The 111,978-nt window shown below is 74.6% G+C and carries 109 protein-coding genes and 1 tRNA gene (2 of these 110 only partly in view); 63 read left to right on the top strand and 47 right to left on the bottom strand.

Annotation, left to right across the window (positions count from 1 at the left end):
* Positions 1 to 450 carry the final stretch of an adenylate/guanylate cyclase domain-containing protein gene (locus C8D89_RS08585; protein WP_133251847.1) on the top strand. 663 nt of this gene lie to the left of the window's left edge, so only the last 450 of its 1,113 coding nucleotides appear in the window; its start codon lies off the left edge, out of view; its stop codon occupies positions 448 to 450.
* 37 nt (positions 451 to 487) lie between these two features.
* Complete coding sequence (locus C8D89_RS08580; RefSeq protein WP_423716821.1) at positions 488 to 1,009, top strand: VOC family protein; 522 nt, start codon at positions 488 to 490, stop codon at positions 1,007 to 1,009.
* Between the two features lie 119 nt (positions 1,010 to 1,128).
* Here C8D89_RS08580 and C8D89_RS08575 read toward each other — a convergent pair whose 3' ends face one another.
* The 3 genes from C8D89_RS08575 to C8D89_RS08555 form a co-directional block, all read right to left on the bottom strand.
* The gene (locus C8D89_RS08575; RefSeq protein ID WP_243417976.1) at positions 1,129 to 2,250 is read right to left on the bottom strand and encodes an HNH endonuclease signature motif containing protein; all 1,122 of its coding nucleotides are present in this window, start codon (positions 2,248 to 2,250) and stop codon (positions 1,129 to 1,131) included.
* 345 nt (positions 2,251 to 2,595) lie between these two features.
* Positions 2,596 to 2,943 carry a LytR C-terminal domain-containing protein gene (locus C8D89_RS08565; RefSeq protein ID WP_243417950.1) on the bottom strand — a complete coding sequence of 116 codons (348 nt, stop codon included), beginning with the start codon at positions 2,941 to 2,943 and terminating at the stop codon, positions 2,596 to 2,598.
* A gap of 931 nt (positions 2,944 to 3,874) precedes the next feature.
* Positions 3,875 to 4,348 (bottom strand): GyrI-like domain-containing protein, encoded by a 474-nt coding sequence (locus C8D89_RS08555; RefSeq protein WP_116707661.1) that lies wholly within the window; start codon positions 4,346 to 4,348, stop codon positions 3,875 to 3,877.
* Between the two features lie 153 nt (positions 4,349 to 4,501).
* Between C8D89_RS08555 and C8D89_RS29105 the strand changes: the two genes are divergently transcribed.
* Positions 4,502 to 4,945: a nuclear transport factor 2 family protein gene (locus tag C8D89_RS29105; protein ID WP_165825602.1), complete on the top strand. Its 444-nt coding sequence runs from the start codon at positions 4,502 to 4,504 to the stop codon at positions 4,943 to 4,945.
* A gap of 9 nt (positions 4,946 to 4,954) precedes the next feature.
* On the opposite strand, the gene C8D89_RS08545 is transcribed toward C8D89_RS29105, so the two are convergent.
* The 3 genes from C8D89_RS08545 to C8D89_RS08535 form a co-directional block, all read right to left on the bottom strand.
* Positions 4,955 to 5,887, bottom strand: coding sequence for a DUF262 domain-containing protein (locus C8D89_RS08545; RefSeq protein ID WP_116707660.1), 933 nt, complete (start codon positions 5,885 to 5,887; stop codon positions 4,955 to 4,957).
* A 164-nt stretch (positions 5,888 to 6,051) separates the two neighbouring features.
* Positions 6,052 to 6,840, bottom strand: coding sequence for a crotonase/enoyl-CoA hydratase family protein (locus C8D89_RS08540; protein ID WP_116707659.1), 789 nt, complete (start codon positions 6,838 to 6,840; stop codon positions 6,052 to 6,054).
* On the bottom strand, positions 6,837 to 7,595 hold the full coding sequence (locus C8D89_RS08535; protein ID WP_116707658.1) for an SDR family NAD(P)-dependent oxidoreductase: 759 nt from the start codon (positions 7,593 to 7,595) through the stop codon (positions 6,837 to 6,839). Before C8D89_RS08535 ends, C8D89_RS08540 begins: the two co-directional genes overlap by 4 nt.
* 208 nt (positions 7,596 to 7,803) lie before the next feature.
* On the opposite strand from C8D89_RS08535, the gene C8D89_RS08530 reads away from it, so the two are divergent.
* Genes C8D89_RS08530 through C8D89_RS08520 form a run of 3 tightly spaced genes read left to right on the top strand, consistent with a single transcriptional unit; the run spans position 7,804 to position 9,671 of the window.
* Positions 7,804 to 8,313 carry a universal stress protein gene (locus C8D89_RS08530; protein WP_116707657.1) on the top strand — a complete coding sequence of 170 codons (510 nt, stop codon included), beginning with the start codon at positions 7,804 to 7,806 and terminating at the stop codon, positions 8,311 to 8,313.
* Positions 8,310 to 9,194 carry an SDR family oxidoreductase gene (locus tag C8D89_RS08525; protein WP_116707819.1) on the top strand — a complete coding sequence of 295 codons (885 nt, stop codon included), beginning with the start codon at positions 8,310 to 8,312 and terminating at the stop codon, positions 9,192 to 9,194. The genes C8D89_RS08530 and C8D89_RS08525 overlap by 4 nt, the downstream gene beginning before the upstream one ends.
* A gap of 21 nt (positions 9,195 to 9,215) precedes the next feature.
* Positions 9,216 to 9,671 carry a MaoC family dehydratase gene (locus C8D89_RS08520; protein ID WP_116707656.1) on the top strand — a complete coding sequence of 152 codons (456 nt, stop codon included), beginning with the start codon at positions 9,216 to 9,218 and terminating at the stop codon, positions 9,669 to 9,671.
* Between the two features lie 12 nt (positions 9,672 to 9,683).
* Here the strand turns inward: C8D89_RS08520 and C8D89_RS08515 are convergent, their stop codons facing one another.
* Positions 9,684 to 10,010 (bottom strand): GNAT family N-acetyltransferase, encoded by a 327-nt coding sequence (locus C8D89_RS08515; RefSeq protein WP_116707655.1) that lies wholly within the window; start codon positions 10,008 to 10,010, stop codon positions 9,684 to 9,686.
* Between the two features lie 246 nt (positions 10,011 to 10,256).
* On the opposite strand from C8D89_RS08515, the gene C8D89_RS08510 reads away from it, so the two are divergent.
* The 3 genes from C8D89_RS08510 to C8D89_RS08500 all read left to right on the top strand — a co-directional run bounded on the left by C8D89_RS08510 (position 10,257) and on the right by C8D89_RS08500 (position 11,941).
* On the top strand, positions 10,257 to 11,135 hold the full coding sequence (locus C8D89_RS08510) for an esterase/lipase family protein (RefSeq protein ID WP_133251845.1): 879 nt from the start codon (positions 10,257 to 10,259) through the stop codon (positions 11,133 to 11,135).
* A 72-nt stretch (positions 11,136 to 11,207) separates the two neighbouring features.
* The gene (locus tag C8D89_RS08505) at positions 11,208 to 11,501 is read left to right on the top strand and encodes a WhiB family transcriptional regulator (RefSeq protein ID WP_116707653.1); all 294 of its coding nucleotides are present in this window, start codon (positions 11,208 to 11,210) and stop codon (positions 11,499 to 11,501) included.
* 29 nt (positions 11,502 to 11,530) lie between these two features.
* On the top strand, positions 11,531 to 11,941 hold the full coding sequence (locus C8D89_RS08500) for an OsmC family protein (protein WP_116707652.1): 411 nt from the start codon (positions 11,531 to 11,533) through the stop codon (positions 11,939 to 11,941).
* Between the two features lies 1 nt (position 11,942).
* Here C8D89_RS08500 and C8D89_RS08495 read toward each other — a convergent pair whose 3' ends face one another.
* Both C8D89_RS08495 and C8D89_RS31085 read right to left on the bottom strand, forming a co-directional pair.
* Complete coding sequence (locus tag C8D89_RS08495) at positions 11,943 to 12,719, bottom strand: SDR family NAD(P)-dependent oxidoreductase (protein ID WP_116707651.1); 777 nt, start codon at positions 12,717 to 12,719, stop codon at positions 11,943 to 11,945.
* A 663-nt stretch (positions 12,720 to 13,382) separates the two neighbouring features.
* Positions 13,383 to 13,688 carry a hypothetical protein gene (locus C8D89_RS31085; RefSeq protein ID WP_423716866.1) on the bottom strand — a complete coding sequence of 102 codons (306 nt, stop codon included), beginning with the start codon at positions 13,686 to 13,688 and terminating at the stop codon, positions 13,383 to 13,385.
* Positions 13,689 to 13,854: 166 nt separating this feature from the next.
* Here C8D89_RS31085 and C8D89_RS08485 point away from each other — a divergent pair.
* The 8 genes from C8D89_RS08485 to C8D89_RS08450 all read left to right on the top strand — a co-directional run bounded on the left by C8D89_RS08485 (position 13,855) and on the right by C8D89_RS08450 (position 21,580).
* Positions 13,855 to 13,929, top strand: a tRNA-Leu gene (locus C8D89_RS08485).
* A 210-nt stretch (positions 13,930 to 14,139) separates the two neighbouring features.
* Positions 14,140 to 14,775: an ANTAR domain-containing response regulator gene (locus tag C8D89_RS08480; RefSeq protein WP_116707650.1), complete on the top strand. Its 636-nt coding sequence runs from the start codon at positions 14,140 to 14,142 to the stop codon at positions 14,773 to 14,775.
* A gap of 195 nt (positions 14,776 to 14,970) precedes the next feature.
* Positions 14,971 to 16,158 carry a branched-chain amino acid ABC transporter substrate-binding protein gene (locus C8D89_RS08475; RefSeq protein ID WP_165825601.1) on the top strand — a complete coding sequence of 396 codons (1,188 nt, stop codon included), beginning with the start codon at positions 14,971 to 14,973 and terminating at the stop codon, positions 16,156 to 16,158.
* Positions 16,159 to 16,323: 165 nt separating this feature from the next.
* Complete coding sequence (locus tag C8D89_RS08470) at positions 16,324 to 17,541, top strand: branched-chain amino acid ABC transporter substrate-binding protein (RefSeq protein ID WP_243417949.1); 1,218 nt, start codon at positions 16,324 to 16,326, stop codon at positions 17,539 to 17,541.
* Between the two features lie 250 nt (positions 17,542 to 17,791).
* The gene (locus tag C8D89_RS08465) at positions 17,792 to 18,778 is read left to right on the top strand and encodes a branched-chain amino acid ABC transporter permease (RefSeq protein WP_116707817.1); all 987 of its coding nucleotides are present in this window, start codon (positions 17,792 to 17,794) and stop codon (positions 18,776 to 18,778) included.
* Positions 18,775 to 19,944: a branched-chain amino acid ABC transporter permease gene (locus tag C8D89_RS08460; protein ID WP_116707648.1), complete on the top strand. Its 1,170-nt coding sequence runs from the start codon at positions 18,775 to 18,777 to the stop codon at positions 19,942 to 19,944. Before C8D89_RS08465 ends, C8D89_RS08460 begins: the two co-directional genes overlap by 4 nt.
* Complete coding sequence (locus tag C8D89_RS08455; protein WP_116707647.1) at positions 19,941 to 20,864, top strand: ABC transporter ATP-binding protein; 924 nt, start codon at positions 19,941 to 19,943, stop codon at positions 20,862 to 20,864. The genes C8D89_RS08460 and C8D89_RS08455 overlap by 4 nt, the downstream gene beginning before the upstream one ends.
* Positions 20,861 to 21,580: an ABC transporter ATP-binding protein gene (locus C8D89_RS08450; RefSeq protein WP_116707646.1), complete on the top strand. Its 720-nt coding sequence runs from the start codon at positions 20,861 to 20,863 to the stop codon at positions 21,578 to 21,580. The genes C8D89_RS08455 and C8D89_RS08450 overlap by 4 nt, the downstream gene beginning before the upstream one ends.
* Before the next feature lie 151 nt (positions 21,581 to 21,731).
* On the opposite strand, the gene C8D89_RS08445 is transcribed toward C8D89_RS08450, so the two are convergent.
* The 3 genes from C8D89_RS08445 to C8D89_RS08435 form a co-directional block, all read right to left on the bottom strand.
* On the bottom strand, positions 21,732 to 23,342 hold the full coding sequence (locus C8D89_RS08445; RefSeq protein WP_116707645.1) for an FAD-dependent oxidoreductase: 1,611 nt from the start codon (positions 23,340 to 23,342) through the stop codon (positions 21,732 to 21,734).
* A gap of 45 nt (positions 23,343 to 23,387) precedes the next feature.
* On the bottom strand, positions 23,388 to 26,174 hold the full coding sequence (locus tag C8D89_RS08440) for an ATP-binding protein (RefSeq protein WP_116707644.1): 2,787 nt from the start codon (positions 26,172 to 26,174) through the stop codon (positions 23,388 to 23,390).
* Between the two features lie 318 nt (positions 26,175 to 26,492).
* A complete protein-coding gene (locus tag C8D89_RS08435) occupies positions 26,493 to 26,930 on the bottom strand; it encodes a PaaI family thioesterase (RefSeq protein ID WP_116707643.1) in 438 nt (145 codons plus the stop codon).
* Positions 26,931 to 27,010: 80 nt separating this feature from the next.
* Here C8D89_RS08435 and polA point away from each other — a divergent pair, with 80 nt between their 5' ends.
* The 3 genes from polA to C8D89_RS08420 are packed head-to-tail and all read left to right on the top strand — an operon-like array spanning position 27,011 to position 32,190.
* Positions 27,011 to 29,788 (top strand): DNA polymerase I, encoded by a 2,778-nt coding sequence (gene polA, locus C8D89_RS08430; RefSeq protein ID WP_207787123.1) that lies wholly within the window; start codon positions 27,011 to 27,013, stop codon positions 29,786 to 29,788.
* A gap of 58 nt (positions 29,789 to 29,846) precedes the next feature.
* Positions 29,847 to 31,337: a flavin-containing monooxygenase gene (locus C8D89_RS08425; RefSeq protein ID WP_116707642.1), complete on the top strand. Its 1,491-nt coding sequence runs from the start codon at positions 29,847 to 29,849 to the stop codon at positions 31,335 to 31,337.
* A 7-nt stretch (positions 31,338 to 31,344) separates the two neighbouring features.
* Positions 31,345 to 32,190: an NAD(P)-dependent oxidoreductase gene (locus C8D89_RS08420; RefSeq protein ID WP_116707641.1), complete on the top strand. Its 846-nt coding sequence runs from the start codon at positions 31,345 to 31,347 to the stop codon at positions 32,188 to 32,190.
* Positions 32,191 to 32,218: 28 nt separating this feature from the next.
* Here the strand turns inward: C8D89_RS08420 and C8D89_RS08415 are convergent, their stop codons facing one another.
* The 6 genes from C8D89_RS08415 to C8D89_RS08390 all read right to left on the bottom strand — a co-directional run bounded on the left by C8D89_RS08415 (position 32,219) and on the right by C8D89_RS08390 (position 39,029).
* Entirely contained in the window at positions 32,219 to 33,409 is a 1,191-nt protein-coding gene (locus C8D89_RS08415; protein ID WP_243417948.1) for a vWA domain-containing protein, read from the bottom strand.
* Entirely contained in the window at positions 33,399 to 34,274 is an 876-nt protein-coding gene (locus C8D89_RS08410) for an AAA family ATPase (protein WP_116707640.1), read from the bottom strand. The genes C8D89_RS08415 and C8D89_RS08410 overlap by 11 nt, the downstream gene beginning before the upstream one ends.
* Positions 34,271 to 35,188, bottom strand: coding sequence for an XdhC family protein (locus C8D89_RS08405; RefSeq protein WP_207787122.1), 918 nt, complete (start codon positions 35,186 to 35,188; stop codon positions 34,271 to 34,273). The genes C8D89_RS08410 and C8D89_RS08405 overlap by 4 nt, the downstream gene beginning before the upstream one ends.
* 1 nt (position 35,189) lies before the next feature.
* A complete protein-coding gene (locus C8D89_RS08400; RefSeq protein WP_116707813.1) occupies positions 35,190 to 37,556 on the bottom strand; it encodes an aerobic carbon-monoxide dehydrogenase large subunit in 2,367 nt (788 codons plus the stop codon).
* 89 nt (positions 37,557 to 37,645) lie between these two features.
* The gene (locus C8D89_RS08395) at positions 37,646 to 38,155 is read right to left on the bottom strand and encodes a (2Fe-2S)-binding protein (protein ID WP_116707639.1); all 510 of its coding nucleotides are present in this window, start codon (positions 38,153 to 38,155) and stop codon (positions 37,646 to 37,648) included.
* Between the two features lies 1 nt (position 38,156).
* The gene (locus C8D89_RS08390) at positions 38,157 to 39,029 is read right to left on the bottom strand and encodes an FAD binding domain-containing protein (RefSeq protein WP_116707638.1); all 873 of its coding nucleotides are present in this window, start codon (positions 39,027 to 39,029) and stop codon (positions 38,157 to 38,159) included.
* Between the two features lie 156 nt (positions 39,030 to 39,185).
* Between C8D89_RS08390 and C8D89_RS08385 the strand changes: the two genes are divergently transcribed.
* Complete coding sequence (locus C8D89_RS08385; RefSeq protein ID WP_116707637.1) at positions 39,186 to 40,133, top strand: LysR family transcriptional regulator; 948 nt, start codon at positions 39,186 to 39,188, stop codon at positions 40,131 to 40,133.
* Between the two features lies 1 nt (position 40,134).
* Here C8D89_RS08385 and C8D89_RS08380 read toward each other — a convergent pair whose 3' ends face one another.
* The 7 genes from C8D89_RS08380 to C8D89_RS08350 all read right to left on the bottom strand — a co-directional run bounded on the left by C8D89_RS08380 (position 40,135) and on the right by C8D89_RS08350 (position 47,966).
* Positions 40,135 to 42,285, bottom strand: coding sequence for a heavy metal translocating P-type ATPase (locus C8D89_RS08380; RefSeq protein WP_116707636.1), 2,151 nt, complete (start codon positions 42,283 to 42,285; stop codon positions 40,135 to 40,137).
* Positions 42,282 to 42,875: a GTP-binding protein gene (locus tag C8D89_RS08375; RefSeq protein WP_116707635.1), complete on the bottom strand. Its 594-nt coding sequence runs from the start codon at positions 42,873 to 42,875 to the stop codon at positions 42,282 to 42,284. Before C8D89_RS08375 ends, C8D89_RS08380 begins: the two co-directional genes overlap by 4 nt.
* The gene (locus tag C8D89_RS08370) at positions 42,856 to 43,236 is read right to left on the bottom strand and encodes a DUF742 domain-containing protein (protein ID WP_165825600.1); all 381 of its coding nucleotides are present in this window, start codon (positions 43,234 to 43,236) and stop codon (positions 42,856 to 42,858) included. Before C8D89_RS08370 ends, C8D89_RS08375 begins: the two co-directional genes overlap by 20 nt.
* Before the next feature lie 31 nt (positions 43,237 to 43,267).
* Positions 43,268 to 43,678 carry a roadblock/LC7 domain-containing protein gene (locus tag C8D89_RS08365; RefSeq protein WP_116707633.1) on the bottom strand — a complete coding sequence of 137 codons (411 nt, stop codon included), beginning with the start codon at positions 43,676 to 43,678 and terminating at the stop codon, positions 43,268 to 43,270.
* Positions 43,675 to 45,660, bottom strand: coding sequence for a sensor histidine kinase (locus tag C8D89_RS08360; RefSeq protein WP_116707632.1), 1,986 nt, complete (start codon positions 45,658 to 45,660; stop codon positions 43,675 to 43,677). The genes C8D89_RS08365 and C8D89_RS08360 overlap by 4 nt, the downstream gene beginning before the upstream one ends.
* Positions 45,661 to 46,035: 375 nt before the next feature.
* Positions 46,036 to 47,019: a GNAT family N-acetyltransferase gene (locus C8D89_RS08355; protein ID WP_207787144.1), complete on the bottom strand. Its 984-nt coding sequence runs from the start codon at positions 47,017 to 47,019 to the stop codon at positions 46,036 to 46,038.
* Positions 47,016 to 47,966 carry a class I SAM-dependent methyltransferase gene (locus C8D89_RS08350; protein ID WP_116707631.1) on the bottom strand — a complete coding sequence of 317 codons (951 nt, stop codon included), beginning with the start codon at positions 47,964 to 47,966 and terminating at the stop codon, positions 47,016 to 47,018. The genes C8D89_RS08355 and C8D89_RS08350 overlap by 4 nt, the downstream gene beginning before the upstream one ends.
* A gap of 304 nt (positions 47,967 to 48,270) precedes the next feature.
* Here C8D89_RS08350 and rpsA point away from each other — a divergent pair, with 304 nt between their 5' ends.
* Positions 48,271 to 49,779, top strand: coding sequence for a 30S ribosomal protein S1 (gene rpsA / locus C8D89_RS08345; RefSeq protein ID WP_116707630.1), 1,509 nt, complete (start codon positions 48,271 to 48,273; stop codon positions 49,777 to 49,779).
* A gap of 280 nt (positions 49,780 to 50,059) precedes the next feature.
* On the opposite strand, the gene C8D89_RS29100 is transcribed toward rpsA, so the two are convergent.
* Positions 50,060 to 50,245: a hypothetical protein gene (locus tag C8D89_RS29100; protein ID WP_165825599.1), complete on the bottom strand. Its 186-nt coding sequence runs from the start codon at positions 50,243 to 50,245 to the stop codon at positions 50,060 to 50,062.
* Between the two features lie 137 nt (positions 50,246 to 50,382).
* Here C8D89_RS29100 and coaE point away from each other — a divergent pair, with 137 nt between their 5' ends.
* A complete protein-coding gene (gene coaE, locus C8D89_RS08340; RefSeq protein ID WP_165825598.1) occupies positions 50,383 to 51,420 on the top strand; it encodes a dephospho-CoA kinase in 1,038 nt (345 codons plus the stop codon).
* On the opposite strand, the gene C8D89_RS08335 is transcribed toward coaE, so the two are convergent.
* Positions 51,421 to 51,945, bottom strand: coding sequence for a DUF402 domain-containing protein (locus C8D89_RS08335; protein WP_116707628.1), 525 nt, complete (start codon positions 51,943 to 51,945; stop codon positions 51,421 to 51,423).
* An 87-nt stretch (positions 51,946 to 52,032) separates the two neighbouring features.
* Positions 52,033 to 52,542 carry a ribonuclease FAU-1 family protein gene (locus C8D89_RS08330; RefSeq protein WP_116707627.1) on the bottom strand — a complete coding sequence of 170 codons (510 nt, stop codon included), beginning with the start codon at positions 52,540 to 52,542 and terminating at the stop codon, positions 52,033 to 52,035.
* Between the two features lie 75 nt (positions 52,543 to 52,617).
* On the opposite strand from C8D89_RS08330, the gene uvrB reads away from it, so the two are divergent.
* From uvrB to C8D89_RS08315, 3 genes are all read left to right on the top strand, one after another.
* Entirely contained in the window at positions 52,618 to 54,825 is a 2,208-nt protein-coding gene (gene uvrB, locus C8D89_RS08325) for an excinuclease ABC subunit UvrB (RefSeq protein WP_243417945.1), read from the top strand.
* A 74-nt stretch (positions 54,826 to 54,899) separates the two neighbouring features.
* On the top strand, positions 54,900 to 55,310 hold the full coding sequence (locus tag C8D89_RS08320; protein ID WP_116707626.1) for a metal-sulfur cluster assembly factor: 411 nt from the start codon (positions 54,900 to 54,902) through the stop codon (positions 55,308 to 55,310).
* The gene (locus C8D89_RS08315) at positions 55,307 to 56,317 is read left to right on the top strand and encodes an amidohydrolase family protein (protein ID WP_116707625.1); all 1,011 of its coding nucleotides are present in this window, start codon (positions 55,307 to 55,309) and stop codon (positions 56,315 to 56,317) included. Before C8D89_RS08320 ends, C8D89_RS08315 begins: the two co-directional genes overlap by 4 nt.
* Before the next feature lie 23 nt (positions 56,318 to 56,340).
* On the opposite strand, the gene C8D89_RS08310 is transcribed toward C8D89_RS08315, so the two are convergent.
* Positions 56,341 to 56,988 carry a UdgX family uracil-DNA binding protein gene (locus C8D89_RS08310; protein WP_116707624.1) on the bottom strand — a complete coding sequence of 216 codons (648 nt, stop codon included), beginning with the start codon at positions 56,986 to 56,988 and terminating at the stop codon, positions 56,341 to 56,343.
* On the bottom strand, positions 56,985 to 58,625 hold the full coding sequence (locus C8D89_RS08305) for a peptide ligase PGM1-related protein (protein WP_133251844.1): 1,641 nt from the start codon (positions 58,623 to 58,625) through the stop codon (positions 56,985 to 56,987). Before C8D89_RS08305 ends, C8D89_RS08310 begins: the two co-directional genes overlap by 4 nt.
* Before the next feature lie 284 nt (positions 58,626 to 58,909).
* On the opposite strand from C8D89_RS08305, the gene C8D89_RS08300 reads away from it, so the two are divergent.
* From C8D89_RS08300 to C8D89_RS08280, 5 genes are all read left to right on the top strand, one after another.
* Entirely contained in the window at positions 58,910 to 60,169 is a 1,260-nt protein-coding gene (locus C8D89_RS08300; RefSeq protein WP_116707622.1) for a GAF domain-containing protein, read from the top strand.
* A 51-nt stretch (positions 60,170 to 60,220) separates the two neighbouring features.
* Positions 60,221 to 61,276, top strand: a complete 1,056-nt coding sequence (locus tag C8D89_RS08295; protein WP_116707621.1) for a 2,3-butanediol dehydrogenase — start codon at positions 60,221 to 60,223, stop codon at positions 61,274 to 61,276.
* A complete protein-coding gene (locus tag C8D89_RS08290) occupies positions 61,273 to 62,055 on the top strand; it encodes an acetoin reductase (RefSeq protein WP_116707620.1) in 783 nt (260 codons plus the stop codon). Before C8D89_RS08295 ends, C8D89_RS08290 begins: the two co-directional genes overlap by 4 nt.
* Positions 62,056 to 62,150: 95 nt before the next feature.
* Positions 62,151 to 62,756 carry a bifunctional nuclease family protein gene (locus tag C8D89_RS08285; protein WP_116707619.1) on the top strand — a complete coding sequence of 202 codons (606 nt, stop codon included), beginning with the start codon at positions 62,151 to 62,153 and terminating at the stop codon, positions 62,754 to 62,756.
* Positions 62,757 to 62,932: 176 nt separating this feature from the next.
* Positions 62,933 to 63,220, top strand: coding sequence for a hypothetical protein (locus tag C8D89_RS08280; protein WP_116707618.1), 288 nt, complete (start codon positions 62,933 to 62,935; stop codon positions 63,218 to 63,220).
* Here the strand turns inward: C8D89_RS08280 and C8D89_RS08275 are convergent.
* Entirely contained in the window at positions 63,217 to 63,564 is a 348-nt protein-coding gene (locus tag C8D89_RS08275; protein WP_116707617.1) for an MmcQ/YjbR family DNA-binding protein, read from the bottom strand. The genes C8D89_RS08280 and C8D89_RS08275 overlap by 4 nt on opposite strands.
* Entirely contained in the window at positions 63,551 to 64,462 is a 912-nt protein-coding gene (locus C8D89_RS08270) for an alpha/beta fold hydrolase (RefSeq protein ID WP_116707616.1), read from the bottom strand. Before C8D89_RS08270 ends, C8D89_RS08275 begins: the two co-directional genes overlap by 14 nt.
* Before the next feature lie 84 nt (positions 64,463 to 64,546).
* On the opposite strand from C8D89_RS08270, the gene C8D89_RS08265 reads away from it, so the two are divergent.
* Positions 64,547 to 66,493 carry an ATP-dependent Clp protease ATP-binding subunit gene (locus C8D89_RS08265; RefSeq protein ID WP_116707615.1) on the top strand — a complete coding sequence of 649 codons (1,947 nt, stop codon included), beginning with the start codon at positions 64,547 to 64,549 and terminating at the stop codon, positions 66,491 to 66,493.
* Between the two features lie 9 nt (positions 66,494 to 66,502).
* On the opposite strand, the gene glmS is transcribed toward C8D89_RS08265, so the two are convergent.
* The 4 genes from glmS to C8D89_RS08245 form a co-directional block, all read right to left on the bottom strand.
* Positions 66,503 to 68,314 (bottom strand): glutamine--fructose-6-phosphate transaminase (isomerizing), encoded by a 1,812-nt coding sequence (gene glmS / locus C8D89_RS08260; protein WP_116707614.1) that lies wholly within the window; start codon positions 68,312 to 68,314, stop codon positions 66,503 to 66,505.
* 26 nt (positions 68,315 to 68,340) lie between these two features.
* Entirely contained in the window at positions 68,341 to 68,598 is a 258-nt protein-coding gene (locus C8D89_RS08255) for a hypothetical protein (RefSeq protein ID WP_116707613.1), read from the bottom strand.
* A gap of 282 nt (positions 68,599 to 68,880) precedes the next feature.
* Positions 68,881 to 69,723, bottom strand: coding sequence for an ABC transporter permease (locus C8D89_RS08250; RefSeq protein WP_116707612.1), 843 nt, complete (start codon positions 69,721 to 69,723; stop codon positions 68,881 to 68,883).
* On the bottom strand, positions 69,720 to 72,629 hold the full coding sequence (locus tag C8D89_RS08245; RefSeq protein WP_243417944.1) for an alpha/beta fold hydrolase: 2,910 nt from the start codon (positions 72,627 to 72,629) through the stop codon (positions 69,720 to 69,722). Before C8D89_RS08245 ends, C8D89_RS08250 begins: the two co-directional genes overlap by 4 nt.
* A gap of 288 nt (positions 72,630 to 72,917) precedes the next feature.
* Between C8D89_RS08245 and C8D89_RS08240 the strand changes: the two genes are divergently transcribed.
* From C8D89_RS08240 to C8D89_RS08215, 6 genes are all read left to right on the top strand, one after another.
* The gene (locus tag C8D89_RS08240) at positions 72,918 to 74,027 is read left to right on the top strand and encodes a TerC family protein (RefSeq protein ID WP_116707611.1); all 1,110 of its coding nucleotides are present in this window, start codon (positions 72,918 to 72,920) and stop codon (positions 74,025 to 74,027) included.
* Positions 74,028 to 74,107: 80 nt separating this feature from the next.
* Entirely contained in the window at positions 74,108 to 75,235 is a 1,128-nt protein-coding gene (locus tag C8D89_RS08235; protein ID WP_133251843.1) for a hypothetical protein, read from the top strand.
* A complete protein-coding gene (locus tag C8D89_RS08230) occupies positions 75,232 to 76,209 on the top strand; it encodes an ABC transporter ATP-binding protein (protein ID WP_243417943.1) in 978 nt (325 codons plus the stop codon). The genes C8D89_RS08235 and C8D89_RS08230 overlap by 4 nt, the downstream gene beginning before the upstream one ends.
* Positions 76,206 to 77,222, top strand: coding sequence for an ABC transporter permease (locus tag C8D89_RS08225; RefSeq protein ID WP_116707609.1), 1,017 nt, complete (start codon positions 76,206 to 76,208; stop codon positions 77,220 to 77,222). Before C8D89_RS08230 ends, C8D89_RS08225 begins: the two co-directional genes overlap by 4 nt.
* Before the next feature lie 134 nt (positions 77,223 to 77,356).
* Complete coding sequence (locus C8D89_RS08220; protein ID WP_133251842.1) at positions 77,357 to 78,370, top strand: sensor histidine kinase; 1,014 nt, start codon at positions 77,357 to 77,359, stop codon at positions 78,368 to 78,370.
* Between the two features lie 7 nt (positions 78,371 to 78,377).
* Positions 78,378 to 78,809, top strand: a complete 432-nt coding sequence (locus C8D89_RS08215) for a response regulator (protein ID WP_116707607.1) — start codon at positions 78,378 to 78,380, stop codon at positions 78,807 to 78,809.
* Here the strand turns inward: C8D89_RS08215 and C8D89_RS08210 are convergent.
* Together C8D89_RS08210 and C8D89_RS08205 are read right to left on the bottom strand one after the other, a co-directional pair.
* Entirely contained in the window at positions 78,695 to 80,425 is a 1,731-nt protein-coding gene (locus tag C8D89_RS08210) for a sensor histidine kinase (RefSeq protein WP_116707606.1), read from the bottom strand. The two genes, C8D89_RS08215 and C8D89_RS08210, sit on opposite strands and share 115 nt — an antisense overlap.
* 82 nt (positions 80,426 to 80,507) lie before the next feature.
* On the bottom strand, positions 80,508 to 81,338 hold the full coding sequence (locus C8D89_RS08205) for an esterase/lipase family protein (RefSeq protein WP_243417942.1): 831 nt from the start codon (positions 81,336 to 81,338) through the stop codon (positions 80,508 to 80,510).
* Positions 81,339 to 81,391: 53 nt separating this feature from the next.
* Between C8D89_RS08205 and C8D89_RS08200 the strand changes: the two genes are divergently transcribed.
* Entirely contained in the window at positions 81,392 to 82,300 is a 909-nt protein-coding gene (locus C8D89_RS08200) for an SCO6745 family protein (protein WP_423716808.1), read from the top strand.
* Positions 82,301 to 82,363: 63 nt separating this feature from the next.
* Here C8D89_RS08200 and C8D89_RS08195 read toward each other — a convergent pair whose 3' ends face one another.
* Entirely contained in the window at positions 82,364 to 82,570 is a 207-nt protein-coding gene (locus C8D89_RS08195; RefSeq protein ID WP_133251841.1) for a cytochrome c-type biogenesis protein, read from the bottom strand.
* A 78-nt stretch (positions 82,571 to 82,648) separates the two neighbouring features.
* Between C8D89_RS08195 and C8D89_RS08190 the strand changes: the two genes are divergently transcribed.
* The 4 genes from C8D89_RS08190 to C8D89_RS08175 are packed head-to-tail and all read left to right on the top strand — an operon-like array spanning position 82,649 to position 86,857.
* A complete protein-coding gene (locus C8D89_RS08190; RefSeq protein WP_116707604.1) occupies positions 82,649 to 83,635 on the top strand; it encodes an FAD-dependent oxidoreductase in 987 nt (328 codons plus the stop codon).
* Between the two features lie 40 nt (positions 83,636 to 83,675).
* Positions 83,676 to 85,586 (top strand): translational GTPase TypA, encoded by a 1,911-nt coding sequence (gene typA / locus C8D89_RS08185; protein WP_116707603.1) that lies wholly within the window; start codon positions 83,676 to 83,678, stop codon positions 85,584 to 85,586.
* Positions 85,587 to 85,624: 38 nt separating this feature from the next.
* Positions 85,625 to 86,308, top strand: a complete 684-nt coding sequence (locus tag C8D89_RS08180; protein WP_116707602.1) for a DedA family protein — start codon at positions 85,625 to 85,627, stop codon at positions 86,306 to 86,308.
* A 39-nt stretch (positions 86,309 to 86,347) separates the two neighbouring features.
* A complete protein-coding gene (locus C8D89_RS08175) occupies positions 86,348 to 86,857 on the top strand; it encodes a DUF1360 domain-containing protein (protein ID WP_116707601.1) in 510 nt (169 codons plus the stop codon).
* Between the two features lies 1 nt (position 86,858).
* Here the strand turns inward: C8D89_RS08175 and gndA are convergent, their stop codons facing one another.
* The gene (gndA, locus tag C8D89_RS08170) at positions 86,859 to 88,298 is read right to left on the bottom strand and encodes an NADP-dependent phosphogluconate dehydrogenase (RefSeq protein WP_116707806.1); all 1,440 of its coding nucleotides are present in this window, start codon (positions 88,296 to 88,298) and stop codon (positions 86,859 to 86,861) included.
* 177 nt (positions 88,299 to 88,475) lie between these two features.
* On the opposite strand from gndA, the gene hisD reads away from it, so the two are divergent.
* On the top strand, positions 88,476 to 89,804 hold the full coding sequence (gene hisD, locus C8D89_RS08165; protein ID WP_116707600.1) for a histidinol dehydrogenase: 1,329 nt from the start codon (positions 88,476 to 88,478) through the stop codon (positions 89,802 to 89,804).
* The gene (locus C8D89_RS08160; protein ID WP_116707599.1) at positions 89,804 to 90,925 is read left to right on the top strand and encodes a histidinol-phosphate transaminase; all 1,122 of its coding nucleotides are present in this window, start codon (positions 89,804 to 89,806) and stop codon (positions 90,923 to 90,925) included. Before hisD ends, C8D89_RS08160 begins: the two co-directional genes overlap by 1 nt.
* Positions 90,926 to 91,137: 212 nt before the next feature.
* Here the strand turns inward: C8D89_RS08160 and C8D89_RS08155 are convergent, their stop codons facing one another.
* The gene (locus C8D89_RS08155) at positions 91,138 to 91,638 is read right to left on the bottom strand and encodes a winged helix-turn-helix transcriptional regulator (protein WP_116707598.1); all 501 of its coding nucleotides are present in this window, start codon (positions 91,636 to 91,638) and stop codon (positions 91,138 to 91,140) included.
* A 98-nt stretch (positions 91,639 to 91,736) separates the two neighbouring features.
* Between C8D89_RS08155 and C8D89_RS08150 the strand changes: the two genes are divergently transcribed.
* The 11 genes from C8D89_RS08150 to hisI all read left to right on the top strand — a co-directional run bounded on the left by C8D89_RS08150 (position 91,737) and on the right by hisI (position 98,823).
* Positions 91,737 to 92,360 (top strand): dihydrofolate reductase family protein, encoded by a 624-nt coding sequence (locus C8D89_RS08150; RefSeq protein WP_116707597.1) that lies wholly within the window; start codon positions 91,737 to 91,739, stop codon positions 92,358 to 92,360.
* Positions 92,361 to 92,386: 26 nt separating this feature from the next.
* Complete coding sequence (gene hisB / locus C8D89_RS08145) at positions 92,387 to 92,992, top strand: imidazoleglycerol-phosphate dehydratase HisB (protein ID WP_116707596.1); 606 nt, start codon at positions 92,387 to 92,389, stop codon at positions 92,990 to 92,992.
* Positions 92,993 to 93,000: 8 nt separating this feature from the next.
* Positions 93,001 to 93,165: a hypothetical protein gene (locus tag C8D89_RS29095; RefSeq protein ID WP_165825597.1), complete on the top strand. Its 165-nt coding sequence runs from the start codon at positions 93,001 to 93,003 to the stop codon at positions 93,163 to 93,165.
* 69 nt (positions 93,166 to 93,234) lie between these two features.
* Entirely contained in the window at positions 93,235 to 93,900 is a 666-nt protein-coding gene (locus tag C8D89_RS08140) for a class I SAM-dependent DNA methyltransferase (protein WP_116707595.1), read from the top strand.
* The gene (gene hisH, locus C8D89_RS08135; RefSeq protein WP_116707805.1) at positions 93,897 to 94,586 is read left to right on the top strand and encodes an imidazole glycerol phosphate synthase subunit HisH; all 690 of its coding nucleotides are present in this window, start codon (positions 93,897 to 93,899) and stop codon (positions 94,584 to 94,586) included. The genes C8D89_RS08140 and hisH overlap by 4 nt, the downstream gene beginning before the upstream one ends.
* A gap of 97 nt (positions 94,587 to 94,683) precedes the next feature.
* Positions 94,684 to 95,118, top strand: coding sequence for a YciI family protein (locus C8D89_RS08130; RefSeq protein WP_116707594.1), 435 nt, complete (start codon positions 94,684 to 94,686; stop codon positions 95,116 to 95,118).
* 42 nt (positions 95,119 to 95,160) lie between these two features.
* Positions 95,161 to 95,577 (top strand): YciI family protein, encoded by a 417-nt coding sequence (locus C8D89_RS08125; RefSeq protein WP_341477311.1) that lies wholly within the window; start codon positions 95,161 to 95,163, stop codon positions 95,575 to 95,577.
* Between the two features lie 48 nt (positions 95,578 to 95,625).
* Positions 95,626 to 96,852, top strand: a complete 1,227-nt coding sequence (locus tag C8D89_RS08120) for an RNA polymerase sigma factor (protein ID WP_116707804.1) — start codon at positions 95,626 to 95,628, stop codon at positions 96,850 to 96,852.
* Between the two features lie 55 nt (positions 96,853 to 96,907).
* Positions 96,908 to 97,642 carry a bifunctional 1-(5-phosphoribosyl)-5-((5-phosphoribosylamino)methylideneamino)imidazole-4-carboxamide isomerase/phosphoribosylanthranilate isomerase PriA gene (gene priA, locus C8D89_RS08115; RefSeq protein WP_207787121.1) on the top strand — a complete coding sequence of 245 codons (735 nt, stop codon included), beginning with the start codon at positions 96,908 to 96,910 and terminating at the stop codon, positions 97,640 to 97,642.
* Between the two features lie 57 nt (positions 97,643 to 97,699).
* The gene (gene hisF, locus C8D89_RS08110; RefSeq protein WP_116707592.1) at positions 97,700 to 98,473 is read left to right on the top strand and encodes an imidazole glycerol phosphate synthase subunit HisF; all 774 of its coding nucleotides are present in this window, start codon (positions 97,700 to 97,702) and stop codon (positions 98,471 to 98,473) included.
* Positions 98,470 to 98,823, top strand: a complete 354-nt coding sequence (gene hisI, locus C8D89_RS08105; RefSeq protein WP_116707591.1) for a phosphoribosyl-AMP cyclohydrolase — start codon at positions 98,470 to 98,472, stop codon at positions 98,821 to 98,823. The genes hisF and hisI overlap by 4 nt, the downstream gene beginning before the upstream one ends.
* Here the strand turns inward: hisI and C8D89_RS08100 are convergent.
* A complete protein-coding gene (locus C8D89_RS08100) occupies positions 98,778 to 99,746 on the bottom strand; it encodes a LysR family transcriptional regulator (protein WP_116707590.1) in 969 nt (322 codons plus the stop codon). The two genes, hisI and C8D89_RS08100, sit on opposite strands and share 46 nt — an antisense overlap.
* 74 nt (positions 99,747 to 99,820) lie before the next feature.
* Here C8D89_RS08100 and C8D89_RS08095 point away from each other — a divergent pair, with 74 nt between their 5' ends.
* The 6 genes from C8D89_RS08095 to trpA all read left to right on the top strand — a co-directional run bounded on the left by C8D89_RS08095 (position 99,821) and on the right by trpA (position 106,356).
* Complete coding sequence (locus tag C8D89_RS08095; RefSeq protein ID WP_243417941.1) at positions 99,821 to 100,807, top strand: DMT family transporter; 987 nt, start codon at positions 99,821 to 99,823, stop codon at positions 100,805 to 100,807.
* Positions 100,808 to 100,881: 74 nt separating this feature from the next.
* Positions 100,882 to 102,555, top strand: a complete 1,674-nt coding sequence (locus C8D89_RS08090; RefSeq protein WP_116707589.1) for an anthranilate synthase component I — start codon at positions 100,882 to 100,884, stop codon at positions 102,553 to 102,555.
* On the top strand, positions 102,552 to 103,277 hold the full coding sequence (locus tag C8D89_RS08085; RefSeq protein WP_165825595.1) for a Trp biosynthesis-associated membrane protein: 726 nt from the start codon (positions 102,552 to 102,554) through the stop codon (positions 103,275 to 103,277). The genes C8D89_RS08090 and C8D89_RS08085 overlap by 4 nt, the downstream gene beginning before the upstream one ends.
* Positions 103,278 to 103,317: 40 nt before the next feature.
* On the top strand, positions 103,318 to 104,127 hold the full coding sequence (trpC, locus tag C8D89_RS08080; protein ID WP_116707587.1) for an indole-3-glycerol phosphate synthase TrpC: 810 nt from the start codon (positions 103,318 to 103,320) through the stop codon (positions 104,125 to 104,127).
* 88 nt (positions 104,128 to 104,215) lie between these two features.
* Complete coding sequence (gene trpB, locus C8D89_RS08075; RefSeq protein ID WP_116707586.1) at positions 104,216 to 105,535, top strand: tryptophan synthase subunit beta; 1,320 nt, start codon at positions 104,216 to 104,218, stop codon at positions 105,533 to 105,535.
* A gap of 29 nt (positions 105,536 to 105,564) precedes the next feature.
* Positions 105,565 to 106,356: a tryptophan synthase subunit alpha gene (trpA, locus tag C8D89_RS08070; RefSeq protein WP_116707801.1), complete on the top strand. Its 792-nt coding sequence runs from the start codon at positions 105,565 to 105,567 to the stop codon at positions 106,354 to 106,356.
* A gap of 35 nt (positions 106,357 to 106,391) precedes the next feature.
* Here trpA and C8D89_RS08065 read toward each other — a convergent pair whose 3' ends face one another.
* The 5 genes from C8D89_RS08065 to C8D89_RS08045 all read right to left on the bottom strand — a co-directional run bounded on the left by C8D89_RS08065 (position 106,392) and on the right by C8D89_RS08045 (position 111,140).
* Positions 106,392 to 106,670 (bottom strand): DUF6510 family protein, encoded by a 279-nt coding sequence (locus C8D89_RS08065; RefSeq protein WP_116707585.1) that lies wholly within the window; start codon positions 106,668 to 106,670, stop codon positions 106,392 to 106,394.
* 15 nt (positions 106,671 to 106,685) lie between these two features.
* Positions 106,686 to 107,420 carry an FAD-binding oxidoreductase gene (locus C8D89_RS08060; protein ID WP_116707584.1) on the bottom strand — a complete coding sequence of 245 codons (735 nt, stop codon included), beginning with the start codon at positions 107,418 to 107,420 and terminating at the stop codon, positions 106,686 to 106,688.
* Positions 107,390 to 107,998, bottom strand: a complete 609-nt coding sequence (locus C8D89_RS08055) for a sulfite oxidase-like oxidoreductase (RefSeq protein ID WP_116707583.1) — start codon at positions 107,996 to 107,998, stop codon at positions 107,390 to 107,392. The genes C8D89_RS08060 and C8D89_RS08055 overlap by 31 nt, the downstream gene beginning before the upstream one ends.
* 17 nt (positions 107,999 to 108,015) lie before the next feature.
* Complete coding sequence (locus tag C8D89_RS08050; RefSeq protein WP_116707582.1) at positions 108,016 to 109,218, bottom strand: epoxide hydrolase family protein; 1,203 nt, start codon at positions 109,216 to 109,218, stop codon at positions 108,016 to 108,018.
* 434 nt (positions 109,219 to 109,652) lie between these two features.
* Positions 109,653 to 111,140, bottom strand: a complete 1,488-nt coding sequence (locus C8D89_RS08045) for a DHA2 family efflux MFS transporter permease subunit (protein WP_116707800.1) — start codon at positions 111,138 to 111,140, stop codon at positions 109,653 to 109,655.
* A 295-nt stretch (positions 111,141 to 111,435) separates the two neighbouring features.
* Between C8D89_RS08045 and lgt the strand changes: the two genes are divergently transcribed.
* A protein-coding gene (gene lgt / locus C8D89_RS08040; protein ID WP_423716862.1) for a prolipoprotein diacylglyceryl transferase crosses the window boundary here: on the top strand, positions 111,436 to 111,978 show its start. It continues 615 nt past the right edge of the window; only the first 543 of its 1,158 coding nucleotides appear in the window; the start codon lies at positions 111,436 to 111,438; its stop codon lies off the right edge, out of view.

The raw sequence follows: 111,978 nt of genomic DNA, 5'->3' as shown, positions 1-111,978 counted from the left end.
GCCGACGACCACGGCTCGGACCCGGAGGCCGCCTGCGCGGCGCTGCGGACCGTCCAGGCGCTGCCCGACGTCGTGGCCGAGGTGGTCGCCGACCTCACCGAGTCCGGCGCCGACGTCTCGCGCGAGGACTGCCGGCTCAACATCGGCGCGCACTGGGGCGCCGACCTGTTCATCGGCCAGGTCGTCACCGGCGGGCGGCTGGAGGTGACCGCGCTCGGCGACGAGGTCAACGAGTGCGCGCGCGTGGAGCAGGTCGCCACCGGGGGACAGCGGCTGGTCACCAAGACGCTGATCGAGCGCCTCGACGACGCCGCGGCCGCGGCGCTGGGCCTGCGCCCGCGCAGCATGACCTATCGGGTCCTGGCCGAGCTCGCCCGTGACGGCGGACGGGCCGGGGGCAAGGCCGACCGCGACGCCGGCGCCATCGCGGTGCACGACCTCGGCGCATGAGCGCGACGCGCGGGCACGAGCTGGCTAGATTGACGGTGTGAGCGCGGACAAGGCGTCGTTGATCAGCGAGGAGGAGCGGGAGCGGCTGACCACGGCCCGCGACCGCATCCGCGAGGAGTTCCTGTTCTCCCGCGAGCACCGCCCGCCCTCCACGGGCAAGGGCATCCACCACACGGCGCTCATCTGCCGGGACGTGCGCACCACGGTGGAGTGGTACCAGAACGTCGCGGGCTTCCCGGTCACCGTGCTGTTCGAGAACCGCGACCTCGCCGGCTCCACGCACTTCTTCTTCGACGTCGGTAACGGCAACTGCCTGGCCTTCTTCGACCTGCCCGGCGTCGAGCCCGGGCCCTACGACGAGGTGCTCGGCGGCCTGCACCACATCGCGATCTCGGTGCCCGGCACCCAGTGGTACGGCATCAAGCGCCGCCTCGACGAGCGCGGGATCGACTACATGCTCGAGTCCGACGTCTCGATCTACACCCGCGACCCGGACGGCGCCCGCATCGAGTTCATCATGGACCCGCTCGGGGAGATGTACGGCGAGGAGACGATCTAGGCATACCTGCGGCCCGCCGCCCGCCGTCGGATCTCCTTCAGCTGGACGAGCTTTCTCGGCCCTCTTCGCGATGAGGTTCACGGGGTCCCTCGAGGGCTCGCTTCCACTGGACGACTCGGTCAGGACCGCGGCACGGGCAGCCGCCGACCGCCGGGTCGTCGGTGCTGGTGCGGGTCCACCCATGGTGGTGGGGTGAACCAGGGGAGACCACCGAGGATCTCGACGATCCAGTAGCCGTGGTGGATCAGCTTGTGGTGGAACCTGCAGAGCAGCACCAGGTTGTCCAGGCACGTCGGACCGTCGTCCAGCCAGTGGCGCACGTGATGAGCGTGGCAGCGGCGGGGTCGTCGTGAGCACCCGGGGAAGGCGCAACCACCGTCCCGGAGGTCGAGCGCACGGCGGATGCTCTCGGTGACGGTTCGCGAGGCACGGCCGACGTCCAGCGGCACGGACCGGGTCCCGAGCACCATCGGCACGATCTCGGCGTCACAGGCCCAGCGGCGGACGGTCTGCGCGTCGACCGGGGCGCCGGAGGCGAGCGTGCCGTGCCCCACCGCGGCACACAGCCACCGGTGGTCCATCGTGATCGTCAGCAGCGCACGGCGGGCGCTGCGTCCTGGCGTGGGCTGCCGTCCCGCGTCCGGCGGCGGGCCGGACGGGCCGGGTGTCGGGAACAGCGTGCCCTCGTCCGGGCGCTCCGGCTCGGTCTCCGGCTCGGTCTCCGGACCGTGCTCCGGATCGGTCGCGGCGTGCTCCCGGCGGGAGTCGGTGGCCAGCCCCTGGGCGCCGAGGACGTCCTGGACCATGTCCTTGAGTGCGCCGGCGGTGCGGCACGGCTTGTCGCGATCGTCGTGCGGGCCGGCCGGGGCGGAGAGCAGATCGAAGACCTCGACCATCATCTCCGCGTCGAGGGGGTCCCGGATGCGTCCCTTGATCGCCAGCGACCCGTCGCGGCGCCGCACGAGCCGCAGCTCGTCGAACCGGTCCTCGCCGTCCGGCGGCGCGGCGCCGTCGGGGTCGAGCTCGTCGATCAGGCGCTGCGCGACCTTCTGCAGCATCCGCGGTGGCAACCCGGCGGCGGCCTCGGCGAGGATCCGCTCACAGTCGGCCAGGTCGTGCGGGGTGACGGTCCCGACCCGCTCCAGCCGCGAGATCGTCCGGCGGATGACCGCGACGTGGGCGGGCGCGATGCGTCCGTGCGCCAGCGCGTCCGCGGTGTGGGGGCGACGCGGCGGGAGCAGCCCGCCGCGCAGAGATCGCTGCTGGACGAGGTCCTCGGACTCGTCGACGAGCCGCCTCGCCCTCGTGCCGGTCCAGCAACCCGAGATCCTGCAGGAGACGGTCGGTCACGCCGTCGCCGGTCCGGAGGGCGACCCCGAGGCGGTCGAGCTCGGCGATGGCCTCGAGCTGGCGGTAGTAGGCGCCGCGCATGGCCACCATGCGCTCGCGGGCACGGTCGAGCGCTTCCCGCTCGACCGGCCCGACCCCGCCTTCGATCATGTGTTCGAATCTAGCGCAGCCCCCCGACATCGAGGTCCGGTCCGAGCTCCGGCACGAGCCGGGTGGGCTCGTGGGTCGGACACGTCCTAACCGGTGCCGGCGCCCCAGTCGCGGGTGGCGATGAGGATCAGGCCGGGCGAGGCGTCCCGGATGCCCTCGAAGCGCGGCATCGCCCGCACCCCGAACTGCTCCGCGAGCACCCGGGCGGCGTGCTCCTCCTCGGTGCCCACCCGGAAGTAGACGGTGCTCACCGGGATCACGCCGTAGGGGTAGTTACCGACCTCGACGACGTTCCAGCCCCGCCGACGAAGCTCGTCGGCCGCGCGGTCGGCGAGGCCGATGATCGTGGAGTTGTTGTACACGCGGACGGTGACCGCGGAGGTGACGGCCGGGGGGCCGGCGTCTGCGGCGCCGGGCGCGATCGACGGCCCCATCGGCGGCCCCATCGGCGGCCCGCCCGGCGGTGGGGCCGCGGCCCCACCGAGCGCGTTCGGAGCGCCGGGAGGGGCCCCGGGCGCGCTGCCGGGGATGCCGGGGGCACCAGCGGGGACGGGGCCGGGGATCGGCGGTAGGCCGCCGGCGCCACCCGGGGCCCCGCCACCGGGGCCGCCGTCCGGTGCTCCCGCCGCGCCCACCACGGGACCGCCGCCCGGGGGCGGGCCGGGCACGCCACCGGGCGCGGCGAAGGCACCGGGAGCACCGGGAGCACCGGGAGCACCGGGAGCACCGGGAGCAACGGGAGCACCGGGAGCACCGGGAGCACCGGGAGCACCGGGAGCACCGGGAGCACCGGGGGCGCCGCCCAGTTCGCCGGGAGTACGCGCAGGGGCCGCTCCGGGACCGGGTGGCAGGCCACCCGGCCCTGCACCCGGGCCGCCACCCGGCACGATCGGGGCGCCCGCGGGCGGCGGGCCGCCCGGTGTCGCGTCGGGCGCCCCGCCGCCCGCGCCGCCGGGGGAGGGTCCGGCGACGGGTCCGGGGCCGGACGGCAGGCCGCTCGGGACGCCGGTGCCGGGCGGGACGACCCCGGGCCGAGGGCCGGGCACCAGGCCGGGGGAGGAACTCGAGGTGGGCAACGTTCCCGGGGCCCCCGGCGCCGGGCTGGGCGGTGCCGCGCTCGGGCTCTCCGGACCGTCGCCGACCAGCCCGAGCACACCCACGACGGCGGCGACACCGGCGACGGCGAGCAGGACGATGCCCGCGATCCGCCTGCGCGAGACGTCGGCTCTCCCGGGTTCTGCCATCTCCAGCCCTCTCAGCGATGACGGGGCCCCGGCCCCGCGTTCACCCGGCCGTGTGCCGTGGCCGGGGCATGAGAGCACCGATGACGCTCGTCGCCGAGGTGGCGCGCCGTACGAAGCTCGCTCAGTCCCGCGGAGTCAGCGGCCGGAAGACGACGGTGCGCGTCTCGGCCGGCGGTGTCTCCGGGCCGCTCCAGTACTCCTCCCACATGGGGCCCGTGTCGTCGACCCGCCGTCCGGCGGCGGCGGCCCCCCGGCCGAGCGCGTCGTAGGCCTTGTCCAGCTCCTGGTAGGGGCCGATGTGCGTGGTGGTGGCGACCTCGACCTCCGGGAGCCGGAACGGCTCGACGCCCTCGCCCGGCTCGACGTCGCGGTCGACCACGAAACCGGAGGTGACGTGGAAGGCGTCCTCGTCCGCCTCGAAGACGGAGACGGCCGGGCCGGCGATGGGAACGCCGACCCGGGCGAGGTGGGCGGCGACCCGGCGGAAGGCGTCGCCGGCCTTCGGCCCGATGTCCTCCGGCTGGGCTTCGTAGTGCACGGCGGCCAGCCGACGACCGGTCTCGCGGGCGAAGGTGACGTCATCGTTCCTGGTCATGGGGCGTCCTTCCTCCCGGTTGGCTCCGATTCCCTCCACGACGGGACCGGGAACGGGCCGGCCACGCCAGGGACGGAGGTCCCGTTGCTTCGCGGAGCCGAGGGCTCCGGCGGAGCTTCGCGTCGCCGCTGTCCGGCGCTAACCTCGACCGAGGTGGCCGACGCGATACGGCTCCGCGTCGACCCGGGACGGCGGGAGGACGACGTGGGCAGCGACGACGTCGAGACGGTGCGGTCCATCTACGAGGCGTTCGCGCGCGGGGACGTCGACGCCGTCTTCGCCGCGATGGTCGACGACATCGAGTGGGACGAGAGCCCCGGCATGCCCTACGGCGGGGTGTACCACGGGCGGGAGGAGATCGTCAGCAAGGTCTTCGGGCCCATCCTCACCGACGTCGACGGCTTCACCGCCGAGCCCGACGAGATCCTGCCCCTCGGCGAGGACCGGGTGTTCGCGCAGGGTCGGCACGGGGGTCGGGGCGCGCGCGGGCCCGTGGATGCTCGCTTCGTCCACCTCTGGACCGTGCGGGACGGGAAGGTGACGCGGTACCAGCAGCTCGCCGACACCCAACGGTTCCGCGAGGCCGTCGGGCGGTGAGCGACACCGTCACCTCGGCGGGCCCAGGTCCTCCCGCGCGGCGGAGGCGCCCTCGCGGAAGCGGGTGAGGTGCTCGCCCACGAGACGGGCGTCGTGGCTGCGGGGGCGCCGCGGCGGCGGGGGCGCGGCGTGGATCGCGCCGGGGGCGAGGTGGGCCGCGGGCTCGCGCATCGGCAGGCCGGCCGGGGTGACGCGGGTCGTCGGCGTGCGCAGGGCGCTGCGCGCGGCCTCGTGTCCGGGGTCGGCGGGGGAGGACCACGCCGGGGCGTGCGCCCCGGCCTTGCCGGGCGACGGGGCGTCCAGGAACCATGCGGAGAGCTCGTCGAAGATCGGCTCGCCGGAGTACCGGCGGTGGGCCCCACCGGGTCGTCCCGGGGAGACCGGTTGCTCGGCGGCGGCCGGCTGCTCGGGCACCGCGGGCGGGGGGACCGGCGGGGGAACGGCCGGTGGCTCGGCGAGCACGGGCCGCCCGGGGGCCGCTCGCGCCGGCGCGAACGCCGACGGCACCATCGGCAGCGTCGGCGGGTCCCACCGCGACAGCAGCTCCAGCACCTCGCCGTCGGAGTGGTGGCCGACGTGGACGACGGGGACGCCGTAGCGCCGGACCCCGCGCCGGACCCGCTCGGGCAGCTCGCTGTAGGACAGCCCGTCGAGCTCGTCGAGCTGCTCAGCGCCGACGGCCGCCGCGCGCTCGACCGGCAGCTCGTCCCGGACGAAACGCCAGAGGGCGAGCAGGCGCTCGCGACCGTCGACCAGGACGTCGCGCTCGTCCCCGTCGGCGACGACGACCGGGGGGATCGGCCAGCCGCGCAGCACGGTGTCGACGAGGAGCTGCTGGCGCTGTCGATCCCAGGTGCCCGAACCCCACCCGGCGTCGAGCTCGCCGCGGTCGATGCGCGCGAGCAGCACCTCGAGCTCCACGAGGGAGTGCTGGAGGTGCATGACGGGTCCTCCGGGGCCGGCGTCGTCCTTCTCGCCCGACGGTCCGCGCCCGTGGTGTCGAGCGACGGCCCGCATCCTAGGGACGGTGGTCCCCGTGCTGGGCGAGAAGGACGACTCCTGGGGCGTCCGGAGCAACGGACGCGCCCGCCGGTCGGCGCGGCGGGTCAGCGTCCCCGCCAGACGGGCCGGCGCTTCTCGGCGAAGGCCGCCGCGCCCTCGCGGGCGTCCTCGCTCGAGAGCACCGGTTTCAGGATCTCGCCCTGGCGTTCCCACATCTCCGCCGAGCTCCAGTCCGGCGAGCGGACGATCACCTGCTTGCTCGCGCGCACGGCGAGCGGCCCGTTCTCGCCGATCCGTGCGGCCAGCTCGCGCGCCCCGTCGAGCGCGCCGCCGGGCGCGGTGAGCCGGTTGACCAGCCCCCAGCGGTGCGCGTCGGCCGCGCTCAGGGGATCGCCGGTGAGCGCGAGCTCCATGGCCACGGTGCGCGGGATGCGGGTGGGCAGGCGCATCAGGCCGCCGGCGGCCGCGGCGAGCCCCCGCTTGACCTCCGGGATGCCGAAGCTCGCCTCCTCGGACGCGACGACGAGGTCGCAGGACAGGGCCAGCTCGCACCCGCCGGCCAGCGCCGGGCCCTCGACCGCGGCGATGAGCGGCTTCTCGGGCGGCCCCTGGGTGATGCCGGCGAACCCGCGACCCTCGACGTGCGGGCGCTCGCCGCGCAGGAAGGCCTTGAGGTCCATCCCGGCGCTGAAGAAGCCGCCGGCACCGGTCAGGATGCCCGTGACCAGCCCGTCGTCGCCGTCGAGCTCGTCGAGCGCGGCGGCGATGCCCTGGGCGACGGCCAGGTTCACCGCGTTCCGCGCCTTCGGTCGGTCGATCGTGATGACGAGCGTCGTGCCCTCGCGCTCGGTACGGAGAACGGTCTCCTCGTCGGAGGTCGTCGCGGAGTTCATCGGGGTGCCATCCGGATCGCGCCGTCGAGACGGATGGTCTCGCCGTTGAGCATCGGGTTCTGCAGCATCGCGACGGCCATCTGCGCGTACTCCGCGGGGTCGCCGAGGCGCCGCGGGTTGGGCACCGAGTTGCCGAGTGCCTCGCGCACCTCGTCGGACAGGGTCGCGAACAGCGGGGTGTCGAAGAGCCCGGGCGCGATGGTGTTGACGCGGATGAGCTTGGAGGCGAGGTCGCGCGCCGCGCACAGCGTCATCGACACCACGCCGCCCTTGGACGCCGAGTACGCCATCTGCCCGATCTGGCCCTCGAAGGCGGCCACGGACGCGGTCATGATCATGGCACCCCGCTCGCCGTCCACCGGCTCGGTGCGGGCCATCGCCGCGCCGCCGAGGCGCAGCGCGTTGAACGAGCCGAACAGGTTGACCCGCACGACCCGCTCGAAGGCGTCCATGTCGCCCGGGTCGCCGTTCTTCTCCACGACGCGCGTGAGGCTGCCGATGCCCGCGCAGTGCACCAGCGCTCGGAAGGGCCCGGCCGCCTCGGCCACGGCGACGGCCCGGCCCAGCGCCTCGGCGTCGGTGACGTCGGCGGCCACGAACTCGCCGTCCAGGTCGGCGGCGGCCTCCTTGCCGTTCGACGACGGCAGGTCGGCGATCACCACGCGCGCACCCGCGGCGGTGAGCGCCTGGGCGGTGGCCAGTCCGAGGCCGGACGCGCCGCCGGTGACGAGCGCCGAGACGCCCTGCAGATCCATGGTCGGTCCCTTCCGTGGAGCGGTCGTGCCCGGCACCGTAACCAGTCAGGACTGACCGTGTCACCGGGTCCGGCTGCCGGTCCGGTGCTCGTCGGTCCCACCCCGTTTCCCCGGCGCGGCGGACCTTCGGCCCTGCTCCGGGCGACGCGCGCACGGGACGCTGGACACGGTTGACGGAATCGCGGGGCCACGACGAGGGGCAGGGCACATGGGTGGCGCGGAGGGAGCCGTGGTCGTCGGCGTCGACGGGTCCGAGCACGCCGACGCAGCGCTGCGGTACGCGGTGACCGAGGCGGCCCTGCGCGGGACCCGGGTCGTCGCCGTCGTGGCCTGGGGACCCAAGAACATCTTCGGGGGCTACGGCATCCTCGAGGACCCCGACGTCGTCGAGCACCGGCTGCGTGAGCAGGCCGACGCCCACGTCCGCCGGGTCCACGGCACCGTGCCCGGGGGCGCGGACGTGCCCGTCGAGCTCGAGTTCCGCACCGGGTCGGCGGCGGACGTCCTCGTCGAGGTGTCGCGGTCGGCCTCCCTGCTCGTCGTCGGGCGTCGCGGGCACGGCGCGTTCCGCAGCCGGCTGTTCGGGTCGGTGGCGCTGCGCTGCGTGCTGCACGCGTCCTGCCCGGTCACCGTGGTGTCGGCGGTCGGCGATCCGGTGGATGCGGCGGAGGCGACCACGTCTGGACCCGGGCCCGCGTGGGCACACTGCCGACCATGACCGAGCCGCCCGTCCTGCCCACCGCGACCTACGCCGTCACCGGCGCGACCGGCCACCTCGGCCGCCTCGCGGTCGACGCGCTGCTGCGCCGCGGCGTCCCGGCCCGGAACGTCTTCGCGCTCGTCCGCGACCCCGGCCGGGCCGACGACCTCGCCGCGCTCGGGGTCGGCGTCCGCGAGGCGGACTACGACCGTCCCGAGACCCTCGGCCCGGCCCTCGAGGGCATCGAGCGCCTGCTGCTCGTCTCCAGCCCGACCGCGGGCAACCGGATCGAGCAGCACAGCAACGTCATCCGCGCCGCGGACGCCGCCGACGTGGGCCTGGTCGTCTACACCAGCATCCTGCACGCCGACGAGACCCAGAACGCCCTCGCGCCCGAGCACGCGGCCACCGAGGACGTCCTGCAGGGCTCCGGGCTGCCGTTCGCCGTGGCGCGCAACGGCTGGTACGTCGAGAACTACACCGGCCGCCTCGACGAGTACCTCAGCCGCGGCGAGATCGTCGGCGCCGCCGGCGACGGCCGGGTGTCGGCGGCCACCCGCGCGGACTTCGCCGAGGCCGCGGTCTCGCTGCTCACCGGCGACATCGCCGACCAGCAGGGCTACTGGGAGCTGGGCGGCGAGGCGTTCAGCATGGCCGACCTCGCCAAGACGATCTCCGAGGTGACCGGCCAGGAGGTCGTCTACCGCGACCTCCCGCCGGAGGAGCTCACCGACTCGCTGCGCGCGGCCGGGATGGACGAGGACACGGCCGGGTTCGTCACGGCGCTGGAGCTCTCGACCGCGCGCGGTGAGCTCGAGACCGACAGTCCGGCGCTGGAGAACCTCCTCGGCCGGGCGCCCACCTCGCTCGCCGACGCGGTGCGCGCGGCGCGGCTCTGATCGGTCCGGTAGACCACGGGCATGGAGACCTTCCACGGACGCGAGGAGCTCGTCGGGTCGCTCGGGCGCGAGCTCGGGCCGGGGGAGTGGCTGGAGATCGGCCAGGACCGCATCGACGGGTTCGCCGACGTCACCGGCGACCACCAGTGGATCCACGTCGACCCGGAGCGGGCGTCGACGGGCCCCTTCGGCGCGACGGTCGCCCACGGGTTCCTGACGCTCTCGCTCGTCCCGCTGCTGCTCGACGGTCTGCGCCGGGTGGAGGGCACGCGGATGGGGCTGAACTACGGCCTCGAGCGCGTGCGCTTCCCCTCGGCGGTGCGCTCGGGCAGCCGGGTGCGGGCCCGCTCCACCCTCGTCGACGCCACCGACGTCGGCGACGGCGGTGTCCAGCTCGTCACGCGGGTGACGATCGAGGTCGAGGGCTCGGCGAAGCCGGCCTGCGTCGCGGACGTCGTCACCCGCGCCTACTTCTGAGCGAGCAGGGTCCTAGGCGACGGCGCCGACGGCCCCGACCCGCCGGGCGTGGGCGGGATCGAGGAAGCGGGTGTCGACGCCCGCCTGCCGCTCGGGGTGCGCGTGCAGGAACGCCCGCACACGCGGGCAGAGCGGCACGATCCGGTATCCGCGGTCCCGCAGCATCGCCAGCGCCCCGTCGAGCAGTGGCACCGCGTGGGCCTCGTCCACCTCGCTGTAGGCGAGGACGGCGGCGTCGGCGCGCAACCCGTACTCGACGAAGCCGATCGACACCCCGCCGCGACGAATCTCGACGCGGGAGCGCGCCGCCGCGTAGGCGACCTCGAGCACCTCGTCCATCGATCCCCCGACCCTGTGTGTGGCCCTGAACACACAGGGTCGTCGCTGCGACCGGTCGGCGCAAGAGCACGGTCGTTTACCGGGGTGGGGACGGCAGCACAAGAGGCCGACGGTCCTTCAACCGCGGCGAACGGTCCTCGTCCCCGGGGGAGGAGGGGCCGGACGGGCGTGTGCGTGCGATCGTCCGGGTACCCGCGAGTTCGACCGGGTCGCGGAGAGGCGGCGCCGGCCGAGGAGGTGGTCGTCATGGACGCCCCCACCGCGACGTCCGTGCGTCGCTACGAGACCGATCCCACCCCGGCGATCGAGACCCTCCCCTTCCCACCCTGGTGGCTCACCGCCACCGACATCGGCCGCGCGTGGCTCGAGGTCGCCGCGTGGCACGCCGTGCGCCACGTCCTGCCCGACGGCGGACGCGGCGACGGGCGGCCGGTCCTCGTCATCCCCGGCTTCATGACCAGCGACATCACGTGCAACGCCCTGCGCGCGCACCTGCGCACGCGCGGCTTCCACACCCACCGCTGGACCCTGGGCATCAACCAGGGGTTCACCGACGCCATCCTCGACGGGCTGCTCGAGCGCCTCGACGAGGTCCACACCCGCCACGGGCGGCCCGTGGCCATCGTGGGCTGGAGCCTCGGCGGGCTCATGGCCCGCTGGCTCGCCCAGGTGCGTCCCGACGCCGTCGAGCGCATCGTCTGCCTGGGCTCCCCGTGGCGCCCGGAGGCCGAGATCAACCGCGTGAGCAGGGCGTTCCGCGCCGCCGAGCGGCACTGGGGCTTCTCGGCCGACACCGACGAGATCATCGACCTCATCCGGCGCCCGGTACCCGTCCGCTCCGTGGCGCTGTACTCGCCGTGGGACGGGCTGCTGCACGGCGACGGATGCCGCCAGGACGAGGCGGAGCTCTGCGAGAACGTCGTGATCCCGGGCGGGAGCCACTGCGGGCTCACCCACAATCCGGCCGCGATGGTCGCCGTGGCCGACCGCCTCGAGGTGCCCCTCGACGCGTGGCGACCCTTCAGCTGGGTGCGCGCACTCTCCGACGGCGTGGTCGGGCGGCGGGGCCGGCGTGGCGCGGGACGGCCCGGCCCGGTCCCCGTGGGCGACGCCGTGGCCGCCTGACCCCGCGAGACGGGGATCTCACACCGACACTCGGTGACGAGGTGTACGACGGTCGGTAGGAGGTGTGCATCAATGGCTGATGTCTCCCGGCTGCCGTGGGCGATCAACGACCACTGGGACTGGCAGCGCCATGCCGCGTGCCGTGGCATGAACTCGGAGGTCTTCTTCCATCCCGACGGCGAACGCGATCCCCGGCGCAGCGAACGCGTGGAGGCGGCCGCGCGGATCTGCGCGGGATGCGCGGTGCGCGAACCGTGCCGTGACTGGGCCCGCCGCGTCGCCGAGCCCTACGGGGTGTGGGGTGGCGAGGGTGAGCAGGAACGCCGCGAACACCTCGCCCAGGCCCGGCGCGGCCGCACGGCCTGAGCCCGCTGCCGCGTGGCAGGCTGGGGTCCATGGACGCGCCGGGGGCGTGGGCCCGGGGTCGCCTCCCGGACGGTGACGGTCGCGTGGTGTCGCTGGACATCAACGGCTTCACCCTCGACTGCACCGTTCCCGCCGACGGCGGCGAGCCCGAGGGCGCGACGTCGTTCGGGCTGCTGGCCGCCGCGCTCTCCGCGTGCACCGCGATGTCCGTGCGGACCTTCCTCCAGCGCTTCGACCTCGCCCGAGCCACGGTCGAGGTCGACGTCTCCCTCGAGTCGGGCCCACCGCCGGTGCTGCACCGGCGGGTGGGCCTCGCCGCCGACCTCGACCGGGACAGCCGCGAGCAGCTCGCCGCCGTCGTCGACTCGACCCCGGTGACGGTGCTGCTGCGCGACGCCCTGGTGATCGTCACGCGCCTCGACGTGGGCGCACCGGCCTGACCTACCGCGGGACCTTGGTGAACACCCGGTGCGCCGCGGCCTTGACCTGGTCGGGCAGCAGCCCGTTGACCAGCGCCTGCGCCTTGACCATCGGCGACCCGCCGACCACCGTCGTGCGGCCCTTCTCCAGCGCCGCGTAGCCCTGGGCGGCCACCTTGGCGGGGTCGTCGGTGGCCGACCGGGCGATCAGGGTGCCCTCGAGGCCGGCACGGCGGAAGAAGTCGGTGTTGGTCGGACCGGGCATCAACGAGGTGACCGTGACGCCGGTGTCGCGCAGCTCGTCGGCCAACGCCTCGGCGAGAGACTGCACGAACGACTTCGCGGCGTTGTACACCGGCTGGCCCGGCCCGGGCATGGTCGACGCGATCGACGAGGTCAGCAGCAGCTTGCCGTGCCTGCGCTCCTTCATGTCGGAGAGCACGAGGTGCGCGAGGTGCACCACGCTGCGGACGTCGACGTCGACGACGCGCAGCTGGTCGGCGACCGGCGCGTCGAGGAACGCCCCGCCCTGGCCGACCCCGGCGTTGAGGGCAGCGGCGTCGAGCGGCCGGGGGATGGCGCCGGCCAGCTGGGCGACGCCCTCCTCGGTGGCGAGGTCGGTGCGCACCGCGATGACCTCACCGCCGTGGGTGCGCAGCGCGGTCGCGGCCTCCTCGACGGCGGCGTCCTCGGCGTTGACGACGAGGTCGTAGCCGTGGCGGGCGAACTCGTGGGCGAGCTCGAGGCCGATGCCCCGCGAGGCGCCGGTGATCAGTGCGAGCGGACGTGGTTCGGGCATCCCGAGGCCTACCCGGTCGCGGGTCGGCGTGCACCGAGCGTCAGTGCGGCGGGCGGGCACCCTCGGCGTGCCGGGCGGCCTTGACCGTCTCCGGGTCGTGGGGTTGTCGGCGGCCTGCTGCTGCCCGACGCGCCGCCGGAGACCATCGCGAGGGGACGGGACGTGATGCGCTCGCTCCTGTTCGTCGGGTGCTGCCCGTGGGGGCCGCAGCGCACGCTCTCCGGACCCCGGCGTGCATCAGGCCTTCGGACCGACGACGACATCGAGCGCGGCAACGCCCGCACGCGTCGAAACGGATATGACGTCGCGGCGGGATCGTCGCCAGGGGATATCGAGCCGGTCCAGGACCCGGATGCAGAGGCCGAGAAATGCCCTCCGACTTGTTGGAGAAGTGGTAACGGGGGTACTCGTAGCGGCGCATACCCGACGTCGTCCGCTTGAGCGTCCAATTCACTCCCCGGCATCCGTCGGAGTGGAACAGGCCGCGAAGGAACCGCCCCGGGTACCGATCGACGATCTCGGCCTGCCAGGGCTCCAGCCCGATGCTACGGGTGTGCTTTCTGCCCGATCCGTGCTGTGGGACCAGGCAGGGCCAGTGGGTCGAGTAGCTCTTGATCTCTCCGCACCCGATCCTCGGAACGGTGCACACCGATGAGGAGGGCATCACCGCGCGAAGGGCCCGCCGTACCTCCGAGGCGACGGTCGGCCGGCTATCGGCGCAGTAGACGGACAGCGAGGCGACGGCGCGGCGGCCGATGTTGATGTAGCCGTCGCCGAGATAGGCGCCGAGCAGATAGGCGTACTGCTCCTCGTCGAGGGGGATGGAGCGCAGCGAGGGCAGGTGGCGTCGCGCGCGTACGCGCGGGCCACCCGCCCATCACCACGGCACCAGCGGCCGATCGTGGAGACGGGCACCCCGAGGCGGCGCGCGATCTCGGCGGGACGATCGCCTGCGGCGGCCAGCTCCATGGCCCGGTCGACGATGGCTCTCGGATGCACAACCCGCAGGATGCAGGCCTCCACCGACAGCCCCGGCTGGTCCGCTACGTCCCGTCGGGAACACGCCGGAGCCGCCGCCTATGCTGCCGTGATGACTGCACCGCACGCGGAGGCGAGCGGGCAGTGCTCATCAACGGCCCCCGTAGCCCAAACGGCAGCAGGCAGCGGATTCAAAATCCGTCCAGTGTGGGTTCGAGTCCCACCGGGGGCACGCAGGACCCACGCCGCGGCAGGCGTGACGCGGGGGTCGGCGCGAGGAGCATCACGATCGGCTCCCGCGATCCGGCCGGTACTGTCGCTGAATCGAAACGGCCTGCCCGTCCCGGTCGTGACGGACCGGCGGGCGGACGGCCGCCCGGGCTCGACGCAGCGTGGCGCCATGCGGGGCGGCGCGACGACGCGCGAGCACGAGGAGCCAACCATGAGCCAGTCGGCCGACATCTCCCCCGGGACCGAGGGCGCCGCCGATCCCGAAGGTGCGCCCGCCGCGGGCCTGCGGGTCGTGGTCGCGGAGGACGAGGCGCTCATCCGGCTCGACCTCGTCGAGATGCTGCGCGAGGAGGGCTACGACGTCGTCGGCGAGGCCGGCGACGGCGAGGAGGCCATCCGGCTGGCGCGCGAGCTGCGCCCGGGCCTGGTGATGATGGACATCAAGATGCCGGGCACCGACGGCCTCGAGGCCGCCCGCACGATCGCCGGCGAGCGCCTCGCTCCGGTCGTCATGCTCACCGCGTTCAGCCAGCGCGAGCTGGTCGAGTCCGCGCGGGACGCGGGGGCCATGGCCTACCTGGTCAAGCCGTTCTCCAAGACCGACGTCGTGCCCGCCATCGAGCTCGCCGCCACCCGGTACGCGGAGGTCGCCGCGCTGGAGGCCGAGGTCGCCGGGCTCACCGAGCGGCTGGAGACCCGCAAGGCCGTCGAGCGCGCCAAGGGCCTGCTGATGGCCAAGAAGAAGATGTCGGAACCCGACGCGTTCCGCTGGATCCAGCGCACCGCGATGGACCGCCGCACCACCATGCGCGCCGTCGCCGACGCCGTCGTGGAGACGTTCGGCTGACGCTACGCAGCGTGAGACGTCCGCGGGTGACACCCCGTCGTCCACTCGCTCCGCAACGCCCTGACCAGCACCGACTCGGTGTTCCCGTCCCCGCGTCGGGCGTCCCCCGACGGTGACCTACCGTGGGCCCCCGCCACGAGTCGGACGGGGCGGGGAGGTCGAGGGCGCGTGCGACGGGGTCGTCGGGTCGGGGCGGTGGGAGCCGTCGTCACCGTGGTCGCGCTGGTGCTCGCGGGCTGCGGGGGGTCGGGATCCTCCGGCGACGCCCGCGACTGCGACACCAGCCGCGGGACGCTCGTCGTCGGTCTCGTCGCGCCGCTCTCCGGTGAGCTCGCGTCGGTCGGCCTGGGCATGAAGAACTCCGCGGACCTCGCGGTCAACCAGGCCAACGCGCGCTGCGCCGTGCCGGGCTACCACCTCGCCGTGCAGAGCCAGGACGACCGCGCCGACCCCGCCACGGGCGCCGCCGCGGCCGCCACCCTCGCCCGCGACCCCTCGCTGATCGGGGTGCTCGGTCCGTTCAACTCCTCGGTCGCCCAGGCCGTCGCGCCCGTGCTGGGCGAGGCGGGCATCGTGCAGATCTCGCCCGGCAGCACGGCGACGACCCTGACCCGCGGCGCCAACCCCGTCACCGCGCCGCTGCGCCAGTACCAGACGTTCTTCCGCACCGTGGCCACCGACGCCGTCCAGGGACCCGCGGCGGCGACCTACCTCGCGCGCGTCGAGGGCAAGCGTCGCGTGGCGGTGGTCTCCGACGGCAAGACCTACGGTGAGGGCATCGCCGAGGAGTTCGCCAAGCAGCTCGTCACCGAGGGCGGAGAGGTCGCCGTCCGCGTCACGGCACCGCCGGGGACCCCGCGCGACACCGTCGTGTCCCGGGTGGCCGGCGCGCGGCCGGACGCCGTGTTCTACGGCGGCGAGTACCCCGAGGGCGGGCCGCTGTCCGCGGCGCTGGCCGCGGGCGGGGTGTCGGCGCCCGTCATGGGCGGCGACGGCGTGGTCAACCCGGGCTACATCACGGCGGGTGGTCGCGAGGGCGACCTGGGCACCTCCATCGGCCCGCCCCCGGAGACCGTCCCGGCCGCGCAGGGCTTCGTCGAGGACTACCGCCGCGCCGGCTATCCCGAGAGCTTCGGTTCGTACGGTGCATCCACCTTCGACGCCGCGAACGTCCTCGTGGACTCCGTCGTGCGGACGCTCGGTGAGGATGCCGACTGGAGCCCCGCGCTGCGGCCCGCGATGGTCCGCTCGGTCCAGGGCTTCTACGGGGACGGCATCACGGGGCCCTTGTCGTTCGACCGCTTCGGCGACGTCAGCACCGACGCGGTCACGGTGTACCGGGTGCAGGCCGGCCGGTGGGCGGTCGTCGGCCCGGCCGACTGATCGTCACGGCCCCCGCAGCGGATCTCCGCGCGGATCTCCGACGATCGGGACGTCACGGTGCGGACACCGTGCGCATGCGCTTGCGTCGCAGCGCGCGCACGCCTATATCTTCCACCCGACCGGGCGAGCGGCTTCACGCGGACCCGACGTGGACCTTGACGGCACGTGACGGAGGTGGACGTGATCCGACGACGGCTCGCAGCTGCGGGCGCGCTCGTGGCGGCGGCGGCCCTGGTGCTCAGCGGCTGCGCCAACCAGGGGGGAGGCGAGCAGCAGGGCGGGGGCCCGCAGGCGGCGGCGCCGAGCCAGCCGACCGACGCCGTGCTGCCGGCCGGCAACGGGCAGGGGCGGTGCGCGCCCGGCACGTCGATCGGCTACGCGGGCACCATCGCGGGGCAGAACGCCGCGCTGGGCATCGCCATCGTCAACGCGGCGCAGCTCGCGGTCGACCAGCACAACCAGGCGAACCCCAACTGCCAGGTGACCCTGGTCCGTGCCGACACCGGCGGCACCCCGGACACCGCGGTGGGCCCGACCACGGCGCTCATCAACAACCCGCAGGTCCTCGGTATCGTGGGCCTGCCGTTCTCCGGCGAGTCCCGCGCGGTCGGCCCGGCCCTCAACGCGGCCGGCCTGGTCAACATCACGCCCTCGGCCACCAACCCCGGTCTGACCCAGAACGGCTGGACCAACTTCTTCCGCGGCCTCGGCAACGACGCGGTGCAGGGCCCGGCGATCGGCCGGTACATCCAGGAGCGCCTGGGCGCCCAGAACGTCTGCGTCATCAAGGACGACTCGGACTACGGCATCGGCCTCGCCGGCCAGGTCACCCAGACCCTCGGTCCGGCCGCCTCCTGCCAGGCCGACGTCAAGACCAACCAGCGCGAGTTCTCGGCGATCATCGGCCAGGTCCAGCAGGCCCAGCCGCAGGCGATCTTCTACTCGGGCTACTACCAGGAGGCCGCGCCGCTGATCCAGCAGCTGCGCGACGCCGGTGTCCAGACCACGTTCGTCGGTCCGGACGGCGTGAAGGACGAGCAGTACGTCGTCAACGCGGCCGGCTCGGCCGACGGCACGCTGCTGTCCTGCCCCTGCGTCCCGCAGGAGGGCTTCACCGACTTCACCAACGCCTACCAGCAGGCCTTCGGCGTCCCGCCGCAGACCTACTCGGCGGAGTCGTACGACGTCACCACGATCCTGCTGCAGGGCATCGACCAGGGGATCGCGGACCGGGCCGGCCTGCTCAACCACGTCCGCAACTACAACGGGCAGGGCCTCACCAAGCGGTTCCAGTGGAGCCCGAACGGCGAGCTCGCCAACACCCCGGTCTGGATGTACCGGGTGCAGGGCAACCAGATCGTCACCGACAGTCAAATCGGCTGACCCTGCTGCCGCCGCCCTCGAGGTGATCGACACCCCGGCCGCGTCCCCGCGCACCGTCGCGCGGGGGCGCGGCCGTCGGGTGCCGAGACCCCGGTGACCCGGTGCCACACTCGCGCACGACCTGACCCCGCACCCTCCCGTGCCCGCCGGCGGCGGGCGCCCGACGCCCCCGCAGGAGCGCGTCATCTCTCCCGTCCTCGGTCTGGCGGTCCTCGATCCAGCCGTCCTCGATCCAGCCGTCCTCGCGCCGCTGGTCGCCCCCAGCGAGCCCTGGATCAACTTCGACGTCGGTCTGCTCGTCGACCGGTTCTGGGCGAACACGATCAACGGCCTGGCCTACGGCAGCATCTACGCGCTCGTCGCGCTGGGCTACACGCTGGTCTACGGCGTGCTCCAGCTGATCAACTTCGCCCACTCCGAGATCTTCATCCTCGGGGTGTTCGGCGTGTACCTGACGTTCCTGGCCCTGGGCTTCGAGCCGGGCGCGATCCCCGACCTGCCCCTCGGCTTCATCATCGTCGACCTGATCCTCGCCGGACTGGTGGCGATGGTCGTCTCCGGGCTCGCCGCGGTCCTGCTCGAACGGACCGCCTACCGCCCGCTGCGGCGGCGCAGGGCGCCCCGTCTGGCGTTCCTCATCACCGCCATCGGGGCGTCGTTCGTCCTGCAGCAGCTCATCCGCATCTGGCGGGGTTCCAACCCCGAGGGCACGATCCGCCTGCTGCCGCCCACGCCGGTGTTCGAGATCTTCGGTGCGCCGGTGACGAACCTGCAGATCCTCATCTTCGTCGCGTCCCTGGCGATGTTCGTCGTCGCGGACACGTTCGTGAACCGCACCCGGCTGGGCCGCGGCATCCGCGCGGTCGCCCAGGACCCGGACACCGCGACGCTGATGGGGGTCAACCGGGAGCGCGTCATCACCATCACGTTCCTGGTCGGCGGCCTGCTCGCCGGGGTGGCCGGGCTCTTTTACCTCATGACGATCCCGCAGGGCGCGGTCTACAACGGCGGCTTCCTGCTCGGCATCAAGGCGTTCACCGCCGCGGTCCTCGGCGGGATCGGCAACCTGCGCGGCGCCCTGCTCGGCGGGCTGATCCTGGGCGTGGCCGAGAACTACGGGCAGAGCCTGTTCGGCGGCGACTGGCGCGACGTGGTGGCCTTCGTGCTGCTGGTGGTCGTGCTCATGTTCCGGCCGACCGGCATCCTGGGCGAGTCGTTGGCGAGGTCGCGGGCATGAGACACCGGATGTCGCAGATCTCGGCGTTCTGGAACGCCCGCAGCCGCGTCCAGCAGTGGGGCCTGCTGGTCCCGGTCGTGGTGTTCCTGCTGTGGCTGCCGGTGCTCAACCCCCCGTTGATCACCACCGAGCCGGCCACCGACTTCCCGATCGCCCTGTTCAACGCCGCGGTGCTCGCGCTGATCGCCATCGGGCTCAACGTGGTGATCGGCCAGGCAGGCCTGCTCGACCTGGGCTACGTCGGCTTCTTCGCCATCGGGGCCTACACGACCGCCCTGCTGTCGAGCCCGGACTCGCTGCTCGGGGTGCGCTACCCGTGGCTGGTGATCGTCCCGATCGCCATGCTCGTCACGATGATCTCGGGGGTCATCCTCGGGACGCCGACGCTGCGGCTGCGCGGCGACTACCTGGCGATCGTCACGCTGGGATTCGGCGAGATCGTGCGGCTGCTCGCCGACAACATCGACCCGCTGCGCGGCAACCGGGGCTTCCAGAACATCGCGCGTCCCGAGGCCACCTACCCGGACGGCTCTCCGGTGTTCAGCCAGACCGACGTGCTCGGCTTCTACTGGCTCGCGGTGTGCCTGATCGTCATCGTCCTGATGCTGATGGGGAACCTGGAGCGCTCTCGGGTCGGTCGCGCCTGGATCGCGGTCCGGGAGGACGAGGACGTCGCGGAGCTCACGGGCGTCCCGACGTACCGCTTCAAGATCTGGGCCTTCGCGATCGGCGCCGCCGTCGGCGGGCTCTCCGGCGCGCTGTTCGCCGCCCAGGTCGGGTACGTCAACAACCAGCGCTTCGACGTCGCCACCTCGATCCTCTACCTCGCCGCGGTGGTGCTCGGCGGGTCGGGCAACAAGGTGGGGGTCATCGTCGGGGCGTTCCTCGTCTCCTACATCCCCGACCGGTTCCAGTTCGAGCCGCAGTACCGCTTCCTCGTCTTCGGTCTCGCCCTGATGGTGCTCATGGCCTTCCGACCCCAGGGCCTGCTGGGCATGCGCCAGCACCTGCTGACCTACGGGCGGCAGGCCTACCGCCGGCTCTTCGGTGCGGGGGCGGCGGTCGCGCCGACGGGGATGACCGCGTCGACGCGGGCGGCCGGTGACCTGCCCGAGGTGAAGCCCGACGACCACGCCGGGACCTCGCCGCGTGGGGGTGGCGAATGACGTCCGGGGACACGACGTCCGGGGAGGGGCTGCTCGAGTCCCTCGAGCACATGGGTGCCGCCGAGCGCGCCGAGCACGACGCCGAGGTCTCGGCGGCGGTCGCCCCCGGGCGCGAGATCGCCGTCGGGCAGGGGGAGACCCTGCTCGCCGTCGACGCGCTGACGGTGCGGTTCGGCGGCCTGACCGCGCTCGACGACGTGACGTTCGACGTGCGCCGCGGCGAGATCCTCGGGCTGATCGGCCCGAACGGCGCCGGCAAGACGACCTGCTTCAACATCATGACCGGCGTCTACCGTCCGACGTCGGGCGACATCCGGCTCGAGGGCCGGTCGCTGGCGCGGATGAAGCGCTACCGGATCATCCAGGCCGGGGTGGCGCGGACGTTCCAGAACATCCGGCTCTTCGGCGCGATGACGGCGCTGGAGAACGTCGTCGTCGGCACCGACGCGCGGCACCGCACGTCGATCCCGGGCGCCCTGCTGCGCCTGCCGCGTCACCGTCGCGAGGAGCGCGAGGCCGTCGAGAAGGCGATGGCGCTGCTGGAGTTCGTGGGCATCGCGCACCGGGCCGCCGACCCGGCCACCGCGCTGCCCTACGGCGACCAGCGCCGTCTGGAGATCGCCCGCGCCCTGGCGACCGAGCCCAAGCTGCTGTGTCTCGACGAGCCGGCGGCCGGGTTCTCGGCGGCGGAGAAGGACGCGCTGTCCGAGCTCATCCTGAAGATCCGCGACGACGGGTACACGGTCGCCCTCGTCGAGCACGACATGCGCGTCGTCCTCGGCGTCACCGACCGGATCGTCGTGCTCGACTTCGGGCGCAAGATCGCCGACGGCCTCCCCGACGAGGTGCGGCGCGACCCGGCGGTGGTCGCGGCGTACCTGGGCGGCACGGTCGAGGACGCGGAGGACCAGGAGCCATGAGCCTGCTCGAGCTCGACGACGTGCACGTCGCCTACGGGCGCATCCAGGCCCTGCGCGGGATCACCCTGCGCGTCGAGGAGGGCCAGATCGTCGCCCTCATCGGGGCGAACGGCGCGGGCAAGACCACGACGATGCGCGCGATCTCGGGGATCCTCGGCCTGCAGTCCGGTTCGATGCGCTTCGACGGCCAGGACCTCACGGCGATCCGCGCCGACCTGCGCGTGGTCCGGGGCATCAGCCAGGTGCCCGAGGGCCGCGGCATCTTCCCGGGCATGACGGTGGCCGAGAACATCGACATGGGTGCCTTCGTGCGCAAGGACCGGCGCAGCGCGCAGTTCGACGCCGACCTCGCCCGCGTGTACGAGCTGTTCCCGCGCCTCGCGGAGCGCCGTTCCCAGGTCGGCGGCACGCTCTCCGGCGGCGAGCAGCAGATGCTGGCGATCGGCCGCGCGCTGATGGCCCGGCCGCGCCTGCTGCTGCTCGACGAGCCCTCCATGGGGCTGGCGCCGCAGTTCATCGCGCAGATCTTCCGGGTGATCGAGGAGATCAACGCCGAGGGCACCACCGTCCTGCTCGTGGAGCAGAACGCCACCCAGGCCCTGGGCCTCGCGCACGAGGCCTACGTGCTCGAGACCGGTGAGGTCACCCGCAGCGGCACGGGCGCGGAGCTCCTCGCCGACCCGACGATCCAGGACGCCTACCTGGGCGTGACCTGACGTCGGTCTCCTGTTGCCCAGCCGCGCGAGGTTGCAGCGAACGCGCTGTTCGCTGCTTCTACGCGTCCGAACTCCCCGTTCGCGATGCTGGGTGCGCGGGCGGTCGGTGATCACCGATCTTCTCGCCGACCGCACGGGCTCCCGACCATGGTCACACCGGGGCGAGGGCCGGCGCCGCCTCGTCCACCCGTGCAGCGAGGGGGTCCTTCGCTGCGTCCCACGCAGCGAACGGGTCCCTCGCTGCCCCCGCCGGCGGCCCGAGGCCCAGGGCCAGGGCCACGGCATCGCGCAGGGCCGTCACCGGGTCGGCGGCCGGCTCGTCACGACGCCAGGCGACGTAGCCGTCGGGGCGCACGAGCACCGCGCCGCCGTGCTCGAGCCGGTACGCGCGGGCCAGCCGGCCGCGCGGGTCGGCGAGCGACGGAGCAGCGAGCGCGAGCTCGTCGGCCGCCCGGCGCCAGCCGGCCTCGGCCGTGACGAGCGTGAGCCGCCCGTCCCACAGGTCCAGCGTCGAGCACCGGCGCCCGTCGACGCCGACCCACACGTGCGGCGCGCGCTCGCCCGGGGCCGCGGCCAGGTCCTCGGGGGCGACGAGGGCCGGTGGGTCCGCGGCGAGCACCGGGGAGGCGTACCGGGTCCCGAGGTCGCCGACCATCCCGTCGGCGGGGTCGGGCACCCCGGGACGGACGGAGCGCCGGGCGTTGCGCTCGCCCACCGGTCGCCGCTCCGCGACGTAGCTCGCGAGCAGCGCCTCGCCGGCCCGCCCCTGCACGGCCCACGCGAGCTTCCAGCCCAGACCGTGGCCGTCGTGCACCGCGGTGTTGAGCCCGACCGCGCCGGCCGGGGTCATGCGGTGCGCCGCGTCGCCGACGAGGAACGCCGCGCCGGCGCGGGAGGCGGTGGCGAGCCCGGCGTCGAGGTCGAAGACGGCGGAACCGAGGTACTCGGGTGCCAGGGCCGGGATGCCGGTCGCGGTCCGGAGCAGCGTCGTCCACTCGGCCTCGTCGGCGGGGATGTCGTCGTCGGCCGGACACGGGCGGGCGTAGCCCCAGCGGTCGGTCCCGCCCTGCGTCCCGAACGCGATGAGGAGCCCGGTCGCGTCCGGGTGCGAGAGCGCGTACAGCCCGTGACGCGTCCCGCCGAGCACGGGGGAGAGGTCGGCGCGGAAGAGCATCTGGACGTGGCGCCCGAGGCCGCCGAGGTACGTGGTGCCGATCCCCAGCGCCGCCCGGACACGGCTCCGTGGTCCGTCGGCGCCGACGACGAAGCGGCTGCGCACGACCGACGTCTCGCCGGTCGCCGTGTCCCGGAGCCGTGCCCACGCGCCGCCGTCGTGGACGGCGAGGTCGGTGAGCTCGGTGGAGAACGAGACCACCGCCCCCGCCCGGCGGGCGGCGTCGAGCAGGACGGGTTCGAGGTGATCCTGCGGGCAGCACGCCGGCGCGGACGGGCTCACCGCGAGCGCCTCGCGGGGAAGGGGGAAGCCGAGCGGGTTCTCGGTCAGGTCCGGGTCCGCCAGGGTCGTGCCGGAGGCGACGCGCGGGATGACGGCCGAGCTGACCGGGCGCACGGTGTCGGCGACGCCCCAGCTGCGGAAGATCTCCATCGTGCGGGTGCTGAGGCCCGAGGCCCGCGGATGGATCGAGGTACCGAGGTGTCGTTCGACGACGAGCACCTGCGCGCCGTGGCGCGCGGCGGAGACGGCGGTGGCCAGGCCCGCGGGGCCGGCGCCGACGACGAGGACGTGAGGTGTGTGCTCCATGCCGCCGAGCGTCGGGGTCGCACCACCACGGCGGATCCGTACCGACTACGGAACCACCGCGGCCCGCTGCGCCCACGTCCGTAGGCGTGCCCGGTCCGTCGTCCCGGTCTTGGCCAGCAACCGGGCGACGTGGGACTCGACGGTGCGCGTCGAGAGGTGCAGGCGCGCGGCGATGTCGGCGTTGCCGAGGTGCTCGGTGACCAGGGCGAGGACCTCGGCCTCGCGGGCGGTCACGCCGAGCCGGCGCAGGTCGGGCGGGACGGGGTCCGCGGGGCGCCGGGTGGGCGCGCCGGCGGCCCGCAGCAGGTCGCGGCACGTGCGGGCGAGCGCCCGGGCTCCGGCGTCGTCGCCCCGTTCGTGGACCGCGAGGTCGGCGCGCAGGGCGGGCACCGGATCGCCCCAGCCGTCGCGCACCGCCGCGTCGAGGACGACCGTGCGCAGCAGGCGGTGCCACCAGGGCACGTGCTCGAGGTCGTGGGCCGCCCGGTCGGCCAGCGCCGCGGCCTCCGCACCGCGTCCCGCCCGGCCGGCCGCCACCGCGTCGGCGTAGGTCAGGGCTCCGCGGTTGGGGACGGCGAGCAGCACGTGGTGGCCGCGCAGCAGGTCGCGGGCCTCCGCGTCGCGGTCGCCGACGGCGGCGCGCAGCAGGGGCCAGAGCCCGTAGTAAGGGACGGGCGCGGCGCTGCGGTGCGCGAGCGCCGCGGGGACGGCGCGGTCGGCGAGGGCCGCGGCGCGCGGGAGGTCGTGGGCCAGCAGCGCGGTCAGCGCCGGCACCAGCGGCCCGAGCAGGGCGACCTCGGTGGGGACGTCGGCCCGCGTCCCCGCGGCGGCGAGGAGTGCCTCCGCGCCGGCCCGGTCGCCGGCGAGGGCGGTGCAGGCCGCCGCGAACAGCTCGGCCATGCCCTGCAGCGAGGTGAGGCGCAGGCGCCCGAGCTGCTCGGCCGCGGGCAGGAGGATCGCCAGCGCGGCGCGGGGCCCGTCGACGTCCAGGGCGGCGTCGGCGCGCAGCATGTCGGCCTGGGCGGCGCGGCCCGGCATGCCGTGGCGCTCGGCGAGGTCCCGGACGTGTGCGAGGTCGGTCGCTCGGGAGTCCCCGGCGGACAGGCGCTGCGCGCCGAGGACGAACAGGGCCTCCACGCGCCACGGCGCGAGCCCGTGCTCGCCCGCCACCTGCGCCGCGCGCGTGGCGAGGGCGGGGCCGTCGAGGTCGTCGTCGGTCATCGCGCAGCGGGCGAGCACGAGCAGCGCTTCGCAGAGGGTCGCGGCCGCGTCGGGGTGCCGCGCGACGAGGGCGTCCTCCGCGGCCCGCACCGCCGCCCGGGCCCGCGGCACCGCCACCGTGACGTCGCCCGCGCCGAACGCCGCGTCGGCGGCGAGCACCAGCGAGCGGGGGTCGTGCGGACGGGCCGCGCGGGCGAGCCGCTCCTCCGCCTCGGCCCACCGGCCCCCGAGCACCGCGGTGCGGGCGAGGCGCAGGCACAGCTCGGCGTGCTCGGCGCCGGTGACCGCGCCCGATCCCAGCGCGGCGTCCCCCACGGCGAGCGCGGCCGCGGCCTCGCCGCGCAGGGTCAGCACCCGCACGCGCTCGGCCGCCACCGCGCCGGGCTCCGCGCCCAGGGCCGCGGCGCGCACCAGCAGCTCGTCGGCGTGCCCGAGCGCGCCGCGGTCGGCGTCCCGCCGCGCGAGGTCGAGGAGCAGGGCGGTGGCCCGCCGCGGGTCGCCGGCGTCGGCGTAACGGGCCGCGGCGGCCTCGCGATCGCCGGGCCGGTCCCGCGCCTCCAGGGCGTCGGCGACGTGACCGGCCAGGGCGGCGCGTTCGGGCGGGAGGAGCGCGGCCAGCACGGCGTCGCGGGTCAGCGCGTGCCGCCAGGTCAGGCGCCCGTCGACCGCGACGAGCAGGCCCGCGGTGACGCCCGCGCGCAGCGCGGCCGCCACGGTCGACGCGTCGGTGCCGGTGGCCGCGGCGAGGAGGCGGTGGTCCGGGTCGCCGGGGGCGACGGCGGCGGCCTCGACGACGGCGCGGCCCACGTCGGGCAGCGCGTCGAGACGCCGGGCCACCAGTCCCGTCCAATTCGGCGGCAGGGTGGCGGGCCCTTCGGCGAGGAGCTCCTCGACGAGGAACGGCAGGCCCTCGGAGCGGTGCACGAGCTCGCGGAGCACCCCGGGCTCCCGCGGCCCGTCCCGACGCGCCGCCAGCCGGGCCACCGCGTCCGCATCGAGACGCGCGAGGCGCCGGACCGTGACGTCGGGGTGCGCGGTGAGGGCGCCGACGGTGCCGTCACCCTCGTCGTCCCGCGCGGCCAGGGCGAGCAGCACCGGCGCCCGGACGACGGCGCCGGCCAGGTAGCCGAGCAGGTCGAGGGTGTCCGCGTCGGCCCAGTGCAGGTCGTCGAGCACGAGCACGACCCCCCGGTCCCCGTGCACCGCGGTGAGCAGCGCGAGCACTCCCTCGCCGAGGACGACGGCCGGGTCGGGGACCGGGCCGCTCGGGACGTTGCCGGCCGCCGCGCCGGGCACGAGCCGGGCGAGCGCAGCGCGGAACGGGCGGAGTCGCGGGGTGTCCGGCAGCGGGCCGGTGCGCAGTGGCGGGGCGAGGGCCTCGGTGATCGGGCGGTAGGCGCCGCCGCCCGCGACCGCCCGCCCGGACAGCACCGGCAGGCCCGCGCCGGCGACGGCGTCGGCGACCTCGCCCAGCAGCCGGGACTTGCCGATGCCCGCCTCGCCCGTGAGCAGCAGCGTCCCGCCGGTACCCGCCCGCAGCGCGTCGACCCGGGCGCGGACGGCGGCCCGCTCGGCCTCCCGACCGATCAGCGGGAGCCGGGGCGTGGCCATCCGTCCATTGGAGCGCGCGCCCGCCACGCGGACCAGGCTGGAACGCCGAGTGGGTCGTCGCGGGCGGGGGAGCGAGGGACGCCCTGGCTGCGTGGGACGCACTCGGGGACGCCCTCGCTGCGCTCGCTCGTGGCCGCGGGCGCATCGGGGTCGTCGCGGGCGGGGGAGCGAGGGACGCTCTGGCTGCGTGGGACGCACTCAGGGGCGCCCTCGCTGCGCTCGCTCGCCCTCGGACGCACTCAGGGGCGCCCTCGCTGCGCTCGCTCGCCCTCGGACGCACCGAGGGACGCCCTCGCTGCGCTCGGCCGGCGCCGGGTGTCAGCCCCCGGAGCCCGGGGGCCGCGAGCGGTAGACGCAGGTGAGCTTGGCGGTGCAGACGCGGCGGTCCTCGTCGTCGGTGATCACGATCTCGAAGGTGCCGATCGTGCGGCCGACCGACAGCGGCGTGCAGACCCCGGTGACGAGGCCGTCGAGCGCCGAGCGGTGGTGGGTGCACGACAGCTCCAGGCCGACCGGCGCGCGTTCGGGCCAGCCGTGCAGCGCCGCGGCGGTGGAGCCGAGCGTCTCGGCGAGAACGCCGTTGGCGCCGCCGTGCAGGAGCCCGAAGGGCTGGCGGTTGCCGGTCACGGGCATGGTGCCGACGACGCGGTCCGGCTCCCAGGACGTGATCTCGATGCCCATCCGCGCGGCGAGCTGCTCGTCCGGGTACTGCACGTCGATCTCGGGCACCGCGGCGGACTCGGGAGCGCTGGTCATGCCCGCAGGGTAGGGGCGTGGGCGGTGCCCGGCCGCCCGGGCGGCCCGGGTGTGTCAGGGGTCGCCCCTAGACTCGCGGCGTGGCTCCGACCAGCACCGCGACCCCGCCCGAGACGACCCCCGAGAGCACGCCGGACGCCCCGGCGGGCGGCCGGGGGCGCCTGCTGCTGCTCGACGGCCACTCGCTGGCCTACCGGGCGTTCTTCGCGCTGCCGACGGAGAACTTCAACACCACGACGGGGCAGACCACCAACGCGGTCTACGGCTTCACGTCGATGCTGATCAACCTGCTGCGCGACGAGGAGCCGACGCACGTCGCGGTGGCGTTCGACGTCTCGCGCAAGACGTTCCGGGCCGAGACGTACGCGGCCTACAAGGCCAACCGCACCTCGACGCCCGACGAGTTCCGGGGCCAGATCGACCTCATCAAGGACATCCTGGCCGCGCTCGCGATCCCGGTGCTCGAGGTCGAGGGCTTCGAGGCGGACGACCTCATCGCCACGCTCACCACGCAGGCCGTCGCCGAGGGCATGACGGTCTCGATCTGCACCGGCGACCGCGACGCGTTCCAGCTCGTCTCCGACGACGTCACGGTGCTCTACCCACGCAAGGGCGTGTCCGACCTCGTGCGCTACACGCCCGAGCAGGTCATGGAGCGCTACACCCTCACCCCGGCGCAGTACCCCGACTTCGCCGCCCTGCGCGGCGACCCCAGCGACAACCTGCCGAGCATCCCGGGGGTGGGGGAGAAGACCGCGCAGAAGTGGATCCGCGAGTTCGGGTCGCTCGACGCGCTGGTCGACCGCGTCGACGAGGTGCGGGGCAAGGCCGGCGACGCGCTGCGCGAGCACCTGTCGTCGGTGGTGCTCAACCGCCAGCTCACCGAGCTCGTCCGCGACGTCGACGGCATCGGGGTGGGCCCGCACGACCTCGCGATCCGCCAGTGGGACCGCGACGCGGTGCACCAGCTGTTCGACCAGCTCGAGTTCCGGGTCCTGCGCGAGCGGCTGTTCTCCACGCTCACCGCGGCCGAGCCGGAGGCCGAGGAGGGCTTCGAGGTCCGCGGCGCGGCGCTGGAGCCGGGGTCGGTGGGCGACTGGTTGGCCGACCACGCGCGCGACGGGCGCCGGGTCGGCCTCGCCTTCCGCGGCCAGTGGGCGCACGGGACGGGCGACCTCGAGGGCGTCGCGCTCGCGGCCGCCGACGGCGAGAGCGCCTACGTCGACGTGCGCGCGCTCGACGAGGCCGACGAGTCGGCGCTCGCCGCGTGGCTCGCCGACGCCGCCGTGCCCAAGGCCGGGCACGAGGTCAAGGGCCCGAGCCACGGGGTCCGCGCGCGGGGCTGGCAGCTCGCGGGCGTCACCAGCGACACCGCGCTCGCGGCGTACCTCGCCCGGCCGGGCGAGCGCAGCTTCGACCTGGCCGACCTCGCGCTGCGCTACCTGCGTCGCGAGCTGCGCGTCGAGGAGAACGCCGGTGAGGGGGCGAGCGAGCAGCTCACGCTCGACGGCGGCGAGGAGGAGGCGGACGCCGCGCTCGCGCAGGCCGAGATGCTGCGCGCCCGGGCCGTGATCGACCTCGCGGAGAAGCTCGACGCCGACCTCGCCGAGCTCGGCGGCACGGCGCTGCTCACCGAGCTCGAGCTGCCGCTGCTGGCGGTGCTCGCCGATCTCGAGGCCGCCGGCGTCGCGGTCGACGTCAGCGCGCTGCACGACCTCGAGTCGCAGTTCGGCGCGCGGGTCCAGGCCGCCGCGCAGGCCGCGTACGACGTCATCGGCAAGGAGATCAACCTCGGGTCGCCGAAGCAGCTGCAGGTGGTGCTGTTCGACGAGCTGCAGATGCCGAAGACCAAGCGCACCAAGACCGGCTACACCACCGACGCCGACTCCCTGCAGACCCTGAACGAGTCCCACCCCCACCCGTTCCTCGAGCACCTCCTGGAGCACCGCGACGCCACGCGCCTGCGGGTGACGGTCAAGGGTCTGCTCGACGCGCTGTCCGACGACGGGCGGATCCACACCACGTTCAACCAGACCATCGCGCGCACCGGGCGCCTGAGCTCCACCGATCCCAACCTGCAGAACATCCCGGTGCGCACCGCCGAGGGCCGGCGCATCCGCGACTGCTTCGTCGTCGGTTCCGACTCCGCCGACGGCGCGTTCGGCGAGCTCATGACCGTCGACTACTCCCAGATCGAGATGCGCATCATGGCGCACCTCTCGCGCGACGAGGCGCTGATCGAGGCGTTCCAGTCGGGCTACGACTTCCACTCGGCCACCGCGGCGCGGGTGTTCGGGGTCGCCGAGGACGAGGTGGACCCGGCCCAGCGCGCCAAGATCAAGGCGATGAACTACGGGCTGGCGTACGGCCTCTCCGCCTACGGGCTCTCCGCCCAGCTCCGGATCTCCACCGAGGAGGCCAAGGAGCTGATGGAGGAGTACTTCACGCGGTTCGGCGGCGTGCGCGACTACCTGCACCAGGTGGTCGCGCAGGCCCGCAAGGACGGCTACACGTCCTCCATCCTCGGGCGCCGCCGCTACCTGCCCGACCTCACCAGCGACAATCGTCAGCGTCGCGAGATGGCCGAGCGGATGGCGCTCAACGCTCCGATCCAGGGCAGCGCGGCCGACATCATCAAGGTCGCGATGCTCGGGGTGCACCAGGCGCTGCGCGAGGCCGGCCTCCGCTCGCGGATGTTGCTGCAGGTCCACGACGAGCTCGTGCTCGAGGTGGCGACCGAGGAGAAGGACGACGTCGTCGCGCTCGTGCGCCGCGAGATGGGCGCGGCCTTCGAGCTCGACGTCCCGCTCGAGGTGTCGGTCGGCTTCGGACGCTCCTGGGACCAGGCGGCGCACTGACGTCCGCCGGGTCACACCCGACTGGTACGCGGCGGTACCAGGCGTTAGCGTGGTACGCGTGAGTACCGAGCACCTCGACGTGGTCATCGTCGGCGCGGGCCTGTCCGGGATCGGCACGGCCTGTCACCTCGAGCGGGAGCTGCCCGACCACCGCTACGCGGTGCTCGAGGCCCGCGAGGACCTCGGCGGCACGTGGAGCCTCTTCCGCTACCCGGGCATCCGCTCGGACTCCGACATGCACACCCTCGGCTACCGGTTCCGGCCGTGGAGTAGCGCGACGGCGCTGGCCGACGGACCGTCGATCCTGTCCTACGTGCGCGAGACCGCGCAGGAGTACGGGGTCGACCAGAAGATCCGGTACGGCCACCGCGTCACGCGGGCGTCGTGGGACTCCGACGCCCAGCGCTGGACCCTCGAGGTCCCGGGGCGCGCCCCCTTGACCTGCTCGTTCCTGCTCATGTGCTCGGGCTACTACCGCTACGACCGGGGCTACACCCCGGACCTGCCGGGCATCGGGCGCTTCGCCGGCACCGTCGTGCACCCGCAGCTGTGGGATCCCGAGCTCGACTACGCCGGGAAGCGCGTCGTCGTCATCGGCAGCGGCGCGACGGCCGTGACGCTGGTGCCGGCCATGACGGAGGACTCGGAGGGCGGCGCCGCCGCGCACGTCACGATGCTGCAGCGCTCGCCGAGCTACGTGCTCTCGATCGGGCGCACCGACCCCGTGGCCGAGGCGCTCGGGCGCTGGCTGCCGCGCGCGGTCGCCGACCCACTGACGCGCGCCAAGAACATCGCCCAGATCATCGCGCTGTACCAGGTCAGCCGCCGCTTCCCGCGGTTCGTGCGCGGGCTGCTGCGCAGGGCGACGCAGTCGGCGCTGCCCGCCGGCTACGACGTCGACACCCACTTCAACCCGAGCTACGACCCCTGGGACCAGCGCATGTGCATGGTCGGAGACGGGGACCTCTTCCGCGCCGTCCGCTCCGGGCGTGCCGACATCGTCACCGACCACATCGAGACGTTCACCGAGACCGGCATCCGGCTGCGTTCCGGCCAGGAGCTCGACGCCGACATCGTCGTCACGGCCACCGGGCTGACGCTGCAGATGTTCGGCGGCGCGGAGGTCGTCGTCGACGGCGAGCCCGTGCATCTGCCCGACACCATGGCCTACAAGGGCATGATGCTCTCCGGCGTGCCGAACCTCGTCTACATGATCGGCTACACGAACGCCTCGTGGACGCTCAAGGTGGACCTGGTCGCCGAGTACGTGGTGAAGCTCCTGCGCCACCTGCGGGGCAACGGGCTCGGCGTCGCGGTGCCCGAGCGCGACCCGGCGGTCGAGGAGGCCCCGTTCCTCGACTTCGGCGCGGGCTACGTGCAGCGCTCGATCGACGAGCTGCCCAAGCAGGGCACGCGGGCGCCGTGGCGGCTGGCGATGAACTACGCGATCGACGCGGTCGCCCTGCGCCGCAGCCGTGTGGACGACGAGGTCATGCGCTTCGTCCCGGCGGTCGGGCGCGTCCCCGAGGCCGAGCGCGCTGCCGGCTGACCCGGCGATGATCACCGTCGGCGTCGTCGCCCCGGGCGCGATGGGTGTGGCCCTCGCGTCCTGCCTCGCCGCGGGCGGTCACCGGGTGCTCACCAGCCTGGACGGGCGCTCGCCGGCCACCGCCGTCCGCGCGCACGGCGTGCTGGAGGACGCCGGTCGCCTCGACGACCTCGTGACCGCGGCCGAGGTCCTCCTGCTCGTCGTCCCGCCCGGCGCGGCCCGCGCCGCCGGCGACGAGCTCGCGGCGGCGTGCACGCGCACCGGGGCCCGGCCCCTGGTCGTCGAGATGGACGCGGTCGCCCCGACGACGGTCACCGCGATCGCCGCGGCGCTGCCCGGCGACCTGGTCGACGGCGCGATCTCCGGCCCGCCACCGGGGCCCGACGCCGACGTGGCCACGCGGGTCTTCCTGTCCGGACCCCGCGCCGACGAGGTGGCTCGGCTGGACGCGCCGGGCGTGCGGTGGCTGGTCCTCGACGGACCGGTCGGGGCGGCGAGTGCCGCGAAGATGTGCACGGCGTCGGTGCGCAAGGGACACCAGGCGCTGCTCGCGCAGGCGTTCCTCACCGCGGCCGCGCACGGGGTGCTCGACGCAGTTCTCGCCGACCTGCGCATCGACTTCCCGGACACCGGCGTGGCGTCCGCGGCGAGCGCCGCCACGAAGGCCTGGCGGTTCGTCGACGAGATGACCGAGATCGCGGCCACCCAGGCGGACGCGGGCCTGACGTCGGCGCTGGCCGAGGGCCTCGAGGCGGTCTACCGCGCGCTGGCCACCAGTGCGTGGGGTGGGCGGCGGCCGGAGGACGTGCCCGCGGACCTCGACGACCCGAGTGACCTCCGGCCTCGTCCGTGATCTCCCCGTTCGAGCGTCGATCGGACGCTCAGCGTGGGCGGCGTCGCTCCGCTGGCCGCGAAACGGCGTCGGAGCCCAAGGCGGCGACGAGCTCGTCGAGGGCGTCGAGACGGTGGGCGCTGATCACGGCGTCACAGTGCGGCCAGGCGGCGGCGACGCCGCGAGCGCGGGGCTCGAAGCCGGCGCGGGCGGTGCGCGGGTTGGCCCACACGATGCGGTGGGCGACCCGGCGCAGCCGCGCCATCTCGCGGCCGAGCACCTCGGGATCGCCCGTGTCCCAGCCGTCGGACACGACGAGGAGCACCGCGCCGCGAGCCATGCCTCGGCGGCCCCAGCGGCGGGAGAACTCGGCGAGCGATTCGCCGATCCGGCTTCCGCTGGACCAGTCCGGGGCGAGCGCGGCCGCTCGGGCGAGCGCGACCTCGGGGCGTCCACGGCTCAGCGCCGGTGTGAGACGGGTGAGCCGTGTGGCGAACGTGAACACTTCCGCACGCGCCGAGACGCGCGCGCACCAGAGCAGCTGGAGCAACGCGCGCGCGTAGGGCTCCATCGACCCCGAGATGTCGCAGAGCACGACCAGGCGCCGCCTGCGGGTGCGTCGGGTACGGCGCGCGAGGACGACCGGCTGGCCGGCGGTGCGGCGGGCGCGGCGCAGGGTGGCGCGGAGATCGACCGACGGTCCGGCGGCCGCGGGGCGATAGCGGCGCGCGGGGCGCGGCGGGGTGACGAGTCGGAGCAGGCGCATGGCCTCGGAGAGCGACAGCAACTCGGCGGGGGTGAGTTCAGCGAAGTCCCGCCCCCCGAGCCGCTCGGCCGCGCTGGCGGCGGTGGGGATCGCCCGACGCTCTCCGTCGTGGTCGGAGCCGTCCCCCGCACGGTCGGCGCGAACCTGCGGGGTGGCGCCGGCCGGCCCCGGGCGGACGGACGACCGGCCGGTGACCGGGGGCGGAGCGTGCTGATCTCCGCGCTGGTCGGCGGGGTCGGTGGAATCCAGGGTGCCCCGGAACACCGACGAGAACACGGCGTCGAACACGGGCAACGTCGACTGTTCGATCACCAGGGTCACGCGGGCGACCCAGTACAGCTCGGTGATCCGTCCCGGCGCTGCGGCGAGGACACCGGCCGCGAACCGCGTAGCCTGCTCCGCGTCGACCGACATCCCCGCGTCCCGTAGCGCGCGGGTGAATCGCGCCGCCAGCGTGGCGAGGTCAGCGGCCACCGACCACGGCCTCCAACCCGGCTTCGAGGACCAGATCGCGATCCTCGTCGTACTTGAGCACCGCGCCCAAGGTGCGCCGCGCCACGTCCGCGTCGAGGTCCTCGACGCCCAGGGCGTGCAGCGCTTGTGCCCAGTCGATGGCCTCCGCGACCCCGGGCGGCTTGAGCAGCGGCGGCTCGCGCAGCCGCATGAGGGCACGGGCGACCTGGTCGGCCAGGGTGTCGCCGACCTCCGGGACCCGGGCCCGCACGATCGCCTCGACCGCCGCCGTGCCGGGGTGGGGGATGGTGTGGTGCAGGCAACGCCGTTTGAGCGCGTCGTGCAGATCGCGAGTCCGGTTCGAGGTGAGCACCACGACGGGCCGGTGCACCGCGCGGCGCGTCCCGATCTCGGGGATGGTCACCGAACCTTCGGCCAGGAGCTCGAGCAGGTGGGCCTCGAACTCGTCGTCGGCCCGGTCGACCTCGTCGATCAGCAGGACCGCCGGGCGGGGCCCCGCGTGGGTCACGGCCGCGAGCAGCGGGCGGGCGAGCAGGTAGGCGTCGCTGAAGAGGTCCTCGTCGGTGAGCGTCTCCCCGCGGCTCTCGGCCAGACGGATCGCGAGGAGCTGTCTCGGATGGTTCCACTCGTACAGCGCCTCGGCCGCCGTGAGCCCCTCGTAGCACTGCAGGCGGATCATCACGGTGTCCAGCACCTCGGCCAGGGCGATCGCGGCGCGGGTCTTGCCCACGCCCGGCTCGCCCTCGAGCAGCAGCGGCTGGTGCAGCGCAACGGCGAGGAACAGCGCCGTCGCGAGCCCCTCGTCGGCCAGGTAGCCCGTCTCGGCGAGCCCGGCGCGGAGCGAATCCACATCCTTCGGGATCACGCGCCGGCCACCGGGACGAAGCGGGCGGGGTCGTCGACGAAGGCCTGGCGGCAGCCCGGCCCGCAGAACCACCACGTCACGCCGTCGACGACCGCGCTGGGGTCCGCGGCCGTGCCCGTCACGGCCATGCCACACACCGGGTCGAGTCCCGGTCCCGGCCCGGCCGCCTCGGGAACCCCGGCGGGCGGGGCCTGGATCCGCTCGCGCGCCCCGATCATCTCCGCGTAGATCGACAGGGCGATCTCGGCCGGACTCGTCGCCCCGAGGTCCAGGCCGGCGGGAGTGCGCACCCGGACGCGGTCGGCTGCGGGGACATCGAGGGCGGCGAGGACCGCCGCCCCGCGGACGCGGCTCGCCACCAGCGCCACGTAGGGCACGCCCGCCCGCAGCGCATCCGTGAGCACCTCGACCTCGTCGCGGCCGTGCGAGGCGACCACGACTGCCGCAGCCGACGCCGAGGGCGGGCCCCCGGCACGGACGTCGTAGTCCATCGCCTCACCGATGCGCACGAGCGCCCGGGCGATCGGGGCGTCCCCGTGCACGTGCACCACCGTCGGCGGCACCATCGCCTCGAGGAAGATCTCGAGCGTGCCCCCGGACAGGCACGGGTTGACGACGGTGATCAGGCCTTCCCGGTCGTCGTGCGCGGAGGCCGCGGTCGGCACGATCCGCAGCAGGGAGGAAGCCCGGTCGCGCAGCAGCCGCAATCCTTCGACGCGGACCGTGGACTCGGCGCAGCTCCCTCCGACGAACCCCTCGATGGTGCCGTCGGGGAGCACCAGCGCGCGGTCGCCGGCACGCGCGCTGGTGGGACTCTCCGCCCGGACGACGGTGGCGAGGACGAACGGGGTCCCCTCGTGCTGCAGCGCGCCGGCGCGCGCCAGGACCCCGGCGGTCGATGCGGCGGTGGACACGTCAGGTGATCGCCAGGTCCGTGCGCAGCGGACGGCCCTGCGCCGCCGACCAGACGGCCGCCGGCGTGAGCGGCATGTCGGCGTGGCGGACGCCGTACGGCCCGAGCGCGTCGACCACGGCGTTGACGATGGCGGGCGGCGAGCCGACGGTGGCCGACTCCCCGATGCCCTTGGCGCCGATCGGGTGGTGCGGCGAGGGCGTGACCGTCTCGCCGAGCTCCCAGGACGGGCACTCCAGCGAGGTCGGCAGCAGGTAGTCCATCATCGAGCCGCCGAGGCAGTTGCCGTCGAGGTCGAAGGCGATGCCCTGCATGAGGGCCATGCCGACGCCGTCGGCGAGCCCGCCGTGGACCTGCCCCTCGACGATCATCGGGTTGATCCGGACACCGCAGTCGTCGACGGCGATGAAGCGCCGGACGTTCACCGTCCCGGTGCGGGGGTCGACGTCGACGACGGCGACGTACGCCCCGCAGGGGTAGGTGAGGTTCGGCGGGTTGTAGACGCAGGAGGCGTCCAGGTGCCCTTCGACGCCCTCGGGCAGCTCGAGGCTCGAATGGGCCGCCAGGGCGATCTCGGCGATCGTCTTCGACGCCTCCGGGTCACCCGCCACCTGCCAGCGACCGTCGTTCCACTCCAGGTCGTCGGCCGAGACCTCCAGCATCGCCGCGGCGACGATCCGGGCCCGCTCGCGGACCTTGCGGGCGACCATCGCGGTGGCCGCCCCCGAGACCGGCGTCGAGCGCGAACCGTAGGTACCCAGGCCGAACGGGGTCAGGTCGGTGTCGCCGTGCACCACCTCGATGTCGTCGGGCGACATCCCCAGCTCGGCGGCGACGATCTGCGCGAACGTCGTCTCGTGGCCCTGGCCCTGGGTCTGCGCCGAGATCCCCAGCACCGCCTTGCCGGTCGGGTGCACGCGCAGGTCGGCGCCGTCGGCCATCCCCAACCCGAGGATGTCCATCTCGCGGCGCGGCCCGGCGCCGACGGCCTCGGTGAAGAAGCTCAGCCCGATGCCCAGGAGGTCGACGCGCTCGCCCGCCTCGTGGCGGCGTCGCCGCTCCGCCTGCTCGGCCCGCAGCTCCTGGTAACCGGCCTTGTCGAGCGCGACCTGGAGGGTGTGGGGATAGTCGCCGGAGTCGTACACCCAGCCGGTGGCGCTCTGGTACGGGAACTGGTCGGCGTGCAGGAGGTTCTTCATCCGCAGCTCGGCCGGGTCCATCTCCAGGTCGTGGGCGACGATGTCGACCAGGCGCTCGATGAGGTACACGGCCTCGGTGATGCGGAACGAGCAGGCATAGGCGACGCCGCCGGAGGCCTTGTTCGTGTAGACACCGGTGACGGCGCAGTGCGCGGCCTCGAGGTCGTAGGAGCCCGTGAACACCCCGAAGAAGCCGGCCGGGAACTTCGTCGGCTGCGCGGTGGCGTTGAACGCGCCGTGGTCGGCGAGCACGTCGACGCGCACGGCGCGGATCCTGCCGTCCTTCGTCACCGCGACCTCCCCGCGCATGTGGTAGTCGCGGGCGAAGGAGGTGCTCATGAGGTTCTCCGAGCGGTCCTCCATCCACTTCACCGGCTTACCCGTGACGATCGAGGCGACGATCGCGCAGACGTAGCCCGGGTAGATGCCGACCTTGTTGCCGAAACCCCCGCCGATGTCCGGGGACACCACGCGGATCTTGTGCTCCGGCAGGCCCGCGACCATCGCGTACAGGGTGCGGTGGGCGTGCGGGGCCTGCGTGGTGGTCCACAGCGTGAGCTTGCCGGTGACCGGGTCCATGTCCGCGAGCGCACCGCAGGTCTCCAGTGGCGCCGGGTGCACGCGCGGGTAGAGGACGTCGGCGGTGACGACGACCTGGTCCTCGGCCGCCTCGGCCTCGGCGAACACCTTGTCGGTGGCCGCGGAGTCGCCGGACTCCCAGTCGAAGATGTGGTTGTCGGTCTTGCCCTCCTTGTCGTCGCGCACCACCGGCGAACCCCGGTCGAGGGCCGTCTTCGCGTCGATCACCGGGGTCAGCGGCTCGTACTCGACGTCGATCAGGGCGAGCGCGTCGCGCGCCGAGTACTTGTCGTCGGCCACCACGAAGGCGACCTCCTGGCCCTGGAAGCGCACCTTGTCGGTGGCGAGGACGGCCTGTGTGTCGTAGGACAGCGTCGGCATCCAGGCCAGACCCAGGCCCGCGAGCGTCTCCCCGGTGATCACGGCATGGACCTTCGGGTGCGCCTCGGCGGCGCTCGTGTCGATCGAGACGATGCGGGCGTGGGCCAGCGGGCTGCGCAGGACCGCGCCGTGGAGCATGCCGGGCAGCACGATGTCGTCCACGTAGTGGCCGCGCCCGCGCACGAAGCGCGCGTCCTCCTTGCGCTTCATCGACCCGTAGCCCTGAGGGGTCTCGGGGGCGGCGTGGATCTGGACCGAGGGATCCTGGACGCCGGCGATGCGGGAGTCGTCGATGCTGGTCACGGCGTGACCTCCTCCTTGCTGGCTTCCTTCTCCGCAGTCTCCTCGGCAGTCTCCTTCTCGGCCGCCCAGCGCACCGCGCGCACGATGTTCTCGTATCCGGTGCAGCGGCAGACCTGGCCGGAGATCGCCTCGCGGATGGCCTGGGGAGAGGGATCGGGATCGCGGTCGAGCAGAGCGCGGCTGGTCATGAGCATCCCGGGTGTGCAGAACCCGCACTGGAGGCCGTGGCAGGTCACGAAGCCCTCCTGCACCGGGTCGAGCTCGGCCCCGTGCGCGAGGCCCTCGACGGTGTCGACCGAGGCGCCGTCGGCCATCACCGCGAGCACGGTGCAGGACTTCACGGGCGAGCCGTCGAGGCGCACCACGCAGGCACCGCAGTTCGTGGTGTCGCAGCCCCAGTGCGTGCCGGTGAGGCGCAGCTCGTCGCGCAGGAAGTGGGTGAGCAGCAGGCGCGGCTCGACGTCGCGGACGACCTGCTCGCCGTTGACGCGGACGGTGATCTCCATGTCAGGCCTCTCCTCGGGCTCGCGCGGTCGCCCGCTGCAAGGTGCGTGCGACGAGCTCGGCGACCAGGGCGCGCTTGTAGTCGACCGGGCCGCGCTGGTCGGCGCTCGGTGCGCAATGTTCGGCGGCGATCCGTCCCGCCTCGGTGAAGGCCTCGTCCGTCGCCGGGCGGCCACGCAGGGCGTCCTCTGCCTCTGCGGCGACGAAATGCGACGCGCCGACGGCGGTGAGCCCGATGCCGGCCTCGGCCACCGTGTCCCCGTCGAGGGACACGACGGAGCCGGCCGACGCGACGGCCCAGTCCCCGGCGCGGCGCTCGACCTTCTGGTAGGCGCTGCCGGTGCGCGTCCGGATCGGGACCCGGACCTCGATCAGGAGCTCGCCGTGGGCGACGGCGGTCTCGTACGGACCGTGGTGGAACTCCCGCACCGGCACGACCCGCTGGCCCTCGGCGCCGCGGATGACCACGTCGGCCCGCAGCGCCGAGAACGCCGCGGAGAGATCCTCGGAGGGATCGGCCTGGCACAGCGACCCCCCGACGGTGCCCCGGTTGCGCACGAGCGGGTCGGCGATCGTGCGCTCGGCGTCGGGGAGGATCGGGAAGTGCTCGCGGACGACCGCCGACTCGAGCACCGTCGCGTGGCGGGTCATGGCGCCGAGGCGGACCTGGTCGCCCTCCACCCTGATGTAGTCGAGATCGGTGAGCCCGTTGATGTCGATCAGCGTTGAGGGTTCGGCGAGCCGTAGCTTCATCATCGGGATGAGGCTGTGGCCGCCCGCGACGATCAGCGACTCCGGTCCGTGACGCGCGAGCAGCTCGATCGCATCGTCGACGCTGGTGGCCTTCTCGTAGGCGAACTGGGCCGGGACCTGCATCCGTCCTCCCGGGTGGTGGGCCGGTGATGGTGACGCTGGCGGTGATCGGGGAGCGGGATCACCCTGATGGGCTCGGGCACGCTCGGAAACCCGGGATGAAGTGATTGCTCAACTCGGGCGCTGGTGCGTGCGCCGGGACCTTCGCAGACTGCGGGTATGACGCTGACCCAGCTGAGCGCCTTCGTCATGGTCGCCCGGCTCGGGACGGTGCGTGCCGCCGCGGAGGCCCTCGGGGTGAGCGACTCGGCCGTCTCCCAGGCGCTCTCGGTCCTGCGCCAGCACCTCGGCGACCCGTTGCTGGTCCGCCAGGCCCGGCGGATGGAGCTCACCCCTGCCGGCAGCCGCCTGCTGGGTCTCGCGTCGCAGATGGTGGCCCTGGGCGCCGAGGCGGAGGCCACCGTACGCGCGGCTCACGGGCGTCCCCAGGAGTTGCGCGTCGTCACCACCTCGGTGATGGCCGAGTTCGTCGCGGGGCCTCTGGCCGCTGCCTTCGACGCGCGCACCGGGCGCGCCTTCGAGCTGACGACGAGCGTCGCGTCCACGGCCGAGCTCGAGGTGCTGGTCGGCAATCGGCTCGCCGACCTCGCGCTGGGCCCCGCGCTGCACACCGACCCGGCCCTCCGCCTCGTCAGCGAGCCGATCCTGCGCACGCAGCTCGTCGCGGTCGCCGCCCCCGATCGGCGCCTCGCCGGGCGGCCGTCCGCCTGGCCGTGGCTGGTCGACCCGACCGCGGGCGAGCCGGACAGCGAGACCAGCCGCCTGCTGCGCCGCCTCGCGGTCCCGGAGGAGCGGGTGCGGGTGTTCGCCTCGCACGCCACCGCCTGGGAGGCCGCCGTCGCCGGCGCGGGTGTCGCGATCGCCACGGCGCACCTGGTCAACCCGCAGGTGCGCCGCGGGGACCTGCGCGTCGTCCCCACCACGGCGACTCCCATGCCCAGTCCGTGGCACGCGACGATGCTGCGCCCCGAGCTGCGCTCGGACGGCGCCACGGCGCTCCACCGCTTCCTGACCACGCCGGAGGCGATGGCCCTGATGCGCTCCCCGCACGGCGGGGTCGTCCCGTCGCGGTTCCGTCCGCCGGTGTACGTCACCATCTGGAACTAGCTCAGGGGCGCCGGAGCCGCAGGCTGCTCGCGACGACCACGGCCGAGGACAGCGCCATCGTGGCGCCCGCGACGACAGGATTGAGCAGACCCAGCGCGGCGACGGGCAGGGCGGCGGTGTTGTAGGCGAACGCCCAGGCCAGGTTGCGCCGGATCGTCCGACGGGTGGCGCGGGCGAGGGCGAGAGCGGCGGGAACGACGTCGAGGCGGTCCCGGACGAGGATCATGTCAGCGGTACCCAGCGCGACGTCCGTGCCCGAGCCCATCGCCAGGCCCAGGTCGGCTCGCGCCAGCGCGGGCGAATCGTTGACGCCGTCGCCGACCATCGCCACCGATGCCCCCGCCGCCCGCAGCCGGTCGATCGCGGCGGCCTTCTCGTCGGGGTCCACCCCGGCGACCACGTCGTCGACACCGATCTCCTCCGCGGCGCGGCGTGCGGCGGCCTTGTGGTCGCCGGTGAGCAGAACGGTCCGCACGTCCAGGTCCCGCAAGGTGGCGACCGCAGCGGCGGCCTCGGGCTTCACCTCGTCGACCAGCGCGAACGCCCCGACGACGACGCCGTTTCGACCGACCAGGACCGTCGTCCGCCCGGCGCGCTCCCAGCCCGCGACATCCACGACGTCGGGGTCCAGACCTTCGGCGTCGAGCAGCCGCGCCGAGCCGACGGTCACCGTGGCACCCTCCACGGTGCCGCGGGCTCCGAGCCCGGACAGGCTCGTGAACCCCGTGACCGGCGGTGGGGTCCCGACCGACTCCCGAGCCAGTGCCACCAGGGCAGCGGCCAGGGGGTGCTCCGAGGCGTTCTCCACCGCCGCCGCCCAGCGCACCACGTCGCGGATGTCGACCCCGGGCGCCGCGGCCACGTCGACGACGCTCATCCGCCCCGTGGTGACCGTGCCGGTCTTGTCCAGGACCACCACGTCGACCGCGTGCGCCGCCTCGAGCGCGCGGTGCCCGGTCAGGAAGATCCCTTCCCTGGCACCGCGGTCGGTCGCCGCCATGAGTGCCATCGGGGTGGCCAGCCCCAGAGCGCAGGGGCACGCGATGACCAGCACGCTCAGTGACGCGGCGAAGGCGGGTCCGCCGACGATCGTCCAGCCCGCGAAGGTGGCCGCGGCCAGCGCGAGCACCGCCGGCACGAAGATCGCGCAGATGCGGTCGGCCAGGCGCTGGGCGTTGGCGCGCTCGGTCCGGGTGCGCTCGACCAGCTGGACCATCCGCGCCAGCCCGCTGTCGGTCGCCGCCCGCGTCACACGGACGACCAGGCGACCGCCCACGACGATCGCGCCGGCCTCCACGGAGTCGCCACGGCCGGCCTCGCGAGGAGCGGCTTCGCCGGTCAACACGCTGGTGTCGAGGGCGCACTCGCCCTCGACGACCTCACCGTCGGCGGCGAGGGCCTCGCCGGGGCGCGCCACGATCTCGTCTCCGGCGCGCAGCCACGAGACCGGTACGCGGACCTCCTCGCCGTTCCGGCGCAGCACCGCGTCGCGCGGACGCAACGCCGCGAGCGCCCGCACCGCCTCCCCGGCCCGCCGGCGAGCGCCGGCCTCGAACAACCGCCCGACGAGCAGGAAGAGGGTGACGACGAGGGCGACGTCCAGGTAGAGCGGTCCGGACACGATCGACCCCGCGACGGACGCGATGATGCCGAGCGACACGAGCGTGTCCATCGACGCGGTCCCGTGCCGGAGGTTGACCACTGCGGCGCGATGGAACGGCCAAGCGCACCAGGTGACCACGGGGGCGGCCAGCGTGAGCAGCACCAGGGGCGAACCCGCGAAGCGGAGTGCCGGATCGACCGCGAGGCCCATGGACACGTGCGCGACGGGCAGACCGAGCAGCAACGCCACGGCGACCCGGCGGCGCAGGGATCGCTCGACGCGCCCGTCAGCGGGCGCCGGCGGGCGGTCGTCGGTGACCGGTCGCGCTCCGAAGCCGAGGCGCTCGACGGTCGCGACGAGTTCCTCGACCGCCACGGGCGTCGTCAGGGCCACCCGCGCACGCTCCGCGGCCAGGTCGACCCGCGCCCGCACACCGTCGAGGCGTTCGAGGCGGCGCTCGATCCGCGCCGCACAGGCGGCGCACGTCATCCCCTCGATCGCCAACTCGACGTCGCCTTCGGGATGGCGTTCCGTCGCGGCGAGGGTCATCGGCTGTGCTGGAGTGCGTGCTCGGCGAGCACGATCAGGGCTCGCAGCGAGGAGCCCGGTTCGCGGGCGTCGAGACGGACGAGCGGGCAGCCCGGTTTGAGCACGAGCGCGTCGCGCACCGTCTCGTCGTCGAACTCGTCGGCGTGCGGGAACCCGTTCACGCCCACCACGAAAGGCACGCCGCGGTTCTCGAAGTAGTCGATGGCCGCGAAGGAGTCGTCGACGCGGCGCAGATCGACCAGCACCACGGCACCCACCGCCCCTCGGGCCAGTTCGTCCCACATGAACCAGAACCGCGACTGCCCAGGGGTGCCGAACAGGTAGAGGATCATGTCCTGGTCGACGGTGATCCGGCCGAAGTCCATGGCCACCGTGGTGGTCTGTTTGTCCGGCACGGCCTCGGCGTCGTCGATCCCGACCGACAGGCTCGTCATGTTCTGCTCGGTCGACAGCGGCGGGATCTCGGACAGCGCGTGGACGAGCGTCGTCTTCCCCACGCCGAACCCGCCGGCGATCAGGATCTTCAGTGGCAGCAGCTCCGCCGCCGGCTGGGCCGGGGCCGGCCGGTGCTCAGCGGGCGCGTAGTCCATCGAGCAATCTCTCCAGGAGTTCGCGTCGGGGACGTCCGTCCGCACCGACGAGGGGTAGGTGGACGGCGAGGTGTTCGGCGTTGGCCAGGTCGCTGACCAGCACTCGCGCGACCCCGACCGGCACGCCGAGGAGGTTGCCGAGCTCGACCAGCGACTGCGGGGACGTGCACGCCTCGACGATCGTGCGGTACTCCGGCGGTAGGGCCCCGAGCTGGGCCAGCCCGTGCTCGGTGGCGGTGACCAGCGCCTCGACGGGCAGGTCCCGACCGTCCGAACGGGTTCGTCCTCGGGTGACGGCGTAGTTGGGGACGACGCGGCCCCCGTTCGCGCCTCTCGGCGTACTGCGTTCGTCCACGCTCACGATCCGTCTCCGCCACGCCTCGTCCCCGACGTCACCGGGCGCTGCCGGATCGGGCGGCGGGTGTCAGCGCATGGCCCACCCGGGACGCGAGCATGGTCATCTCGTAGCCCACCAGGCCCATGTCGGCGTTGCGCTCGGTGTAGACCGCCAGCAACGAACCGTGACTGATGGTGGTGAGGAACAGGTAGCCTCCGGCCATCTCGAGGATGGTCTGGCTCACCGGCAGACCGTTCAGCAGCGTCGCTGCGCCGCGGGCCAGGCTGACCAGGCCGGAGGCCGCTGCCGAGAGCTGGTCGGCGAGCACCGGTCCGACTTCGGGGGTCGCGGCGAGACGCAGCCCGTCGGAGGAGACCACCAGCGCATGCACCACCCCAGGGGTGGACCGGGCGAAGTCGGCGAGCAGCCAGTCCAGCTGACCGTGGGGTTCCTGGGCGTCGTTCATGACGACACTCCCTTCTCGGCCGGCTCCCCGGCCGGAGCGGGATCGACATCGCCGATCTCCAGGTGCGCCATGCGCCGACTGGCCTGGTAGCGGGACAGGGCGTTCAGCGGGCTCTCGATCGTCGCGTGCGGATCGAGCGGTGGGCCACCGGGCTCCTCAGCAGGCCGCGACGAACCGAGCAGCGGGTGCTCCGGGAGCGGCGCGGCCGACGGCGCGGGCGCTGCGGGAACCGGCCGGGGGTCGACGGGCTTGGCCAGCTCCGGAGCGAGGTGGGTCTGCGGCACGCGGCGGGTCAGGGTCCGCCGGGGTTCCGCCCGCCCCCTCCCGTTCTCGCCGTTGTTGCTGTCGCCGTTCCCGTTCAGGTGGGGACCGGGCCCCTCCGGGGAGATGCGCGGCGCGGGGGCGGGCCCGTCGACGGTGGTGCTGTCGCCGTCGAACTCGCGGGGTGGCGGGACGACGATCGGGCGGATGAGCCCGCCGTGTTGCCCCGCCCGGGTGGGTTCGAGTGTCCGCTCCCCGTCCGTGTCACCGGACGGGTCGAGCTCGTGGGCACCGACTCGTGGCGCGGGCTCCACCTGCGGCGTCGGCGGGGGCGTGTCGCCCGGCCACGCGTGCCGGCCGTCGATCCGGGCCGGCTCGTGCGGGGACTCGCCCGGGGTGGCAGACGCGGCATTGGTCGCGCGGTTGGGCGGCCCGACCCCCTCCGAGGCGGGCCTGGCGAGGACCGAGGGCACGCTCGGGCGGGACGCCTCGATCCTGGCCGGGAAGAGCTCGGCGGGCAGGACGATCACCGCCGTCAGGCCGCAGCCCGGGGTGGGTGTCAGGGAGACGGTGATGCCGTGTCGCTCGGCCAGGCGCGAGACGACGTGGAACCCCAGCTGCCGGGAGGCCGCGACGTCGACGTCCTGCGGCTCGGTCAGCAGGCGGTTGGCCCGCGCCAGGGCGTCCGCCGGCATGCCCACGCCGGTGTCCTCGATGATCAGCAGGTGGGCGCCGGGGGCGGGGTGGTAGGGCCGGTTCTGCACCGACACCGCGCTCGACGGCGGGGAGTACCGCACCGCGTTCTCGAGGAGCTCCGCGAGGAGGTGGGTGAGGTCGGCGACCGAGCTGCCGACGATCGCGAGGCCCTCGTCGACGGCGAACGTGATCCGCTCCAGGTCCTCGGTCTCGGCGATGGCGGCACGCACCACGTCTCGCAGGGCGACCGGCGCCGACCAGGTGCGCGGTGGCTGCTCACCGGAGAGCACCAGCAGGCTCTCGGCATTGCGCCGCACCCGGGTGGCCAGGTGGTCGAGCCGGAACAGCTCGGCCAGCACGTCAGGGTCGCGTTCCTTCTCCTCCAGGTCGTTGATGATGTCGAGCTGGCGGTGGAACATGCTCTGGTTGCGCCGCGCGAGGTTGAGCAGCAGATCGGAGGTGAACTCCTTCTTGCTGATCTCGGCGCGCGCGAGCTGGCGGTCCACCTCGGTCTTCTGTTCCTGCAGGTCTTCGGTGAATCGCCAGAAGACGAGCACCCCGGCGCAGGCGGCGAGCACGCTCACACCGTGGATGACCGACCACAGCCACGGGTCGCCCTGTCCCGAGAGGTGATTGAAGATCAGATTGGGGGCTACGGCCGAGCCGATCCCGTGACTCAGCACGGTGAAGGCGATGTTCCACAGGAACGGGAACCAGTCCTGGTACAGGGCCAGGAAGCCCACGATGATGAAGAAGTGGAAGTGGGCCTCGATCGAGCCCTGGGAGAGGACCACCAGGGCCACCGAGCACCCGGTCAGGCCGAAGGTGACCAGGAGTGAAGCGGTGCGGCGGTGGTGGATCATCGAAGCCGCGAGGACGACCCCGCCGACGCCGAGGTCCACCAGGAGGATCGCCGCGAGGGGGAACCCCGCCACCAGCCCGACGAGGGCCAGCAACGGGACGTGCAGTCCGAGCACCCAGAGCAGCAGCCGATGGCGGCGAGTCCACTCTTCGTCGCTGAGCATGTTCCCGCGGGGGAGGAACCGGGAAAGACGATCCAGGAGTGGGTCCAGCGTTGCCAAGGACCCGGCCGGCTCGGACAAACGGCACCTTCTCACGATCGATGTCAGCGAGCTATGGAGGCGGAGGGTGGGGGGACCGTACCGCGTGGAACACGCGGAGGAATCGCTCGGGGGAGGGGCGAGCGTTACGCATTCGGTGGCCCTCAGATGTCGTTGAAGAACAAACCAGATTTGTCCGCATGTGCCTATTCGAGAGTCCGCCACAATGGCGAAGTCGGTGGGTAGAATGGTGCAACGCTCTCAGTTTCCCGGCGATGTCGCGCGAACGCGTGTCGGTCATCCGGGGTAGACGGGTTCGCGCTGCGTCTCCGCGCGCGCTCAGCGCAGCGCCGCTGCCGGGCGGACCTCCCACAGCGTCCAGAGGGGCCGGTACCCGTGGCGTGGCCAGAACACGGAGGAGATCGGGTTCGGCGGGTTGTAGTAGAGGTACGTGCCGCGCCCGCCGGGAGGCTGCAGGCCGGGCAGGGCGGCCGTGACCAGCGCGTGCCCGACGCCGGCTCCGCGCCGGTCGGGCAGCACCGACGCGCAGTTGACGTAGCCCCACCGGCCGACCGGCAGCAGGCCGGCGAGCCACGAGCCGGGGCTGACGTCGGTGAGGCCGCACTCGAGCAGGCCCACCGCCTCGCCGTCCTGCTCGGCCAGCCACACCGGTTCGTCGCGGGCGAACCGCTGCCGCAGCGCGGTCCGCTTGACGGCCTCCGCGTCGGGACGCAGGACGCTGCCGCCGACCATGCTCGAGTAGGCGATCTCGTGCATGGCCAGCGCGACGCACGCCTCGAGATCGTCGTCGCGGGCGCGGCGGATCCGCACCGGGGGGCCGCCCGGCGTGACGACCGCCCCGGCGGGCGGTCCGGGTCGACGCACCGCGAGCACCGCCAGCGGGACGAGCCCGTGGTCGAGGAAGGCGCGGGCGGCGGCGACGTCGCGGCTCGGCCAGGTGACCACCGCCGCCGAGTCCGCGACGTGCCGCACCCGCGCGGGCAGGCGCGCGCGCCACTCGGTGAGCAGGCGGTCCACCCCGCCCCGCCCGGCGGCGCCCAGCACCGGGTGCAGCTCGGTCACCTCGGCCGCCGACCACAGCAGCGGGGCGCTGCCCGCGGGCCACGTGTGCTGGGTGAGCACGCCCGCGACCTCGCCGGCGGTGTCGTCGCCGACGACCAGCACCTCGCCCGGCGGCGGCAGGACGGCCGGTGGTAGGCCGGGGTCGACCTCGTGGAAGCGGCGCTGCTGGTCGCCGAGGAGCTCGGTGAGCACCACCTCGGGGGCCCGGCCCGACGGCGTCGTGCGGGAGCGGCCGATCACGGCGGGCCCTCCCGGGTCAAGCCCCGCGGACCGCTCGGCGTGCTCCCCCCGATGCCTCCCGCCCCCGGTCGCCGGCAGCAGAAGATCGCGGTACCGGGGAAGAGCGCGCCGCGCAGCGGCGACCACTGGCCCCACACCGCGTCGAGCCCCTTCGGCCATTCCGGCTCGACGAGCCGCTCGAGCACCAGCCCGGAGGCGACGATGTCGGCGACGCGGTCGCCCAGCGTGCGGTGGTGCTCGACGTAGACGACGCGGCCGTCGTCGTCGACCTCGGCGTAGGGGGTGCGGTCGAAGTACGACTGGGACACCGTCAGCCCGTCGGGCCCGGGGTCGTCGGGGAACGCCCAGCGCATCGGGTGGTTGACCGCGAACACCCACGGCGCCCCGGGCCGCAGCACGCGGGCCACCTCGCGCATCACCGCGGCGGGGTCGGCGACGAAGGGGATCGCCCCGAAGGCGGAGAACGCGGCGTCGACGGTGTCGTCCGCGAGGGGGAGCGCTCCGGCGTCGCCCTGCACGAGCGGGACCGCGGTGCCGGTGCGGGCGTCCGCGGCGCGGGCGTGGCGCAGCATGCCGGCCGACAGGTCCAGGCCGACGACGCGGGCTCCCTCGCCGGCGAGGAACCGGGAGCAGGAGGCCGCGCCGCACCCGACCTCGAGCACGCGGGCCCCGCGCAAGGCCCCGCGCGGGCCGAGCAGGCGGGCGTCCTGCTCGCGCAGGCGCTCGGGGCACCAGACGAAGTCGTCGTCGCCGAGGAAGCCGCCGTGCTCGGCCTGGTAGTCGTCGGCGTCCGCGTCCCACCAGGCGCGGCTCGCCGCGCTGGACTCGGCCGGCCCGACGGCGCGGCGCGCGATCCCGGACGTCCCGAGCAGGGCCTCGGCGGAACTGCCCGACACCGCCTCGTCCTCCGGGTCCGCGGGGGACGGAGGCGTCGGCACGAGGAGCATCCTGACACGCCCGGACGCGGGGGTACCGGCCCCCAGGGCGGGAGGCGACACGCCGCCGGCCGCCGGTGCGACACGCCGGGCACCGCGGCGGGGCGCCCCGATTGCCGGGCCGTGTCCGGCGCGGTTACGATGAAGGTCCACGTCAGTGGTCTCGCCCTGTCCGCGTGCTCCTCGGCAGCGGGTGGGCGGACACCTCGTCTCCGGTCCTGCTCGCGGGCTCGCCGGTGCACGCGTCAGGACGACGGCTCACAGCGTGGTGTCCCTGCACGCTCGATCTGACCATGTTCCCGGAGCCGTCCACCGTATGTCCATCGACACCCACACCGCCCCGACGACGAGCAGCCCCCAGGTGGCTGTGAACGACATCGGGTCGGAAGAGGACTTCCTCGCCGCCATCGACCAGACGATCAAGTACTTCAACGATGGCGACATCGTCGAAGGCACCATCGTGAAGGTCGACCGGGACGAGGTCCTCCTCGACATCGGCTACAAGACCGAGGGCGTCATCCCCTCGCGCGAGCTGTCCATCAAGCACGATGTCGATCCCAACGAGGTCGTCGCCGTCGGCGACGAGGTCGAAGCCCTCGTCCTCCAGAAGGAGGACAAGGAGGGCCGGCTGATCCTGTCCAAGAAGCGCGCGCAGTACGAGCGCGCCTGGGGCACGATCGAGCAGCTCAAGGACAACGACGAGCCCGTCAAGGGCACCGTCATCGAGGTCGTCAAGGGCGGCCTCATCCTCGACATCGGCCTGCGCGGCTTCCTCCCGGCCTCGCTGGTCGAGATGCGCCGCGTCCGCGACCTCCAGCCCTACGTGGGCAAGGAGATCGAGGCCAAGATCATCGAGCTGGACAAGAACCGCAACAACGTGGTCCTGTCCCGCCGCGCCTGGCTCGAGCAGACGCAGTCGGCGGTCCGCAGCGAGTTCCTCAACCAGCTCGCCAAGGGCCAGATCCGTTCCGGCCAGGTCTCGTCGATCGTCAACTTCGGTGCGTTCGTCGACCTCGGCGGTGTCGACGGTCTGGTGCACGTCTCCGAGCTGTCCTGGAAGCACATCGACCACCCGTCCGAGGTCGTCGAGGTGGGCCAGGAGGTCAAGGTCGAGGTCCTCGACGTCGACCTGGACCGCGAGCGGGTCTCCCTGTCGCTCAAGGCGACCCAGGAGGACCCCTGGCGCCAGTTCGCCCGCACCCACCAGATCGGCCAGATCGTGCCCGGCAAGGTCACGAAGCTGGTGCCGTTCGGTGCGTTCGTCCGTGTGGACGAGGGCATCGAGGGCCTGGTCCACATCTCGGAGCTGGCCGAGCGGCACGTCGAGGTGCCCGAGCAGGTCGTCCAGGTCGGCAACGACGTCATGGTCAAGGTCATCGACATCGACCTCGACCGTCGCCGCATCTCGCTCTCGCTCAAGCAGGCCAACGAGGGCATGACGCCGGAGACCGAGTTCGACCCGGCGCTCTACGGCATGGCGGCCGAGTACGACGACGCCGGCAACTACATCTACCCCGAGGGCTTCGACCCGGACACCGGCGAGTGGCGCGAGGGGTACGAGCAGCAGCGCGAGGAGTGGGAGCGCCAGTACCAGGCGGCCTACGCCCGCTACGAGCAGCACATCGCGCAGTTGCAGCGCACCCAGGAGCAGGAGGCGGAGGCCGCCGAGGCGGCGCCGGCCAACTACTCCTCGGGCGGCCCGTCGTCCGACTCCGAGGAGGAGGCCGCGGACCCGGGTCAGGGCCCGCCGTCCCAGAGCGGCGGCGGCGCGCTGGCCAGCGACGCCCAGCTCGCGGCGCTCCGCGAGAAGCTCTCCGGCGGCTGATCCGTCCCGCACCGAGCTCGGCACGGGCCCTCACCCCTCGCGGGGTGGGGGCCCGTCGTCGTTCCCGGGGCTGTCGAGGGTGGCAGCGAACGTGCTGTTCGCCGCTTCTATGCGCGCGAAGTCCCCGTTGATCACTCGGAGGTGGCGCCGGGGCGTGCGGGGTCGGGCGCAGCGGGGGACGCCCCGGCTGCGTGGCACGCAGCGAGGGACGCCCTCGCCGCGGCGAACCGGGGCCCGGCGCAGCGAGGGACGCCCTCGCCACTCAGGTGCAGGCGGAGGCTCAGGCGGCGACGGCGGCGCGGGGTGCCGGGCGCAGGTGCCGGGAGCCGGCGAGGAAGCGCTCGACGAAGCCCCGGCGCGCGATGTGCGGCTCGGCGAGGGCCGCGGCCACCGCGGGGAGCGTGCGGCACCAGACCAGGCCGGGGTCGCCGAGGCGGTGGCGACCGGCAGGGCTGCGACGGAACACGCGGCGACTCCTCGGCGTCGTGGCTGGTGCGGGTGAGGCGTGACGATAGCGGTGCGACGCAAGGGGCACGAGCGACGCACCGTACGGTCTCGACCCCGGGTCGAGTGACGCGCCCGCCCGGTGGGCAGACTGGCGGGGTGTTGAGGCTCGGGCTCACCGGCGGGATCGGGGCGGGGAAGTCGACGGTCGCGGAGACGTTGACCGACCTGGGCGCGGTGGTGATCGACGCCGACCGGATCGCCCGCGAGGTCGTCGAGCCCGGCACCGAGGGCCTGGCGGAGGTCGTCGCCGCGTTCGGCGAGGGCGTCCTCGACGCCGAGGGCGGGCTCGACCGTCCCGCGCTCGGGCGGATCGTCTTCGGCGACGACGCCAGGCGACAGCAGCTGAACGGCATCCTGCACCCGCGCATCGGCGCGCGGACCGCGGAGCTCGTCGCGGAGGCCCCGGACGACGCGGTGATCGTCCACGACGTCCCGCTGCTGGTCGAGAACGGGATGGGCGCGGCGTTCGCGCTGGTCATCGTGGTCGACGCGCCGGTCGGCGTCCGCGTCACGCGCCTCGCCGACACCCGGGGGATGAGCGTCGAGGACGCCCGCGCGCGGATGGCCGCCCAGGCCGACGACGAGGCGCGCCGCGCGGCCGCGGACGTCTGGCTGGACAACGCCGGCGCCGCGGGCGCGCTGCGCGAGCAGGTCGAGCGCCTGTGGAACGAGCGCCTGGTGCCCTTCGCCCAGAACGTCGAGCACGGCTGGGCCGTCCCCGCGCCGACCGAGGTCGTGGCGCCCGCTGACGACCGCGAGCTGGTGGGCCGGCGTCTCGCCGCCCGCCTGGCCGTCGCCGGCGGGGAGTCCGTGCGCCGCGTCGAGCACGTCGGCGCCGGCGCGGTGCCCGGCCTGCCCGCGCCGGACGTCGTGGACCTGCTCGTCGAGGCCGACCGGCCCGGCAAGGAGCTCGCCGAGGCGCTGGCCGCCGCGGGCTTCCCGGCCACCGGGCCCGGCCGTCACGGCTCGGCCGACCCCGCCCGTCCGGCGCGCGTGCTGGTGCTCGACGCGAAGGACCGGCGCCAGGCGAAGCGGGCGCGGTCGATCCTGCAGAGCCGGGACCTGGCCCGGGCGGACCCGGGGCGGGTCGCCTCCGATCCCGCGGCGGTCCGGGCCGAGCTCGCGCTCGACTGATCAGGTCGTGACGGGCCCGATCCCCAGCGACGTCGTCCAGGCGTCGAGGTCGTGCCGGGCGTCGCCGAGCTCGCCGAGCACGCGGTGCACGGTGCTCATGGCCTCGTCCGCGTCGGCGGGGGAGAGGACCCCGCCGGCGACGGCGGCGGCGAAGTCGGCGTCGTGCGCGACGCGGGCGGGACGGCCGGGGGCCACCTCGAGGCCGAGCAGCAGGTCGGTGCACCGCCACTGCGGGCCGTCGACGACGATCCGCACCGCGCCGATCTCCGTCGTGACCGCGGACGGGTCGCCCGACCGCGGGGACCGTCGCCGGAGGCGCACCCCGTGGTCCGGGACGAGCCAGCACGTCTCGGCGAGGACGAAGGGGTCCTCGGGGCTCAGGACCGTGGTCCGCAGGTAGCGATCGGCCACGTGCCATCGATCGAGGGCCTGCTCGAGGACCTGCTCGGGCGCGAGGGGGAGGGTGCGGGTCGCGCTGCGCGTGTCCACGACCTCGACCAGCTGGCGGGAGACGACCGGGCTCACGGCGCAGGACCCTAGGCCACCCGTCAGGGGGACGGGGAAGCACCCCCTACCCGAACGACAGCGGTGTCATTCCTGCAGTGATGCAGATCACACGGGCCAGGTCAGGGCGATGCCGTGGGTCGCCAGCCAGGACTCGAGATCGTGGCCGTGCTCGGCGAGGCCCGCGAGCGTGCGGTGGCTCGTGGTGAGTGCCCGTTCCGCGCGCGGGGGGTCGAGCAGACCGGCCGCGACCGCCTCGGCGAGCTCGTCGAGGTCGAGCACCTCGGTGCGCTCGCCGGTGTGGACGACGAGGTCGACGTAGTGGTCCTCGGTGCGCCAGACCTCGCCGTCGCGGCTGACGTCGACGATGTCCAGGTAGTGGTCCTGCATCCGCTCGTACCCGGGGAGCCACGTGAAGTCGGTGACCCGCAGGCCCAGGTCGGGCAGCAGCCACGAACGCAGGTGGGTCAGCGTGGGGTGGTCGGGCATGGGGCGGCTGAGGTAGAGCCCGTGCGGCGCCTCGCGGTAGAGGTCGACCGCGCGCACGAAGCCCTTCGGGTCGGTGTTCGTGCCGGCCGCGACGTCGAACGTCTCGAGCTTGGGCGGGTGGATCCCCACGGTGGGCGACCATAGTGCCGGGGGCGGCCCCGAGCCCGACCACCGTTGTCGGGGGGCGCGGTTAACCTCGATCCCATGGCGTTCGCGACAGAGGTCCCCGGCTCGGCCCGCGACGGGGACAACCCCGAGGGGCTCCCCGAGGACGCGCTCGCGCACTCCGAGTTCCGCCCCGTGGGCGAGATCGAGCGCACCGGGGGCCACTTCGAGGTCGTCAGCCCGTACGACCCGGCGGGCGACCAGCCCGCGGCCATCGACGAGCTCGAGCGGCGTGTCAAGGACGGTGAGCACGACATCGTGCTGCTCGGCGCCACCGGGACGGGCAAGTCGGCCACCGCGGCCTGGCTCATCGAGCGGGTGCAGCGCCCCACGCTGGTGATGGCGCCCAACAAGACGCTGGCCGCCCAGCTGGCCAACGAGCTGCGCGAGCTGCTGCCGAACAACGCGGTCGAGTACTTCGTCTCGTACTACGACTACTACCAGCCCGAGGCGTACATCGCGCAGACCGACACCTACATCGAGAAGGACTCCTCGATCAACGAGGACGTCGAGCGGCTGCGCCACTCGGCGACCTCGAACCTGCTCTCGCGCCGCGACGTCGTCGTGGTCGCGTCGGTGTCGTGCATCTACGGCCTCGGCACGCCGCAGTCCTACCTCGACCGCTCGGTCGCGCTCGCCGTCGGCGACGAGCTCGACCGCGACCAGCTGCTGCGCGCGCTGGTCGACGTGCAGTACACCCGCAACGACATGGCCTTCGCCCGCGGCACGTTCCGGGTGCGCGGCGACACCGTGGAGATCATCCCGGCGTACGAGGAGCTCGCGGTCCGCATCGAGTTCTTCGGCGACGAGATCGAGGCGCTGTACTACCTCAACCCGCTCACCGGCGACGTCGTCAAGCAGGTCGACGACGTCCGCATCTTTCCGGCCACCCACTACGTCGCCGGTCCGGAGCGCATGGAGAAGGCGGTCAAGGCCATCGAGGCGGAGCTCGAGGAGCGCCTGGCCGAGCTCGAGCGCCAGGGCAAGATGCTCGAGGCCCAGCGGCTGCGCATGCGCACCACCTACGACATCGAGATGATCCGTCAGGTCGGCTTCTGCTCGGGCATCGAGAACTACTCGCGCCACATCGACGGCCGCGGGCCGGGGACGGCGCCGGCCACGCTCATCGACTACTTTCCGCGCGACTTCCTGCTGGTCATCGACGAGTCGCACGTGACCGTGCCGCAGATCGGCGGCATGTACGAGGGCGACATGTCGCGCAAGCGCAACCTCGTCGAGTACGGCTTCCGCCTCCCGTCGGCCACCGACAACCGCCCGCTGACGTGGGAGGAGTTCGCCGACCGTATCGGTCAGACCGTCTACCTGTCGGCCACGCCGGGCGACTACGAGATGCGCATGGCCGGCGGCGAGTTCGTCGAGCAGGTCATCCGGCCCACCGGCCTGGTCGACCCGGAGGTGGTGGTCAAGCCGACCAAGGGCCAGATCGACGACCTCGTGGGCGAGATCCGCACGCGGGTCGAGAAGGACGAGCGGGTGCTGGTCACCACCCTGACCAAGAAGATGGCCGAGGACCTCACCGACTACCTGCTCGAGCTCGGCATCAAGGTCCGCTACCTGCACTCCGAGGTCGACACCCTGCGCCGGGTCGAGCTGCTGCGCCAGCTGCGGTCGGGGGAGTACGACGTCCTGGTCGGCATCAACCTGCTGCGCGAGGGTCTCGACCTGCCCGAGGTGTCGCTGGTCGCCATCCTCGACGCGGACAAGGAGGGCTTCCTGCGCAGCGAGCGCTCGCTGATCCAGACGATCGGCCGCGCGGCGCGCAACGTGTCCGGCCAGGTGCACATGTACGCGGACACGGTCACCGAGTCGATGCAGTACGCCATCGACGAGACCAACCGGCGCCGCGAGAAGCAGATCGCCTACAACACCGAGCGCGGGGTCGACCCCCAGCCGCTGCGCAAGAACATCGCCGACATCCTCGATCGCGTCTACCGCGAGGCCGAGGACACCGAGGAGTCGGTCGAGGTCGGCGGGTCGGCGCGCAACAGCTCGCGGGGCCGCCGCGCGGCGGGCGAGGCCGGGGGCCGCGGCAGCTCGGGCATCGTCGAGCACCGCGACACCTCGGGCATGGCCCGCGCCGAGCTGGCCGACCTCATCCAGCAGCTCACCGACCAGATGATGGCCGCCGCGCGCGACCTGCAGTTCGAGCTGGCCGGCCGCCTGCGCGACGAGATAGCCGACCTCAAGAAGGAGATGCGGGGGATGGACGCGGCCGGGGTGAGCTAGCCCCGACGGCTGCTCGTGCACGGCGCTCGCCCGGCGGTCTTCCCTGACTGAGATGTAGGTCACACAATCGTCGGATGGATGAGTCGTCCGCCGCGGCGGTCCCCGCTGTACCGCCCTGGGCCGCCGAGGCGCTCTCCGAGGTCTACGACCCCTGCTGCCGGGACAAGGGCATCTCCGTGGTCGACATGGGGCTGCTGCGCTCGGTGTCGGTGCGCGAGGGCCACGCCCGGGTCGAGCTGCTGCTCACCTCCGGGTGGTGCCCGTTCGCGTCCCGCGTCCTGACCGACGTGCAGCAGGTGGTCGCCGACCAGCCGGGCGTCGCGTCGTGCGAGGTCGAGATCGTCTGGGACGAGGCGTGGACCAGCGACCGGCTCTCGGAGTCCGCGGTGCGCAAGCTGCGGTTCCTCCCCGAGCCCGCCGCCGTCGCCGACCGCGACGCCTACGTCGCCAGCCACCACCGCACGCCCGAGGAGACCACCTCATGATCGGTGACGCGTTCGTGTTCGACGGGGTCGCCCACCCGTTCAACTTCGACCCGAAGAACGCCTTCAACCGGGACGGCGAGCTCTTCGCCAACCACATCTACGCCTTCCACAACGCGCTGACCCCGGACGACGAGCCCAAGCTGCCCCCGGAGGAGTTCCTGCGCACCTGGACGCCGTCGGAGATCCACGAGATGGTCTACGGCCGGTCCGACACGGACATGCTCGTGGCGATGCCCCTGCCGTTGACCGACCTGTTCCGGGACGGCCTCTCACCGTGGGAGGAGTGCGCGGAGCTCGCCGCGCAGGACCCCGAGCGCACGGTCTTCTGGGGCTCGGTCAACCCGCTGGAGGGGCGCAAGGCGCTCGACCTCATGGAACGGCAGGTCGGGGAGTTCAACGCGCGGGCGTTCAAGTTCTACAACGTGCGCTACGACTTCGGCGCGCCGGTGCCGTGGCGCATGGACGACCCCAAGGTCGCGTTCCCGATCTTCGAGAAGGCGCAGCAGCTCGGGGTGAACCTCATCGGGGTGCACAAGGGTGTGCCGCTGGGCCCGCAGCCCGTCGAGCACACCCAGACGTGGGACATGGACGGGGCCGCGGCGAACTTCCCCGACATCAACTTCGTGATCTACCACGTGGGCCTGCCGTTCCTCGACGAGGTCTGCTGGCAGCTGATCCGCTACCCGAACCTGTACGCCTCGCTCGCCGCCACGATCAACTTCGTGGTCCGGTCACCACGGATGTTCGCGGAGATCCTGGGCAAGCTGCTGTTCTGGTGCGGCGAGGACAAGATCGTGTACGGGTCGGAGGCGCCGATCTGGGAGCCCCAGTGGGCGCTGCGGGCCTTCCGTGACTTCACCATCCCGCAGGACCTCTGCGACGGCTACGGCTACCCACAGCTCACCGACCAGGCGAAGCGAAAGATCCTCGGCGAGAACCTGCTGCGGCTGCACGGCATGGACCCGGCGGAGACCGTGGCGCGGCTCGGGCGCGCTCCGCAGCACTGAGCTGAGCTCTCGCCACGCCGCGGTCAGGCGTGCAGCAGCTCGCCGGCCCGGCGCAGGTCGGCGACGAAGCCCGCGAACATCTCGTCGCGGTCCTGCCCGCGGTCGGGATCGGCCCGCAGGATCGCCGACGGGTGGATGGTGGGCACGAGGGTCAGGTCGTTCCACGGCCGCGGTTCGCCGCGCTCGGCGGTGATGCGGAACTTCGGGCCGAGCAGCGCCTTGCCGGCGGTCGCGCCGAGGGTGAGCAGCACCTGGGGCCTCACCAGCGCCAGCTCGGCGTCCAGCCACGGCCGGCAGGCCCGGATGTGGCCCGCCTTCGGGGTCTCGTGGATGCGCCGCTTGCCGTGGTAGCGGAAGTTGAAGTGCTTGACGGCGTTGGTGACGTAGGCGTCGTCGCGGGCCACGCCGGCCTCGTCGAGGGCCTCGTCGAGCAGGCGCCCCGCCGGCCCGACGAACGGCGCGCCCTGCCGGTCCTCCTGGTCGCCGGGCTGCTCGCCGACCATCACCAGCCGCGCCGACCTCGGGCCGGCGCCGAACACGGTCTGCGTCGTGTCCTGGTGGAGCTCACAGCGCGTGCACCCCGCGGCCTGCGCCCGTAGGGCATCGAGGTCCGGCGGCAGCTCGGTGGTGGTGTCGGCGTCGGCGCCGAAGAGGTCCAGCGGCTCGGTCACCGGCCCGGGGTGCCCGCGACGGGACGTGCCCCAACACGTGGACCCACCTCGTCCGCCCCCTCCGCCGGGCTGCGCACGATGGGCACGGTGGGCACGGTGGGCACGGTGGGCACCGTGGGCACCGTGGGCACCGTGGGCACGGTGGGCACGGTGGGCACGATCGAGCGTGCCGCCGCCTCGACCGCGGCCACGGCGCGGCGGTGGTGCTCGGCGGCGTGCTCGGGCGAGCCGCCGATGGCGGTGAGCCCGAACCGTCCGTCGATGGCGAGGCAGGACAGCATGTGCAGCACGACGCCGGCGCCCGAGCGGGGGTCGAACCCGACGCCGGCCCGCCTGACGGCGTCGATGACCGTCGCGGGCGGGAGCCCCAGCCAGGCCTCGTCGACGAGGTTGTCGGTGCAGACGTACGCGCGGGTGGTCCCGTCGTGGGCGACCCAGGCGCCGCGCTCCGTGTCGTAGCGCCCGGGCACGAGGTTGCGCAGGGCGGTGTACGGGTGGGTGGTGCCGCCCTTGCGGAGGTTGATCTCCAGGGCGTGGATCTCCCAGCGGCCGGAGGCGTCGCGCGCCGCCATGAAGTCCACGCCGGCCCGGCCGACGCAGCCGCGGGCGGCCAGCTCGCGTCCCACGGCCAGGGCGTGGGCGGCGATCTCCGGGGCGTAGGCCGGGTCCGCGGGGAACCGGCACCCGGTGTAGACCTGACCGCCCGCCCCACCGAGGACCTGGTCGTGGGTGGCCAGCACCCGCACGTCCCCGGACGGGGCGAGATCGATCTGGGCGCTGGGGCTCGCGATCACCGGCGCGGTGACCAGCTCCTCGACGATGCCGCCCGCCCGCAGGTCGACCAGGTACGACGGGGACAACGCACCGACGCGGGCCCGGACCTCCTCCCGGCCCGCGCCGTCGGGCAGCGGGACGACGGCGTTGCCGGCGCCGGCGCCGCTGTCGTCGAGCTTGACGACCACGCCGCTCAGCCCGGGCCGACGACGCGCGATCGACTCGACGGCGCCGACGACGTCGTCGACCGTCCGCACGTCCTCGCACCCGGCCGGCGTCGGTACGCCGGCCCGCGCGAGGAGGCGCCGGCCCTCGCTCTTCGAGCCGAGGTGGCGCAGCCGGGGTGAGGTGCCGTTGATCGGTGCTCCGAGTCGTCGTGAGACCTCGACCTCGTCCTCGGTGACGTTCCACGGTTCGATGAGCGCCGGGCGGTCGCCGATCAGGTCGCGGAGCCGCTCGAGGAGGTCGGGACGGTCGAGCAGCTTGGCCGCGACCGACCGGGCGGACGCGTCGGGCACCGTGACCACCCGCCAGCGCCGACGGGCCGCCGCGCGGCGGTGGGACGGGAGCAGGTCCGCGTAGTGCTCGAGGATCTCGGCGTCGGGCGCCTGCGAGCTGACGAAGACCATCTCGCAGGACGGGATGACCGACGTCGCGAACAACGCCAGCAGGTAGCGGTGCTCGAGGGCCGGGATGCGGTCGGCGTAGTGCGACAGCAACGACTCGCCCAGGCTGTAGGAGGGCAGCGCGATCACGACGTGGTCGGTGGTCGACGCCGGGGTGTTGACCGCGAGTACCGAGCCCAGCCGGCCCTGGACCTCCTCGGATCCCTGCCCCACCCCGGTGGCGTCCGTCGTCGTCATCGTGCACCCCCATGGGTCCTTTCCCTGACGGTGCCTGCGGGCATCGCACTGCGTAAAGAGAGGTGGCGTCAGAAGAGGGAGTCCGTCACCCGTATAGCCGTACGCAGGAGGACGACTAGTAGCGGCATGGGTACTCTCCCGGCCTCCACAGCGGGTCCGCCGAAGAAGGGGGGTCCGGAAGGGTGACGGGCGGGACCCTCGGGGACCGCGGGCGGACTCTATGGCGCCGCTCACCACCGCTGCCTAGGCTGCGGCAGGGGCCGCGGGAGGTCGAAGGGTTCGGGATGACGCACGAGGGCGACGGCATCTGCGCGGTCACCCGTTCCACCGACCTGCGCCGCCACGCCCGCCTGCTCCACCAGGCCCACGACGCGCGGCTGTCGGGCAGCCGGCCGACGACGCCGCTGCGGCGCGTGGTCAGCCGCTCGTGGGACCGCGTGCTGTCCTACGGGGTCGCCCCCGACGGGCGCTCGCTCGACGACCCGGCGCCCCCGGAGGTCGTGGAGCGCCGGCGTGCGGAGTCCCCGATCGCCGGCGTCCTGCCCCAGTTGCGCGCGAGCCTCACGGCCGTCGCCGAGGACGCCGAGCACATCATGGTGATCACCGCGGCCGACGGCTTCGTGCTCTGGCGCGAAGGGGCGCTCCGCGTGGGGCGTCTCGCCGACGACCTGGGCTTCCTGCCGGGCGCGGACTGGACCGAGGCCTCGGTCGGCACGAACGCCATCGGCACCGCGCTCGCCGAGCACGCGTCGGTACAGCTCTTCTCCGCCGAGCACTTCGTCCGCGCCCAGCATCCCTGGACCTGCACGGCGAGCCCGATCCACGACCCGCGCACCGGCGAGATGCTCGGTGTCGTCGACCTGTCCGGGCCCGCGCCGACGGTCCACCCGACGACGGTCGCCCTCGTCCACACCGCCGTGCGGCTCGCCGAGACCGGGCTCTGGGCCGCGCACGAGACCCGCCTCGACCGGCTGCGCGCGGTGGCCGCACCCCTGCTCGCCCGCGAGACCGGCCCGGCGCTCGTCGTCGACGACCACGGCTGGGTGGCCGCGGCCACCGGGCTGGCGCCGCGCGACCGGGTGGCCGTCCCGCGGGCGGGGGAGGCGCTGCTCGTGCACGGCCTGGGCGCCTGCCTGCCCGACCGCGTCCCCGGGGGCTGGCTGCTGCGGCCGTCGAGCTCGGCCGGACCCGGGTCGACGCGGCTGCGGCTGGACCTCGACGCCGACCCGCCGGGTGCCGTCGTCGAGGGCCGCGAGGCGTGGCGACACGCCCTGGGTCGGCGCCACCTGCAGATCCTGGCGTTGCTCATGCGGGCGGGCAGCGACGGCCTGGACGCGGCGGCGATCAGCCGCGCGCTCTACGACGACGCCGACCACCTTGTCACCGTGCGTGCCGAGCTGTCGCGGCTGCGCCGCGTGCTCGGCGGGCTGCTCGCGGCCCGCCCGTACCGCATCGCGCCGGGTGTGGAGGTCGTCCCGCCGTCACCGACCGACGTCGCCCGACTCCTCGGTGACGCTGCAACACCGCTGCAACCCTGGCCGTGATCGGGCTCACCCTCGTGGGATGACGGTGAGCCGATCGCACGAGGAGGACCCATGAAGGCTGCGCGGTTCCACGGACGCGAGGACGTCCGCATCGAGGACCTCCCGGAACCCCGTCCGGGACCGGGCCAGGTCCAGGTGGCCGTCGAGTGGTGCGGCATCTGCGGCACGGACCTGCACGAGTTCGAGGACGGCCCGATCTTCGCGCCGACGCCGCAGTCCCCGCACCCGCTGACCGGCGGGGCGGTGCCGATCACGCTGGGTCACGAGTTCTCCGGCGTGGTCGCGGAGGTCGGCGAGGGCGTCTCGGGCGTCTCGGAGGGTGACCGTGTCGTCGTCGAGCCCTACGACGTGTGCGGGCACTGCGTCGCGTGCCGCGCCGGGCGCTACAACATCTGCCGATCGCTGGGCTTCATCGGGCTCGACGGCGACCAGGGCGGCTTCGCCGAGAAGATGGTCGTCGACCAGCGGTGGGTGCACTCGATCGAGGGCCTGTCCACCGAGCAGGGCGCGCTCGTCGAGCCGCTCGCCGTCGGCTACCACGCCGCGAAGCTCTCCGGTCTGCAGCCGGGGCAGACCGCCGCGGTCTTCGGGTCGGGACCGATCGGGCTGGTCACCGCCGCCGCGCTCAAGGCGGTGGGCGCCGGGCAGGTCGTGGTGATCGAGCCCGCCGATGCCCGCAAGGCGAAGGCGCCCGGCGCCGGCGCCGACCACGTCCTCGACCCGACCGAGGTCGACGTGCCCGGCGCCATCCGCGACCTCACCGACGGCGCCGGGGCCGACGTGACGTTCGAGTGCGCCGGCCTCGACCCCGTGCTCGCCCAGGCCGTCGCGTCCACCCGGCCCGGCGGCACCTGCGTCAACGTCTCCATCTGGGGCCACCCGGCGACGTTCGACGTGAACTCGCTGGTGTTCTCCGAGATCCGCCTCATCGGCTCGCTCGCCTACGCCGGGCGCCACCCCGAGGTCATCGACCTCATCCGGGACGGCGTCGTCGACGTCGAGCAGTTCATCACCGGCCGCATCCCCCTCGACGACATCGTCGACCGAGGCTTCCGCGAGCTCATCGACCACAAGGAGACCAACGTGAAGATCCTGGTGCACCCGTGACCGCCGCGGGGACGCGCGTCGCCGTCGTCACCGGCGCCGGACGCGGTATCGGCGCCGCCATCGCCCGCCGCCTCGCCGGCGACGGGCTCGCGGTGATGGTGTCGGACATCGACCCGGACACGGCCCGCTCGGTGGCGCAGGAGATCACCGACGCCGGCGGGCAGGCCGCGTCCGTGGCCACCGACGTCGCCGACAAGGACGCCTGCACGGCCCTGGTGGCCGCTGCCCGCGAACGGTTCGGCGCGATCGACGTCATGGTCTCCAACGCCGGCATCGCGCAGGTCAAGACGCTGCGCGAGGTGACGCCCGACGACCTGCAGCGGATGCTGTCGATCAACGTGGGCGGCGTGCTGTGGTGCCTGCAGGCCGCGGCCGAGGCGATGATCGAGCAGGGCCACGGCGGGAAGATCATCAACGCGGCGTCGATCGCCGGCCACCAGGGCTTCGACCACCTCGGGCACTACTCGGCGTCGAAGTTCGCGGTCCGCGCCCTGACCCAGGCCGCCGCCAAGGAGCTCGCCGGGCACGGCATCACCGTCAACGCCTACTGCCCCGGCATCGTCGGCACCAGGATGTGGGACGAGATCGACGCAGGTCTCGGCGGCTACCTGGGCACGGGCAAGGGGGAGGCGCTGGCGCAGTACTCGCAGCTCATCGCGCTGGGCCGCGTGCAGACGCCCGAGGACGTCGCGTCGTTCGTGTCGTACCTCGCGAGCAGCGACGCCGACTACATGACCGGGCAGGCGGTGATGATCGACGGCGGGATCGTCATGGTGTGACCACCGAGTGCGGGCCGTTCGGCCCTGGGCGTGCGGCGGGTGCGGCGCGCAGGGTGGAGGGCGGACACGGGACGTCGAGGGACGAGGACGCGCCGATGACGGATGGCGTGATGAAGCGCGTCGACCTCGTCGGCCTGCACGTGGAGGCGATGTCGGGCACGCCGCTGGTCATCCTGCGCGAGCAGGAGGCGCCGCACCGCGTGCTGCCGATCTTCATCGGCGGGGCGGAGGCGACGTCGATCGGGATCGGGCTCAGCGGCCACCCGCCGCCACGGCCGCTCTCGCACGACCTCATGGCGGCGCTGGTGGAGGCCCTGCACGCACGGGTGGACGCGGTGCACGTCACCGGGCTGCGCGAGGGCGCGTTCCTCGCCGAGCTCGCCGTGACCGGACCGGACGGCCCGCGACGGCTCGACGCGCGGCCGTCCGACGGCGTCGCCCTGGCCGTGCGGGTGGGCGCGCCGCTGTACGCCAGCGCGGACGTGCTCGACGAGGCGGGCAGCGTGCTGCCCGACCGGCCCGACGAGGAGGCGATCGAGCGGGCGGTCGCCGAGTTCCGCGGCCACCTCGAACGTCTCGACGCGGAGACCCTCTCCGCGGCGCTCGAGGAGCCGGAGCACCCCGAGCCCGGGTCGACGCCCGAGCAGGAGCCACCGTCCGACCCGGACGACGACCCGCCGCGCGAGGGCCCCTCGAGTTGACCATCACCGTGGCGGGGGTAACATCCCCGCCGTGATCGCGCGTCGAGAGGTAGTACTCCGGCGCGCCGGGTGAGCCAGGTCCCCGGCGCGCCCGTTCCGCTCGCCCCCGTCACGCGAGGCTGAGCCCCGAGGCCTGGCTCGGATCCCCTTTCCACGGATCCCCAGGAGCACCCGCCGTGACCACGCTCGAGCCGGCCCGCACCACCCCCGCCCCGCGTCGCGCCTCCCGGCTGCCGCGCCCGTTCACCATCCTCACCACCGGCGGGATGCCGGGGGTCATGGACCTCGCGTCGGCGCTGTGCTCGTTCGGCTACCGCGTCCCGGACTTCTCGGTCGACGTCCACGAGGGCGTCAGCTGCTCGTGCGTCCAGTGCACCGTTGCGCTCACCAGCGCGGAGTGCGCCGAGTTCGCCGACCGCGTCCGGACGCTGCCGGGCGTCCTGTCGGTCGAACCGAGCTGCTAGGCCTGCTCGGCGTCGTGCGCCCGGACGACGGTCCTGGGCGCACACATCCGCCACGCGTCGGTGACGAGCTCCGTGAGCTCCCGCTCGTCGATCGTCGCCAGATGGACGTGGATCCAGCGGTGGCGCCGGTCTCCGACGCCGGGCAGCGTGAACTTGTGCGGCTCGGCCGCGATCGCGGCGTCGCGCTCCTCCCTGGGGAAGGCGCAGCCCATGGTCTGCTCGTCGCGCGAGAGGGCGACGTGGACGAACCGCCCGACGTTGAACCGCACCTGGTCCTGCACGAGCCGCTCGGTCGTCCCCGGCAGCCCGGTCGCGATCTCACGGACGTCGTCAGCGGTGACCATCGTGCGCCGATCGTGAGGGCTGCCCCGAGAGGGCGAGCATGGCGGTGGCGACGTCGTGGGCCGCGGTGTCGCGCAGCGCGGTGCCCATGGCGTCGAGGACGAGCAGCCGCGCGGCCGGGATCGCGGCGGCGAGGGCCTGGCCGTTGCCGACCGGGAAGAACGGGTCGGTGCGCCCGTGCACCACGAGCGTCGGCAGCGTGAGCTCGCCGAGGCGCTCCCGCCAGCGCGGCGCGCAGTCGAGCCGGGCGAACACCGTGCCGAGGTGGTTCGCCTGCTGCACCGCGGGTGCGCTCGATCGTGCGCGGTCCCAGACCCGTGCCGCGGTGGCGCGCGCCTGCTGCGGATCGTTGCCCAGCAGGTCGGCACCGTCGGCGGCGAACGCCGCGACGGCCGCCCGGTCGGTCCAGTCGGGCATCGGCCGCGAGAACAGCGCGGCCATGGTCGTCGCGTCGTGGTCCGGCAGATCGTCGTCCACGGGGCCGGGCGCGACCGGTCGGGTGCCCACCAGCGTCAGCGCGGAGAACGCGTTCGGGTGATCCAGCGCAGCGACCTGGGCGACCATCCCCCCGACCCCGACGCCCCCGAGATGAGCGGTGTCCGCGCCGAGCGCGCCGACGAGCGCCGCCGCGTCGGCGGCGAGATCGCGCAGGTCGTAGGCGGGCGCATCCGGGTCGAGGGTCGTCGACGCTCCGCAGTCGCGCAGGTCGTAGCGGACCACCCGCCGGCCGCCCGCCGCGAGCTGCTCGCACAGCGCATCGGGCCACGACAGCATCGTGGGCCCACCGGCCAGCAGCACGAGCGGATCGTCGTCGCGGCCGAAGGTCTCGACGCCGAGTTCGACGCCGTCCGCGCGCACCGTCGTGCCGGGTGCCTGCCGGTCGGTCTCGCGGTCGCTCATCACCGGCTCCCTGCGGTCGGTAGTCCCGAGGAAGTACTATCACATACTTAACCAGGACTACAGCCCTCGGCGCATGATGGTCGGGTGAGCGACGACGCCCGCCGGGGCCCGGAACGGGACGACCGGTCGAACCCCCTCGAGGACCTGATCGGCAAGCTCGTCGAGGGCATCGGCGACCTCGGGAGCGGGGGCTTCGGCGGCCCGTTCGGCGACGACCGCGGCCGCGACGACGGGCCACCGACGTCGCGGCGGGCCGGTACCCGCACCCCGGTGCTCGACCGGTTCGGGCGCGACCTCACCGCCGCCGCCCGCGTGGGGCGCCTCGACCCGGTCGTCGGCCGGGAGCGGGAGGTCGCGGCGGTCCTGGAGATCCTCGGGCGCCGGACGAAGAACAACCCCGTGCTCGTCGGCGACCCCGGCGTCGGCAAGACCGCGATCGTCGAGGGGATCGCCGCGCGGATCGCGGCCGGCACCGTGCCCGGCCCGACCGGGCGGCGGGTCGTGGCGCTCGACCTCGCCGGGCTGGTGGCCGGCACGAAGTACCGCGGCGAGTTCGAGGAGCGGCTGCGCCGCCTCGTCGACGAGGTCACCGCCACCGACCGGGGCGTCGTGCTGTTCCTCGACGAACTGCACACGGTCGTCGGGGCGGGCGCCGGCGTCGAGGGGACGATGGACGCCGCCGACATCCTCAAGCCGGCGCTGGCCCGCGGGGAGCTGCAGGTCGTGGGCGCGACGACGCTCGAGGAGTACCGGCGCCACGTGGAGTCCGACCCGGCGCTCGAACGGCGGTTCGCACCGATCACCGTCGACGAGCCGTCGGTCGACCAGACCGTGGCGATCCTCGACGGCCTGCGGACCCGGTACGAGGAGCATCACGGCGTCCGCCTGCCCGAGGACACCCGTCGCGCCGCCGTCGAGCTCACCGCCCGCCACGTCCGCGACCGCTTCCTGCCCGACAAGGCGATCGACGCCCTCGACACGGCGGCCGCCCGCGTGCGGCTGCGGCGCGCCGAGGACCCGGGAGCGTCGGCCACGGTGACCGTGGCCGACGTGGCCCAGGTCGTCGCCGACCGCACCGGCGTGCCCGTCGCCCACCTCACCGACTCCGAGCGCACCCGCCTGCTCGGGCTCGCCGAGCACCTGCGCCGGCGCGTGGTGGGCCAGGACCATGCCCTCGAGGCCGTCACCGACGCCGTGCTCGCCGGGCGCGCGGGGATGGGCCAGCCCGGGCGGCCGGTGGCGTCGTTCCTGTTCGCGGGCCCGACCGGGGTGGGCAAGACCGAGCTCGCCCGGGCGCTCGCCGAGGCGCTGCACGGGTCCGACGAACGCCTCGTGCGCCTCGACCTCGGCGAGTTCCGGGAGGCCCACACCGTCAGCCGGCTCACGGGCGCGCCCCCGGGCTACGTGGGGCACGATCGCCCGGGCGAGCTCACCGAGGCGTTGCGCCGAACGCCGTCGTGCGTGGTGCTGCTCGACGAGATCGAGAAGGCGCACCCCGACGTGCTCGCGCTGCTGCTCGGGGTGCTCGACGCCGGGCGGCTCACCGACGGGCGCGGGCGGACCGTCTCGTTCGCCGACGCCGTCGTGATCATGACGAGCAACCTCGGCTCCTCGGCCCTGGCCGAGGACCGCGACCCCGACGCTGCCCGCGAGGCGGTCCTCACGGCGCTGGCCCGGGCCCTGCGCCCGGAGTTCCTCGGCCGCGTCGACGAGGTCGTGCTGTTCACCCCGCTGTCCGCCGACGACCGCCGGGCCGTCGTGGAGCTCTTCCTCGACGGCACCCGCGAACGCCTCGCCGCGCAGGACGTGGGGCTCACGGTGACGCCGGCGGCCGTCGACGCGCTGGTGGTGCGCGGGCACGATCCGGCGCTGGGGGCGCGGCCGATGCGCCGGGTGGTCACCCGCGAGGTGGACCGGGCGCTGTCCCGCCGGATCGTCGCCGGCGCCCTGCGGCCGGGGGGCCACGCGACCGTCGACGCGCCCGACCCCGAGGGTCCGCTGACGATCGAGGTGGGCCTCCGGCCCACGTGAGCAGCGCACCTACTCCACGGTCACGCTCTTGGCGAGGTTGCGGGGCTTGTCGATGTCGCGGCCCAGCACCGCGGCGCAGTGATAGGCGAGGAGCTGCAGCGGGACCCCGAGCAGGATCGGGTCGAGCTCGGGTTCGAGGCGCGGGACGCGCAGGACGGCGTCGGCCAGTCCCTCGGGCAGGTCGGCGTTCGTCACCGCGATCACCGGCCCGCCCCGGGCCCGGATCTGCTCGATCGTGCTGACGTTCTTGGCCACCAGCTCGTCGTCGGGCACCACGACCACGCACGGCATGGACGCGTCGACGAGCGCCAGCGGCCCGTGCTTGAGCTCCGCCGCCGCGTACGCCTCGGCGTGCACGTAGGAGATCTCCTTGAGCTTCTGGGCGCCCTCGCGGGCCACCGCGGCCCCCCGCACCCGGCCCAGGTAGAACATCGACCGCGCGTCGGCGTAGCGGCGGGCCACCGCCTCGACCTCGTCGGACGAGGCCAGGGCCGACTCGACGGCGTCGGGCAGCCGGCGCAGCCCCTCGACCAGACGGGCGCCGTGCGCCGGGGACAGGTCGCGCACCCGCCCGAGCAGCAGCGCCAGCAGCGCGAACGACGTCGCCATCGAGCTGAAGGCCTTGGTCGAGGCGACCGACACCTCGGGGCCGGCGTGCAGGAACATGCCCGCGCCGCACCGGCGCGCGATCGCCGAGCCGATGACGTTGACGACGCCGACGACCCGCCCGCCCTTGCGCTGCAGCTCCTCGACCGCCGCGAGGGTGTCGATGGTCTCCCCGGACTGGCTGACCGCGACGTAGAGCGTGGTCGGGTCCACCAGCGGGTTGCGGTAGCGGAACTCGCTGGCCTGCTCGGCGTCGGCGGGGATGCGGGCGAGCTCCTCGACGAGCCCGGCACCCATCTGTCCCGCGTAGAGCGCCGACCCGCACCCCAGGAACGTGACGCGGCGGATGCCGCGCAGCTCGCGCGGGTCGAGCCGCAGCCCGTCGAGGCGCGCGGTGGCGAACCGGTCGTCGAGCCGCCCGGCCAGCACGCGGCGCAGCGCCGCCGGCTGCTCGTGGATCTCCTTCGACAGGAAGTCGGGGTGGCCGCCCAGCTCGTAGTCCTCGTCGTCCACGTCGACGGTGGTGGGCGGGCCGAGCCGCGAGCCCTCGTAGCCGGCCGCGGTGAGGGTCGCGATCTCGCCGTCGGCGAGGAAGATCACCTGACGCGTGTGCCGCACGAGCGCGGCGACGTCCGAGGCCACGAACATCTCCCCGTCGCCGAGCCCCAGCACGATCGGGCTGCCGTTGCGGGCCACGACGAGCTCCTCGGGCCGCCGCGCGTCGAGCACGACGAGCCCGTAGGTCCCCTCGACGCCGCGCAGCGCCTCCCGGACCGCGTCCTCGAGCGAGCTCGCCCCGCCGTCCAGCGCGCGGGCGATGAGATGGGGGAGCACCTCGGTGTCGGTGTCGGAGCGCAGCACCACGCCGTCGGCGACGAGCTTCGCGCGCAGCTCGTCGGCGTTCTCGAGGATGCCGTTGTGCACGACGGCGATGCGGTCGGACGCGTCGGTGTGGGGGTGGGCGTTGCGCTCGCTCGGCTCGCCGTGGGTGGCCCAGCGGGTGTGGGCGATGCCGGTGCGCCCCGCGGCGTCCTCGTCACCCACGGCGGCGCGCAGGTCGTCGACCCGGCCCACTGCCCGGGTCGTGCGCAGCGCCTTGCGGTGCGCCACGGCCAGGCCGGCCGAGTCGTAGCCGCGGTACTCCAGCCGCGTCAGCCCGTCCACGAGGATCCTCGTGGCCGGGCGCGGGCCGACGTATCCGACGATGCCGCACATGGCGGGCCTCCTCCTGCTCTCGATGGTCAGCCGTAGACGATGCGTCGCAGGCGCCGCTCGCTGACCGGCCCCGGCGCGACCGGGCGGTGCGCGAGCTCGTCGGCGATCACCGTCCAGATCTCGGCGTTGCGACGGTCGCGGGCCTGCAGCTCCCGGTGGCGCCGGCGCACGAACTCCTCGGTGGTCTCCGAGTAGAAGGCGACGACGTCGGCCACCACGCGGGCGGCGACCTCCCCGGGCAGACCCGTCGTCGCGGCGACGTGCCGCACGAGCTCGGGGTCCATGGCCGGCAAGACTGCCGGGCGGGCAAGCGCGAGGGCCAGGATTCTGCCCGCTTTCGGGCAGGGCATGCGCCGTCCGTTGGAGGTCGTGGCCCGGCCCGACGCGCGAGGGGCACGTTGGGCATGATCGTCCGGCGTCGGGGCCTGCGGCACGTGCCCCTCGTGCCGCGACACGCCCGGGCGCACCGTCGCTGGTGATCGATGTGGCGTTTCTGGCGTGGAACGCCAGCAAAGCCGCATTGCTCGCACACCCCGTGTGCGCCGGCGGCGGGTGCCGTCGCCGGGCTAGCTGGTGATGTCCTTGCGGCGGAACCACCAGACCGCGGTGGCGCCGAAGGCGATGCACCATACGAGGGCGGAGAGGACGCCGCGGGCGAGGTCGCCGCCGTCGACGTCCAGGGTGAGAAGGTCGGCGAAGGCGAACACCTCGTGGGTGGGCAGCAGGTTGCGCAGGCTGCCCAGCGCGTCGACCGTGTCGAGGATCTGCGACAGGATCGAGATCAGCACCGCACCGCCGACCGCGCCGAGCGGGGCGTCGGTCACCACCGAGAGCAGCGTCGCGACCCCCGCGACCCACAGCAGGTGCACCGCGAGGTAGGCCACGGCCAGCACGATGCGCACCAGGGCCGTGCCGTAGGGCAGCGACTCGCCGGTGGGGGAGAGGTAGTCGCCCGCCCCGTAGACCAGCGTGCCGAGCAGCACGGCGACCAGCGGCAGCACCACGAGCGTGGCCAGCGAGAGCAGCGCGGCCACGATCGCCTTCTGGCGCAGCAGGCGCACGCGCGGCACGGGGATCGCGAGCAGGTAGCGCAGCGACGACCACGACGCCTCGCTGGCCACCGTGTCGCCGAAGAACAGGGCGACGACCACGACGAACAGGAAGCTCGCCGACGAGAACAGCGCGAAGACCGCGAAGTTCACCCCGGAGGCCTGGGCCAGGTCGGTGAGGCTCGTGGCGGCCGCGCCCTCGTCGGGGGCGTCACCGACCGAGAAGGCGATCCAGAGGATCACCGGCAGCAGGGCGAACAGCGCCAGCGTCACCTGCGTGCGGCGGCGTCGCCACTGGCGGGCGAGCTCGACGCGCACCGGCAGGGTGCGGGATCCGTCCCCGGGCGTGGTCACGGTCATGCGCGCGGGCCCCCCTCGTCGATCAGTGCCAGGAACGCGTCCTCGAGACGGCGGCGGGGTCCGACGCCCCGGACGTCGTGGCCCGCCTCGACCAGCGCGCGGACGACGTCCGCCCGGTCGCTGCCGTGCAGGTCGACGAGCACGACGTCGGCGTCGCCCGGATCGGGCTCGACGCCCATCCCGTTGCGGCCCCGCAGCACGCTGACCGCCTCGTCGCGGCGGGTGGGGTCGACGGACACCGCGACCTGCCCGCCGGCGACGAGCTCGGCGACCTCGCCGGTGGCCACGACCCGGCCGCGGTGCATGACGACGACGTGGTCGCAGGTCTGCTCGACCTCGGCGAGCAGGTGGCTCGACACCAGGACGGTGCGCCCGGTCCCGCGGGCGTACGACCGCAGCACCTCGCGCATCGCGTGGATCTGGGGCGGGTCGAGGCCGTTGGTGGGCTCGTCGAGCACGAGCAGGTCGGGCAGCCCGAGCATCGCCTGGGCGATCGCGAGGCGCTGGCGCATGCCCTGGCTGTAGGTGCGCACCGCGCGGTCGACCGCGTCGCCGAGCCCGGCGATGGCCAGGGCCTCGTCGACGCGGGCCTCGTCGCGCGGGCGCCCGGTCGCCGCCCAGTAGAGCTCGAGGTTGTCGCGACCCGTGAGGTGCGGCAGGAACCCCGCGCCCTCCACGAACGCCCCGACCCGCCCGAGCACCGGCGCTCCGGCGACGACCCGCCGACCGAAGATCCGCAGCTCGCCGGCGGTCGGGGCGATGAGGCCGAGCAGCATGCGCAGTGTCGTCGTCTTCCCGGCGCCGTTGGGTCCGAGCAGCCCGAGGACCTGGCCGCGCTCGACGCGGAAGGAGACGTCGTCGACGGCGACCAGGCCGCTCGACCACGACTTCGACAGCCCACGCACGACGAGCGGGACGTCGGCGAGCCCCTCGGAGAGGGCGAGCGCGCCTCCGGGCTCGAGGTCGCGGCGCCGGCGGCGAGCCGCGAGCACCCGGGCGACGAGCCAGGCCACGAGCACCCCGAGCAGCAGGACGCCGGCGGTGACCAGCGGGGCGAGGGGCACCGAGGTGCCGCTGCGCACGTCCCCGGGCACGGTCGGCACCGCCAGCGCGGCCGTGCCGTCGGGCCCGGCGAGCCCGATGCGGTGCACCGCCGGCTGCTCCGCCGCGGCGTAGGCCTGGTCGGTGGTGCTGACGACCACCTCGAGGCGGTGGCCGGCGGCGAGCGTGGCGACCACCGCGGGCAGGCTGACCGTCACCTCGGTCGGCGTCGGCGTCGTGGCGGGCAGGCGGATCGGAGACACCGCGCTGCCCAGCAGCGTCCGGGTGCCCGGCGCGCCCCCGCCGGCGTCCCCGCCTGCGGCGACGTCGTAGACCTTGGCGAACAGCACCGGCTCGCCCGACGCCCGGCCCGGCACCGCCGCCACCGCGAGCCGCACCTGCGGGGCGCCGGCGACCACAATGCGCGCGGGCAGCGGGTCGGTCGAGAACCGCGCGGCCTGGCCGGGCAGGTCGGTGGCCAGCCGCCCGAGCAGGGCCCCGGCACCACCCGAGCCCCCGCTCGAACCGCCGCCGGGGCCGCCCCCGGAGCCGCCCGAGCCCCCTCCCGAGCCGCCACCGTCGTCGTCCCCGCCACCGGTCGCGCCGCCCGCCAGCCCTGACAGCCCCGGCACCGAGGAGATCGCGGCGGGCAGCCCGCCGGCGGGGGCGACGACGTCCTGGGCCTCGCCCCGCAGCGGCATCGCCTGCCGCGACGCGCCGGCGGTGCCGTCGAGGCCCGGGTAGGCGGCGGCGGTGATGGTGCGCTGGGTGGGCGCGCTGCGGGCCTGCACGCCCGAGGGCACGACGTAGGTGAACGCGGTGCCCGGATCGGGCGCGGTGCCGGCGAGGTGGTGGTCGAACCAGGCCTGCATCCGCGCCGTGGTGCGCCGGTCCGGGCCGCCGCCGTCGTGCCCGCCGGCGAACCAGCTGACCGCGACCGTCCCGCCGCCCGCGGCGATCTGGCGTGCCGTGGCGTCGGCCTGCTCGAGCCCGAACAGCGTGTCCCGCTCGCCCTGGACGAGCAGGGTCGGCGCGGTGATGCGGCCGGCGACGCTCGCGGGCGAGGCCCGGTCGAGGAACGCGGCGAGCTCGGGCGGCTCGCGGCCGGTGGTGATCGCCGAGACGTAGCCCGCGCAGATCTCGGGGAGGAACCGCCCGCACACCTGCGGCGGGGCCTGCTCCTGCCCGGGTGCGGGCCGCGAGCCGCTGCCGAAGAACAGCGCCGCCCACGCCCGCTTGAACACCCCGTCCGGGGCGGCGGCGCTCGCGGCGGCGGTGGCGGCGGGGACCTCGCCCGCGCGGCCGGGGAAGAGGGCCTGGCCCAGGTCGTTCCAGGTGATCAGCGGGATCGTGGCGTCGACGCGCGGGTCGGTGCCGGCGAGCAACAGGGCCAGCGCGCCGCCGTAGGACGCCCCGGTGACGCCGACGCGGGGGTCGCCGGGCGCGTCCCGGCGGACCTCCGGGCGCGCGGCGAGGCGGTCGACGAGCCGGCGGGCGTCGGCGACCTCGTACTCCGGGGAGTTCAGCGCGATCTGCCCGGTGCTCTCGCCGAACCCGCGCGCCGACCAGGCCAGCGCGACGTAGCCCCGCTCGGCCCAGCCGCGTGCCTCCGCGGCGACGGAGTCCTTGCTGCCCCCGAAGCCGTGCGCGACGAGCACGGCGGGCGCCGGCTCGGTCGTCGCGGGGAGCCAGAGCGTGGCGTCGAGGGTCTGGGGCTGGTCGCCCGCCGGCCCGTCGCGGACCTCGATGCGCAGGTCCTCGCTCCGAACATCGCCACCGGGCGCCGGCGCGGCGGCGACCGTCCCGGCACCGAGCAGGAGGGCGGTGAGCACGACCCCGAGGACCCGGAGCGGGCGGCTGATCACCCGCGCCACGCTATCCCGGCCGGTGCGAGTCGGTCGTGAGCGACCGGTCGGGGCCGATGTCGGGTGGGGCGCCGTGGGCGGCGCCACGCAGGGCGGCTGCGCGTCGCGCGCAGGCGGGTGACATGCTCGGTGGCGGAGGGGAGTATCCCCGCGCGCCGGCCTCGTCAGCACGGCCACCGGTCCACCGGTGCCCGGGGCCGCCGGCCGCCCGCGACGACCGACGGGCGGCGGGAGAGACCTCCGGAGGCTTCGTCTGCCCTGATGCCCCGGAGATCGGAGATCCCTCGCATGACCGTGCCCTTCTGGGTGTGGGCCCTCACGATCGTCGGCCTGCTGGCCGTCCTGGCCCTCGACCTCGCGATCGTCGGCCGCCGGCCCCACGAGGTGGGCGTGCACGAGGCCGGCCGATGGGTGGCCGTGTACGTCGCGCTCGCCGCGCTGTTCGCCGTCGGCCTGTTCCTGGTGGCCGGGCAGGACGCGGCGACGGAGTTCGTCGCGGGCTACGTCACCGAGTACTCGCTCTCGGTCGACAACCTCTTCGTCTTCCTGCTGATCATGAGCGCGTTCGCGGTGCCGAAGGTGCTCCAGCACCGCGTGCTGCTGTTCGGCATCCTCATCGCGCTCGTGCTGCGCGGCGCGTTCATCCTCGCGGGCGCGGCCGTGGTGTCGCGGTTCAGCTGGGTGTTCTACCTGTTCGGCGCCTTCCTCGTGCTCACCGCGATCAAGGTGGTGACCGGCGGCGACGAGGACGAGGAGTTCCGCGAGAACGCCGCCCTGCGCCTCGTGCGCCGCGTCCTGCCGGTGACCGACGACTACGTGGGCTCGCGGTCGTTCGTCCGCCGGCCCGACGGGCGGGGGCGCCGGCGGATCTGGGTCACGCCGATGCTCATGGTGATGCTCGCGATCGGCATGACCGACCTGCTGTTCGCGCTGGACTCGATCCCCGCGATCTTCGGGCTGACCCGCGACCCGTACATCGTGTTCACGGCGAACGTGTTCGCGCTGATGGGGCTGCGCCAGCTCTACTTCCTGCTCGGCGGCCTGCTGGCCAAGCTCGTGTACCTCTCCTACGGGCTCGGCGTGATCCTCGCCTTCATCGGGGTCAAGCTCGTCCTCGAGGCCCTGCACACCAACACGCTGCCGTTCCTGAACGGGGGCGAGCCCCTCGACGTCCCCGTCATCGGGATCGAGGTCTCGCTGGCCGTCATCCTCGGTGTGCTGCTCGTCACGACGATCGCGAGCCTGGTGAAGGTGCGGTACTTCCCGGGCCTGCCCGAGGAACCCGACGGCGGGACCGACGGGCCCAGCGACCTGGACCGGACGGCCGACGACCGGTCCGCGGAGACGCCCTCGGCGCCGGCGGGGTCGCCGGACCCGGCCGCGAGCCCGCGCTCCTGACCGCCTCACCACGGGACCACCACCCAGCGGGTTCGGTGGCACCCTCGGGGCGAGATCACGTGAGGGGAGTCGGGTCGTCGGTGACGGTGGGGGCGGGCACGACCGGGGGCCGTGCGCTGCGGTGGGCCGTCGTGGTGCTGGTCGGCGCGCTGCTCGTCGGGGTGCCGGCGGCGATCGCCGCGCGCCCCGGGTCCGCGCAGGCCGACCCGGACGAGCTGCGGGACCGCATCGCGGCGTCCGCCGACGTCCCGTGGACCGGCTACGCCGAGGCGCGCGCGGGCCTCGCCCTGCCCCGCATCCCCGCGCTCTCCGACGTCACCACGCTGTTCTCGGGCGTGACGCGCCTGCGCGGCTGGTACGCCGCCCCGGACCGCGCGCGCACCGACGTGCTCACCCCGGTGGGTGAGCGCGACCGCTACACCACCCCGCGCGGGCAGGCGGTGTGGGACTACGGCGCCGAGCTGCTGACGCTCGTCGCCGCCGACCCCGTCGTGCGGCTGCCCCGCCCCGACGACCTGCTGCCGCCCGCCCTGGCCCGCCGCCTGCTCGCGGGCACCGCGGCCTCCGACCCCGCCACCGCCCTGCCCTCGCGTCGGGTGGCCGGGGTGGACGCGGCCGGGGTGCGGGTCACCGTCGCCGACCCGGAGACCACCGTCGGCGCCCTCGACGTGTGGGCCGACCCGGCGACGGGTCTCCCGGTGGCCGTGGAGGTCCGCGCCCGCGGGGTGGCCGACCCGCTGATCAGCACGGCGTTCGGCGAGCTCGAGCAGGGCCCGCCGGACCCCGCGGCTCTCGAGCCCCGGCGCGGCCCGGGAGCCGGCGTCACCCGCAGCCCCACCTCGGACCTGTTCGGGGTGCTCGGGCGCGGTGACGGCGCGTCGCTGCCCGACCGGATCGCCGGCCGTGACCGCGAGCCACCCGAGGAGGACTTCCCGGCCCTCGGGCAGTACGGCACGACGCTCGGCCAGCTCGTCGCCGTTCCCCTGCCCGCCGACCTCGCCGCCACCCTGCTCGGCGGCATCGACCGGGCCGGCGCCGGCCGCACGCTGCCCGTCGAGGGGCAGGGAGCGGCGCTGGAGACACCGCTGCTGACCCTCGCCGTGGTCCGCAGCAACGACGGTGGACGGGCGTGGGTGCTGGCCGGGCTCGTGCCGGACGCGGCCATCGACGCCGGGGCCGCGGACCTGCTGGCGGGGGGCGCGGCGTGACCCGCCTCGTGATCGAGACCCGTGGGCTGACCAAGCGCTACGGCGGGCGGGCCGCCGTCGACGACGTCGACCTGCACGTCGCGGAGGGCGCGCGCTACGGCTTCCTGGGCCCCAACGGGTCGGGCAAGACGACGATGGTGCGGATGCTGCTCGGGCTCGTGTACGCGACCCGCGGCGAGATCTCGGTGCTCGGGCGGCCGGTGCCGTCACGGGTGGCCGAGGTGCTCCCCGAGATCGGGGCGATGGTCGAGGGTCCCGCCGCGTACCCGCACCTGTCGGGGCGGGCGAACCTCGCGCTGCTCGACGCGTCCGGGCCGCGCCGTGGGCGCGCCGGGCGGCGCCGCGAGCGGGTGGAGGAGGTCCTCGAGCGCGTCGGTCTGGGCGCGGTCGACCGCCGGCCGGTGCGCACGTACTCCCTGGGCATGCGCCAGCGCCTGGGGCTGGCCGGGGCGCTGCTCAACCGACCGCGGCTGCTCGTGCTCGACGAGCCCACCAACGGGCTCGACCCGCACGGCATCCGCGAGGTGCGCGACCTGCTCGTCACGCTGAACGCCGCCGGGACCACGGTGTTCCTGTCCAGCCACCTGCTGGCCGAGATCGAGGCGCTGTGCACCGACGTCGGCGTCGTCGACCGGGGGCGGCTGGTGCTCGAGGACGCGCTGGACGCGGTGCGCGGGCCGACGGGGCGGCTGGTCGTGCGCACGCCCGACCCGGAGGCGGCGGCCCGCGTGCTGGGGCGCGCGGTGGCCGAGCGACACGGCGACACCCTCGTCGTCGACGCCGCCCCGGGCGGCCCGCCCGCGCTGGCGCGCCACCTCGTCGAGCACGGGGTCCCCCTCGACGGGCTGGCCGAGCAGCGCCGGAGCCTGGAGGACGTGGTGGTGGCGCTGACCGGCCCGGGATCGGACACCGCGCGGGGAGCCCGCCGCAACGGGGCGCGCCCCGACCCGACGTCGGGCGGGATCCGCCGGTGATCGGGGTCGAACTCGTCAAGCTGGCGCGCCGCCCCCGCACGTGGGCGACGATCGGGCTGCTGTGCCTGCTCCCCACCGTGGTCGCGGTCTTCCTCGCCACCACGCGCATCTCCCCGCCGCCGGGGCAGGGCGCGGCGTTCCTGTCGGCGGTGCTCCAGTCGGGTTCGCTCTACCCGGCGGCGGCGCTGGCGCTCGTGCTGCCGATCTTCCTGCCGGTGGCCGTGGCGGTGGTGGCGGGCGACGCCGTGGCCGGCGAGTCGTCGCAGGGCACGCTGCGCTACCTGCTGGTGCGACCCGTGCGGCGCACCGCCCTGCTCGGGGCGAAGCTCGTCGCGATCGTGGTGTTCGTGCTCGGCGCGGTGCTCTCGGTCGCCGGGACCTCGTACGTCGTGGGGGTGTCGCTCTTCGGGGCCGGCGACCCGGTGGCGGTGGTGCGCGCCCTGCCGGAGGTCACCGGGGACGACGGCGGCGTCGCGGGCACCGCGCCTGCGGGTGGCCCGCAGTCGACCTCGGGCCCGGCGGGCGGCCAGGTCGGCGGGTCGGACGCCTCGTCGTCCGGCGGCGGGCAGCCCGACGCCCGCGACTCCTCCGCCGTCGACCCCGAGGCCGCCCGCGAGCGCGCGCAGTCGTCGGTGTCCTCGCTGTCGGGGGAGGCGCTGTCCCCGGCCGACCTCGCCGCACGGCTCCTCGGCGCCATGGGCTACGTCGTCGTGTCGATGCTGGGCGTCGCGGCGATCGCGCTGTTCCTCTCGACGGTGACCACCTCCTCGCTGGGCGCGACCCTCGGCGCCCTGGCGGCGCTGATCACCAGCCAGGTGCTGGTCAGCCTCGACGCGGCCTCGTCGGTGACGCCGTACCTGCCCACCCGGTACTGGCTGGCGTGGATCGACTTCTTCCGCGACCCGATCTTCCTGCGCGACATCACCGCGGGCCTGTGGCTCCAGGCCGGCTACGTCGTGGTGCTCATGCTCGCGGCGTGGGCGAACTTCACGACCAAGGACGTCACGAGCTAGCGCGGGCCGGTCGCCCTCGCACTCGGGACCTTCGTTGGGCGCGCGAGGGCCGGTCGGCGGATGGAGGAGCGCGGGACGCCTGGCTACGTTGACCTGCGGACGCACCACCCGAGCCCCCAGCGAGGACCGTCGACGTGCCACGAACCGACCCGCGCGCCGTGGTCGGCGTGGACGTCACGTCCGCCGGGTTCCCCGCCATGGTGGCCCGCTGGGACGCCGACGAGCTCCACGGCTACGCCAACGACGCCTACGCCCGGTGGTTCGGCAAGGAGCCCGCCGACCTGCGGGGGATGACCCTGGAGGACCTCCTCGGCCCGCGGCTCTACGAGGTGGAGCGCCCGGCCGTGCAGGAAGCGCTGGGCGGCCGGACGCGCGTCGTGGTGCGGACGATCGTCGACGAGCGGGGCGAGCCGCGCGACGCCCAGGTGTCGTACGTCCCGGACGTCGAGGGGGGCCGCGTCGTCGGGTTCTTCGTCATCGCGACGGACCTCGCGACCGGCGTCGAGATCGAGGGGGTCGAGCACGACCGGCTCGCGCGGCTCGCCCTCGTCGAGGAGCGGCAGCGGATCGCCGCCGACCTCCACGACACGGTCCTCCAGCGCCTCTTCGCCACCGGGTTGGGCCTGACGCTCGCGCTCAACCGCGCCGACGGGGCGGCGGGTCCCCTGCTCGCCGCGCTCGAGGGCATCGACGACGCGGTGGTGGAGCTCCGGGCCGCGATCGTGACGATGACGGGTGAGCTGCAGCCCGCCGAGCTGGCGTCGTCGATCGCCCGGATCGTGGGGCACGCCGCTCGCTCGCTCCGCAACGCCCCGGAGGTCACGTACCGCGGCCCGCTCCAGCAGGTCCGGCCCGGCGTCGCGCGGCAGCTGCTGGCCGTGCTCAGCGAGGCGCTCTCCAACGTCGTGCGTCACGCCGAGGCGGAGCACGTCGCGATCACCATCACCACGTCCCCGGACGAGGTGCGGCTGGTGGTCAGCGACGACGGCGAGGGCATCCCGGAGACCGCGAACCCCAGCGGCCTGGCCAACATGCAGCGCCGCGCCGCGGCGCTCGGGGGGACCTTCGGATGGCGGGCTCGATCCCCCCGGGGCACCGTGCTCGAGTGGGCGGTGCCGCAGGACGACGGCCCGACGGACGGGGCGTGAACCGCGGATGGGCGCGCTGGTGCTGGTGGTCGAGGACTCTCCCCAGGACGTCGAGGCGGTCCGGCGGACCCTGACGCGGGCGTACCCCGAGGCCCGGCTGGAGTGCGTGGAGGACGGCACGACGGCCCTCGAGCGCCTCGCCGACGAGGAGGGGGAGCGGCCCGACCTCGTGCTGCTCGACCTGAACGTGCCGGGGCTGGACGGCCACGGCGTGCTGACGACCGTGCGCCGACGGTCGCAGCTCGACGAGCTCCCCGTGGTGGTCCTGACGTCCTCCACCCATCCCCGGGACATCGAGGCCTGCTACCGGGCGGGCGCCAACAGCTACGTGTTCAAGCCGGTGGACCTGGCCATGTTCCAGGTCGTGCTCCGGGGGATCTTCGCCTGCTGGCTCGGCACCCCCGCGGACGGCACCGTGAACCAGAACGAGCTGCCCTGACCCGGGGTGCTCTCCACGCCGATCCGGCCCCCGTGACGCTCGATGATCTTGCGCGAGATGGCGAGGCCCATGCCGAGCCCGCGCGCCCGCCCGGGGTGCAGGCGCTGGAAGGGGGCGAAGACATCCTCGCGGCGTTCGGGCGGGATCCCGACGCCGTTGTCGCGCACGTACACCGCGCAGTCGGTCGCGGCCGACCCCTCCGGCACGGGGCCGGGGCCGACCTCCACCCAGCGGGGCTCGTCCCCCGCGTACTTGATCGCGTTGACGAGGAGGTTGGTGAGCACCTCCCCGAGCTGGGCGCGGTCGCCCCGCACCACCGGCAGGCGGCCCTCGCGCCGCAGCTCGACCCCCGCCTCGCGGCACCGCTCGGCGAGCAGCGCGGCGACCTCGTCGAGGACCCCGTCCAGGTCCACCGTCACCGGGTCGAGCTCGCCGCGTCCGACCTGCGAGTAGCGCAGCAGCGAGTCGAGCAGCTCGTCCATGCGGATCGCGAGCAGGCAGATCGACCGCAGGCGTCGGGTCGACTCGTCGTCGAGATCCGCCGCGTCCTCCAGGACGAAGCCCGCGGTCTGGGCGATCGCGCGCAGCGGCTCGCGCAGGTCGTGGGAAGCCGCGTACGCGAACGTGTCGAGCTCGGCGTTGCTCCGTTCCAGCTCCGCGTTCCACGCCGCGAGGTCGGCGCTGCGGCGCGCGGCGATCTCGGCCGCGACCTTCGCGCGGACCTGCTCGTCGACCCGCACGGCGAGCAGCATCACCGTCAGCAGCAGGACGGCGAGCAGCATCTGCAGGTAGACGTGGCTCACCCCCGGGGCCACACCGAGGGTGGCGCCGAACCCCAGGCCCTCGGCCTCCCCCTGCGCGGCGGTCAACGCGGCCGCCAGGCCGACCACCGAGACCGCACCGACCCCGTACCGCAGCGCGACCCACACCAGCAGGAGGGCAGGCACGTAGACCACGACCAGCGTCTGGGTCCAGAACAGGGCGGCCGTCGCGCCCGCGCCGACGCCCGCCGCGGCGGCGGTGGCCAGCACCGTGCGCCGGTCCCAGGGCAGGGTCAGGACGGCGACGACCGCGGTGGCGACGACGAGCACGGCCAGTCCGTCGCCGAGCCACCACCGCGCCACGAACTCGTGCCACGGCCGGCCCGCGCCGACGACGGTGTCGACGAGGGCGCCGATCAGCGCGCCGGCCAGCGGCGCGGCCACGACGGCGCCGGCGACGAAGCCGGTCAGGTCCCGCTGGCGGCTGAGGTCCGGGCGGCCGCCGGCCCGGGCGCGGGCCAGCGTCGCGCCGAGGGCCGGCTCCACGGTGTTCGCGACCGCGAACCCCACGGCGGCCGCCACCGACAGCCCCGCGGCCAGGTCGACCGCGACCTCGGCGGCCGCGACCCCCGCCAGCACCGCCGGCCACCAGCGGCGCTCGAGCACGCACAGCAGCGCCACGGACCACCCGGCGGCGGGGAAGAACGAGGGGCCGACGCCGTTCGGGTCGAACCAGGACAGCGCGGTGAGCGCCGCGACGGCGTACCCCGTGCCCGCCACCAGGAGCACCAGCCCGTGACGCAGCGCGAGCGGGGCGCGGTGGAGGGTCCGCGCGAGGGCGGCCTGGAGCGACATCCGCCCATCGTCGGGCGGCGTCCGCCGACCTCCCAGCCGCCGTTCGGTAGATGACCCGCCGGTAGGGGCGGGCGGCGGCGTATCAGGTGCCGGATCGGCCCTCGGCGCGCAAGGCGTCGCACTGGTCGGCGTCGGCGGCGGGCAGAGGGCCGGAACCGAGGGCGCGCAGGACCAGTCCCACGCTCAGCGGGTCGTTCGGCAGCCGGGAGTGGGTGACCGTCGAGTCGGAGCACACGTCCTGCAGGCGCACCGACCGCGTCCCGGGCAGCTCGGCGGAGTCGGGCGGGGTGACGGTCTCGTCGTCGGCGGTCCAGATCGAGAGCCACGGCAGACCGGGCGGGGCGGTCGCGAGGTCGGTGAGCAGGGCGCTGCCCGGCGCCAGCTGCTGGCACGCGCGGGGGCACGCCCCCGGGACGAGCGCCCCGCCGGCCGCGGCCAGCTCCGCGCCCTGCAGCGGCGAGCCGAGCGTCACCACTCGGCGGACGGCGGGCGCGGTGCGGCCGCGGTCGAGGTAGACGCGGGTGGCGACCCCGCCGGCGGAGTAGCCGACGACGTCGACCGACGGCGCGCCCTCGTCGAGGACCTCGCGCACGGTGTCGTCGACGGTGGCGGCCTGGGTCACGAGGTCACCGGTGCCGCCGGAGGGCAGGTCGACGATGACCGCGCGGCGGTCGTCGGCGCGCAGCCGCTCGGTCAGCGCGATGAACGCGGCCCGGTTGCCGCCGTAGCCCGGGACCATCACCACGGCGCCGGGGACCTCCGGGTCGGCCGGCGGCGGGACGCGGTACTCGCGGGCCACCCCGACGCCGACCAGGACGGCGACGACGACGCCGACCGCGAGCAGGCCCAGCACGAACGCGCGCCGGCGCGGGGCGAGGCCGCCGAGCGGTGCCCGTGCGGGCCAGGACGCCATGGCCCCCAGTCTGCCCTCGGCGGGACGGCGCGCGGCGTGGGACGGTGACCGCCGTGGCCACACCCGCCGACACCCCGGCTGACACCGCCGCCGGTCCCGCCCTCGACCCCGCCGACGCCGCCGCCCTCGCGGCCCGCCTCGAGCCCCTGCACTCGATGATCTACTTCGTGCCCGAGGTGGGGGAGGAGCTCGCGCCGCTGGGCATCACCCGGCAGCGTGACCAGTACTTCGCCCAGCGGTCCGCGGCGATGGGCGCGGTCGGGCCGGGCGTCGTGGCGGCGACGTTCTTCAGCTTCAACCCGGCCCTGGTCGCGCGCTCGGTGCCGGTGGTGTGGGCGCAGGCCTCGCCGGCGGACGTCGTCAACGCCCGCCTGCGCGCGGCGGACACGGCCCTGCGCCGGCTGCTCGGGGACCAGGTCTCGTCGCGCGCGGTGACCGAGTCCGCGGAGCTCGCCCGCCGGGCGTGCGACGGGGCGACGGGGGAGGACCGCCCGCTCTACGCCGCGCACGCCGACCTGCCCTTCCCCGAGGAGCCCCACCTCGCCCTGTGGCACGCGGTCACCCTGCTGCGCGAGCACCGGGGCGACGCCCACCTGCACGCGCTGGTGTCGGCGGGGCTGTCGGGCCTCGAGGCGCTGGTGACCCACACGGCCACCGGGCGAGGCTTCACCGTCGGGTTCGCCCAGCAGAGCCGGGGCTGGTCACCCGAGCAGTGGAGCGAGGCGGCCGCCGGCCTGGCCGAGCGCGGGCTGCTCGACGCCGACGGCGCCCTGACCGAGGCCGGCGTCGCCCTGCGCGCCGAGGTCGAGGACCACACGACGCGCATGTCCCTCGCCCCCTGGCGCCACCTCGGCGGCGAGGGGACGGCCCGGCTCCGCGAGATCTCGGCGCCGCTGACCAAGGCCGTCCTGCCGGCCTTCGCCGTCGACGGCGTGTTCGCCCAGCGGCCACCGCGGCGCTGAGGTAGTGGCAGCGAACGCGCTGTTCGTACGCCTAGAAGCAGCGAACAGCGCGTTCGCTGCACCTCAGGGCAGCCGCGGGGCGTCGCCGCGCGCCGCGCCGACCTCCTTGCGCCGACCGCGCGTCGCCAGCCAGATGCCACCGCCGACGACGAGCGCGGCCGGGACGAGCCAGAGCAGTGCCCCGAGCAGCCACTGCACGAGCGGCAGCACGACCCCGCCGACCACCACCAGCGCGCCGATGCCCACCAGAACCCACACCACGATCCTCATGACACCGATGCTGCGCGCCGCTGCGCCCGCGCGGATCGGGGTGCACCCTGACCCTCGGCTCAGGGTCGGGAGGCGCGGATGAGGGTCACCGTGGTCGGCGCGGGGATCGTCGGGCTGGCGACGGCGTACACGCTGGTGGCGGCGGGCGTGACCGTGCGCTGCCTGGACGCCGGCGCGCCGATGGGCGGGCGGTCGGTGGGCGACACGCGCATCTTCCGCGTCGCCCACGGCGACCCGGAGCTGGTCACCGAGGCCCGCCGCGCCTCCGAGCTGTGGGACGAGTGGTCGATGCGGGCGGGGCGGACGCTGGTCGGCGCCGAACGCCTCGTGGTCAGCGGGCCCCGCGTCCCGGCCTGGGCCGACGCGATGGCCGCGGCCGGCGCGGTGCACCGGGTCGACCGCCGGGGCGACCTGCACGACCCCGCGGGCGGCGTGCTCGACCTCGTCGCCGCCGGGGCGTTCCTCACCGCGGCCACGCGCCCCGAGCGCGCCTCGGTCACGGGCGTGGACGCCGACGGCACCGTGCACCTCGACGACGGGAGCGACGTGCGCGCGGACGCCGTCGTCGTCGCCGCGGGTGCGGACACGCCGGCCCTGGTCGCGCCGCTGGGCGTCGCCGTGCCCGACGAGCTCGAGCACCACGCCCGCTTCACCTTCGCCGGCCCGGCCGACCGCCCGTGCCATCTCGACGGCCGCGAGGACGGGCCGCTGGCGAGCACGTACCAGCACCGCACCCGCGCCGGCCACTGGGCGGTCGGCGGCCACCTGCCCGAGGCCGACACCGCCTTCGACCTCGGCGCCGACGAGGTCGCCCGCCGCTCCCGCGAGGCCGTCGTCGACCACGTCCGACGGAACCTCCCGCACCTGCACCCCGAGCCCGTCGAGGAGCTGCGCTGCACCCCGGGGCGCCTCGGCGACGGCGTCCACCGGGCGCGCGCGGGCGCCGTGCACGTCGTGTGGGGCGACAACCTCGCCAAGATGGCGCCGCGCGTCGGGGCGCTCGTCGCGGCCGACGTGGTGGGCGACACCCCGGTCCCCGCCGGTGAAGGGGATCACGCCCCGTAACCTGGAGGGACCGCGTCCTTCTCTCGGCTGGAGTTCCTGCGTGTCCGTCACCGCCCCCGAGCGTCCCGAGCCCGTCACGGGACGCGCCGACCTGCGCAACGTCGCCATCGTGGCGCACGTCGACCACGGCAAGACGACGCTGGTGGACGCGATGCTGCGGCAGTCGGGCGCCTTCTCCACGCGCACGGAGCCGGTCGACCGGGTGATGGACTCCGGTGACCTGGAGCGCGAGAAGGGCATCACGATCCTCGCCAAGAACACCGCGGTCCACCGTGACGGGATCACCTACAACATCATCGACACCCCCGGTCACGCCGACTTCGGCGGCGAGGTCGAGCGCGGGCTGTCGATGGTCGACGGCGTCGTCCTGCTCGTCGACGCCAGCGAGGGCCCGCTGCCGCAGACCCGGTTCGTCCTGCGCAAGGCGCTCGGGGCGCACCTGCCCGTGATCCTGGTGGTGAACAAGACCGACCGCGCCGACGCGCGCTGCGCCGAGGTCGTCGACGAGTCCCTCGAGCTGCTGCTCGAGCTCGCGACCGACCTCGGGCTCGACGACGACGTCGTCGCCGGCCTGCTCGACCTGCCCGTCGTCTACGCCAGCGCCCGCGCCGGCAAGGCCTCCACCGAGCGCCCCGCCGACGGCACGGTCCCCGACGCCCCGGACCTCTCGGCGCTGTTCGCCGTCCTCGACACCCAGGTCCCGGCCCCGGCCGACGACCCCGAGGGCCCGCTCCAGGCCCACGTGACCAACCTCGACGCGTCGGCCTACCTCGGCCGCATCGCGCTCTGCCGGGTGCGCTCCGGGCGCATCCGCCGCGGGCAGCAGGTCGGCTGGTGCCGCGCGGACGGGTCGGTGACGCGCGTCAAGGTCACCGAGCTGCTGCGCACCGAGGCCCTTGAGCGGGTCTCCACCGAGTACGCCGACGCCGGCGACATCGTCGCGGTGGCCGGCATCGCCGACGTGACGATCGGCGACACGCTCGCCGACCCCGACGACCCGCGCCCGCTGCCGCGCATCACCGTCGACGAGCCGGCGATCGCGATGACGATCGGCACCAACACCTCGCCCGTGGCCGGGCGCGATCCCAAGCCGGGCAGCAAGCTCACCGCGCGCCTGGTGAAGAACCGCCTGGACGCCGAGCTCGTCGGCAACGTCTCGATGCGCGTGCTGCCCACCGAGCGGCCCGACACCTGGGAGGTCCAGGGCCGGGGCGAGCTCGCGCTGGCGATCCTCGTCGAGACGATGCGCCGCGAGGGCTTCGAGCTCACCGTCGGCAAGCCCGAGGTCGTCACCCGGGAGGTCGACGGCAAGGTCCACGAGCCGTTCGAGCGCCTGTCGGTCGACGTCCCCGAACAGCACCTCGGCGCGGTCACCCAGCTCCTCGCCTCGCGCAAGGGCGAGATGCTCGAGATGAGCCACTCGGCGTCCGGGCAGGTCCGGATGGAGTTCCGCGTGCCCGCGCGGGGCCTCATCGGGTTCCGCACCGAGTTCCTCACCGAGACCCGCGGCACCGGCATCGCCAACCAGCTCTTCGACGGCTACGGCCCGTGGGTCGGCGAGCTGCGCGCCCGCATCTCCGGCTCGCTGATCGCCGACCGGGCGGGCCAGGTCACCGGCCACGCCGTCGGCCTGCTCTCCGAGCGCGGGGAGCTGTTCGTCGGGCCGGGGACGCAGGTCTACGCGGGAATGATCGTGGGCGAGAACTCCCGCGCCGACGACATGGAGGTCAACATCACGCGGGAGAAGAAGCTGACCAACATGCGCTCGTCCATCGGCGACGAGCTGGTGCGGCTCACCCCACCGCGGGTGCTCTCGCTCGAGCAGTCGCTGGAGTTCTGCGCCGAGGACGAGTGCGTCGAGGTCACCCCCGGCGCGGTGCGCATCCGCAAGGTCGAGCTCGATTCGCACCTGCGCAACCGCCAGCGCGCCCGCGCGAAGGCCCGCGCCTGATCGGGAACCCGCCCTTCGTGGACGGACGTTGGACGGACATGGCAGCAGCGCCGGGCGGCGGCGGTCTGGCCGGGTGGGCCTCGGACCTGATGTCCACCCTCGGGGCCCCCGGCGCCGGGATCATCGTCGCCCTGGAGAACGTCTTCCCGCCGATCCCCAGCGAGGTGGTCCTCCCGCTCGCCGGGTTCGCGGCCGGTCGCGGTCAGTTCTCCGTGTTCGCGGCGATCGCGTGGACCACGGGCGGCTCGGTCGTCGGGGCGGTCGCGCTCTACCTCGTCGGCATGCTCGCGCCCGAGCACCGGGTGCGGCAGGCGCTGTCGAAGATCCCGATGGTGCACGTCGAGGACGTGCAGCGGGCCGAGGGCTGGTTCGACCGGCACGGCCGCTGGGCGGTGTTCCTCGGGCGCATGGTGCCGGGCGTACGCAGCCTGGTGTCCCTGCCCGCCGGCGCCCGGCGCATGCCGTGGTGGGAGTTCGGCGTGCTCACGCTGCTCGGCAGCCTCATCTGGAACTCGGTGTTCGTCTACGGCGGCTACGCCCTCGGCACGCGCTGGTACCTCGTCGAGCGGTACTCCGGGGTGTTCCAGACCGTCGTGCTGGTGCTGCTCGTCGCCCTGGTGGGATACATGCTCCTCAAGCGCTACCGCCGCCACCGCAGGAAGGTGAAGGCAGTGCGGGCCCAGAACGCGCCCACCGAGGTCATCGAGCGCCCGGAGCGGTGACGGTGTTGCGGCGCCCGCTGTCCGGGTAGCCGCGGCCCCATGGCGGATCTGGCGCAGCTCGGGCGCGACGAGGCCGAGGAGTACCGCGGCGGCAGCGGCCAGCCGGTCGGCTCGCACGCCGCGATGTTGGGGATCTACCTGGTCCTGCTGGCCATCGGGACCCTGGCCGCCCGGGCCGCCGGGCGCGAGCTGCCCGACAGCGTGTCGGTCAAGGACCTCGTCACGATGGCGCTCGGCACCCACAAGATCTCTCGGACGATCACCAAGGAGTCGGTGACGAGCCCGCTGCGGGCCCCCTTCACCGAGCATCACGGGCCCGGCGGCCCGGCCGAGGTGATGGACGAGCCTCGCGGCGAGGGCGGCATGCGCCACGCGGTCGGCGAGCTGCTGACCTGCCCGTTCTGCCTCGACGTGTGGATCGTGAGCGCCTTCGGGCTCGGGCTCGTCGTCGCGCCCCGTCTGACCCGCCTCGTCGCGGGCAGCTTCTCCGCCCTCGCCGGGGCCGACTTCCTCCAGCTCGCCTACGCCCGCGCCCAGCAGGCCGCGTAGGTCACCGCTCCTCCTGCGGGCGTCCCTCCTCGGACCAGCGGGTGTGGAACGTGCCCTCGCGGTCGACGCGGCGGTAGGTGTGCGCGCCGAAGAAGTCGCGCTGGCCCTGGATCAGGGCCGCGGGCAGGCGCTCGGAGCGCAGCGCGTCGTAGTAGGCGAGCGCGGTGGAGAACCCCGGCGCGGGGATGCCGAGCTGGGCGGCGACCGAGACCACGCGACGCCACGCGTCCTGCGCCCCGGCCAGGGCCTCGCGGAACGACTCGTCGATGAGCAGCGTCGGAAGGGCGGGGTCGCGGCGGTAGGCCGCGGTGATCTCGTCGAGGAAGCGGGCGCGGATGATGCAGCCGCCGCGCCAGATCGCGGCCACGGCGCCGAGGTCGATCGACCAGTCGTACTCGGCGGCGCCGGCCTGGATCTGGTTGAAGCCCTGGGCGTAGGCGACGATCTTGGACGCGTAGAGGGCCTGCTCGATGTCCTCGGCGAAGCCCTCGGCCGCCGGGCCCTCCAGCACCGCCCCCGACGTGCCGGGCAGGTCCCGGGCGGCGGTGCGCAGGTCGCGGTGGCCCGACAGCGAGCGGGCGAAGACGGCCTCGCCGATGCCGGTCACCGGCTGGCCCAGCTCGAGGGCGCCCTGCACGGTCCAGCGCCCGGTGCCCTTCTGCTCGGCCTCGTCGGCGACCACGTCGACGAACGGGCGTCCCGTGTCGGCGTCGACGTGGGACAGCACCTCGGTGGAGATCTCCATGAGGTAGGAGTCGAGCCGCCCGGAGTCCCACTGGCGGAAGATGTCGGCGATGGCCGCGGGCTCGATGCCCAGGCCCTTGCGCAGCAGGTCGTAGGCCTCGGCGATGAGCTGCATGTCGGCGTACTCGATGCCGTTGTGGACCATCTTGACGAAGTGGCCCGCGCCGTCGGCGCCGATGTGGGTGCAGCAGGGCTCGCCGTCGACCTTCGCCGCGATGTCCTCGAGCAGCGGCCCCAGCGCGTCGTAGGCCTCCTTCGGCCCGCCGGGCATGATCGACGGCCCGTTGAGCGCGCCCTCCTCGCCGCCGGAGACGCCCATGCCGACGAAGTTCAGGCCCTTCTCGGACAGCGCCTTCTCCCGGCGACGGGTGTCGAGGAAGTGCGCGTTGCCCGCGTCGATGATCACGTCGCCCTGCTCGAGCAGCGGGACGAACTCGTCGATGACGGCGTCCGTGGCCGCCCCCGCCGGCACCATCAGCACGATCCGCCGTGGGCGCTCGAGGGCGTCGACGAACTCCTGCGCCGACTCGGAGCCCACGAACGTCCCCTCGTCGGAGAAGTTCTCCACCAGGTCCCGGGTGCGCTGCGCGGTGCGGTTGTGCACCGCCACCACGTGCCCGTGCCGGGCGAGGTTGCGGGCGAGGTTGCGCCCCATCGTGGCCAGGCCGCTGACGCCGATCTCGGCTTTCGCACTCACGCGGTGCAGAGTGCCCACCCACCCACCCGTCACACCAGGGTGGGCCCCTGATCGACACCGGTCACCCGTCGCCGTCGATCCGCAGCGAACGCGCTGTTCGCCGCCTCTACGCGCACGAACTCCCCGTTGATCACCGTCATGCCGGGGACCGGTCGCCATCCTGGCTACCCTGGTCCCGTGCTGTCCCGGATCGACCTGCGCGACGCCGTGCCCGCCCCCGCCGCCCTGCGGGCGATGCTGCCGCGGGCGGCGGTCGACATCGACGCCGTGGTCGAGCGGGTGCGTCCGGTGATCGACGCCGTGCGCGAGCGCGGTGTCGACGCGGCGCTGGAGTACGCCGAGCAGTTCGACCGGGTGCGGCCCGCGTCCGTACACGTGCCGGCCGACGCCCTGGCCGAGGCGCTCGCGGGCCTGGACCCGGAGGTGCGGGCGGCGCTGGAGACCTCGATCGACCGTGCGCGCACCGTGCACGCCGACCAGCGCCGGGTCGACACCACCACCCAGGTCGTGCCCGGCGGCACGGTGACCGAGCGCTGGGTGCCGGTGACCCGGGTCGGGCTGTACGCCCCGGGCGGGCTGGCGGTCTACCCCTCCAGCGTCGTGATGAACGTGGTGCCCGCGCAGGAGGCGGGCGTCGAGGGGCTGGTCGTGTGCTCGCCGCCGCAGGCCGAGTTCGGCGGGCGGCCGCACCCGCTGATCCTCGCGGCCGCCGCCCTGCTCGGGGTCGACGAGGTGTGGGCGGTCGGGGGCGCCCAGGCCGTCGCACTGCTCGCGTACGGCGGGGTCGACACCGACGGCACGCCGCTCGAGCCGGTCGACGTGGTCACCGGGCCGGGCAACGTCTACGTCACCGCGGCCAAGCGGGTGCTGCGCGGGCGCATCGGCATCGACTCCGAGGCCGGCACCACCGAGATCGCGGTGCTGGCCGACGCGAGCGCCGACCCGGTGCACGTCGCGGCGGACCTCGTCAGCCAGGCCGAGCACGACCCCGCCGCGGCGTCGGTGCTGGTGACGACGTCGCCCGAGCTCGCCGACGCCGTCGACGTCGAGCTCGCCACCCAGGTGGCCACCACCAAGCACACCGAGCGGATCCGCACGGCGCTCTCCGGGCCGCAGTCCGGCGTGATCCTCGTGGCGTCGGTCGAGGACGGGCTGCAGGTGGTCGACGCCTACGCCGCGGAGCACCTGGAGATCCAGACGACCGACGCGCGTGAGGTGGCCACGCGCGTCCGCAACGCCGGGGCGGTGTTCGTCGGCCCGCACAGCCCGGTCTCGCTCGGCGACTACTGCGCGGGGTCCAACCACGTGCTGCCCACCGGCGGCTGCGCGCGACACTCCAGCGGCCTGTCCGTGCAGACCTTCCTGCGCGGCATCCACGTCGTCGACTACTCGGCCGAAGCCCTCGCCGAGGTCGCCGACCGCGTCGTCGCCCTCGCCGACGCCGAGGACCTGCCGGCCCACGGGCAGGCGGTCACGGCGCGCTTCGGCAACCGGAAGCCGGTCTGATGTCCGACGTCGTCGGTGCGGGGGTGACCCTCGACGACCTGCCCCTGCGCGACGACCTGCGCGGGCGCAGCCCCTACGGCGCGCCGCAGCTCGAGGTGCCGGTCGCGCTCAACACCAACGAGAACCCGTTCCCGCCGCCGCCCGCGCTGGTCGACAGTGTGGCCGCCGCGACACGCGAGGCCGCGGCCACCCTCAACCGCTACCCCGACCGCGACCACGTCGCGCTCCGCGGCGCCCTCGCGGGCTACCTGACCCGGGCGACCGGGGTCGCGCTCGCGCCCGAGAACCTCTGGGCCGCCAACGGGTCCAACGAGGTGCTCCAGCAGCTGCTGCAGGCCTTCGGCGGGCCGGGTCGCCGGGCGCTGGGCTTCGAGCCGTCGTACTCGATGCACCCGATACTGGCGGCCGGCACGCGCACCGAGTGGGTCCCGGCCCCGCGCCGCGACGACTTCTCGCTGGACGCGGCGCAGGCGGTCGACGTGGTCGGCGAGAAGCAGCCGGACGTGCTGTTCGTGACCACGCCGAACAACCCCACGGGCCAGTCGACCCCGCTCGACGAGCTGCGGGCCATCGCCGAGGCGGCGCCCGGGCTCGTCGTGGTCGACGAGGCCTACGTCGAGTTCTCGTCGGGCCCGTCGGCGGTCGAGCTGCTCGAGCCGCTGGGCCACAAGCTCGTGGTCAGCCGGACCATGTCCAAGGCGTTCGCGTTCGCCGGCGGACGCCTGGGCTACCTCGCCGCCGCGCCCGCGGTGATCGAGGCGCTGATGCTGGTGCGGCTGCCCTATCACCTCTCGGCGCTCACCCAGGCCGCCGCGCTCGCCGCCCTCGAGCACGCCGACGAGACGCTCGCGCTGGTCGCGACACTGGCCGCCGAACGCGACCGCGTCGCCGCCGCGCTCGCCGACCTCGGCGCACACGTCGTGCCGAGCACCGCGAACTTCCTGCTCTACGGCGGCTTCCCCGCCCGCCACGCGGATGCCCACGCCGCGTGGCAGGCCTACCTCGACGCGGGTGTGCTGGTCCGCGACGTCGGCATCCCGGGCATGCTGCGCGTCACCGTCGGCACGCCGGCGGAGAACGACCGCTTCCTCGAGGTCAGCGCGGACGTCCTGCGGGCCTGACCGGTCCGGCCGGGACCCCCGCGTCGAGCGACGAGGGCGAGGCGGGTGCGCTCGAGGACTATGCGCATGATCGCGTCGAGACCGCCGCCCCGGGCCGACGGCGACCGTCCGCTTCGGGGGCCGGACTCGTTGCTCCCGACGCGATCAACGGCGTAGGTCCCCCGGTCGGGTGCCCCGACCGGGTCCGGCCGGGAGCCCCGACCGGACACGGGTCAGCTCGCCGCCGCGTCGCGAGCGGCCTCGCGCGCGGCCCGGAGGCGCTCGACCACCGGCTCGCGGGGGTGGGCGGGCGCGGGCGCGCCGAGGTGGGTGACGCGCAGCTCGGCCATGAAGTCCTCCCACATGGCCGGCCCACCCTCCTCCAGCAGGCGCGCCCGGACCGCCAGCTCCTCGGTGGTCTCACGGTGGCGCAGCCCCCAGGCGCCGAGCACGGCGAACACCGGCACGAGCGCGATCGAGGACTCGGTGAGGCTGTAGGTCGCGCGCCGGCCGCGTCCGGCGTCCTCGCGGGTGAGCATCCCGTCGTCGACGAGCCGGCGCAGCCGGTCGGCGAGGATGTTGGACGCGATCCCCTCCTGCGAGCCCGCGAGCAGCTCCCGGAAATGGCGCCGGCCGCCGAAGACGATGTCGCGCAGCACCAGCAGCGTCCAGTGGTCGCCCAGCGCCTCGACGGCCTGGTTGATCGGGCAGCCCGATCGTCCTGCGTGGCGCAACGTCCCTCCCGGTATCGAGTGGTTGCAGATTACCACTGCATCGCGCTAGCGTCCTCGCATCCGGTTGCGAAATACAACCACTCGACCGAGGAGGCGCCATGTCCCGCCTGCGCGTGCACGCGTTCACGATCACCCTCGACGGCTTCGGCACTGGCACCGACCAGCGGGAGGACGCGCCCTTCGGCGACGGCGTCGAGGGCCTGCACGACTGGATGATGCCGAGCTTCCGCGGCGAGGGGGCCGGGGTGGACGACGCCGCGTTCCGGGCGGGGGACGAGGGCGTCGGCGCCACGATCATGGGGCGCAACATGTTCGGCCCGGTGCGGGGCCCGTGGCCCGACGAGAGCTGGCGCGGGTGGTGGGGCGAGGAACCGCCCTACGGCCACCCGGTGTTCGTCCTCACCCACCACCCGCGTCCCTCGCTGCCCATGGCGGGCGGGACGACCTTCCATTTCCTGGAGGCCACCCCGAAGGAGGTCCTGGCACGGGCCGTCGAGGCCGCGGGCGGGCAGGACGTCCGGCTCGGCGGCGGCGTCGCGACCGTGCGGGCCTTCCTGGCCGAGGGTCTCGTCGACGAGATGCACCTCGTGATCGCCCCGTTCCTCGCCGGGGCGGGGGAGCGACTGTTCGAGGGCCTGGACGCCCTGCCCGCCGGCTACCGTGTCGAGCGCCTGGTGCCCGGTGAGGCGGGCAACGTGCACGCGACGGTCGTCCGGCGCTGACGGCCGCGGTCGGTAGCCTGGCCACCGTGGGGCGTACGGGACGCGTGGAGCGTGTGACCAAGGAGTCGAGCGTGCTCGTCGAGGTCGACCTCGACGGCACCGGGCACACCGAGGTGGCCACGGGTGTGCCCTTCTTCGACCACATGCTCGACGCCCTGGGCAAGCACGGCGCGCTCGACCTGGTGGTCCGGGCCACCGGCGACGTCGAGGTCGACGCCCACCACACCGTCGAGGACGTCGCGATCGTGCTGGGGCAGGCGCTGCGCCAGGCGCTCGGCGACAAGGCGGGCATCCGCCGTTTCGGTGACGCCTGGGTCCCGATGGACGAGGCGCTGGCCCAGGCCGTCGTCGACGTCTCGGGCCGGCCCTACTGCGTGCACACCGGAGAGCCCGAGTCGATGGCCGGCTTCGTCGTCGGCGGCCACTACCCCACGGTGCTCAACCGCCACGTGTTCGAGTCGATCGCCTTCCACGCCGGCATCGCCCTGCACGTGCGCGTCACCGGCGGCCGTGACCCGCACCACATCACCGAGGCCGAGTACAAGGCCATCGCGCGGGCCCTGCGGGCGGCGACCGAGCCCGATGCGCGCCTCGAGGGCCCGGCGTCCACCAAGGGCGTCCTGGAGTCGTGATCTGAGTCGTGACCTGGTCCGACCTGCTCGCCGTCGGCCTGCTCGCCGTGGGTGGCCTGCTCGTGGGCGGCGTCATCACCTTCTGGCCCCGCAACCGGCCGGTCGCGGTCGTGCTGGGCGTGCTCGCGGCCCTCGCGGTCGCCGGGGCGATCCTGCGGCTGGTGCCCGCCTGACGCGGGGCGGTTGGGACGGCGCGGACGGGGAACCTCGGATCGGGCACGACGAGGGCGGCGGGAGGCACCGTGGACACGCGCGAGACCGACGCCCGTGGGCGCCTCGCCCTGCTCGCCGAGGCGCCGGACACCGACGCGGTGCGCCGGATCTACGACGACTGGGCGCCGACCTACGACCTCCACGACGTCGCCGGCCTCCTGGGGTACCCGTCGCCGGCGCGGGTGGCCGAGCGCGTCGCCGACCTCGTCCCCCCGCGGGCGGACGTCCTCGACGTCGCGTGCGGCACGGGGCTCGTGGGCGCCGAGCTGGCGCCGCGCGGGTTCGTCTCGGTCGACGGGCTCGACCTCTCGCCGGGCATGGTGCGCGTCGCGCGGCGCCGGCGGGTCTACCACGACCTGGGGCCCGCGGACCTGCGGCACGGTGTCCCGGGGGCGTCCGGCAAGTTCGGCGTGGTGACGTGCGTCGGGGCGTTCGCGCCCGGCCACCTCGGGCCGCCCGCCCTCACCGGCTTCCTGCGCGTGCTGCGCACCGACGGGTTCGTGGTCGCCGCGATCGCCGAGGACACGTGGGCCGCGGGGGAGTTCGCGGCCGCCGTGGACCGCCTCGTCGAGGGCGGCTTCGCCGAGCCCGTCGACGGCCCCGGCGGCTCGGTGGGGGACGGACCGGGGCGGCTGCTCGTGCTGCGGGCGCGCGAGGTCCCGGGGCCCGGGCGCTCGGTAGCGTGGAGGTCGTGACCACCCCGACCACGGCGAGCGCGGCGACCTCCCCGAGCCGACGCCCGTCCCGCACCCCCCACGTCGTCGTCCTCGACTACGGCTCGGGCAACCTGCGCTCGGCCGAGCGTGCGTTGCAGCGGGTCGGCGCCGACGTCGAGGTCACCGCCGACGGGCGCGCGGCGCTGGAGGCGGACGGGCTGGTCGTGCCCGGCGTCGGCGCGTTCGCCGCGTGCGCCGCGGGCCTGCGTTCGGTGCACGGCGAGCGCCTCATCGAGCAGCGCCTCGCCGGCGGGCGGCCCGTGCTGGGCATCTGCGTGGGCATGCAGGTGCTCTTCGAGCGCGGGGTCGAGTTCGGCGAGGAGGCCGCCGGCGCCGGGCAGTGGCCCGGCACCGTCGAGAAGCTGCAGGCCGACGTGCTGCCGCACATGGGGTGGAACACGGTGTCCGCGCCCGCCGACAGCGTGCTGTTCGCCGGCATGGACGCCGACACCCGCTTCTACTTCGTGCACTCGTTCGGCGTGCGCCGCTGGGAGCAGCAGACCCCCGAGCACTTCCGGCCGGCGTGCGTGACCTGGGCCCACCACGGCGAGGACTTCGTCGCCGCCGTCGAGAACGGGCCGCTGTCGGCCACCCAGTTCCACCCCGAGAAGTCGGGCGACGCGGGCGCGGCCCTGCTCACCAACTGGCTCGGCGTGCTGCGGTAGAAAATTCTCCGCCGGCCGTGTCGAACCGCGGCGCAGCCGTTCGACGCGTGGGCGAGCGGCGGGGAAGAGGCCCCGCCGGAGCCGCGAGGAGAGACCGATGCGCTACATGCTGATCATGTCGGCCCCGGAGACGATGAGGATCGGCGGCGCGGACGCCCCGCCCACCGACGAAGCCTTCGAGGCCATGGGCCGGTACAACAACGACCTCCTCGACGCCGGCGTGCTGCTGGCCGCCGAGGGCCTGGCCCCGAGCGCCGAGGGCTTCGTCGTCACCCACGACGGCGAGGGCCCGAGCGTCACCGACGGGCCGTTCACCGAGGCCAAGGAGCTCGTCGCGGGCTTCTGGATCCTCGAGGTCGCCTCCCGCGCGGAGGCCGTGCAGTGGGCACGCCGGTGCCCGATCGGCCCCGGCGTGCGCCTCGAGGTGCGCCGCATCCCGGAGATGGCCGAGTTCGAGGGTCTCGCGCCCGCCGAGGTGCTCGACGCCGAGGCCACCCTGCGCCGGCGGATCGCCGAGCGCGAGCAGGCCTGATCCCCACGACCCCACCGACCCGAGGAGACCGCCGTGCGCTTCATGCTGCTGCTCAAGTACGACGAGGCCGCCCAGATGGCCACGCCGCCCGACCCCGCGATCTTCGAGGAGATGGGCAGGTTCAACACCGCGATGGTCGACGCCGGTGTCCTGCTGGCCGGCGAGGGGCTCATGCCCAGCGCCCAGGGCGCGGTCGTCGCCTTCGACGGCGAGGAGCCCACCGTCAGCGACGGCCCCTTCACCGAGGCCAAGGAGCTGGTCGGGGGCTTCTGGATCCTCAAGGTCGATTCGCTGGAGGAGGCCGTGTCCTGGGCGCGCCGGGCGCCGTTCCGTGACGGCGAGCGCCTCGAGGTGCGCCGCGTGACCGAGGCCGAGGACTTCGAGGGCATCGCGCCGCAGGAAGTGCTCGATGCCGAGGAGGAGCTGCGGGCGCGGGCCGCCCAGCAGCACGGGGGCTGAGTGACCACCACGGCCGATCCCTACGCCGTCCTGGAGACGGTGTGGCGGATGGAGTCCGCCCGGATCGTGGCCGGGGTCGCGCGCGTGGTGCGCGACGTCGGCCACGCCGAGGAGCTGGCCCACGACGCCCTCGTCGCGGCCATGGAGCAGTGGCCGCGCGAGGGCGTCCCCGACAACCCGGGGGCCTGGCTCGCGGCCACCGCGCGGCGCCGCGCGATCGACACGATCCGCCGGGAGCAGACCCTGGCGCGCAAGACCGAGCTGATGGAGTCCTCGGAGGCGGGCGTCGCCCCGGCCGCCGACGCCCTGGTCGGCGACGGGGCCGCGGCGGTGGGCGACGACCTGCTCGCCCTGCTCTTCGCGACCTGCCACCCGGCGGTGGCGCGCGAGTCCCGCGTCGCGCTGACCCTGCGGCTGTTCGGCGGCCTGACCACCGACGAGATCGCGCACGCGTTCCTCGTGCCGTCGCCGACCGTGGGACAGCGGATCTCGCGGGCGAAGAAACGCCTGGCCGGCGTGGGACCCGAGGCGCTCGCCGTGCCGACCGGCGACGAGCTCGCCGCCCGGCTGGGCGCGGTGCTCGAGGTCGTGTACCTGATCTTCAACGAGGGCTACGCCGCCACCACCGGCGTCGACTGGACGCGGCCCGCGCTCTGCGTCGAGGCGATGCGGCTGGGACGCGTGCTCGCCGCGCTGCGTCCCGACGAGCCCGAGGTGCACGGGCTCGTGGCGCTCATGGAGCTGCAGGGCTCGCGGCTGCGGGCGCGGGTGGGGCCGTCGGGCGAGCCGGTGCTGCTCGGCGACCAGGACCGTTCCCGCTGGGACCGGGTGCTCCTGCAGCGCGGCCTGGCGGCGCTGGAGCGCGCCGAGTCCGGGCCGGGCCCGCGCGGGCGTTACACGCTCCAGGCCGCGATCGCCGCCTGCCACGCCCGCGCGCGCTCCACCGACGCCACCGATTGGACCGCGATCGCCGCGCTCTACGCCGAGCTCGCGGCCCGGGCGCCGTCCCCGGTCGTCGAGCTCAACCGCGCCGTGGCGGTGTCGCGCGCCGAGGGCCCGGAGGCGGGGCTGGCCGTGCTCGCGCCGCTGGACGCCGAGCCGGCCCTGGCGCGTTACCACCTGCTGCCCGCGGTGCGCGCCGACATGCTCTCGGCGCTGGGCCGCGTCGAGGAGGCCGTCGCGGAGATCGACCGAGCGCTGGGGCTGGTCCGCACCGTGGCCGAGCGCGAGCTGCTGGAGCGGCGACGCTTTGCGCTCCGCGCTCGTGCGCGGTAGTCCGTGCCAGGGCACGGACAACCACTCACGAGCCCGTAGGGCAGACTCGCGCGCCGTGACCATCGACCTGCTGCCCGCCGTGGACGTCGTCGACGGCCAGGCCGTCCGCCTGGTCCAGGGCGTCGCCGGCACCGAGACCGGATACGGCGATCCCCTCGACGCGGCCCGCGCCTGGGCCGCCGAGGGCGCGGAGTGGCTGCACCTCGTGGACCTGGACGCGGCGTTCGGCCGCGGCTCGAACGCCGAGCTGCTGGCGTCGGTCGTCGAGGAGATCGACATCAAGGTGGAGCTCTCCGGCGGTATCCGCGACGACGCGTCGCTGCGCCGGGCACTGGACACCGGCTGCGCGCGGGTCAACATCGGCACCGCGGCGCTCGAGGACCCGGCATGGTGCGCGAAGGCCATCGCCGAGTTCTCCGACCGGGTCGCCGTCGGGCTCGACGTCAAGATCACCGAGGGGCGGCACCGTCTGGCCGCGCGCGGGTGGGTCTCCGACGGCGGCGACCTGTGGAGCGTGCTCGCCCGCCTCGACGCCGAGGGCTGCGCGCGCTACGTCGTCACCGACGTGGGCCGCGACGGGACGCTGACCGGCCCGAACACCGAGCTGCTCGAGGCCGTGTGCGCGCGGACCGACCGGCCGGTGGTGGCCTCGGGCGGGGTCTCGTCGCTCGACGACCTGCGGGCGCTCGACGCCCTGGCGCCGATCGGGGTCGAGGGCGCGATCGTCGGCAAGGCCCTCTACGCCGGCAACTTCACCCTGGCGGACGCGCTCTCGGCCGTACGTGCGTGATCTTCCCGGCTATAGCCGGGAAGATCACGCACATGGGACGCGGTTAGGCTGGGCGGTATGGGTGTCGCCGTCCGCGTGATCCCCTGTCTGGACGTCGACGCCGGCAGGGTGGTCAAGGGCGTCAACTTCGTCGACCTGCGCGACGCGGGCGACCCTGTCGAGATGGCGCGGCTCTACGACGCCGAGGGCGCCGACGAGCTCACGTTCCTCGACGTCAGCGCGTCGTCCGCCGAGCGCGAGACCACCTACGACGTCGTGCGCCGCACCGCCGAGCAGGTGTTCATCCCGCTGTGCGTGGGCGGCGGCGTCCGAACGAACTCCGACATCGACCGGCTGCTCCGTGCCGGCGCGGACAAGGTCAGCATCAACACCGCGGCCATCGCCCGGCCACACTTCCTCGGCGAGTCCAGCCGCCGCTACGGCTCGCAGTGCATCGTGCTCTCGGTCGACGCCCGCCGCGTCCCGCCCGACGGGCAGCCGACGCCGTCGGGCTACGAGGTCACCACCCACGGCGGGCGGCGCGGCACCGGGATCGACGCCCTCGAGTGGGCCCAGCGCGGCCAGGAGCTCGGGGTCGGGGAGATCCTGCTGAACTCGATGGACGCCGACGGGACGAAGGCCGGCTTCGACCTCGAGATGATCGCCCAGGTGCGTGCGCTCGTCGACGTGCCGGTGATCGCCAGCGGGGGCGCCGGGGCGGTCGAGCACTTTCCGCCGGCCGTCGCGGCGGGGGCGGACGCGGTGCTCGCGGCCAGCGTGTTCCACTTCGGGATCATGCGGATCGGCGAGGTCAAGGACGCTCTGCGGGCCGAGGGGGTCGAGGTCCGGTGAGCTGGACCCTGGACCCGGCGCTCGCGGCCCGGCTCAAGCGCACCCCCGACGGCCTGGTGTGCGCGGTGGCGCAGCAGTACGACACCCGCGAGGTCCTCATGGTCGCGTGGATGACCGACGAGGCCCTGGCCCGCACCCTGGCCACCCGCGAGGGCACCTACTGGTCGCGCTCGCGGGACGAGCTGTGGGTCAAGGGCGCCACCTCGGGGCACGTGCAGAAGGTCGTCGAGGTCCGCCTCGACTGCGACGGCGACACCGTCCTGCTGCTGGTCGACCAGTCCGGCGCCGCCTGCCACACGGGTGCTCACACCTGCTTCGACGCCGACGTGGTGCTCGCGCCCGAGGCCTGAGACGCCTGCGCGGCCTCCCGGGCCGCGTCGCGCTCGGCGGCCACCGCGGTGAACGCCGCGACCGCCGCGTGCACGGCCGGGGTGCCGCGGTCGGTACGCCACACCGCGTCGATGCTGCGGCGCAGCACGGGCTCGGTGATCGCGACGGCGACGCCCGCCGGGAGCGGCGGCCGGGCCAGGCGGGGGACGAGGGCGGCGACGCCCACGCCGGCGACGAGCTCGAGGTGCATGCCGAACCCGCGCACCCGGCACGTCACCCGCGGCTCGAGGCCCAGCGAGCGCAGGGTCTGGAGCAGCCACGCCTGTGCGCGGGTGTCGCCGCCGTCGGCGACCCAGTCGAGGTCGTCGACCTCGCCCAGCGCGACCGGGCCGGGGCCCGCCAGCCGGTGACCGGCCGGCAGGACGAGGTCGATGACGTCCTCGCACAGCCGGGCGCGCGAGGTACCGGCCGGGACGGGGGCGGGCAGGCCCTCCCAGTTCTCGACCACCGCCAGGTCGAGGTCGCCGGCGAGCACGGCCGGCAGGGTCTCCTCGGCCTCGCCGTCGGCCAGCGCCACCCGCAGGTCGGGGTGCGCGGCGCGGAGGCGGGCGAGGGTGGGCGGGGCCAGCGCGTGGACCGACGTCGGGATGGCCCCGATCCGCAGCTCGCCCACCACCTCGTCGCGCAGCCGGTCGAGGTCGAGCCGGGCGGCGGCGACGCGGGCCAGGATGTCGGCGGCGTGCTCGGCGAGCACCCGCCCGGCCGGGGTGAGCCGCACGCCGCGGCCCGCCGGCTCGGTGAGCGCCGCGCCCGCCTCGCGCTCGAGCTTCGCGAGCTGCTGGGACACCGCCGAGGGTGTGAGGTGCAGGGCCACCGCGGCGCCTGCGACCGACCGGTGCGTCGCGAGCGCGTGCAGCGCGCGGAGCCGGTCGAGGGCGAACACGGTAGCGATCGTAACGAGTCAGGCGCAGGGAACCTCGCTGGTGCTCAACGGTGGGCGGGCCGACGATCGAGGGCGTGACGCGCTCCCTCGACCGCTCCGCGGTGCGCCCCACCTCCGTGGTTCCCCGGGTCGACGCCCGTCTCGTCGCCGTGGCCGGGAGCCTGTGCATCGCGTTCTCGCCGATCTTCATCGCGCTGGCCGACGTCAGCCCGGGCACGGCGACGGTGTTCCGGTGCCTGCTCGCGCTTCCGCTGCTCGTGCCGCTGGCGCTGCTGGAGCGCCGGCGGCGGCTCCGGGCCGTGTCCGTCACGGGGAACCGACCGTGGCTGCTGCTGCTCGGCGGCGCGCTGCTCGGCGTGGACATGACGCTGTGGACGGAGTCGATCAGCGCGGTGGGCGCCGGGGTGTCGACGGTGCTGGTCAACGTCCAGGTCGTGATCCTGCCGCTGCTCGCGTTCCTCGTCCTCGGCGAGCGGGTGCGGCGGACGTTCGTCCTCGCCGTCCCCGTGATGCTCGTCGGCGTCGCGCTGGCGGGCGGGCTCGTCGGGGACCCGGAGGCGGTCTCGGGGCCCGCCCCGGTCCGCGGGACGGTGACGGCCCTCATCGCGGCCGCCGCGTACGCGGGCTACCTGCTGCTCGTGCGCCTCGGTGCCGGCGAGGGCCAGCGCTTCGCGCCCGTCGCGGTGGCGACCGCCGGCGCCGCCGTCGCGTCCTTCCTGCTCGGCTCGCTGTGGCAGGGCGTCGACCTCACCCCCGACGTGCGGGCGCTGGCGTGGCTGGTCGTGCTCGCCGTGGTCGGGCAGGTGATGGGCTGGGTGCTCATCGCGTCCGCGCTGCCCCGCCTGCCGTCGTCGACCGGGGCCTCGATCCTGCTGCTGCAGCCGGTCGGCGCGGTGCTGCTCGGCGCCGTGGTCCTCGCCGAGCGGCCGGGCGTGCTGCAGCTGATCGGCTGCGCCGTCGTCCTCGCCGCCGTGGCCGTCGCCGCCCGCATCCGTGCGGCGCCGCCGGAGCCCGCCGGTGAGCCGGCACCGCGGAGATCAACGGGGACTTCGCACGCATAGAAGCTGCGAACAGCGCGTTCGCTGCAACCACGCCGGCACCCGGGCGGGCGGGGCCGTCGGGGGCGGGGGCCACAATGAGGCCCGTGTCCATCTCCGACGCCTCCGCTGCTCCGCTCGGCGCCGTCGTGCCCGACCGCGCGGGGTTCCACGCCCTCGCGGCGCACCACCGCGTCATCCCCGTCACGCGGCGCCTGCTGGCCGACGGCGAGACGCCGGTCGGGCTCTACCGCAAGCTCGCCGGGCGCCGGCCCGGCACCTTCCTGTTCGAGTCGGCGGCGCACGGCGAGTCGTGGTCGCGCTGGAGCTTCGTCGGCGCCCGCAGCGCCGCGTCGCTCACCGAGGTCGACGGCCGCGCGGTGTGGACGGGCACCGCGCCGGCGCACCTGCCGGCCACCCCGGACGGACCCGAGGGCACCGAGGGCTGCGACCCGCTGATCGCCCTGCGCGAGACGCTCGAGCGGCTGCGCACCGACCCCCTGCCCGGGCTCCCGCCGCTCACCGGCGGGCTGGTCGGCTACGTCGGCTACGACGCGGTGCGCCGCCTCGAGCGCGTGCCCGACCTCGCCGACGACGACCTGCAGATCCCCGAGATGGTCATGCTGCTCGCCACCGACGTGGCCGCGCTCGACCACCACGAGGGCACGGTCACGCTCATCGCCAACGCGGTGAACTGGGACGACAGCCCCGAGCGGGCCGACGCGGCGTACGACGACGCGCTGGCCCGGCTCGACCGCATGACCGCCGAGCTCGCCGCGCCCGCGCCGTCCACCGTGGCCGCCGCCGCGAGCACGCCGGCCGGCCCGCCCGCCGGGGTGGCGCGGCGCCGCTCGCCCGCCGAGCACCACGCGGCCATCGAGGTGGCCAAGGAGCGCATCCGCGCCGGCGACGCGTTCCAGGTCGTGCTCTCCCAGCGCTTCGAGTCGAGCACCGCGGCGGACGCCCTGGAAATCTACCGGGTGCTGCGGATGACCAACCCGAGCCCGTACATGTACCTGCTGCGGCTCGCCGACGCGGCGGGCCGGCCGTTCGAGATCGTCGGGTCCAGCCCGGAGGCGCTGGTCACCGTGCGGGACGGCGTCGCCACCACCCACCCCATCGCCGGCACGCGGTGGCGGGGCGCCGACGCCGAGGAGGACACCCTCCTGGCCAAGGACCTCCTCGCCGACGAGAAGGAGCGCGCCGAGCACCTCATGCTCGTCGACCTCGGGCGCAACGACCTCGGCCGCGTCTGCGTGCCGGGCACGGTCCAGGTGCGCCGGTTCTTCGAGATCGAGCGCTACAGCCACGTGATGCACCTGGTCAGCACGGTCAGCGGCCGCCTGGCGCCCGGACGCACCGCGTTCGACGCCGTCGCCGCCTGCTTCCCGGCGGGCACGCTCTCGGGCGCGCCCAAGCCCAAGGCGCTGGAGATCATCGAGGAGCTCGAGCCCACCCGCCGGGGCCTGTACGGCGGCATCGTCGGCTACCTCGACTTCGCCGGCGACGCCGACACCGCCATCGCCATCCGCACCGCGCTGCTGCGCGACGGCGTCGCCCACGTCCAGTCCGGCGGCGGCATCGTCGCCGACTCCGACCCTGTCGCCGAGGACGCCGAGTGCGTCAACAAGGCACGCGCGGTGCTGGCGGCCGTGGCCACCGCGGACACCCTGGCCGCCCCGGCGCCCTCCGCGGCGGCGGACGAGCACGATGCCGAGCACGATGTCGAGGCCCTCACCCCACCGCCCGATCCCGTCCCGGCGACACCGTGACGCCGACCCCGCCGCAGACCCCGCCGACCCCCCCGACCCCGCCGACCGGGCCCCGCGCCGGCAGCCCCGGGCGCCTCCTCGGCGCGGTCGTCGTCCTGCTCGTCGTCGCGGCCGCGGTGCTCTGGGGAGCGTCGCGCGCCACGTGGGTCCGCCAGGTCGTCGAGGGCCTCGCGGGGTCGCGGTCGAGCTCGGCCGACGGAGCGACGGCCGAGCCGATCCTCGTGCCGTGGGCGCTGCTGTGCCTCGCCGCCGTCGGCGGCCTGCTGGCCACCGCGGGCTGGGGACGTCGCGTCGTCGGCACGCTCGTGGCCGTCGCGGGCCTCTGGGCCGTCCTGCGGGGCGCGGCCGGCCTCGTCGCGCCCGCGTCCGCGGCGCTGCCGGTGGGGATGCGGCCGGGGGACCGTCCGCTGCCGCCCGAAGCGGTGCTCGCCGGGCCGGTGCTCGGCGTGGTCGGGGGCCTGCTGATGCTGCTCGCGGGGCTGCTCACGGCCCGGTACGCGGCGCTGCTGCCGCGGCTCGGGGCGCGGTACGACGCGCCCGTGCGCGCGGCTGGGGAGCCCGGGCGGACGCCCTCCGACCCGGACCGTGCGCTGTGGGAGGCGCTCGACGAGGGTCGCGACCCGACGGGCGAGCACCCCGCCGATCCGGGCCCCAATGGGCCGGGTGGACGATCATCGGGGCGTCCCGACGGGGTCGGAGGGGCAGGAGGGGTCGCGGGTTAACATGGAGCGAACTCGGACGGGGGAAAGGGGCAGACCCGGCGTGAGCGTCCTGGAGCAGATCCTCGAAGGGGTCCGGGCCGACGTCGCCGCCCGGGAGGCCGCCGTCCCCTTCGACGTCGTCAAGGACCGCGCCGCGGCGGCGCCGCCCGCGCGCGATGCGCTCGCGGCCCTGCAGGGCCCGGGCATCGGGGTGATCGCGGAGGTCAAGCGGGCCAGCCCGTCGAAGGGCCCCATGGCCGACATCCCCGACCCGGCGTGGCTGGCCGGCCGCTACGTCGACGGGGGCGCCCGCGTCATCAGCGTCCTCACCGAGCAGCGCTGGTTCGGGGGCTCGCTGGACGATCTCGACGCCGTGCGCGCGAAGGTCGACGTGCCGGTGCTGCGCAAGGACTTCGTGGTCGGTACCTACCAGGTGCACGAGGCGCGGGCCCACGGCGCGGACCTCGTCCTGCTCATGTGCTCGGTGCTCGAGCAGAACGCCCTCGACGCGCTGGTCGACCGGGTCGAGTCCCTCGGGATGACCGCCCTGGTCGAGGTGCACAACGAGGAGGAGGCCGACATGGCGCTGCGGGCCGGCGCCAAGCTCGTCGGCATCAACGCGCGCGACCTGCACACCCTCGAGGTCGACCGCTCGGTGTTCAGCCGCATCGCCCCCGGCCTGCCCGGCGAGGTCATCCGCGTGGCCGAGTCCGGGGTCCGCGGCCCGGGCGACCTCATGACCTACGCGGGCCACGGCGCGGACGCGGTGCTGGTGGGCGAGTCGATGGCCACCGCGGAGGACCCGCGGGCGGCCGTGCGCCAGCTGGTGACCGCGGGCTCGCACCCGGCCTGCCCCAAGCCGTCTCGATGACCCGGCTCGTCGACACGGCGCTGAACCCCCTCGCCGCCGCCTCGTAGCATCACGGGGGACCCACCTTCCGCGCGCAGGGAGCAGCACCATGACCTCGGCCCCCACGGCCAGCCAGGGCCTCGCCGGGACGGCGCACGAGCCGGACGACTCCGGCCACTTCGGGCGCTGGGGTGGCCGCTTCATGCCCGAGGCGCTCATCGCCGCGGTCGACGAGGTGGCCGCCGAGTACGAGAAGGCCCGCCGCGACCCCGCGTTCCTCGCCGAGCTCGACCGCCTGCAGCGCGACTACGCCGGCCGCCCGTCGCCGGTCACCGACGCCCGGCGGCTCGCGGAGCACGCGGGCGGCGCGCGCATCCTGCTCAAGCGCGAGGACCTCAACCACACCGGCTCCCACAAGATCAACAACGTGCTGGGCCAGGCGCTGCTGACCAAACGCATGGGCAAGACCCGGGTCATCGCCGAGACCGGGGCCGGCCAGCACGGCGTCGCGACGGCCACGGCGGCCGCGCTCCTGGGCCTCGACTGCGTCGTCTACATGGGCGAGGTCGACACCGAGCGCCAGGCCCTCAACGTCGCGCGGATGCGGCTGCTCGGGGCCGAGGTCGTGCCCGTCACCACCGGCTCGCGCACGCTCAAGGACGCCCTCAACGAGGCCTACCGCGACTGGGTCGCGAGCGTGGGCCACACCCATTACATCCTCGGCACCGCCGCCGGCCCGCACCCGTTCCCCCGGATGGTCCGCGACTTCCACCGGGTGATCGGGCTCGAGGCCCGCGAGCAGGTGCTCGCCGCGTACGGGCGCCTGCCCGACGCCGTCGTGGCCTGCGTCGGCGGCGGGTCCAACGCCATCGGGATCTTCCACCCGTTCCTGGACGACGAGGGCGTGCGCCTCGTCGGTTTCGAGGCCGCGGGGGAGGGCGTGGAGTCCGGCCGGCACGCCGCGTCGATCACCGGCGGCAGCCCCGGCGCGCTGCACGGGGCCATGTCGTACCTGCTGCAGGACGACGACGGCCAGACCCTCGAGACGCACTCGATCTCCGCCGGGCTCGACTACCCCGGCGTCGGCCCCGAGCACGCGTACCTCGCCGACTCGGGCCGCGCGACCTACGAGCCGGTCACCGACGCCGAGGCGATGGACGCGTTCCGGCTGCTGTGCCGCACCGAGGGCATCATCCCGGCGATCGAGTCGGCGCACGCGATCGCCGGGGCGGTGCGGATGGGACCGCGCCTGGTCGCCGAGGTCGGGCCCGATGCGGAGCCACCGCTGATCCTCGTGAACCTCTCCGGCCGCGGCGACAAGGACGTCGACACCGCCGCGCGCTGGTTCGGCGTCGTCGACCCGGAGTCGTTGCCGACCGAGGAGCCCCCACCCGGGACCGACGCCCAGACGGGGGAGCGGGAGCTGTGACCACGAGCAGCGCCGGGACCGACACCGGCATCACCCGCCTCGGCGAGGTCTTCACCGCCGCGAAGGCCGAGGACCGCGCCGCCCTCATCGGCTACCTGCCCGCGGGCTACCCGACGGTGAAGGGCTCGCTGGGCCTGCTCACCCAGGCCCTCGACGCCGGCGCCGACCTGGTCGAGGTCGGCCTGCCGTACTCCGACCCCGTGCTCGACGGCCCGGTGATCCAGCACGCGGTCGATCAGGCGCTGCGCCACGGCGTCCGCATCCGCGACACGCTGCACGTGGTCGAGCAGCTCGCGGCGCGCGGCGGGCGTGCCGTGGTCATGACGTACTGGAACCCGGTGCTGCGCTACGGCGTCGACGCCTTCGCCCGCGATCTGGCGGCCGCGGGCGGGCTCGGGGTCATCACCCCGGACCTCGTGCCCGACGAGGCGGGCGGCTGGCTCGCGGCCGCCGACCGGGAGGGCCTCGCGCCGATCTTCCTCGTCGCACCGTCGTCGAGCGACGAGCGGATCGCGTCCACCACCGCGGCCACCCGCGGCTTCCTCTACGCGGCCTCGACGATGGGGGTCACGGGCGCCCGCGACGCCGTCGCGGACACCGCCACCACCCTCGTGGCCCGCGCGCGGGCCCACACCGACCTGCCGATCGGGGTCGGGCTGGGCGTGCGCAACGGCGCCCAGGCGGGCGAGGTCGCCTCCTTCGCCGACGGCGTGATCGTGGGCTCGGCCCTGGTCAGCGCCGCCGAGCACGGCCGCGCCGCGGTCGCGCGCCTGACCACCGAGCTCGCCGCGGGCGTGCGGGGCCAGCACACGGGTCGCTAGGACGGGTCGCTGGGACGGGTCGCTGGGACGGGTCGCTAGGACGGGTCGCCGTCGGGGATGTCGAGGGCGGCGGTCCCGCTCATGTCGAGCCACGTGTGCCCGGGCGTCCGGACGATCCGCAGCACCACCGCCTCGCACACCAGGCAGCGCACCACCATGCCCGGGGCATCGGCGTACACGTGGTGCGCGCCCAGGGGAGCGGTCGTGCCGCATCCACCGCACCGGGTCCGCGCCACGGTGGCGTCGAAGGCGAACACGTCCGCGAGCCGCCCCGCCGCGGCGTTGCCGTCGAGCCGTCGGGATTCCACCGTCATCTCGCTCTCCCTCCGTCATCCGAAGCGCTCGATCCTGATGGCCGTGGCGTGGTGACCGGCCGCCACCAGGCCGTCCGCGACCGCCTCGACGAACGTGGTCGGACCGCACACGAAGATCCTCGGCTCCGCGTCGGGCGGCCACACGTGGTCCCGCAGGGTCTCCGGGGTCACCCGGCCGCCGAGGCCGGCCCACCCCGGCGGCTGCGTGCGGGTCAGGGCGATCGTCACCCCGACGCCCCGGCCGGCGTGCTGCTCGAGGCGCTCCCGGCCGAGGACGTCGTCGAGGCTCCGCGCCGAGTAGAGGAGCCGGACCGGCACCCCGGAGCCCGTGGCGGCGTGGTGGTCGAGCATCGCCAGGAACGGCGCGACACCCGACCCGCCCGCCACGAGCTGCAGCGGTGCGTCGAGGTCGGCGTGCCAGACGAAGTAGCCGCCGATCGGACCCCGCAGCTCGAGCTCGTCCCCGGCCCGCAGCTCCTCGGTGAGGTACGACGAGACCTCGCCGTCGTCGATTCGCTGCACCACGAGGTCCACGGTCGTGCTCCCGGGTGCCGACGCGATCGAGTAGCTGCGCTGGGCCTGGTAGCCGTCGGGCGCGGTGAGGCGGACGTCGACGTGCTGGCCCGGCAGGTGGCCCTCCCAGCCGTCGATCCGCAGCGACAACCGGCGAGCGGTGCGGGCCTCGGCGGTGACGGCGGCGACGGTCGCGAGCCGCCACGTCAGTCGCCGGCGTACCGCTGTTCCAGCCACGGGTCACCGCGCAGGTGGTAGCCCAGCGTCTCCCAGAAGCCGGGTTCCTCCGTGCCCGACAGGTACAGGCCGCGGACCCACTTCGCGGACTTCCAGAAGTACAGCTCCGGCACGAGCAGCCGGGCCGGCCCACCGTGCTCCGGCTCCAGCGGCCGGCCGTCGAACCGGTCGACGACCCAGGCGCGGCCGTCGGCGACGTCCTCCAGCGCGAGGTTCGTCGTGTAGCCGCCGTCGCAGTAGGCGAGCAGGTGCTCCGCGGACGTGTCGACGAGACCGAGCAGCGTGTCCAGGGCGACGCCGCTCCACGTCGTCCCGAACTTCGACCACTTCGTCACGCAGTGGATGTCGACGGTGACGTCCTCGCGCGGCAGCTCCTGGAACTCCTGCCACGTCAGCCGCACGGGGCCGTCGACCTCCCCGGTGACCGTGAAGTCCCAGTCCTCGGGTGCCGTCCGGGGTGTCGGGCCGGCGGACAGCACCGGGAAGCCGTCACCGACGTCGTACTGGCCCGGGGGCAGCCGACCCGCGTCCCGGCGGGCGTCGCGCCGCCCGACGAAACCCCGCGACAGGAACGTCATGCCCCCGTCCCGCGAGCTCATGTGCGCACCGGGCGGAAGGCGGCCCGCGCCTCGGTGGCGAAGAGCTCCGGCTCCTCCCAGGCGGCGAAGTGCCCGCCGCGGTCGACCTCGTGGAAGTAGGCGGGGTCGGGGTAGACGGTCTCGACCCAGCTGCGCGGCGCCGCCCACAGCTCCCCGGGGAACGTGGTGAATCCGACCGGGACCGCGACCGCCGGCGGGGCCTCCCCGGGCGTCGCCGCGGCCCGGGCCCGGCCGAACTCCCAGTACCAGCGCGCCGCCGAGGCGCCCGTGCCCGTCAGCCAGTAGAGCGTGATGTTGTCGAGGACGGCGTCCCGGGTGAGACCCCCCACGGGCTCGCCGTCGACGAACGCCCGGGACATCTTCAGGTAACTGTCCGTGTCGTGGTCGAGCAACCAGGCCGCCAGCCCGATCGGTGAGTCCACCAGCGAGTACCCGATCGTCTGGGGCCGGGTGGACTGCTCGAAGAAGTAGCCGAAGCCGTCGGTCGTGAACGCGGCGAGCGCCGCGTGCGCCGCGCGCTCCTGCGCCGACTCGGCGGGGAGGCGGTCGACGACGCCCAATGCGCCGGCGAGCAGGTTGACGTGGATGGCGAGCAGCCCCTCGGGTGCCTGGCGTCCCATCGCGTCGGTGACGTCGGCGCCCACGTCGCCGCCCTGGGCGACGTAGCGGGTGTAGCCGAGGCGGCGCATCAGCTCGGCCCACGCGCGGGCGATGCGTCCGGAGTCCCAGCCGAGCTCGGTCGGCTCGCCGGAGAAGCCGTAGCCGGGCAGGGACGGCAGCACGAGGTGGAACGCGTCGGCGGGCGTGCCGCCGTACGCGGTCGGGTCGGTCAGCGGGCCGACGGCACCGAGCAGCTCGATGACGGAGCCGGGCCAGCCGTGAGTCATGATCAGCGGGAGCGCGCCCTCGTGCGGCGACCGGACGTGGACGAAGTGGATGTCGACCCCGTCGATCTCGGTCGTGAACTGCGGCAGCGCGTTCAACCGCGCCTCGCACCGGCGCCAGTCGTACTCGTCGCGCCAGTAGCGGGCGAGTTCCTGCGCCGTGCGCCGTTGGACACCCTGCGATCGGTCCGCGACGAGCTCCGCGGACGGCAGGCGCGTGGCGGCGATGCGCCGGCGCAGATCGTCGATCTGCTCCTGGGGAATGCGCACCTCGAATGCGCGGATGTCGGTCGTCCTGTCGACGGTCGTGGTCATATGGCACCTCCTGGCGTGCGTCGCCCCGCAGGTGCGCACGCACTCGGATCTCGGTGAGGAAGAGCTGATGGCGCGCCGGCTCCGGTGCGCGCTCGTCCCCGCGCCTACCGTGAGGCGCGGACGAACTCCCGCGACGATCTCCGCGAGTGCGGACCCCGGGCAACGGTCGAGCCGACGACGCGCTCCGCGGTCGGCATCCGGACCATTGTTTCGCTCTTTCGCGGGAGAAGGCGACATTTCGCAGGGCATCGAACGCTACGCCCCCGCGCTGCACGACGGCAGGCGCCGACACGGAAAGCGAACAGTTGCCGACCACATTCGACTCGTCGCCGGAGTACGTCTTCGGCCGTCCGCGGGAAACGGCGCGGGAATTGCTCACCGGCCGTGTCGGATCTGCCACGGACGGATTCCGCGGGCCGTACGGGTTCCGGCCCTCAGGCGGACGGGGGCCGCGGAGCGGTGCGGCTCGTCGGTGCCGGCGCCTGCTGCCCCGAGGTGCACGGCTGGTGGAGCCCGGGCAGGACGTGGGTCGGGACACGGGCGCCGCGGCTGATCGTGACGAAGGCGACCGCACCGCCGAGCACGCAGAGGACGGCCGAGACGAGCATGGCCCGCGCGAAGCCGGGGCCCAGCGGCCCGTCCCCGCTGCCGTCGAGGCCGACGGCCAACGGGAGGACGGCCACGGCGAGCAGGCTCGCGACGCGCGAGATGGCGTTGTTGGCCCCGGAGGCGGCGCCGACGCGCTCGGGCGGCACCGAGGCGAGGACCGTGGCGGTCAGGGGGGCCACGGTGACGGCCATCCCGAGACCGAACACGACGACGGCCGGGAGCACCGCGGTGACGTAGCCGGCGCCGGGCACGACCCGGACCAGCAGCGCGAGTCCGGCACCGGCCACGATCGGCCCGAGGGTCATGGGCCAGCGCGGTCCCACCCGTTGGGCGAGCGCGCCGACGCGGCCGGAGAGCAGCAACATGATCACGGTGAAGGGGAGGAACGCGAGCCCCGCGGCCAGCGCCGACCACCCCAGGGTCCGCTGCAGCTGCAGGGCGAGCAGGAACAGCGCGCCGCCGAGCGCGGTGTAGACGGCGAAGGTCACCAGGTTCGCGCCGGTGAACTGCGCGGAGCGGAACAACGACAGGGGGATCAGCGGAGCCGCGGCCCGCAGCTCGATCACCGGGAAGGCGGCCAGTGCCAGCACCCCGGCGACCGTGGCGCCGACCGTCACCACGTCCCAGCCGCGGACCGGGGCCTCGATGAGGCCGTAGACGACCCCGCCGAGGCCGATGGTGGCCGCGATCGCGCCGGCGACGTCGAGCGAGCCGGTCACCGAGGGGTCGCGGGTCTCGGGGACGTGGCGCGTCGTGACCGCGTACGCGGCGACGGCCAGCGGCACGTTGATGAGGAACACCCAGCGCCACGAGGCCGCGTCGACGAGCCAGCCGCCCAGGAACGGGCCCAGGGCGGCGGCGACACCGCTGAGCCCGGCCCACGTGCCGATCGCACGCCCGCGGTCCTCGTGCCGGATGACGGAGTCGATCAGCGCGAGGCTGCCGGGGATCAGCAGCGCGCCGCCGACGCCCTGCACGAGCCGACCGAGGATCAGCGCCTGCCCGCTCGGCGCGAGCCCGCACCCCAGCGAGGCGAGGGTGAACACGACCAGGCCGAGCAGGAAGACCCGGCGTCGCCCGTAGCGGTCGCCGAGTGCCCCGCCGAGCAGGAGCAGCGCGCTGAGCGTGAGCAGGTACCCGTCGAGCACCCACTGGAGGACCGAGAACCCTCCGCCGAGCTCGTCGCCGATCGCCGGCAGGGCGACGTTGACCACGGAGCCGTCGAGGAACGCGATCCCGGAGCCGAGGGCGGCGGCGACCACCAGCCAGCGACCGGCGGCCGACGAGAGCGGCACCGAGGGCGCGGCGGTCACGGCTCGCTCGCCACCCTGCCGCTCGTCACCGTGCACGGCGGGCCTCCCCGACGGTCGGACCACCCGCAGTGTGCCCCGTCCCCCGCCGGGACCGCGTCGACCGACCCGCTGAACGCGCCGCCGGCGCGACGACGCGGACAGCGGCACCCCTGCGCCGGGACGGATGCGTCGGGCACTCCCCGCGAGCACGCACTCACCGACGGCACGCCGACCCGCGCCGATCCGGACCGGCGCGGTCCGGGGCCGTCACACCGGGCGCTGACCGCCGGGCGATAGCGTGGAGGTCGTGCTCTCCGTGGTGCAGACAGCGCTCGTCCTGCCCGCTGCCCTGCCCGCTGCCCTGCCCACCTACCTGCCCAGCCCCCCGCAGGGCGTCTGGCAGGTCGGGCCGATCCCGCTGCGGGCTTACGCCCTGTGCATCATCGCCGGCATCGTCGTGGCGATCCTCTGGACCGAGCGACGTTTCGTCGCCCGTGGCGGGGAGCCCGGCACGGTCACCGACGTCGCCGTGTTCGCGGTCCCGTTCGGTCTCGTCGGTGGTCGGCTCTACCACGTCGCCACCGACTGGCCGACGTACTTCGGGCCGGGCGGGGACCCGGTGGCCGCGCTCTACATCTGGCAGGGCGGGCTCGGCATCTGGGGCGCGATCGCATTCGGGGGAGTCGGAGCCTGGATCGCCTGCCGGCGCCGCGGGGTGCCGCTGACGGCGTTCGCCGACGCGGCCGCGCCCGGCATCGTGACGGCGCAGGCCATCGGCCGGCTGGGCAACTGGTTCAACCAGGAGCTCTACGGCGCGCCCACCACGCTGCCCTGGGGTCTCGAGCTCTACCGCCGCGTC

The organism is Actinomycetospora cinnamomea, assembly GCF_003096675.1.
Taxonomy (GTDB): domain Bacteria; phylum Actinomycetota; class Actinomycetes; order Mycobacteriales; family Pseudonocardiaceae; genus Actinomycetospora; species Actinomycetospora cinnamomea.
Note: the sequence above shows the minus strand (reverse complement) of the source record. Positions and strands in the feature narration are given on the sequence as shown.

Bases quoted from the DNA above. Each gene is read 5' to 3' on its own strand.
- C8D89_RS08565 (WP_243417950.1), bottom strand. From the start codon at position 2,943: ATGGGGCCGTCGATCGCGCCCGGCGCCGCAGACGCCGGCCCCCCGGCC.
- C8D89_RS08555 (WP_116707661.1), bottom strand. From the start codon at position 4,348: ATGACCAGGAACGATGACGTCACCTTCGCCCGCGAGACCGGTCGTCGG.
- C8D89_RS08545 (WP_116707660.1), bottom strand. From the start codon at position 5,887: ATGCACCTCCAGCACTCCCTCGTGGAGCTCGAGGTGCTGCTCGCGCGC.
- C8D89_RS08540 (WP_116707659.1), bottom strand. From the start codon at position 6,840: ATGAACTCCGCGACGACCTCCGACGAGGAGACCGTTCTCCGTACCGAG.
- C8D89_RS08535 (WP_116707658.1), bottom strand. From the start codon at position 7,595: ATGGATCTGCAGGGCGTCTCGGCGCTCGTCACCGGCGGCGCGTCCGGC.
- C8D89_RS08530 (WP_116707657.1), top strand. From the start codon at position 7,804: ATGGGTGGCGCGGAGGGAGCCGTGGTCGTCGGCGTCGACGGGTCCGAG.
- C8D89_RS08525 (WP_116707819.1), top strand. From the start codon at position 8,310: ATGACCGAGCCGCCCGTCCTGCCCACCGCGACCTACGCCGTCACCGGC.
- C8D89_RS08520 (WP_116707656.1), top strand. From the start codon at position 9,216: ATGGAGACCTTCCACGGACGCGAGGAGCTCGTCGGGTCGCTCGGGCGC.
- C8D89_RS08515 (WP_116707655.1), bottom strand. From the start codon at position 10,010: ATGGACGAGGTGCTCGAGGTCGCCTACGCGGCGGCGCGCTCCCGCGTC.
- C8D89_RS08510 (WP_133251845.1), top strand. From the start codon at position 10,257: ATGGACGCCCCCACCGCGACGTCCGTGCGTCGCTACGAGACCGATCCC.
- C8D89_RS08505 (WP_116707653.1), top strand. From the start codon at position 11,208: ATGGCTGATGTCTCCCGGCTGCCGTGGGCGATCAACGACCACTGGGAC.
- C8D89_RS08500 (WP_116707652.1), top strand. From the start codon at position 11,531: ATGGACGCGCCGGGGGCGTGGGCCCGGGGTCGCCTCCCGGACGGTGAC.
- C8D89_RS08495 (WP_116707651.1), bottom strand. From the start codon at position 12,719: ATGCCCGAACCACGTCCGCTCGCACTGATCACCGGCGCCTCGCGGGGC.
- C8D89_RS31085 (WP_423716866.1), bottom strand. From the start codon at position 13,688: ATGGAGCTGGCCGCCGCAGGCGATCGTCCCGCCGAGATCGCGCGCCGC.
- C8D89_RS08480 (WP_116707650.1), top strand. From the start codon at position 14,140: ATGAGCCAGTCGGCCGACATCTCCCCCGGGACCGAGGGCGCCGCCGAT.
- C8D89_RS08460 (WP_116707648.1), top strand. From the start codon at position 18,775: ATGAGACACCGGATGTCGCAGATCTCGGCGTTCTGGAACGCCCGCAGC.
- C8D89_RS08455 (WP_116707647.1), top strand. From the start codon at position 19,941: ATGACGTCCGGGGACACGACGTCCGGGGAGGGGCTGCTCGAGTCCCTC.
- C8D89_RS08450 (WP_116707646.1), top strand. From the start codon at position 20,861: ATGAGCCTGCTCGAGCTCGACGACGTGCACGTCGCCTACGGGCGCATC.
- C8D89_RS08445 (WP_116707645.1), bottom strand. From the start codon at position 23,342: ATGGAGCACACACCTCACGTCCTCGTCGTCGGCGCCGGCCCCGCGGGC.
- C8D89_RS08440 (WP_116707644.1), bottom strand. From the start codon at position 26,174: ATGGCCACGCCCCGGCTCCCGCTGATCGGTCGGGAGGCCGAGCGGGCC.
- C8D89_RS08435 (WP_116707643.1), bottom strand. From the start codon at position 26,930: ATGACCAGCGCTCCCGAGTCCGCCGCGGTGCCCGAGATCGACGTGCAG.
- C8D89_RS08420 (WP_116707641.1), top strand. From the start codon at position 31,345: ATGATCACCGTCGGCGTCGTCGCCCCGGGCGCGATGGGTGTGGCCCTC.
- C8D89_RS08400 (WP_116707813.1), bottom strand. From the start codon at position 37,556: ATGAAGCGCAAGGAGGACGCGCGCTTCGTGCGCGGGCGCGGCCACTAC.
- C8D89_RS08395 (WP_116707639.1), bottom strand. From the start codon at position 38,155: ATGGAGATCACCGTCCGCGTCAACGGCGAGCAGGTCGTCCGCGACGTC.
- C8D89_RS08390 (WP_116707638.1), bottom strand. From the start codon at position 39,029: ATGCAGGTCCCGGCCCAGTTCGCCTACGAGAAGGCCACCAGCGTCGAC.
- C8D89_RS08385 (WP_116707637.1), top strand. From the start codon at position 39,186: ATGACGCTGACCCAGCTGAGCGCCTTCGTCATGGTCGCCCGGCTCGGG.
- C8D89_RS08380 (WP_116707636.1), bottom strand. From the start codon at position 42,285: ATGACCCTCGCCGCGACGGAACGCCATCCCGAAGGCGACGTCGAGTTG.
- C8D89_RS08375 (WP_116707635.1), bottom strand. From the start codon at position 42,875: ATGGACTACGCGCCCGCTGAGCACCGGCCGGCCCCGGCCCAGCCGGCG.
- C8D89_RS08365 (WP_116707633.1), bottom strand. From the start codon at position 43,678: ATGAACGACGCCCAGGAACCCCACGGTCAGCTGGACTGGCTGCTCGCC.
- C8D89_RS08360 (WP_116707632.1), bottom strand. From the start codon at position 45,660: ATGCTCAGCGACGAAGAGTGGACTCGCCGCCATCGGCTGCTGCTCTGG.
- C8D89_RS08350 (WP_116707631.1), bottom strand. From the start codon at position 47,966: ATGCTCCTCGTGCCGACGCCTCCGTCCCCCGCGGACCCGGAGGACGAG.
- rpsA (WP_116707630.1), top strand. From the start codon at position 48,271: ATGTCCATCGACACCCACACCGCCCCGACGACGAGCAGCCCCCAGGTG.
- uvrB (WP_243417945.1), top strand. From the start codon at position 52,618: ATGGCGTTCGCGACAGAGGTCCCCGGCTCGGCCCGCGACGGGGACAAC.
- C8D89_RS08320 (WP_116707626.1), top strand. From the start codon at position 54,900: ATGGATGAGTCGTCCGCCGCGGCGGTCCCCGCTGTACCGCCCTGGGCC.
- C8D89_RS08315 (WP_116707625.1), top strand. From the start codon at position 55,307: ATGATCGGTGACGCGTTCGTGTTCGACGGGGTCGCCCACCCGTTCAAC.
- C8D89_RS08305 (WP_133251844.1), bottom strand. From the start codon at position 58,625: ATGACGACGACGGACGCCACCGGGGTGGGGCAGGGATCCGAGGAGGTC.
- C8D89_RS08300 (WP_116707622.1), top strand. From the start codon at position 58,910: ATGACGCACGAGGGCGACGGCATCTGCGCGGTCACCCGTTCCACCGAC.
- C8D89_RS08295 (WP_116707621.1), top strand. From the start codon at position 60,221: ATGAAGGCTGCGCGGTTCCACGGACGCGAGGACGTCCGCATCGAGGAC.
- C8D89_RS08285 (WP_116707619.1), top strand. From the start codon at position 62,151: ATGACGGATGGCGTGATGAAGCGCGTCGACCTCGTCGGCCTGCACGTG.
- C8D89_RS08275 (WP_116707617.1), bottom strand. From the start codon at position 63,564: ATGGTCACCGCTGACGACGTCCGTGAGATCGCGACCGGGCTGCCGGGG.
- C8D89_RS08270 (WP_116707616.1), bottom strand. From the start codon at position 64,462: ATGAGCGACCGCGAGACCGACCGGCAGGCACCCGGCACGACGGTGCGC.
- glmS (WP_116707614.1), bottom strand. From the start codon at position 68,314: ATGTGCGGCATCGTCGGATACGTCGGCCCGCGCCCGGCCACGAGGATC.
- C8D89_RS08255 (WP_116707613.1), bottom strand. From the start codon at position 68,598: ATGGACCCCGAGCTCGTGCGGCACGTCGCCGCGACGACGGGTCTGCCC.
- C8D89_RS08250 (WP_116707612.1), bottom strand. From the start codon at position 69,723: ATGACCGTGACCACGCCCGGGGACGGATCCCGCACCCTGCCGGTGCGC.
- C8D89_RS08240 (WP_116707611.1), top strand. From the start codon at position 72,918: ATGACCGTGCCCTTCTGGGTGTGGGCCCTCACGATCGTCGGCCTGCTG.
- C8D89_RS08215 (WP_116707607.1), top strand. From the start codon at position 78,378: ATGGGCGCGCTGGTGCTGGTGGTCGAGGACTCTCCCCAGGACGTCGAG.
- C8D89_RS08210 (WP_116707606.1), bottom strand. From the start codon at position 80,425: ATGTCGCTCCAGGCCGCCCTCGCGCGGACCCTCCACCGCGCCCCGCTC.
- C8D89_RS08205 (WP_243417942.1), bottom strand. From the start codon at position 81,338: ATGGCGTCCTGGCCCGCACGGGCACCGCTCGGCGGCCTCGCCCCGCGC.
- C8D89_RS08195 (WP_133251841.1), bottom strand. From the start codon at position 82,570: ATGAGGATCGTGGTGTGGGTTCTGGTGGGCATCGGCGCGCTGGTGGTG.
- C8D89_RS08190 (WP_116707604.1), top strand. From the start codon at position 82,649: ATGAGGGTCACCGTGGTCGGCGCGGGGATCGTCGGGCTGGCGACGGCG.
- C8D89_RS08180 (WP_116707602.1), top strand. From the start codon at position 85,625: ATGGCAGCAGCGCCGGGCGGCGGCGGTCTGGCCGGGTGGGCCTCGGAC.
- C8D89_RS08175 (WP_116707601.1), top strand. From the start codon at position 86,348: ATGGCGGATCTGGCGCAGCTCGGGCGCGACGAGGCCGAGGAGTACCGC.
- C8D89_RS08160 (WP_116707599.1), top strand. From the start codon at position 89,804: ATGTCCGACGTCGTCGGTGCGGGGGTGACCCTCGACGACCTGCCCCTG.
- C8D89_RS08150 (WP_116707597.1), top strand. From the start codon at position 91,737: ATGTCCCGCCTGCGCGTGCACGCGTTCACGATCACCCTCGACGGCTTC.
- C8D89_RS08130 (WP_116707594.1), top strand. From the start codon at position 94,684: ATGCGCTACATGCTGATCATGTCGGCCCCGGAGACGATGAGGATCGGC.
- C8D89_RS08125 (WP_341477311.1), top strand. From the start codon at position 95,161: ATGCTGCTGCTCAAGTACGACGAGGCCGCCCAGATGGCCACGCCGCCC.
- C8D89_RS08120 (WP_116707804.1), top strand. From the start codon at position 95,626: ATGGAGTCCGCCCGGATCGTGGCCGGGGTCGCGCGCGTGGTGCGCGAC.
- hisF (WP_116707592.1), top strand. From the start codon at position 97,700: ATGGGTGTCGCCGTCCGCGTGATCCCCTGTCTGGACGTCGACGCCGGC.
- C8D89_RS08090 (WP_116707589.1), top strand. From the start codon at position 100,882: ATGAGGCCCGTGTCCATCTCCGACGCCTCCGCTGCTCCGCTCGGCGCC.
- trpB (WP_116707586.1), top strand. From the start codon at position 104,216: ATGACCTCGGCCCCCACGGCCAGCCAGGGCCTCGCCGGGACGGCGCAC.
- C8D89_RS08065 (WP_116707585.1), bottom strand. From the start codon at position 106,670: ATGACGGTGGAATCCCGACGGCTCGACGGCAACGCCGCGGCGGGGCGG.
- C8D89_RS08055 (WP_116707583.1), bottom strand. From the start codon at position 107,998: ATGACGTTCCTGTCGCGGGGTTTCGTCGGGCGGCGCGACGCCCGCCGG.
- C8D89_RS08050 (WP_116707582.1), bottom strand. From the start codon at position 109,218: ATGACCACGACCGTCGACAGGACGACCGACATCCGCGCATTCGAGGTG.